Genomic DNA, 99,201 nt, shown 5'->3' with positions numbered 1-99,201 from the left:
GCAAAAGCAGCGGCGTTAGCGAAGCAAAAAAGAGAAGGAACAGAGGAAGTAACGGAAGAAGACAAGGCAAAAGCGAAGGCGAAGGCCGTGGCAGCCGCGAAGGCAAAAGCAGCGGCGTTAGCGAAGCAAAAAAGAGAAGGAACAGAAGGAGTAACGGAAGAGGAAAAGGCCAAGTCGAAAGCGAAGGCCGTGGCGGCAGCAAAGGCAAAGGCAGCGGCGCTAGCGAAGCAGAAGGCCTCGCAAGGTGATGGGAATTCGGGAGATGAAAAGGCGAAGGCGATTGCAGCAGCGAAGGCAAAAGCGGCTGCGGCTGCAAGGGCGAAGACAAAGGGCGCTGAAGGTAAGAAGGAAGAGGAGCCGAAGCAGGAAGAGCCATCGGTGAATGAACCGTATTTAAATCAGTATGTTGAAGTTATTAAGGGAAAAGTAGGAGAGGATACATTAGTAGATTCCTACATTAATAAACTTTCAAAAGATGTACCAACTCTTGTGGTAGAGCCCTCCAAATATTATGAAGTAATGGAGTTACTGCGATTTCATGAGGGACTTGCCTTTGATTATATGTCAGAGCTACATGCGACGGATTTTGTGACACATATGGAAGTGTATGTTCATTTATTTTCATATGGAAAGAAACAGTCAGTAGCGGTGAAGGTGAAGCTGGATAGGGAAGCACCGCAAGTAGAATCGGTGACAGCGCTTTGGAAAGGAGCGGACTGGCCAGAGCGGGAAGCGTATGATTTGCTTGGCATTGTATTTAAGGGGCATCCGAATTTATCGCGTATTTTAATGCCTGATGATTGGATAGGTCACCCGCTTAGAAAAGATTATGAACCGTATGATGTGGAGGTGTAGCTAAATGATCCGTACGGAAGAAATGCTTTTGAATGTAGGTCCTCAACATCCGAGTACGCACGGTGTGTTCAGGCTTGTTATTAAGATTGACGGGGAAATTATTAAAGAAGCTACACCGGTTATTGGATATTTGCATCGCGGGACCGAAAAGATTGCAGAGAGCTTACAGTATACGCAAATTATCCCGTATACAGATCGAATGGACTATTTATCGGCCATGACGAATAATTACGTCATTTGCCACGCTGTAGAGACGATGATGGGGCTTGAAATCCCGGAGCGTGCCGAATACTTGCGAGTGCTTGCAATGGAGCTTGGAAGGATTGCGAGCCACCTCGTTTGGTGGGGGACAAATCTTCTTGATATAGGAGCGGTCAGCCCGTTTTTGTACGCGTTTCGTGAGCGAGAGATGATTATAAATTTATTAAATGAATTATGCGGTGCACGGCTTACTTTTAACTATATGAGAGTCGGAGGTGTAAAGTGGGATGCGCCGGACGGTTGGATTGAAAAAGTGGAAGAGTTTGTTCCGTATATGAGAGAGCAATTGGCAGGTTATCATGATCTTGTTAGTGGTAATGAGATTTTCTTAAATCGTGTAAAAGGCGTTGGTATATATAGCGAGGAAGATGCGATTTCGTATTCTTTAAGCGGAGCGAATTTACGATGCACTGGAGTAAACTGGGATCTTCGTAAGGATGAACCGTACTCCATTTATGATCGTTTTGATTTCGATATTCCTGTTGGGAGTGTGGGGGACGCTTGGGATCGCTACGTTTGCCGCATGCAAGAAATTGAGGAGTCTTTAAAGATTGTTGAGCAAGCGGTTCAGCAGTTCCCGAAAGATGGAGCTGTGCTGGCAAAAGTACCGAAAATTATTAAGGCACCCAAGGGAGAAGCGTTCGTACGTATAGAATCGCCGCGCGGAGAGATTGGTTGCTATATTGCTAGTGACGGAAAGAAAGAGCCGTACCGTTTGAAGTTTCGCAGGCCGTCTTTTTACAATTTGCAAATTTTACCGAAGTTATTGAAAGGTGAAAACATCGCCAATTTAATTACGATTTTAGGTGGAGTTGATATTGTACTTGGGGAGGTTGATGGCTGATGATTGAAACGCTCTTACAATCACCTTCAAGCTGGACGAATTTCTTCATTTTTTTCGGATTAGCGGTGCTCCTATTATTTGCAGTCCTTGGCTTCGTTACATATGGTATTTTGGCAGAACGGAAAGTGATGGGCTTTATGCAAGGGCGGATTGGACCAAACCAAGTTGGGGGCCGGTTCGGTTTACTGCAAACGGTAGCCGATGTTTTGAAACTACTATTGAAGGAAGATAGTATTCCAAAAGCGGCAGATAAACCGTTGTTTATATTAGCACCTGTCATTGCATTCGCACCGGCATTTATGGTGCTTGCAGTCATCCCATTTACTGATAAATTTCAGTTCGCGGATATTGGCGTAGGCTTACTGTATTACATTGCTGTTTCTGGCATTACGACGATTGGTGTTGTAACCGGAGGATGGGCATCAAATAATAAATATTCCCTTTTAGGAGGGATGCGTGCGGCGGCGCAAATGATTTCTTATGAAATTCCGCTCGTAATGAGTGTAATTGGCGTCGTTTTGTTAGCTGGTAGCCTAAATTTAAATGAAATCGTAGCAGCGCAGGAGAATGTTTGGTACATTTTCGTACAGCCAATCGGTTTCGTCGTGTTCTTAATCGCAGCGGTAGCAGAGTTAAATAGGACGCCGTTTGATTTACCAGAAGCAGAGTCGGAACTTGTTTCTGGATATCATACGGAATACTCAGGGTTTCGCTGGGCGTTTTTCATGCTTTCAGAGTACGTATATTTCTTCGGAATGGCATCTTTAATTACAGTGCTCTTTTTAGGCGGATGGAATCCAGTCATGTTCCTTGGATTTATCCCAGGAGCTGTATGGTTTGCTTTGAAATTTAGCAGTGTAGTCTTTCTATTAATTTGGTTCCGCGTTACGTTCCCGCGTATAAGAGGTGACCAGTTAATGGAGTTTGGCTGGAAAGTATTATTGCCAATTGCGCTTGCGAATATTTTCTTAACGGCATTGATTAAGGAGTTATTCTTCTAATCTATGAGGGGGGTGCCAGTAAGAGATGAAAGGACTATTTAAAGGATTAAAATATACATTAAGCAATTTGAGTAAGAAGAAGGTGACGTATGATTATCCAAATCAACCGTTGCCGCTGCCGGACCGTTTTAGAGGCATTCAAAAATTTTATCCGGAAAAATGTATTGTTTGTAACCAGTGTTCCAACATTTGTCCGACAGATTGTATTCAGTTAACAGGAAAAAAACATCCGGATCCTACGAAAAAAGGAAAAATTATCGACACGTACGATATTAATTTTGAAATTTGTATTCTTTGTGATTTATGTACAGAAGTTTGTCCGACAGAGGCAATTGTTATGACAAATAACTTTGAGCTCGCGGAATATTCACGTGATGATTTATTTAAAAATTTGCAGTGGCTTGACGAAAACGACGAAAACGTCAGGAAGGAGAATAAAGCATGAATGGCGAGTTTGTAGCATTCTTCATACTATCCTTGTCTGCAATTATCGGCGGTATTCTTATGTTGAACTTAACGAAAGTTATGCATATGATGCTAGCTCTCGTTCTAACATTTCTCAGCATTGCAGGTTTGTACTTTCTTTTATCGGCCGAATTTATCGGAGTTGCACAAATTTTACTTTACTCTGGTGCGATCACAATTATTATGATTTTTGGCATTATGTTAACGAAACATAATGCGGAAAATGAATCGCGTCTTACTCTTCGAAAATGGATTATCTTCTTTGCGGTTGTAGCATTTGGGGCAGTTATGTATTTCGCTGTTAACAATATTGACTTTGCAAATGAAAGCACACAAGGAAGTTTACCTCTCCATGAAAACAACACACTTCAAATCGGTACACTTCTCTATTCAGAATATATTATTCCATTTGAGTTAACCTCAGTTATTTTACTTGTAGCACTTGTTGGCGCGATTATTCTTGCGAAGAAGGATGAGAAAGAGGAGGATTCCAATGAGTAGCGTTCCAGCTTCTGCATATTTAACGCTTGCGATTATTTTGTTTTGCATCGGTTTGTTTGGCGCTTTAACGAAGCGAAATACAGTGATTGTATTAGTGTGTATTGAGTTAATGCTTAACGCGGCCAATTTAAATCTAGTAGCGTTTAGTAAATTAGGTTTGTTCCCAAATTTAACAGGTCAAATTTTCTCTCTGTTTACGATGGCTGTAGCGGCTGCAGAGGCGGCGGTAGGACTCGCCATTTTAATTGCTTTGTATCGTAATCGTACGACGGTTCATGTAGATGAAATGGATACGCTCAAAGGATAACATTGTGACCGAAAAGGGGGAAGGAAACAATGATCGATTATGCATGGCTCATACCGCTTTTCCCGCTTGTTTCGTTTTTTTTATTACTTATATTCGGGAAGAAAATTAGAGAAGGAAGCAGTGTACTTAGTATTTTCCTCGTCTTTCTCTCCTTTATATTTGCGGTACTTGTATTAATAGAACGATTTTCAGAAGCAAGCGTGAAGCATAAGTGGGTATGGCTTAGAACGGGAGATATTGATATATCATTTGGCTTTGAAGTGACTGCATTAGGGGCTTTAATGCTGTTTATCGTTACACTTGTGAGTTTACTTGTACATGTGTATTCGAAAGGTTATATGAAAGGTGAGGAAAGATTACCAACCTTTTATGCTTATTTAGGGCTCTTCACATTTGCGATGCTCGGACTCGTTATATCACCGAATTTATTACAGCTTTATATATTTTGGGAGTTAGTGGGCCTTGGTTCATTTTTACTCATTGGTTTTTATTTCTTTAAAGAAGAAGCGAAGGCTGCTGCGAAAAAGGCTTTTATTATGACTCGTATTGGAGATGTCGGTTTATTTATTGGGATGATCTTAATTTTCTGGCATGCAGGTAGTTTTGAATATGACGCAATATTTAGGGCGATTCATACGGGGGATCTTACCCCTACGATGATTACAATAACGGCGATATTAATTTTTATCGGTGCAATGGGGAAATCAGGTCAGTTCCCGCTTCATACGTGGTTACCAGATGCGATGGAAGGGCCGACGCCCGTTTCGGCACTTATTCATGCGGCGACAATGGTCGCGGCTGGCGTGTATTTAGTGGCGACGATGTTTCCTCTATTTTCAGCAAGTGCGGTGGCGATGCAGACGGTGGCAATCGTTGGAGCCTTTACTGCAATATTTGCGGCTTCCATCGGTCTTGTACAAACGGATATAAAGAGAGTGCTCGCTTATTCTACAGTTAGCCAGCTTGGGTATATGATGCTTGCGCTAGGATCTGCTGGTTATGTAGCTGGTGTTTTCCATTTAACGACACATGCCTTTTTTAAAGCGCTACTATTTTTGGCGGCAGGAAGTGTCATTCATGCAGTGCATACGCAAAACATTAATAAAATGGGCGGCCTACAGAAGAAGATGAAAGTAACGGGTGCACTATTTTTAATCGGTACACTTGCAATTAGCGGGGTTCCGCTCCTTTCTGGTTTCTTTAGTAAAGATGAAATTTTAGCGGCGACTTGGATGAACGGCAATTACGTTTTATTCATATTAGCAGTAATTGCAGCATTCTTAACAGCGTTCTATATGTTCCGGTTATACTTCCTTGTCTTTACTGGGGAGGCGAAGACGAAGGAAGACGTGCATGAATCGCCCCGCGTTATGACGTATCCGATGATTGTCCTTGGCGTCCTCGCAGTAGTGGCGGGTTATATGAATACACCATGGTTTGGGACATTCCTTGGGGATTGGCTTACGAAAGATGTAGCATTTCAGGTAGAAGAGGCACACGGACCAGTTTGGATTATGATTGTTGCAACGCTCGTTTCCTTGGCTGGGATTGCTCTCGCATATTTCATATATGGTAAGAAATCTATTTCTAGAGATTGGGCTGGTGGCGATAGAACACCTCTTTATAACCTTTTGAAAGAAAAATATTATGTGGATGAACTATACAATATGACGGTGCTCCCTATTACGAAGGGAATCGCTTATGTGCTTTGCTTATTTGAGGTGTATGTAGTCGAAGGAATTGCCGTTTTAATAAGGAGCCTAGTTAAAGGGATAAGCGGACTTGGTTCTAGACTTCAAAACGGAAATGTACAAGTGTACGGCACTGTAACAGCGGTCTCGCTTGCAGTACTTGTCATTATTTTGCTCTATACGGGAGGGGATTTACGATGAATGATTTGTTATTAACGTTCTTCATTTTTTCCCCGCTTTTAGGAATTCTCTTACTTGCATTAACACCGAAAAAAGAATCGCGTACAGTGCGAGCGCTTGGTTTATTTGGGACGGCGCTTCCATTTGGAATGGCTATCGTCCTCGCTTGTACATATGCTTCTGGAAAGAGTTTGTCGCTATTTGATGAAAAAGTGAAATGGATTAAATTTGGGGATTTTGCAGCGGTAGATAAAAGATGGTTTTCTATTTACTACGAGCTTGGCATTGATGGCTTATCGCTCGTTATGATGGTGCTGACGGCCCTTCTAGCGATGCTTGCAGCAATTGCGGCATTTACTATTAAAAGAAACTTGAAAGCCTTTTATATGCTGTTACTCATGTTAGAAATAGGGATGCTCGGCGTCTTCGCTGCTCAAAATTTAATGTTGTTCTTTATCTTCTTTGAAATTACATTACCACCAATGTTTTTATTAATTGGGAAGTGGGGGAAATTGTCGAGTGAAAAGGCTGCTTATAGCTATTTAATATATAACGGTATTGGCTCCGCTATTTTGCTCATCGTTTTCTCGGTTTTATTTGCGAAAACAGGTACAACGAATATTACAGAGCTTAAAGAAATATTAAAGAGTATAGGTGCTGGGGGAGGAATGGCTGTCTCAAGTAGCTTACAGTTCGGTTTGTTTCTTAGCATAATGATTGCCTTTGCGATTAAACTACCCGTTTTCCCGTTACATCGCTGGATGGTCAATGTGCATGTTGAAGCGCATCCGGCTGTAGTTATGCTTCATGCGGGCGTTTTACTGAAGATTGGGGCATACGGTATGATTCGTTTCGGAAAGGGGCTATTCCCGGAATACTTTCGCGAGTTTGCAACGCTCATTGCGATTTTAGGAGTCATCAATTTATTGTACGGTGCCTTCTTAGCGCTCATCCAAACGGACTTTCGGAAGGTGCTTGCTTACTCTAGTATTTCGCATATGGGCATTGTATTAATGGGCCTTGCGGCGTTAAATGCACCAGGTACACAAGGGGCACTATTCCAAGTTGTCTCTCACGGTTTAATTGCAGCTTTACTCTTCTTCTTACTTGGCGTTATAGAACAGCGCTTTGGAACGTCGGATATTACAGCGCTTGGCGGACTCGCAAAAAGTGTCCCGGTACTTAGCGGATTCTTCTTAGCAGGAGGAATGGCATCGCTTGGATTGCCAGGAATGTCTGGATTTGTTAGCGAGTTTCTTGCCTTTCTCGGTTTATTTCAAGGGGAGCCAATCATTGCTGCAGTCGGTGTGCTCGGCATCATTTTAACCGCTGTATACGTATTAAGAGCAACGCTTCAAGTAACATTTGGAAAGAAAGAGTGGGAAGCGAAAGCTGATATACACGGATGGGAGTATGTCCCTATATTGCTACTTATCTTCTGCATTATTGCAATTGGAGTAATGCCAGAAGTACTAGGGGATCCGCTTCAAAATACATTGAAAACATTGGGGGTGAAGTAGGATGGATATGAATACGTTACTTAGCTTATCATGGCATCTCATGGTGCCAGAATTCATTATTCTCGGAGCTGCCATCCTTCTTTCCATATGTGATTTGTTTTTTAAGCTGAACCATAGATATGTAGCGCTTAGTGCAATCGCAGCCGTCATATTAGCAATCGTGTCGTTAATCACGCTATATGGCGAACCGGCAGGAGATATTTTAAACGGATCGTTTGTGTTAGATGGGTTTTCAAAAGGGTTTAAAACGTTGTTATTAGGCGGAGCGGCCCTCATCTTATGCACCGCAATGAGCGATGATAAGAAGAATCCAATTGAAGATAAGGGAGAATATTATTACTTATTTTTAATGGCACTTCTTGGGGCGATGTTTATGGCTTCTAGCGTCGACTTCATTACACTTTTTGTTGGTTTAGAATTGCTTTCACTTTCTTCATATATTCTAGTAGGAATACGAAAAAAGAACCGTGCATCAAACGAGGCGGCCATGAAATATGTCATTAATGGAGGAATTGGAACGGCAATTACGCTCTTTGGAATGAGTTATTTGTATGGTATTACAGGATCAACCAATATCGTGGATATGCAAAAAGTATTCGCAGGGGAGCTTGCTAGTGGTATTCAGTTATTGTTAGCTCTCGCATTTTTATTACTGCTTGTTGGGCTTTCGTTTAAAATTGCGACAGTGCCGTTTCATATGTGGGCACCAGATGTGTATGAGGGGGCGGCTACGCCTGTTACTACTTTTCTCGGGACGATTTCTAAAATTGCAGGGTTCCTACTCATTATTCGTCTGTTCCTCATGGTTTTTGCAAGTGTATCGGTCCAAGGAGACATGCAATCTTTATACGGACGTATGAGTATATACATTGCTGTACTGGCGAGTATTACGATGATTATTGGAAACGTAGTCGCATTAAAGCAATATAACGTAAAACGCCTATTTGCCTATTCGGGAATCGCACATGCGGGGTATTTACTCGTTCCGCTTGTAGCATTATCACCATTTACGATGGATAGCATGTGGTTTTACATGCTTGCATATATGCTGATGAATATAGGAGCATTTGCAATTATCCACGGATTAATCTTACAAAGCGACAAAGAAAACATCACCATTTTCACCGGATTATATAAGCGGTCGCCATTTACAGCGATAGTGATGACGATTTTTATTTTATCGTTAGCTGGGATACCAGGAACAGCTGGTTTCATTGGGAAAATTAATATCTTTTTAGGTGCACTGCATGTAGAGCCAGCTCATTACGTACTAGCTTCCATTATGATGGGGACGACAGTCATTTCATTCGTATATTATTTCCGTATTTTACAGCAAATGTTTTTCCGGACGGGAGAAGTGGAAGCGAAAATTCGTTTGCCAATCAATATAAAGGTTGTTATGAGCCTTTGTGCAATTTCGATTGTAATACTAGGGATTATGCCGATGATTGGATACAATTTCTTTTATGAATATTTTCCATTAATGAAGGATTTCTTCTTTCTAGGGAACATGGTACAATAGTAAAAATAAAAGGTGTGGAGTTGTTACTCTGCACTTTTTATTTTGTGTGAATTACAATTGAAAATGCATGTAGGTATACGTTTTTTGAGAGCAAATTACGATGTGAAATGTAAGATGCTTATTTGTATTTGAAAAAGTGTGGCTCCTACTTATTATGGTATCGTTTTTATAGTATTTCGTAAGTAGTAGCTGGGTAAAAAGGGGTCGATTTTTTGGCACATCTTTTAGGACAACAAGCACTGATTGCCATTGTTTCGCATTTATTGTTTATTACCATTACGTGGTGGGCCTTACAAGGTATTCACATTGAGCGTTTAATGAAGTCTGGAAAGGTGATGCAGACGCGAGTATTACTCATCTTAATTACAATTGCAATTGGGACATCTGTAAGTAACTTTTTCCTTGATTATTTAGGCTATTCAAAGAGTTTAACGTATTTAGTAAAGTAAGTGTATAGAACCTCATATCTCCGTTAACAATGGGGATAGGAGGGGATGAAATTGAAGCTTAAAGCCATTCTTATTGTTGTGATAAGTGTTGTTTTATTTTTGGTTGGATATAGAGAAATGAAACCGATCAGCGATGAACAGAAAATGGAGAGCATGATTGCAACTTTAGAGAAAAATGACGCTAAAGTAGAGAAGTGGTCATGGTTAGCGCGAGAAACAAAAACAATTTCTAATATACATACGTTTCAAAAATTGTTAAACGATGTGAAGGACAAGGCGAATATTCAAAAGTGGGAATTAGAGCAATCTCCAGATGGATATAAAGCTACATCCTATAAAAAATTTTCTTCTCATGAAGAACGAGTAGTAGTAACTTGGAGTAAGGAAAATACTAAAGAAAACACTTTCATTATTTTTGAAGTAAGTGGGGCGAAATGGGACCCGAAGTACATTCAGAAAACAAATAAAATTTTTAGTGAAAAACCTATAATTTACACTTGTGTTCAAGGTGTACTGAATGATAAGATTGAAGGTGTTTTGCAAAATAAAACCAATCAGGTTTTGAAAGATCTTTCAGCAAGAGCGATCGAACAGATAGAAGAAAGAGCATTTGTGTCAGTCTCCGCATACAATAAAAAGTGGGATGACGCTCTTTCAACAAATAGAGAGAAAATAAATGTGCAAATAGCAATACGTTCTACAGACAACAAAGATACAATTGTGGTTGGCACACCGATCATAACTTCTGAGTATTGAGTGAATAGATACTGAAAAAAGGACACGGAGGGGAATAATTTGGAAAAGATCATCGTCCGTGGCGGAAAGCGGTTAAACGGCACAGTGCGTGTTGAGGGCGCAAAAAATGCTGTATTACCTATAATCGCTGCAGCCCTATTAGCGAGTGATGGAAAGAATGTACTATCTGAAGTACCAGTTTTGTCTGATGTATACACAATTAATGAGGTATTACGTCATTTAAATGCTGAAGTCGTATTTGAAAATAACCAAGTAACAATCGATGCTTCTAAAGAACTAAACATCGAAGCACCATTTGAATATGTACGTAAAATGCGTGCATCTGTTCAAGTAATGGGACCATTACTTGCACGTAACGGTCGTGCTCGTATTGCACTTCCTGGTGGATGTGCAATTGGTTCACGTCCAATTGACCAACATTTAAAAGGCTTCGAAGCAATGGGAGCAAAAGTACAGGTTGGTAATGGTTTTGTTGAGGCATACGTTGAGGGAGAACTAAAAGGAGCTAAAATTTATTTAGACTTCCCAAGCGTGGGCGCGACAGAAAACATTATGTCTGCAGCTACATTAGCAAAAGGGACAACAATCCTTGAAAACGCAGCGAAAGAACCAGAAATCGTTGACTTAGCTAACTTCTTAAATGCGATGGGAGCGAAAGTACGCGGAGCTGGAACTGGAACGATTCGTATCGAAGGCGTTGATAAATTATATGGTGGAAACCACTCTATTATTCCTGACCGTATTGAAGCAGGAACATTCATGGTTGCAGCGGCAATTACTGGTGGAGACATCTTAATTGAAAATGCTGTGCCTGAACATTTACGCTCAATTACAGCGAAAATGGAAGAAATGGGTGTTAAAGTTATCGAGGAAAATGAAGGTGTACGTGTTATCGGCCCAGATAAGTTAAAAGCGGTTGATATTAAAACTATGCCTCACCCAGGTTTCCCAACAGACATGCAATCACAAATGATGGCATTATTACTACAAGCTGATGGAACAAGTATGATTACAGAAACGGTATTCGAAAACCGCTTTATGCACGTTGAAGAATTCCGTCGTATGAATGCTGATATTAAAATCGAAGGTCGTTCTGTTATTATGAACGGTCCAAACAGCTTACAAGGTGCTGAAGTAGGCGCAACTGACTTACGTGCTGCTGCTGCATTAATCTTAGCTGGTTTAGTATCTGAAGGTTACACTCGTGTAACTGAGTTAAAGCATCTTGACCGTGGTTATGTAGATTTCCATAAGAAATTAGCTGCATTAGGTGCAACTATTGAACGTGTAAACGAAAAAGTAGAAGAAGTGAAAGAACAAGAAGTTTCTGATCTTCACGCTTAATTGAAATAGTCTTTACGTCTTTTGACGTAGGGGCTATTTTTTTTTTGGGTTATTACTGTTATAGTCAAGAAATTCTATACTTATGCACGTACCAGTAAAAATATTTAGAAAATTTTCGTTTTAGCTGGTTCCCTTAAGTATGTTCTAAAAGAAAGAGTTGTTCCATAAGAATGAATGGAGTAAAGCTTTTGGATATTGGGGGAAATAAGATGAAATTTTCAAAGCCACTTTTCATCACAGTAGCGCTTCTCATAGCGCTCGTTATCATTGTACCTGCTGCTCTTGTTATTCCGTTTGCGAAAGCAAAAGTAGGGGAAGAAGCAGCTTCCAAAACTCCTCCAGCGATAGAAAGTATACCAGCTCCAGGGAAAGTGGATACAGCGGTTCAAGTTGCTGTATATCGTGAGAAACAGAAAAAGGTAGAGTCATTACCTATGGAGGAGTATGTGACCGGTGTAGTAGCTTCTGAGATGAATGCCAGTTTTGAAATAGAGGCGCTAAAGGCGCAGGCATTAGCAGCGAGAACATTTGTGGTACAGCGTATGCTAAGCGGAGGTAAGAAAAACAATGCGGACGTGACAGATACGGTGAAAGATCAAGTGTACAAAAGTAAAGAAGAATTGAAGAAACAATGGGGCAATAACTACGAAAATAATTTGAAGAAAATCGAGGAAGCAGTTTCCAAAACCGCAGGACAAGTTTTAACGTATGAGGGAAAACCAATCTCAGCATCCTTCTTCTCAACGAGTAATGGCCGGACAGAAAATGCGGCTGATTATTGGGGAAATGATTATCCGTACTTAAAGAGCGTAGATAGCCCGTGGGATGAAGCATCTCCAAAATTTACGAGTGAGCAAACATTCACCGTAGCTGACTTTCAAAAGCGTCTCGGTGTGAAGGTACTAGCGGACGGAAAAGTTGGAAACATTAAGGACCTTACGGAAGGAAAGCGCGTAAAGGATGTAGCATTTCAAGGGAAAACATTAACAGGAAAGCAAGTTCGCGAAAAGTTAGATTTACGTTCTTCTGATTTCACGTGGAAACAACAAGGGGATAAAATCGTCGTTACAACGAAAGGCTTCGGCCACGGCGTTGGCATGAGCCAATACGGAGCAAATGGCATGGCAGCGGAAGGTAAGAAATATACAGATATCGTCGCTCATTACTACAAAGGCGTTGAAATAAAGACGATGAATGATTATAAAGGAAAGTTAATGGTGAAGAAGTAGGATGCAAGAGAGACCGTTCCAAGAAGTATGTTGGGACGGTTTTCTTTTGTTGGTACACAGGTTATTTTTGTCGTATTTTGTGGTTAAGTCGATATTCCTTGTCGAATCGTTGATATATTTTGAGTTGTGATAGATATATTTGAAAAATCGTTGATATATTTTGAGTTGTGATAAGTATATTCGAAAAATCGTCGCCCTCCCTTTATATTTTCATATATAATGCCTTAAAATAATGTATGAAATATCATAATTTTCCATTAATTGTTTGGTATAATAAGATAAAAACATTTGGGGGAGACGAAATGGCGTTACTCGAGTTGAGACAATTAGGGAAGACGAACCAGTTGCCGGTAGTTGAGCTAGAGGTTGAGAAGGGACAATGTGTTGTTTTGCAATGTAATAACCATACAGCTAAAGTGTTGCACCGTATTATTATTGGTGAGCAAGAAGCTTCAACTGGCAACGTGCTGTTTGAGGGAGAATCGATTGGGAAGAAAAATTATTCTCGCATCGGCTTTTGTTTTTTGAAAGATGAGGCGTATGATCGTTTGAAGGTGAAGGAATACTTCCAATTTCTATTAGGACTTTATGAATCAAAGATAAGTATAGAAGAAGTTGTACAGTATGTTGGTCTTCTAGATAAACTCAACGTTAAAATAGAAAAATTATCATTTTCAGAGAAACGTCGCCTTCATATTGGGCGTGTTATGATTCATAATCCGGATTTAGTTATTTTAGAAGAGCCAGAGCAAAATGTAGATACAGAGAGTACGATTATTATCAGGAAAGCAATTATGAAAATGAAAGAGCAAGGAAAAGCGATTTTTATTACGTCATCGTTTCTATCGGACGCCCTTTCGTTAACAGAAGATGTATACATATTAAACAATGATGGTGTGAAAAAAATAGAAATCGAACAAGAAGAAGTGGAAGAAGTCGATGGAGAAAAGGTTGTTCAAATGATTCCGCAAATGAAACTTGAAAGAATACCAGCGAAAGTGAACGATAAAATTATTTTACTTGATCCGATGGAAATTCATTTCATTGAAACGCAAAACGGAGTGACACATATTCATGTGCGCGAAGGTGATTTCGTATGTGCATTAACATTAAGTGAACTAGAAGTGAGATTAACAGGATTCGGGTTCTTTAGATGTCATCGCTCGTACCTTGTGAATTTACAAAGAGTGCGAGAAGTCATTACGTGGACTCGTAATAGTTTTAGTTTAATTTTGGATGACGAAAGAAAAAGTTCGATTCCGCTTTCAAAAGGAAGAATGGATGAATTAAAAGGAGTGATTGGGCTATAAAAATTGCTCCAATAAGCTCAAAATACGATTCATTCACCGGTAAAAATACTCCTTTTATCGGTATTTTACTGCGCCTACCCTTTGTTTTTCATATGATTGAGTTAAGAAAAGCGAAACAAACAAACGAAAAGCGCTAAAGCGACTTTCATCTATAAAAGAAAAAACAAAGGGGATGACGAGATGACATTGGCAATTGAAATGAAAGATGTAATGAAAAGTTTCAACGAAAAAACAGCACTTCGAAATGTAAATATTGAAGTGAAGCAAGGAGAAATTTTTGGATTCCTCGGACCGAGTGGATCTGGAAAAACGACAACAGTAAAGATTTTAACTTCTCAATTACTTCATAGTGTTGGAACAGTGAGGGTACTAGGCAGAGATATTACAGGACCAAGTAGCATCGATTACAAACGAATTGGTATTTTAACAGACAATAGCGGTTTATATGAGAGACTTAGCATTTATGATAACTTGCTATTATTTTGTGACTTATACGGTTGTAAAAAAGAAAGAATCGATGAAGTACTAGCGCAAGTGAATCTATTAGATGATAAAAAAACACCAGTAAAGAAACTATCAAAAGGAATGAAGCAGCGCGTTACATTAGCAAGAGCAATCCTTCATAAACCAGATATCCTCTTCTTAGACGAACCAACATCTGCACTCGATCCAGTAAACGTACAAAACATTCATAAAATCTTAACAGACTTAAATAAAGAAGGAACGACGATTTTCTTAACGACGCACAATATGGACGAAGCGGAAACGCTTTGTAACCGCATCGCCTTTCTATGTGGCGGAGAAATTGTAGCGCTTGATACACCAGAAAACCTTCGCCTACAATACGCGAAAGATCAAATACAAGTCGTATTAAAAGATAAGCAAAAAGAAATCGTACAAAAAGACGAATTAGGTGCAAAACGTATTTCAGAATGGATGAAAAAAGGTGAATTACTATCGATTCATTCACATGAACCAACGCTAGGCGATATCTTTATTGAAGTTACTGGGAGGGGACTATAATGACATTTTCAATGAGACGATTTTCAGCTATTTTTCGGAAAGAGTTACAGGATTTTAAAACGAATTCACAAACTTTAATTATGATGGCAATGCCAGTTTTCTTTGCAATACTATTTAGTCGTTCAGATAACTTTAGAGAAGTTGGGGCAGGTACATTAACTGCGATGGCGTTAGTTATGGTTGGAGGTTTTGTACAGGCAATGCTCATCGCTGAAGAAAAGGAAAAAAATACGCTTCGTGTTCTTATGCTATCACCAGCATCATCTATTGAAGTATTAATTGGTAAAAGTTCATTAACAGGTCTGATTACAGTTTCGATTTGTTTTATTAATCTACTTATTTTAGGGAAATTAGAAGGTAATTTTGCATTATTATTACTCATCTTTGTTCTTGGAATGCTAATATTTAATCTCATTGGCACTTGTATCGGATTATTAGCTCAAAATGTGCCACAAACCTCAACAATTGGATTGCCAATATTAATGACATTTCTTTTGGGTGACTTAATTGGAATGTTTGTGAAGAATGAAGTTGTTACAAAGATAATTGATTATTTACCAACTCGTCATATCGGTCTTGCAGTTAGTAGTGTTATAAAAGGGGAAGGTTTTAGTGCAATTGCTAGTAATTTATTGAATATAACTATTTGGTTAGTCGCAGTACTTGTTATTACACTCTTCATTTATAGAAAGAAACAAATGGACTAAAAACTGAGCTAAAACGCTCAGTTTTTTCTTTTTTCTATCATTTCCTCGGAAATTTTGTAATTCCTATACATATTTTTACAGATTTTGTCGAAAAGTAATTAGTTATACGTTGTATAGGATACGTGAATATTGTTCAAAATGATTGCTGAGGTGATGATGGAATGCGAGGAAGAAATAATAAAAAGTCGCAAAAGGTAGTACATTTATTTCAAAAAAGATGGGTGTTTCCGGCACTGTACATTGCTTGTGCAGCGGTAATCTTAATGGTTGCGCTATGGTTCCAAGGAGCTAATCCGAAGAAGACTCCGAACCAAGATCAAGCAACACCGTATACACAATCGGAAGATCCAGCAGTACCAGTAACGAAATCTTCAGAAGTAGTGAAAATGCCAGCTGCCGCTAATGCGGAAGTAGTCGTACAAAAGAAGTTCTATGAAGATGCAGCAACTGAGGCGGAACAAGAAAAAGCACTTGTTTTTTATAACAACACATATTCCCCAAACAAAGGAATTGACATTGCTGCGAAGAATGGAAAAGAATTCAATGTTACAGCTGCTTTAAGTGGTACAGTAACGAAAGCTGAAAAAGATTCACTTCTTGGTTATGTTGTAACAGTTGATAGTGGAAATGGTGTAGCAGCTTCTTATCAAAGCTTAGGCAGTGTAAAAGTAGAAAAAGGTGCACGAGTTGTACAAGGTGAAGTATTAGGAAAATCCGGTCTAAGTGCAATGAATAAAGAAGCAGGTTCTCACGTTCACTTTGAAGTACGTAAAGACAATGTGGCTGTGAACCCTGAACGTTACTTAAATAAATCAGTAGCAGAAATTAAAGCTGATGCAGGTGCTGCAAAGGCAACGAACGCTTCTGGTAAAAAAGCTGATGACAAATCTCAAAAAGAAGAAAAGTCAACGAGTACGAAACCAGAAAGTAAAACAGAAGATAAGTCTCAAAAAGAAGAGAAATCAACTAGCGGTTCGACTAGTGACAAAAAAGAAGAACCGAAGAAAGAAGAAAAATCAACAAATGGTTCTACCGAATCATCTAACAGTTCTTCTTCACAAGAATAAAACAGTAAAAAATCAGTTCTCTAAGAGAGCTGATTTTTTTACTTTCACCCCGCATTAACGGGCAGTAAGACCCCTACTTCAAAATTCAGTGAAAGCTAAGAAGTTAGGCCTGGGGCCAACTGCCCGTAAAAGCCCGATTGGTTCAACTAATAATCAGTGGGAAATGGCACCCACTGATTAAAGTTTCACTTTATATAAAAATACTCAATTTCGAGAAAAAAGTTGCAATAACAAGGAAAAATGACGAGATTCTCGAATATATATTACAAAAGGGAGGGGATACTGTGTCATTTTTGTTTGTTCTGTCGACTGCTATTATTTTATTGTTTGTTTTATTCACTTTATATTATTACATTGCTGGTAAGAAAGAGGTTCCCCACCATCAGTTATTAGAAGAAGAGTTGGAAAGAGAAGAATGACACCTTATATACAAGGTGTCATTTTTTTCGCCAAAATAGTCACTGTTAACGTATTTCTCACAAAAAAACGTAATTTTTCTTAACTTAGTCCGCAAAAATAGTGAACATGTAGCATATATCAGTAGTGCGGGCAATACAATGGTATAAACCAAAGCAAAGAGAGTGTTTGAGGTGAGAAATCGTGAATCATTTCATTATAAATCCAAGAATATTTAACGCTTACAAACAGCACTCACACTTACTTCTTAGTCGTATGCAGCGAGGCTCATTTCACACTTCTCACATCCAATTTAGGGAGGCGAGTGGTGTGCACGATTACATCAAAGAGAGAACTATCAAGATTGGTAAGTATATCGTGGAGACAAGAAAGACAGTGCGTGTCATTGCAAAGGAATTTGGGGTATCAAAGAGTACAGTCCATAAAGATTTAACGGAACGTCTACCAGAAATTAATCCAGAGCTCGCAAATGAAGTGAAAGAAATTCTTGATTATCATAAGTCTATTCGTCATTTAAGAGGCGGAGAAGCAACAAAGCAAAAGTATAGAAAAGAAGATGTAGAAAAGCCGGTCCGTCAATAAATATGCGATCGCAAACATTCCGTTTCAATTCGGTAATATTTTTCAGAAGAATTCTTTTTGCGAATATTACGTTTCTGTTAAATTTATGATAAAATCAGAAATTAGGTGTAAAAGAATTCGGGTATAACCTGATTTTGAATATCGAGGAGGAAATGACGGGAATGTTTGCGCGAGATATCGGAATTGACCTAGGTACGGCTAATGTATTAATTCATGTTAAAGGCAAGGGTATTGTATTAAATGAGCCATCTGTTGTGGCAATTGATCGTAATAGTGGGAAAGTATTAGCAGTAGGTGAAGAAGCAAGAAGTATGGTGGGACGTACACCTGGTAATATTGTAGCAATTCGTCCGCTTAAAGATGGTGTAATCGCAGATTTCGAAATTACAGAAGCAATGTTAAAGTATTTCATTAACAAATTGGACGTAAAGAGCTTCTTTTCAAAACCTCGCATTTTAATTTGTTGTCCAACCAATATCACATCAGTAGAACAAAAAGCAATTCGTGAGGCTGCTGAACGTTCAGGTGGTAAAACAGTATTTTTAGAAGAAGAACCAAAAGTAGCCGCAGTTGGTGCTGGTATGGAAATCTTCCAACCAAGCGGTAACATGGTTGTTGATATTGGTGGAGGTACAACAGATATCGCTGTACTTTCTATGGGTGATATTGTTACCTCTTCCTCTATCAAAATGGCTGGCGACAAGTTTGATATGGAGATCTTAAACTACGTTAAACGTAAGTATAAGCTATTAATTGGAGAACGTACTTCAGAAAATATTAAAATTAAAGTTGGTACAGTATTCCCAGGTGCACGTAGTGAAGAGCTTGAAATTCGCGGGCGTGACATGGTAACGGGCTTACCACGTACAATTACAGTATGCTCTGAAGAAATTACAGAAGCACTAAAAGAAGACGCGGCTATCATTGTACAAGCTGCAAAAGGCGTACTAGAGCGCACACCACCAGAACTATCTGCGGACATCATCGACCGCGGTGTTATTCTAACAGGCGGTGGAGCTTTACTACACGGTATCGACATGCTTCTAGCAGAAGAACTAAAAGTACCAGTATTAATTGCTGAAAACCCAATGCAATGTGTTGCGGTTGGTACAGGTATTATGTTAGAGAATATTGATAAATTACCAAAGCGTGCTTTACGATAAAGTGAAACTTTAATAAGTGGGGGCATCCCCCATTTATTGTTAGCTTGCAAATAGCAGAGAAGATGAGAAGAACTACGGTGTGAACCGTAGTTCTTTTTGTTTTTTTGTTTTTTTATTCTTTTATTTTATTTTGATTTATTGAGAAAATAGAAGAAAAATAAAGAAAAATGAAGAAAACAGGTGAAATATTCATATATATGGTTAAATTTAATATTTCCTTATTTGAAAACGTTTATAATATAATGAGTCGAATACGACATTAAGGCAAATAATGTTTCAATACATATTGCCTTTCCCTAATTTGGGCATACACTCTTTTCTACCTCCGTGTCGGTTGCAAGTATATGCAGCTATTTTAATGGAATAGAGTGTATGCATTTTTTTATAAATAGGAAGTAAAGTTTCACTTTACCCCGCATTAACGGGCAGTAAGATTCCCGTCTAAAAATTCCTTGAATACAAGAGAGTTAGGTGGGAAATCAACTGCCCGTAAAAGCCCGATTGGTTCAACTAATAATCAGTGGGAAATGGCGTCCACTGATTAAAGTTTCACTTTATAATGACAAACAATAAACAAAATGGGATAATAAACAATATGTCCAAGTGGTAAGACCAATATTACAAAAGGGGCGATTGTTACATGCTAAATATAGAACAAATTAAAGAAATCATTCCTCACCGCTATCCATTTCTACTTGTTGATAAAATATTAGAAGTAGATGAAGGAAAAAGAGCGGTTGGAATTAAAAATGTATCCGCAAACGAAGAATTCTTTAACGGGCACTTCCCTGACTATGCAGTTATGCCTGGTGTACTTATTGTAGAAGCATTAGCACAAGTCGGAGCAGTTGCGGTATTAAAGAAAGAAGAAAACCGCGGAAGACTTGCTTTCTTCGCAGGTATCGACAACTGTCGTTTCAAAAAACAAGTACGTCCAGGTGATCAACTTCGCTTAGAAGTAGAAATGACACGTGTACGTGGTCCAATCGGCAAAGGAAAAGCAATCGCAACAGTAGATGGTGAAGTTGCATGTGAAGCTGAAATTACATTTGCGATTGGTGATAAAAAAGAATAGATGTGAATTAAAAAAATCTTTCTGCAATAGGCAGAAGGATTTTTTTAATTCATGTATTTTTTATTCGAAATATTAAAATGCAGAGTAATCAGAATTTTTATTGTAAATGAATGGAAGTTCATATATAATGACGCTATAAATATCTTGAAACTAAGATAAATGATAGCGCGATAAAAATAGAGACGCGGTTGTCACATTATGAAGGTTATGAAATAGGACAAAGCTTATTATGATTGGTTATGATGAAGTGTAGAGGAAAGTTATGGATAATTTTAACGGTATCAGTAAATGAAAAATGGGCGTAGCATATCGGACATAGAGAGATAAAGGGGAAAGTGTCGCATTTTGAAAAGAGGAGATCATACCATGTTCGGGAGAAAAAAAAGAAAACCATTACGACAATTAATTACGCATAAAGAGCCTAAATCACGCATCACAGAACAATACCGTAACATTCGTACAAATATTGAATTTACATCTGTAGATAATCATGTTCGTTCTATTATTGTTACTTCGGCAGATCCAGGCGAGGGAAAAACAACGACAATTGCAAACTTAGCAGTTGTTTTTGGTCAACAAGGAAAGAAAGTTTTAGTAATCGGAGCTGACTTGCGTAAGCCGACGATTCAAAACTTATTTGCTATCCACAGTTCAAATGGATTAACGAACCTATTATCAGGACAAGCAAAATTGATGCAATGCATTCAAAAAACAGATATAGAGAATGTATACTTAATGGCGTCAGGACCAATCCCGCCAAATCCAGCTGAACTATTAGGCAGCCGCTTAATGGACGAGCTATTACTAGAAGCATATAACATGTTTGATATTATTTTAATCGACACACCACCGGTTCTTGCGGTTACCGATGCACAACTACTTGCGAACAAATGTGATGGAATCGTACTTGTCGTACGCAGTGAAAAAACAGAAAAAGACAAAATCGTAAAAGCAAAGCAAATATTAGACAAAGCGTCCGGTAAAATACTTGGTGTCGTTTTAAACGATAAAAGAGAAGAAAAGGAACAATATGGATATTATTAGAAAATAATATATACAATAGTAAATTTAAAAGCTGATAAATTAACTTTATCGGCTTTTTTTGAATTTTTATAAAATTTCCAATTGCATTATATGAAAAGCGTGATATAATGGAAATTTTGGAAATTCGTTGGAATGTGTTGTCATATTTAAGATTATTTTGTAAGATTATATTTGCTTGATGTAAATAAATGTAGAACTAAGTTATTCAAAATAAAAAATGTAAGATTTATATGTTATAATTTTTCTTATGTGCAAATTTTAGAAAGTTGGAGGAACTTATGGAAGAAACAATTAGTTTGAAAGAGTTATTTCATATTTTAAAAAAACGTTTAGCAATGATCCTCGTAATCGCCTTTGGTGCCGCTATAGTAAGTGCTATCATTAGCTTCTTCTTTATGACACCAATCTATCAATCTTCAACGCAAATCCTTGTTAACCAGAAGAAACAAGAAGGTGCAATGTTCCAAGCTGGTGAGATTCAAACGAATATTCAATTAACGAATACATATAAGGTTATTATTAAAAGCCCAGTAATCTTAGAACAAGTAAATGAAAAATTAAATTTAAACATGACAGCGCAAGCTTTAACGAAGAAGATTAATGTTGCGAATGAAAAAGATTCACAAGTCATTTCTGTAACAGCTGAAGATAAAGATCCAAAATTAGCTCGTGATATTGCTAATGCAACTGCGGATGTATTTAAAGGTGAAGTTGCAAAAATTATGAACGTGGATAACGTAACGGTACTATCTAAAGCAGAAGTTGCAGAAAATCAATCTCCGATTAAACCACGTCCAATGTTAAATGTAGCAATTGCCTTCGTTGTTGGCTTAATGGCTGCAGTTGGTCTTGCATTTTTACTAGAATACTTAGATAACACAGTGAAAAAAGAAGAAGATGTGGAAAACCTACTTGGTTTACCAGTGTTAGGTATTGTCGCTCGCATGGATGAAGAAACAATGAACGTGAAATCGCATGCTCCATCATCAAGAAAAGTGAGGGGACAAACAATTGGCTCTTAATAGTTTATTTAAAAAGAAAAAAAATCATCGTCAACGTCGTCAATTAATTGCTCATCAACAACCGAAATCACCAATTTCAGAACAGTATCGTAATATTCGAACGAATATTGAATTTGCAGCTGTCGATAAAAATATACATTCATTAATGGTAACATCTGCGAACCCAAGTGAGGGGAAAACAACGACGACAGCGAATATGGCGGTTGTGTTTGCTCAACAAGGAAAGAAAGTATTATTAATCGATGCAGATATGCGTAAACCAGCGATGCATCAAATGTTCCAAATGGACAATATTTTCGGATTAACGAACGTATTAACACATAGTGAACGTTTCGATAAGTGTGTACAAAAGACAGCAGTAGAAAATTTACACTTTTTAGCGTGTGGGCCAATCCCGCCAAACCCGGCAGAGTTATTAGGTTCGAAATCAATGCAAGAACTACTTGCGCAAGCATATAGTATGTATGATTTAGTAATTTTTGATTTACCACCAATTTTAGCTGTTACGGATGCACAAATTATGGCAAATATGTGTGATGCATCTATTCTTGTTGTACGTAGTGAAGCAACGGAAAAAGAAGCAGCAGTAAAAGCAAAAGGTTTATTAGAATCGGCAAAAGGTAAATTGTTAGGCGTTGTTCTAAATGATCGTGAACGTGAACATGGCTTATATTATTATTACGGCGCTAATTAATTGAAAAGAGAGATATGATATGAGCATATCTCCTTTTTTCCCTTGAATATGAGATAAATCTCATATTCAAGGGAAAAAAGATGATTACGGGAGAGGAGGATGAAATAAGTGATTGATTTACATTGTCACATTTTACATGGCATCGATGATGGTCCACAAACGGTAACGGATAGTTTAGCGATGGCACAAAAGGCTGTTGAAGAAGGGATCCATACAATTGTCGCAACACCACATCATCAAAATGGAAAATATGTAAATGAGCGTACTTCTATTATTCATCAAGTGAAGCAATTAAATGATGAATTGCAACAAAATGAAATCCCACTGAAAGTTTTACCAGGGCAAGAGGTCAGGTTATATGGTGATTTACTAGAGGACTATGAAGCTGGTAAAATCGTTACTTTAAATGAAACAAACAAATACATATTCATTGAATTTCCATCTAATCATGTACCTCGTTATGCAGAGCAACTACTATATGAACTACGTGTAAAAGGAATGATCCCAATTATCGTTCATCCCGAACGTAATGCCGAGCTAATGGAGCGGTCAGATAAGTTATACAATCTTGTCAATAAAGGTGCACTAACGCAAGTAACAGCGGGTAGTTTACTAGGCAAGTTTGGTAAAAAAATTAAAAAGTTTTCATTGCAGCTTGTGGAGCATAATTTAACCCATATGATTGCATCAGATGCACATAACACAACGTCAAGAGGATTTCATCTAGCAGAGAGCTATGAACTAATAAAGAAAGAATTCGGCGCAAGTGTTATGGACGATTTGAGAGAGAATCCGTATTTAATCATTAGCGGGAAAGCAATCTATAAAGAAGATCCAGAACAAATTCGTCGTAAGAAACTGTTCGGTATTTTTTAAATAAAGAACAGGTGATGTCTCCTAACCGTTATCAACGGAGGCACTCGGTCGTGCTGTGGGTAGAAATTTTTATTTCGAACCTACCTTAGACACTTGTTGTCGGGAGTATGACGTGAGGTTGGGTTAGATGCCCATCATTTATTTATGATAGAAACTCTACCTATGGAGTTATAACTATGACTCTATAGGTAGGGTTTTTGTTATTGCTACATACAAATAAAAGGATGCAGGAGGAATACAATTGAAAAAAGTAAGAAAAGCGATTATCCCAGCGGCCGGTCTAGGGACGAGATTTTTACCAGCGACGAAAGCGATGCCAAAAGAAATGTTACCGATTGTTGATAAGCCAACAATTCAATACATAGTAGAAGAAGCGATAGAATCAGGAATTGAAGATATTATTATTGTTACTGGAAAAGGAAAGCGTGCGATTGAAGATCATTTTGATCATTCTTTTGAATTAGAACAAACTCTACTTGAAAAGGGAAAATTGGATGTTCTTGAAAAAGTACAAGCTTCTTCAAAAATTAATATTCATTACATAAGACAAAAAGAACCAAAAGGTTTAGGACACGCGGTATGGTGCGCACGTAAATTTATTGGAAATGAGCCATTTGCGGTATTGCTTGGTGATGATATTGTGCAAGCAGATACGCCATGTTTACGTCAACTAATGGACCAATATGAGGGCACACAGTCATCGGTTATTGGTGTACAAACAGTACCGGAAAATGAAACACATCGTTACGGTATTATTGATCCGGTTGAACAGAATGATCGCCGTTATCAAGTGCGTCAATTTGTAGAAAAGCCAGCTCAAGGTACAGCACCATCTAATTTAGCTATTATGGGACGTTACGTATTAACACCAGAAATTTTTACGTTCCTTGAGAACCAGCAAACAGGTGCAGGTGGAGAGATTCAATTAACAGATGCGATTCAACGATTAAATGAAATTCAGCGTGTGTTTGCTTATGACTTTGAAGGAACTCGTTATGATGTTGGGGAGAAGTTTGGGTTTATTAAGACGACAATTGAGATGGCGCTTCAAAATGAAGAATTAAGTTTAGAGTTAATGAAGTATATGAAAGAACTTATAAAAAAGGAAGAGGTACATTCATAAAAGAATGTACTTTTTTGATTATCAATAAGCTATGAATTATATAAAGAAGGGAAAAGATATATTGAGTTATCAAAAACGGCTCTCATTATTAGTTTTATTAGATTCATTTATCGTATTAACTGCCGTGTACTTGAGTTATTGGTTTATACATCCAAATACATTGAGTAACATTCCTACGACAGTAATTATTAGTTCTATTACATTACTATGTAGTCATCATATTTTTGCTGCTATTTATAAGCTTTACAATAAGGCATGGGAATATGCAAGTATTGGGGAATTAAAGCAGATATTTAAAGCAATTACACTTTCTATTATTGTAACAGCAATTGTGCAACAAATTATAAATCATGATATTTACGTTAGAATTTTAGCAATCGCATGGATGTTACATTTATTATTAATCGGAGGTTCACGTTTTGTATGGCGTATGTTCCGTGATACGTATATTGTAAAAGCTGCTGATAAAAAACGAACACTAATTATTGGTGCAGGTTCAGCAGGAACAATGGTAGTACGTCAGTTGCAACATAATAAAGAAGCGGATTTATATCCAATTGCGTTTGTTGATGATGATAGAAATAAACAAAAATTAGAAATTTATAACGTACCAGTTGTCGGTACAACAAATCATATTCAAGAAATTGTGGAAGATAACGATATTGAACATATTATTATTGCAATTCCTTCTTTAAATAGAAATCAAATAAACGAGATCTTTGAGAAGTGTAGAAAAACGAAGGCGAAAACACAAATTGTACCAATGCTTGAAGATCTTTTAGATGGTAAAGTATCTGTGAATGAATTCCGTGATGTGCAAGTAGAAGATTTATTAGGAAGAGAACCAATAAAGCTAGATGATGCAGGAATTGGGGAGAAGATTACAGGTAAAACAATATTAGTAACAGGTGCTGGTGGATCAATTGGATCAGAAATTTGCCGTCAAGTAATGAAGTACAAGCCGAGTAAAATTGTTCTTCTTGGACATGGTGAAAACAGCATTTATAATATCGAAATGGAAATGAGAGTTACCTATAAAGATATAGTTGAAATTACGACAGAAATTGCAGATGTACAAGATCGAAATAAGATCTTTGAAATAATTGATAATCATCGTCCGTATATTGTTTATCACGCAGCTGCGCATAAACATGTACCTTTAATGGAACGTAATCCTGAAGAGGCTGTAAAAAACAATATTTTTGGCACAAAAAATGTAGCAGAAGCTGCAGATACGTTTAAAGTAAATACGTTTGTTATGGTTTCTACAGATAAAGCTGTAAATCCGACCAACGTAATGGGAGCTACAAAACGATTTGCAGAAATGCTTGTCCAACATATGGCGTCTGTAAGTACGGGTACGCGCTTTGTTGCAGTTAGATTTGGTAATGTTCTTGGGAGTAGGGGAAGTGTGATCCCATTATTTAAGAAGCAAATTCAAAAGGGTGGACCTGTAACAGTTACTCACCCTGATATGATTCGTTACTTTATGACAATACCAGAAGCTTCTAGGTTAGTAATTCAAGCTGGCACGCTAGCTAGAGGTGGAGAATTGTTTGTACTGGATATGGGAGAGCCAGTGAAGATTGTAGACTTAGCTAAAAATTTAATTACTCTTTCAGGTTTTTCTGTTGAAGAAATCGGAATTGAATTTACTGGATTAAGACCAGGTGAAAAAATGTATGAAGAGTTATTAAATGAAGGTGAGATTCATCCAGAGCAAATATTCCCTAAAATTCATATAGGAAAGGCTGTTTTAATGGATCAAGCGATTCTAAGACAGTTTATGAATGATTTTGGAGAAATTAGTAAAGAAGAAATAAGAGAACGATTATTAGATATTGCAAATAATAAAGTTAATCTTAAAAACTAACTTAAGGGAAGGAAGTTTTTTAAATGGGAGAAAGAATATTTCTTTCATCACCACATATGAGTGATGAAGGTTATGAGATGCATTATGTTAAGGAAGCTTTCGATACAAATTGGATTGCACCACTTGGGGAAAATGTAAACGGATTTGAAAGAGAATTAGCTGCAAAAGTTGGTTCTAAAGAAGCTGCAGCGCTATCTTCTGGGACAGCTGCAATTCATTTGGCTTTAAAAGCAGCTGGAGTAGGGGAGGGAGATATTGTTTTCTGCCAAACCCTTACATTCTCAGCTACAGCAAACCCTATCATTTATCAAAATGCTACTCCTGTTTTCATAGATAGTGACTATGAAACTTGGAATATGTGTCCTAAAGCTTTGGAAGAAGCTTTTAAAAAGTATCCGAACGTAAAGGCAGTTATAGTAGTTCATTTATATGGTCTTTCTGCGGACATGGATAAGATTGTTGAACTTTGTAAAAAATACGATGTTACTTTAATTGAAGATGCTGCGGAATCTTTAGGAACGTACTATAAAGGGAAGCATACTGGAAGTTTTGGTGATTATGGTATTTTCTCTTTTAATGGAAATAAGATTATTACAACTTCTGGTGGTGGTATGCTCGTTTCTAATAATGAGGAAAGAGTTTCAAAGGTAAGATTTTGGGCTACTCAAAGTAGAGATCAAGCCAGACACTATCAACATAGTGAATTAGGCTTTAACTATCGTATGAGTAATGTAGTTGCTGGTATTGGTAGAGGACAGCTTAAAGTTTTAGATCAAAGGGTTCAGAAGAAAAGATACATATTTGATTTTTATAAGAGAGAATTAGAAAGTCTCGAAGGTATTGAATTTATGCCTAGTAATGAATGGAATGAACCAAACTATTGGTTAAGCTCTATGACATTGAACGGTAAGATTCGCCCAATAGACGTAATGGAGGCTCTTGAAAAAGAAAATATTGAATCTAGACCAGTTTGGAAGCCTATGCACTTACAACCATTCTTTGAGAAGTATGATTTTGTTGGTACAGATGTGTCGGAGAAACTTTTTGAGAATGGTGTTTGCCTACCAAGTGATACAAAAATGACAGATAAAGATTTAGATAGAGTTGTGAAAATTATTAAAGGGTTGTGGATAGCGTAATGAGGAGTTCTAAAGTTGGCATCTATAGACGGTTTATAAAAAGACCCATGGATTTTATGCTGTCTTTAATTGCTATTATAATGCTTAGTCCAGTATTCCTTATCGTTGCTTTTCTTGTGAAAACAAAGTTAGGTAGCCCGGTATTATTTAAACAAGAGCGACCAGGATTAAATGGAACTATTTTTAAGATGTATAAATTTAGAACAATGACAGATGAAAAAAATGAAAACGGTGAGTTACTATCTGATAGTGTAAGACTTACTAAGTTCGGAAAATTTTTACGTTCAACATCACTTGATGAGTTACCGGGGCTTTTAAATATTTTTAAAGGTGATATGTCCATTATAGGACCTAGACCTTTATTAGTTCAGTATTTACCACTATATAATGAACATCAAAAGCGCCGCCATGAAGTTAGGCCTGGATTGTCAGGATTAGCACAAGTTAACGGTCGGAATGCTATTAGTTGGGAAGAGAAATTTAATTACGATGTAGAGTATGTAGATAATGTAAGTTTTACTGCGGATTGGAAGATTATCCTTTTAACAATTAAGAAGGTTTTTATTAGAGAAGGAATTAATTCAGAAACAGCTGCTACAATGGAACCATTTAAGGGCGATCAAAAAGGAAGTATAAAGTTATGAAAACAAAACTTCTTATAATAGGTGCTGGCGGACACGGGAAGGTTATAGCTGATATTGCATTAAAAATGAATAAGTGGGAGTGTGTTGCTTTTCTTGATGATAGTGAAGAGGTAAAAACCTTAACAGGTATAAAAATTATTGGAAAGTCCGCAGATGTTTCGAAATACATAAAGGATTACGATATTTTTGTGGGCATTGGTAATAATACTATACGTGAAAAGGTTCAAGAACAACTAGAATCTCAGGGAGCGAGTATACCAGTTTTAATTCATCCAAATGCAGTTATTGGGGCACAGGTTTTTCTGGAACAGGGAACAGTAGTTATGGCGGGAACAGTAATTAATTGCTGTACTCAAATCGGAAAAGGCTGCATTATTAATACTGCTTCTACAATAGATCACGATAATATTATTGAAGATTATGTGCATATATCCCCGGGGACACATTTAGCAGGTACCGTAAGGGTTGGAAGAGGTACTTGGCTAGGTATTGGCACTGTGGTAAGTAATAATATTAATATTACGGATAGTTGTAGAATTGGTGCAGGAACGGTTGTTACTAAAGATATATCGGAATCAGGAACATACGTTGGAGTTCCAGCTAGGAGATTACAGAATGAAAAAGGTCTTAATATTAGCAAATAATGATGTAGGATTATATAAATTTAGAAAAGAATTAATAATAGAATTGGCAAGAGATTATAAAGTTTATATATCACTTCCTAATGGTGAATTTATGCCTTATCTAAAAGAATTAGGATGTAATTTTATTGAGACACCGATTAGTAGAAGGGGTACCAATCCAATAACAGATTTAAAATTATTGATAAATTACAAGAAGATTATTAGAGAAGTTAAACCAGATTTGGTATTAACATATACGATAAAACCAAATATTTATGGTGGCCTGGCGTGCAAGATGAGTGGTATTCCATATATATCAAATATAACTGGTTTAGGAAGTGCAGTTGAAAATGGTGGTTTATTACAAAAAATCACTGTAGCTCTATACAAGTTAGCATTAAAAGAAGCAAGTTGTGTATTCTTTCAAAATGAAGAGAATAGAGAATTCTTTGCGAGGAAAAGAATTGTTAGCAATAACCATAGATTAATACCAGGATCTGGTGTTAATCTTGATCAATATTGCTTGTTAGATTACCCAGTTGATACAACAGTAAATTTTTTGTTTATTGCTCGTGTAATGAAAGAGAAGGGGATTGCGGAATATTTAGATGCAGCAAAATTTATTAAAGAAAATTATCCGAATACAAAGTTCCATATTCTTGGTTTTTGTGAAGAGGCTTATGAAAGCACACTTAAAGAAATGCAGGCAAATGGTATTATTGAATATCATGGGATGCAAAGTGATATTAGGGAATTTCATAAAATTTCAAATTGTACAATCCACCCTACTTATTATCCTGAAGGGATGTCAAATGTACTATTAGAAAGTGCTGCTTGTGGTAGACCAATAATCACAACTAATAGAAGTGGGTGTAGAGAGATAGTTGATCATGGGAAAAATGGTTATATTGTGGAGCAACAGAATAGTCAAGACTTGATAGAGAAAATCGAGAGGTTCTTAAGGCTTGATTATAAATCTAAAAGAAAAATGGGGATAATGGGAAGAGCCAAGGTTGAAAATGAATTTGATAGGAAGATAGTAGTAGATTCTTATATAGAAGAAATAGGGAAGATTTTGGGGTGAAAAAGAGTGGATTATAGAAAAATTATTAAAAATAAAGAGATGCGCTTTAAAATATTGCAATTTATGAAATTTATTCCGGACTCATGGATGCTTAAATTACAATATAGAATAAAAATGGGTAGGAAGCTAAACTTGAAAAATCCGCAACGTTGGACAGAAAAGTTACAGTGGTACAAGATGTATTATAGAACGTCTATTATGACCCAATGCGCAGATAAATATGAGGTACATGAGTATATTAGGTCCAAAAATCTTGGGCATATATTAAATAAATTACATGCAGTTTATGATAATGTTGATCAAATAAACTTAGATTTGTTACCGAATAAATTTGTTATGAAGACAACAAATGGTAGTGGTACAAATATTTTATGCAAGGATAAGTCACAATTAAAATTGAATGAAATTAAAACATCTTTGCAGGACTGGATGAAAAGGGATAACTATTCGGTCGGCCGCGAGTGGTCATATAAAGATATTGTACCAAAAATAATAGTCGAGCAATACTTAGAAGATGATACAAATTCATTTGATGGAATTAATGACTATAAGTTTGTTTGTTTCAATGGAAAGGCACGGTATATTATACTGGATGTCGACAGGCATATAGACCATAAGAGAAATATTTATGACGAAAAGTGGAATTTTATTGATGTTAGTACGGATTATCCAAATTTTGGTGATAATGTGTCTAGGCCAGATGGACTTGAAGAAATGTTAAGGGTTGCTAATATTCTTGCAGCAGATTTTCCATTTGTTCGCGTAGATTTGTATTGGGTTAATAACAAGGTGTATTTTGGTGAATTAACATTTTATCCTTGGACTGGGTATGTTCAATTTACTCCTGATAAATTTGATTTAAAATTAGGTGAGGAATTCATTTTGCCCGATCCACAAAAAATGAGATGAGGTAATTATAATTATGAGAGTACTTTTCTGTCATGATGGGCCATTAAGAATAGATGAATATAATAACTATTATGGAGTAGCACATAATGATGAAACTTTTAGACGTTACTACACAATCGCTGATGAGCTTGCTGTAGTAATTAGAGTAAATAAAACATCCAAAAACGAGGCGGAGAAAAATCTATCCAAAATTACAGTATCACCTTTTGATGTTGTGGAATGTCCTAATTTATCTAGCTCAAAAGGAATGTTATCAGGTAAAAAAATGGCTGAGAAAATTATAGAGGAAGAGATTATAAAGTCAGATTATGTAGTTGTTCGTCTTCCGAGCATTATTGGGTCTGTTGCTGTTGATATTGCGAGAAAACTTCAAAAACCATATTTGATTGAAGTGGTTGCATGCCCGTGGGATGCTTTTTGGAATCATAGTTTAAAAGGGAAGCTAGTAGCGCCATTTATGTATTATGCTACAAAAAAGCGCGTTAAATCTGCTAGTCATGCAGTTTATGTAACTAATGAATTCTTACAAAAGAGGTATCCAACTAAGGGAAAAAGTACAAATTGTTCTAACGTGGCTCTTAAGGAATTTGATGATGAAACCCTTCGGGAGAGATTGGAAAAAATAGAAAAAATGGATAGTGAAGATAAAATAACTTTGGGTACTACCGCAGCTGTTGATGTTAAATATAAAGGACAACAGTATGTAATTGAGGCCCTAGGTAAATTGAAAAAGCAAGGTATAAGTAATTTTGAATACCAATTGGTAGGTGGAGGGGACCAGAGTTACCTAAAAACTATGGCTCAAAAATACGATGTCATCGATCAGGTGAAATTTTTAGGTCCTATGCCACACGATAGAGTTTTTAAATGGCTAAAGGCTATTGATATATATGTACAACCGAGTAAACAAGAAGGGCTGCCAAGAGCATTAATTGAGGCAATGAGTAGAGGATTGCCCGCTTTTGGAGCTAAAACAGCTGGAATACCCGAGTTGATAGAGGCAGATTTTATTTTTAGTAACTCGAGAAAGAATATCCAGGAAATATGTATGATTTTGAAAAAATTTGATAAACAAATAATGAGAAAACAGGCAATGCGTAATTATACTGAGTCTCAAAAATATGATAAGAAAAATATAGAGGAAAGAAGAGGTAGGTTTTTCAAAGAATTTAAAGATGGCTTATATCGTTTTTAAGAAAATGAGAAAGAATGTGAGGGAATTGATATTTGAATCAAAATACAATTATAAAGTATATCTGTGCAATAATTAGTGTGACAGTATATCTGATTTTTATCCTGTTTGTCAATTTTGAGTCATTAGAAGAGGGGTATCAGATTACTGTTCTATTACCATTAATTTTCCTGTTATGTTTTTATTTGTTTTTATGGGAACCACTTATAAAAAAAAGAACGCCTTTTATAGTGTTATTTTCAGGTGTTGCTTTTATAAGATATGTCGTTTTGTCCATAGTAACAATTTTAAATGGCACATATTGGGGAATATCAAAAGTATCACCATCTTCAGAAAGTCTGAATTTGGCAGGTATACTAATGTGTTGGGAACTATTAATAACCTCAATATTAATTTTCTATTGGTCTAAAAAAACAATACCGGATAATTATAAGAAACAGAAAAAAATTCTTGAATCAAAGGCTAATCCGTTAATTTATTTAATTTTTGCTTTAGTATCGGTTATATTAATTATTTTATTTCCACAAGCTCGACAGGGACTAAGTTTCTTTGGAGAGGTTAATAGGGCATTAAATGATGAAATCGGATCACCACTTATTTTAGGAATTAGAGAATGTTTAATTAATGCGAAATATTTTATTCTTTTTGCGTTTATTATATTATTACAAAGAAAATTCAAAGGTGGTTTTTCAAAAAACAGCTTGTTTTCTTATATGTTTATTTTAGTAATATCTATGGTTATCATTGGTATTAGAATAGGAACTAATAGAAAAAAATTGTTGGCTGATACCTTTGCTATTTTGTTGTTTTTGTGGAACTTATTTCCCAAATATAAAAGAACCACTATTTTTGCTATTGCTTCTATTGGAGTAATCCTTGTTGCTGTTACAACTGTATCTCGAGGGTTACATGATTCGGTAAATGGCTTTTTTGTAGAATATTTTGATTTGGATTTTTTACAGACATATTTTCTTGGTCAATATAATGTTGCAATTGCAATTGAAGCAATAAATTATTTTCCTAGTGAACTTGATATAAAGACATACTTATTTGGATTCCTCAGACCGTTATTTGGAATTGGAGCTGTTGTAAAGAACATTGATTTTTCTACAGTTGCTAATTTGTTTGATACAAGAATGTCCATGGGATTAAATGGATGGAGAGGAGATCAAATTTTGCCAATGATTGGCGAAGGATATATGTTATTTGGCTGGATCTTAGCCCCTATTCTATCAGTAATAACGGTCAGGTTGGGCGTATTTTTTGATTCATTGTATTCTAAAAGTAATAAGATAGAAATAGTTTTCATAGCTTCAATTGTTTCATTTTATTTGGCGCAAGGTATGATCTTAAATTCAACAATTATATTAAATATGTTGTCCTTTAGGTTAGCTATATACATGCCAGTGGTATATATAGCGTATGTAAGTATAAAGAAATAGACACCATAAATAATTTAAACAGAATAGAACCTAATGTAAGGAATGAATGGTAATGGCATTTAAAAAGATATATAAAATAGCTAAAAATCCCAAAATGATTATTTCCCGTTTAATGAACTTAAAAATATTCAATAATTACCCGGATGATAAATTTTTGGAGACTAAATTTTGGTTAAGAACGGGAAAAAAGTTAGACTTAAAAAAACCGATGACATTTAATGAAAAATTGCAATGGTTAAAGCTTTATGATAGGAATCCAGAATATACACAACTTGTGGATAAGCTGGAAGTCAGAAAACATATAGAGAAAACCATAGGGAAGGAGTACCTTATTCCATTATTAGGAGAGTGGGATATGTTTGAGGACATTGATTTTAATCTGTTACCTAATCAGTTTGTCCTAAAATGTACACATGATTCTGGTGGATTAATTGTGTGTGAGGATAAGGGTGCTTTAAACTTAAAAAAGGCTAAAAAGAAAATTAACAGAAGTTTAAAAAGAAACTTTTATTATCACGGTAGAGAATGGCCGTATAAGAATGTAAAGCCTCGCATTATTTGTGAAAAGTTTATGGTAGATGAATCGGGAATCGAATTAAAGGACTATAAAATATTTTGCTTTTTAGGGGAACCTAAAATAATACAGGTAGATTATAACCGCTTCGAGGGTCATAAAAGAAATTTATATGATGCTGATTGGAATTATGTTTCATCATCTATTAAACATCCAACAGATCCTGAAAGGTTAATTGAAAAACCAGAAAAATTAGAAGAAATGCTCCAATTAGCTAGAATATTATCGAAAGAATACTATCATGTTAGAGTGGATTTTTATTCTATTAAGGATAAGATATATTTTGGCGAAATGACGTTCTATCATGGTAGTGGATATGAAAAGTTTGAACCCGAGGAATTTGGTTACAAGATGGGCAGTTGGTTGCAATTGCCGATTGATAAATAAAGTAGAGTTAAAAAATAATAAATATATATATAATTTCATAGAACATAATAATATTAGTTCGTATAAAGTAATTTTTTTGAGATAAAGAGGAGTCATAAGATGGAGCAAGAGAATCTAAGAGGTAAGGTTTTAAAAGCAACTCGATGGGCATCTATTACTGAAATAGCTGCTAAAATAGTTATTCCTTTTACTAATTTAATTTTGGCTAGGATTCTTTCTCCAGAAGCTTTTGGTGTTATAGCAACTATCACCATGATTATAAGCTTTGCAGATATGTTTACTGATGCGGGCTTTCAAAAATACTTAGTCCAACATGAATTCAAGAACGATAAGGAAAAGTACAGAAGTGCTAACGTGGCATTTTGGACGAATTTTGGGATATCGCTTATTCTTTGGGGCCTAATTGGAATTTTTTCAAATCAAATTGCAACTTTAGTTGGAAATCCTGGACTAGGGCTAGTAATAGTTATTTCATGTGTTCAGTTGCCGATATCTTCATTTTCTAGTATACAGATGGCTTTATTTAGACGGGAATTTGATTTTAAAACCTTATTTTATGTACGGTTGATGTCAGTTAGTGTTCCTTTTGTTGTTACTATTCCTCTTGCTTTAATTGGAATGAGTTACTGGTCATTAATTATTGGAACAATTTGTGGTCAAATTGTAAATGCGATTATATTGAATATTAAGTCAAAATGGAGGCCGCAGCTTTTTTATGATATTAAGGTTTTAAAAGTTATGCTGTCGTTTAGTATTTGGTCGTTAATAGAAGCGATTTCAATTTGGCTTACAATATGGATAGATGCATTTATAGTGGGAAGTTTATTTAATGAATATTTACTTGGTCTATATAAAACGTCTACAACGATGGTTAGTGCTTTTCTGGCTATAATTACATCTGCTACTACTCCTATCCTTTTTTCTGCTTTATCGCGCTTACAAGATGATCAAGATAGATTTAATCGAACATTTTTTAAGATGCAGCGGGCAATTTCTATTTTAGTCTTTCCTTTAGGGATAGGTGTATATTTATTTAGTGATTTAGCAGTAAAAATCCTTTTAGGAGATCAATGGATAGATGCTAGTAAAATAATTGCTATCTGGGCATTAACAAGTGCGATACAGATAGTACTTGGACATTATTGTAGTGAAGTATATAGAGCGAAAGGAAGGCCTAAGTTATCATTTTTAGCTCAAATTTTGCATTTAATAGTACTCATTCCAGTATGTATTATAAGTGGAAAATATGGATTTTGGGCATTTGTTTACGCTAGATCATTAATTAGAATAGAGGCAATTGCAGTACATTTCTTAGTGCTGAAGTTTTTTGTAGGGTTTCCGGTAATGAAAATGATAAATAATGTTTTACCTACTTTAACATCAGCGATAACGATGGGTTTGTTAGGCTATGTACTTCAACTATTAAACGATGGAATAATATGGGATGTTATAACGATTTTTATTTGTATATTGTTCTATTTTGTCTTGCTTTATCTACTTCCTAACATGAAAAAAGATATGATGTATATATTAAAGATTTTTAAGATTAAATCATAGAGAGTATTAGTTTTGACAAAATATACTTTGCAATTTTTAGAATAGAAGGTTGTTTTATAGGAGCTTTAGAGACTCATAAGTTGAGAGTATGCTATAAATGAAAATTATGCTAATTAATTTTGGGTATATAAACCATTTGTTCTTATGTGTATATGATATAAAAAAGACTTTATTTTTTACGATTTGAGCATTTAAAAAAAGTAAAAGGAGTATCAGGTATGTTTAAAATAGCAGTAGCAGGAACAGGGTATGTCGGCCTAGTAGCAGGCGTATGTTTTGCTGAAGTTGGTCATCAAGTGACTTGTGTTGATATCGATGAGAAAAAAGTAGATTTAATGAAATCTGGAGTTTCCCCAATCTATGAGGCTGGTTTAGAAGAACTAATGCAGAAGAACTATGCTGCTAGAAGAATTGATTATACAACAGATTACAAAGCAGCGTACAAAGATGCAGATGCAATTTTTATTGGTGTAGGAACTCCAGAACAAGCGGATGGCTCTGCAAACCTTTCATATATTGCAACTGTTGCAAAGCAAATTGCTGAAAGTATAGAAAAAAATTGTCTCGTTGTTGTAAAATCAACTGTTCCAATTGGAACAAATGACAAAGTTGAGCAGTTTATTCAAGACTTTTTAGTTAATGATGTGAAAGTTGAAGTAGCATCAAATCCAGAGTTTTTAGCACAAGGTTCTGCTGTCCATGACACGTTATATGCAGAAAGAATTGTTATCGGTACTGAAAGTAAATGGGCAGAAGAAGTATTAATGAATCTTTATAAACCATTCCATTTACCTATTGTTGCGGTTAATAGACGATCCGCTGAAATGATTAAGTACGCTTCAAATGATTTCTTAGCTCTTAAAATTTCTTATATGAATGATATTGCAAACCTTTGTGAGTTAGTTGGTGCGGACATTCAAGATGTTGCAAAAGGTATGAGTTTTGATGAGCGTATTGGAAGTAAATTTCTAAATGCAGGTATTGGGTTTGGGGGATCATGTTTCCCTAAAGATACTAAAGCATTAGAGTATTTAGCGAGCCAAAATGGTTACGAATTAAAAACGGTAAAGGCTGCTATCGATGTAAATAAGGATCAAAAGACTTTATTATACAAAAAGGCGAGCCAAAGGTTAATTACTTTCAATGGTCTTAAAGTAGCGGTGTTAGGATTGACATTTAAACCAGGTACAGATGACTTAAGAGAAGCTGCATCTCTTGAAAATATTCCTTTACTGTTAGAGCAGGGCGCAGATATTTATGCATTTGATCCAGTCGGTGCAAATAACTTTGCTAAAGTGTACCCAGAGGGTAAAAATAAAAATGGTAATATTACATATGTTTCTAATGTCGAACATGCATTAGAAGGTGCAAATGTATGCTTTATTTTCACAGAATGGGGAGAAGTGAAAGAATTAACTCCAGAAACTTATAAGAAATTAATGAGAACACCTCTAGTATATGATGGAAGAAATATTTATGATGTTCAAGCGATGCAAGAAGCTGCAGTAGAGTATCATTCTATCGGAAGAAAATCTACAAATAGAGAACGTATGAAGGAGTTGGGTAACGTTGAATTACAAGCTTCTAGATAATAGTAAAGTATACCTTATTACAGGAGCAGCGGGTTTTGTTGGATATTTCTTATCTAAGAAATTATTAGAACAAGGTTGCAAAGTCATAGGTGTTGATAATATAAACGATTATTATGATGTGAATCTTAAATATGCTCGTTTGGAGCAACTTAAGCCATATGAGAAATTTAATTTTATTAAAGGTGATATTTCTGATAAGGATATGATTACTAAGATTTTTGAAGAATACAAGCCAAATATTGTAGTGAATTTAGCTGCACAAGCTGGTGTGAGGTATTCAATTGAAAATCCTGATGTATATATTCAAAGTAATATTATTGGTTTTTATAATATTATTGAAGCATGTAGACATTATCCAGTAGACCATCTTGTATATGCATCATCTAGTTCTGTTTATGGTGCTAATAAAAAGGTACCGTTTGAGGAAACGGATTTTGTGGACCATCCGGTATCACTTTATGCATCCACTAAGAAATCAAATGAGTTAATGGCACATACGTATAGTCACTTGTATAAGATTCCTGCAACTGGATTGCGATTCTTTACAGTTTACGGGCCAATGGGGCGTCCGGATATGGCCTATTTTGGTTTTACAAATAAGTATTTCAATGATGAATCCATTAAGATATTTAATAATGGTGACTTTGAAAATGATTTATATCGTGACTTTACTTATATAGATGATATTGTTGAGGGAATTCAACGTCTTTTAAGCAATCCACCTGTAGAAGATGTAAAGCACAAAGTATTTAATATTGGTAATAATAACCCTGAAAAGTTGATGGTATTTATTAAAGCATTAGAGAAAGCATTGAGTAACTCATTAGGAAGGGCAGTAGAGTTTAAAAAAGATTTTGAACCTATTAAGCCAGGGGATGTACCGGCTACTTACGCATCGACGGATTTATTGCAGAAAGCTGTTGATTTTAAACCTGAGACATCTATTGAAAAGGGATTACAAGAGTTTACTAATTGGTATGTAGATTACTATAAAGTAAAATAATTAAAAGTCTACGGTACTTGAATGATATTATACTAGTTATAGAATATCATTCCTAGTATAATAGACTAAATTAGTATTTGTATTATCTGAGGAAATCCGGAATAATGGAAAGAAGAGGTCTATAGCAATGAAAAAGAAAATCCTATTATGGATACTAGGGGTTATAGGAGTAATGATTATAGGCGGAGGAATATATGCTTATAATGTGTACTCAAAAGTCTCAAAAACATTAGATGAAGTTCATAAACCATTAAAGCGTGATGAAGGTAATAAGCAAGAAGAAAAAATCAATAAATCTGAACCAGTATCTATCCTATTACTAGGAGCCGATGAACGTGGTGAAGATAAAGGTCGCTCAGATTCTTTAATGGTTATTACTTTAAATCCTAAAAATAATTCAATGAAAACAGTAAGTATCCCTCGTGATACATATACCGAAATTGTTGGAAAAGGAAAAAGTGATAAAATCAATCATGCTTATGCATTTGGTGGAGTAGATATGTCTGTCGCAACTGTAGAAAAGTTCTTAAATGTTCCTATCAATTACTACATTGAAGTGAATATGGAAGGATTTAAAGATATTGTTGATGCAGTTGGTGGGGTAGATGTAAATAATGATTTAGAATTTACTGCGAATGGTCATCACTTTGCTAAAGGTAATGTACATTTAACAGGTGACCAAGCCCTAGCATTTACACGTATGCGTAAAGAAGACCCTCGCGGTGACTTCGGACGTCAAATGCGCCAACGTCAAGTAATGCAGGCTGTTATTAAGAAGGGTGCAAGCTTCTCTTCTTTATCAAGCTATGGCGATGTGTTAACAGCAATTCAGAAGAATGTGAAGACAAACTTAACGCAAGATCAAATGTTTGATATGCAAAAGAACTATAAAGATTGTTTGAAAAATAGTGAAGATATCCAAATCTCAGGTGACGGCCACAAGGCCGCTGATGGTATTTGGTACTATTACGTTCCAGATGCAGCAAAACAAGATATTACGAATAAGTTAAGAGCGCATCTTGAAGTGACGAAGTAATATGTAATAACCCAACTCCTTTGGAAGGAGTTGGGTTTATTTTTGCTTAGATTTATATTAGTATTATATATTGTGAGATTAATAGATGAGGTGAATCGATGAATAAGAAAGCAGTACTTGTCCTATTTATTTTTGTATTGTTTGTCGCTTCGGTTGTGAGCGGTAAATTATATTGGAATAAGAAGGTTGCGAATGCGACAGGACAGACGAGTGAAGTAACGAAAACGAAGTCTGAAGTGAAAGATAGCGGAGCGAAGAAAATAGAGAAAAAACAAGATGCGAAGTCATCTTTTAATGAAGCATATGCAAAGAATTTACCAGATGAAGTGAAAGAGAAGTTAAAGAAAGCTGCTGAGGATAACAAGGCAGTAAATCTTGTTATTGTTGGTGATGAAGCTTCTTCATCTGAAAAAGATGCTTGGGCAGCTAAGTTAACGGCTAATTTAGAAACTGCTTATGGTAAAGGTTTATGGAATGTGACGGTAAAGGAATATAAGGGTGAAAGTACGGACGAGTTAATCGCAAATAAGCGTGATAAAGAGATTGCGAAAGAAAATCCAGATGTGATTTTATTCGAACCACCATTTATTACTGACAATGGTAAAACTGGTAATGGAAACTCTGTTGCGAGTACACAGAAATTCGTGCAGGCACTTTCTACTAGTGCAAAGGGTGCTACGATTATGATTCAACCACCAAACCCAGTGTATGGTGCGAAGAATTATCCGAAGGCAATTGAAGCGTTAAAACAATTTGCGACGCAAAACGGTTATACATATGTGGATCACTGGGGAGCATGGCCTGATGCAGCAACGAAGGCTATCCTGCCATACTTAACAGAAGAGTTTGGTTTCCCAAGTGCTAAAGGGCATGAAGTTTGGGCACAATATGTAACGGATTATTTCGTTGCAAAGTAATAAAGGTACACAAAAGGTATACGAGCAATCGTATACCTTTTATAATAAGTAAGTGAGTAAGAAATCCTAATATATGTAGGAGGAAGACAATGAATTCAATCTTAATCTGCGGCGGAGCCGGTTATATCGGTTCTCACGCTGTGAAAAAATTAGTAGACGAAGGTTTATCTGTTGTAGTAGTAGATAACTTACAAACGGGTCATGAAGATGCGATTACGGAAGGCGCGAAGTTTTATAATGGAGACCTTCGTGATAAAGCGTTTTTAAGAGATGTTTTTACACAAGAAAATATTGAGGCAGTTATGCATTTCGCAGCTGATTCTTTAGTTGGAGTTAGTATGGAGAAGCCTCTTCAATATTATAATAACAATGTGTATGGTGCACTTTGTTTATTAGAGGTAATGGATGAGTTTAAGGTAGATAAGTTTATTTTCTCTTCTACTGCGGCAACGTATGGTGAGGTAGATGTAGATCTTATTACTGAGGAAACGATGACAAATCCAACGAATACATATGGAGAAACGAAGTTAGCAATCGAGAAGATGCTTCATTGGTATAGCCAAGCTTCTAATTTACGTTATAAGATTTTCAGATACTTTAACGTGGCTGGTGCAACTCCAAATGGTATTATTGGGGAAGATCACCGTCCAGAGACGCATTTAATTCCTCTTGTATTGCAAGTGGCATTAGGGCAACGCGAGAAGATTATGATGTTTGGTGATGATTATAATACACCAGATGGTACTTGTATCCGTGATTATATTCATGTTGAAGATTTAGTGGCAGCTCACTTCTTAGGTCTTAAAGACTTGCAGAACGGCGGAGAGAGTGATTTCTATAACTTAGGAAATGGTAATGGTTTCAGCGTGAAAGAAATCGTTGATGCAGTTCGCGAAGTTACAAATCATGAAATTCCTGCTGAGGTAGCACCGCGCCGTGCGGGAGATCCAGCACGTTTAGTTGCTTCTTCTCAGAAAGCGAAAGAGAAGTTAGGCTGGGATCCGCAGTATGTAAATGTGAAGACAATCATTGAGCATGCCTGGAATTGGCATCAGAAGAAACCTAATGGGTATGATAAATAAAATATAATAAGTGAAAGAGAGGGTATTGTCGTTCAACATATGTTCGACAATACCCTCTCTTTTTTTATAGGATTTTTGCTATACTAAACTGTACTATAATACGTGATGGAAGGAGGAGAATAATGAAAATACTTGTAGTTGATGATGAATCGAGCATTCGTAATTTGATTCGGATGCAGTTGGAGATGGAAAGGTATGAAGTATTGACAGCAGCTGATGGAAGAGAAGCTTTAGAGAAATGGAATGAAGGACCGGATGTTTTGATTTTAGATGTTATGCTTCCAGATATAGATGGGTATGAGCTGCTTCGTTTGTTCCGTGAGAAGGATAGAGATATTCCAGTACTCATGTTAACTGCGAAGAGTCAGATGAATGATAAATTGCTTGGTTTGCAGCTTGGTGCAGATGATTATGTGACGAAGCCATTTAATTATGCAGAGCTGATTCTTCGTGTCAAGAATATGACGCGGCGTGTGAAGAAGGAAGATGTCACTGTAAGTCATGAAGTAATCGGGGCGGGAGAGATAACGATTTGTCCTAAGGAAAGAAAAGTACATGTTAGTGGAGAAGAAATTCAGTTAACGTACCGAGAGTTTAATTTATGTCAGTTGTTTGTTTCAAATCCGCAGCGTGTGTTTATGAGAGATGAGTTACTTGAGAAAGTATGGGGATTTGAGTATATCGGAAATACGAGAGCGGTTGATATTATGGTGCAAAGATTGCGGAAGAAGTTAGGGAATAGCGGGGAATATATTAAGACAATTTATGGCGTCGGCTATAAACTGGATTGTTAAGTGGTGATGGTATGTCTTTAAAAAGAAATATGGTGTTTGGAATAGTTGGACTGTTAATCCCGATTTTTGTTCTTTTGTATGCAGTTGTGTATATTACGTTAGAAAAGAATATGTATCATAACGCGGCAAATTCTTTAGAGAAGTTAAGTGTAGAAGCACAAATTTATACGATGAATTATTTAGAGAAGGAAGCAGAGGTCGAGACGCTCGGTCCGAATTCACTTTTAATTGCTTCGTATTTAGCGAAGCGCATGGGTGTCCGTGTACAGATGATTGGGAAGAATGGAGATGTTGTTGCCGATACGCAAAAGGGAGCACTTCTTCATCGGAATATTGATATTGAGAGCTCTTTGAAGGGGAAGAAATCTTATGTTTTTGAAGAGGGAGACCCAGCTCCAATTCTTTTGTTTTCAAGCCCAGTTTATTATGGAAACGATGTCATTGGAAGTGTTCGTTTTATAAATGAGTTAACGGGTGAGAAGGAAGTTTTAACAAATGTTGGCTGGACGTTCTTAATGACATCACTTTGTCTAGTAGCTGCTGGTATTTTCTTTGCAATTCGTTTGGCAAAGTCTCTTCATAAGCCAATCGATCAGTTAAGACAAATGGCGCATCGGCTTGCGAATGGTGATTATAAAAGTAAGATTGAGCTAAATGAATATGTAGAAATTGCTCAGCTTTCAGCATCTTTTAATGCGATGGCCGATGGAATTGAGCTGCATATTAAGCAATTGAAAGAGGAGAAAGAGAAGCAGAAAGATTTCTTAGACCGTATTACGCATGAGCTAAAAACACCGCTAACTGCAATTATTGGCTATGTGGATTTAATTCCGAAGTTAAAGGCGCAGGAAGATGTACAGGAGAGCCTGCGATATGTAGCTGTAGAAAGTGAGCGTTTATTATCACTTGTAGAGGAATTACTTAAGTCTTCAAAGTACGGGACGAGTACGTTTGAAGTGTCACCTACAGTTGTGAATATAAAGGAATTAGCAGAAGAAGCAGTTTCAATTGTGAAACCTCGCCTGCAGAAATTTGAGATTGAAGTGATAAATGAGTTAACAGATGTACATGTTGTTGCAGATTTTGATAAGACGAAACAGATTTTCTTAAACGTGCTGGATAATGCGATAAAATATAGCGACGCTACGCAAATTCGTATGAATGTAATTGTAAATGAACGTGAAGCAAAGGTTTTTGTTCATGATGATGGCATTGGTATAGATGAAAGTGTGCTTGCAGAGTGGAATGAATCATCAAGCGGGAAGGTGCTGCCTTCTAGTTACGGGAATGGTTACGGTTTGTATATTTGTCAGGAGATTATGAATAAGCAGGGCGGAAGTATGCGGATCGAGAGTAGTGAAGAAATAGGGACTACAATATTTATTACATTCTTACTTCCGAGACGGATGGAAGACATAAAAAACTTGAAAGCGGTTAAATGATACATTTATGAAACAATTATGCGGTATTTTCGAAACAACGTTTTTTTATCTTGGAGGTAGGCAGAAATGAAAAGGCTATCATTTCAAATTCTTATGTTTGTTCTTTGTATAATTGTTTCTCTTATTTTGTTTTATGTGATGGAGAAGCAAATATACAACCGAATCACAATAGTGAATGACAAACAAACTGTTTTACAAAGAGTGAATGAATCCCTGCCTACTGAAATGAAGGTTAGGCATGAAAAGTGGGGAGAAATCGTTATAACGGATGAAGTTCGTTTGCATACGATTGTTTCATTCTTTGACCGAATTCAAATAGAACCGAGAGAGGCTAAGGATCAAGAACAAGTATTTACTGGAGAAGTAACGTACTTGAATGGACATAAACGTACTTTTGCAGTAGGTGACTTGTTCCAGTACGGGGCTGATATGTACGGAAAGAATGGTACGGATCCAATGATTTCAGCATTCCAAACGTATTTGTTAAGCCTGTATTACACACCAGAGCGTATTAGTGATTTTTTTGCGTCAGCACAGGATGTTATAGTACGCCAAGGTGATGTAGAACGTGCGATGAATGTTACGCACATACTTGATTCGGTTCGGTATGCAAAGCAAATTACGGATTACGGAGAAATACAGAAATTATTACAATCACAGAATGAACCGATTGCTTATATTACAGCTTATAAAACAGGGAAGCGTGTAAAGAATGAGCGGGAGGATATTCTAACTATTTCTGTGTATCCATCGTACTTTGTTGTGCAATATCTCGGTGATAATAACGGGAATGTCATGTATATGAAGGGCTCCCTAGCAGAGTTGTTTGTAAAGGAGAATGTGTCATGAGAAAGATAGCCTTTTTCTTCTTTTTGCTAGTAATTGGAGGAGCGATGTCTAGTTGCTCTCGAGATACAACCTCTATTAAATATAATAAAAGTGGTCTCCCTATTTTGGATGATCGTCATCTTGTTGCGTATGTAGCAGCACGCGAGGAAGTTGGTGAAGCTTTGCTTTCATCATTTTGTAAACCACGCGGCTGTACGTATGAATTTATTCGTCTTTCGACAGAAGAGCTTCTTCGGAGAGTAGAAGAGGAAGCTGGAAATCCGAAAGCGGATATTATTATTGGTGGTACGGTAGATGCGCATCAAATGATGAAACAAAAAAATCTATCTATTCCTGTTGCGAGTCAGCATGCGAACCGTATTTCCAAAACTGTTAAAGATAAAGACGGTTATTGGTACGGTTATGAAGTGGAGAAACTGGCAATTGCAATCAATAAAGAGCGGTGGAATGAAGAAATAGCACTGCTCGGACTTCCTTATCCATCAAGGTGGCAAGATTTATTAAATCCAGTATATAAGGGACAGATTGTTATGCCAGATCCGAATGTATCAGGAACAGCATATACGTTTTTTCAATCACTTATTGATACTGTAGGTGAAGAGGAAGCGAAGGAATATGTGAAGAACCTTGCAGGGCAAGTTGGTGAAGTAACGGTGAATGGTTATATACCGGCAGAACTTGTTGCGAGCGGTGAGTATATGATAGGCATCAATTTCATGGGAGACCAGAGAATGCTTCAAAAACAAGGCTTTCCAATTGTAAGTATTATACCTGAGCAAACAGGATTATCTGTTAATGCGATTTCGAAACTAAAACGTGCACCGAATGGTATTATTTCGGATTTATTTATTAATTATTGTTTATCAGAAGAAGCGGGTCACATTTTAGAAAAAGTTTCGTTTGGCGTACCAACGATGTTTGCGAAGAATGAGAAAGAAATAGAAGGACAGCCGGTTAGAAGAACAAACCAAAATATATCAAATAGCGGAATAATCGAGATATGGAATAGACAGCGTCTCTCTCAGAAGTGAGAAAAGGAGACGAAAATATATGTTTAAATGGCTTAAGCCAGCACCTGCAATTGAGAGATTGCCAGCAGATATGATTGATCGAGTATACAAATTATTACGTATTCGTGTATTGATGGGAATTTCAGTTGGGTATGCTGCTTATTATTTAGTTCGTAGTAACTTTACGTTATCAAGTACGTATTTAGTACAAGAATATGGATTTAGTACAGCTGAAATTGGACTGCTAGGTTCAATCATGGCAATTGTTTATGGATTTAGTAAGTTCTTTATGGGGAATTTGTCAGATAAAGCTTTCGCCCAGCGCTTTATCGCAGTCGGTTTATTCTTATCAGGGCTTGTAAATATTTGTTTCGGTTTTGCATCGTCATTTGGAATGATTGTTACACTACTTGTTCTAAACGGCATTGTACAAGGTATGGGAGCACCACCTTGTAGTATCGTTATGACGAAATGGTTCTCGAAGAAAGAACGCGGTACGAAAACAGGTATTTGGAATATTTCACATAACGTTGGCGGAATGCTTGTACCACCACTTGTTGGAATTGGGGTAGCTATTTTTGGTGAAAACCATTGGCAAGGCGGCGTGTTTATTTTCCCAGCGATTATCGCAATGGTAATTTCCGTTCTTGTTTGGATTAATGCGAAGGATACACCAGAATCAGAAGGTCTTCCTCCAATTGATGAGTATCGTAATGACTATGAGAATCTTGAAAAAGCAGATCATGCTAACAAGATGTCACCAAAAGAAATTTTGATGAAGTATGTAGTGAAAAATAAATTTGTATGGTTCTTATGTATTGCGAATGCATTTGTTTATTTAATTCGTTTCGGCGTTATTAACTGGGTTCCACTTTATTTAACGACAGTTAAAGGTTTCTCAAAAAATGAAGCACATGCGGCGTACGCAATCTTTGAAGGTATGGCAATTCCAAGTTCATTAATCGTTGGTCTTTTAAGTGATAAATTATTTAAAGGAAAACGTATGCCATTATGTATCATTAGTATGGTCGGAGTTGTTATTGGTACGTTTGTATATTGGCAAGCAACTAGCATACTTGTTGTAAGTATTGCAGTTTCTATTATCGGTTGTTTAATTTATGTACCACAGTTTTTAATCGGTTTAAGTGCGATGGAATTAGTACCGAAATTTGCGGTAGGTACGACAGTTGGTATGTGTGGTCTGTTCGGTTATGTAGGCGGAAGTCTTGTAGCAAACGCAGCAATCGGTGTTATTGTTGATCGTTCTGGCTGGGACGGTTGCTTCATCTTACTATTAACAGGTGCAATTTTATCAACAATCTTCTTGTTCATCGTTCAACGTGGGCATGAGGGGAAAAAAACTAAAGTAGCGTAATATTTTGTTTGAAAAGCTATCCAATTATCATTTTGGATAGCTTTTCTTATATTAATATAACCTTTCCTTAAATCTATCTTAAAAGACAATATGTCATATTTCTAATCATTGGAATTTTTGTTACAATATAAATGGATGTGTAAAACTTTGTAAAAAGAATGTAATAATATGTAATTTGTTTTCAGAAAGTTTTATACAATTTTTATATTAAACTATTAAGTTATAAAGGGAGCGAGAAAATGGTACCAAATACGGTTCGTACTCCAAACAAGAAGAAGAAATGGATTATCATGGGAGTTATTGCACTAATTGTTATTGTAGCGGCAGTTAATATTTTTGTAATGCAAGGGAAGAAGAAGGGCGCAGCAACAACGGCTGATGCTGTGAGTTTTGAGAAGGTAACGGAGCGAAAGCTTAATAATACGAAGTTAATTGCGGGACAGGTGAAACCTGCAAATATTGAAAGTTTCTATGCTGATCCGACTAAAGGAAAAGTGAAAGAAATTGTTGTGAAAGAAGGACAAGAGGTAGAAAAAGGCACGAAGTTATTCTCTTATGATAATGAAGAAATGAATCTTCAAATGAAGCAAGCTGAGCTTGATCAGAAGATGGCGGATATGCGTTATGATCAAGGTAAAAAGAAGATTGATTCGCTGAAGAAAGAAATCAAGAAGGCGAAAGACAGCGGAGCTGGGAAAGAAATAACAGATCCGATGGAAGAGCAAGTAAGTGAGTTAGAGATGGCACAAAAGACAACTGATCTTGAGAAAGAAAAAGGAAAGTTGCAAAAAGAAGAGTTAAGTAAAAAGCAGAAAGAACTTACGGTTTATAGTAATTTTGCTGGTGTCGTTCAAAAGTTAGATAAAGATGCGGCGCAAAGTTCTTCTCAAGCATTAGGTGGTCAAGGGAAAGCATTTTTACAAGTGGCGTCTAAAGATCCATTCCAAGTTCAAGGAACGTTAACTGAGCTTCAGAAGTCACAAATTCAACCAGATCAAACATTTACTGTTACTGCGAAAGCAAATAATAAGAAGAAGTGGACAGGTAAGATTACAGAGGTAAGTGAGTTCCCAACGAGTGCAGAGATGGCTCAAGCAGGTGGTATGGGTGAAGCGACGCAAAATATGTCTCAATATACATATAAAGCAAGTCTTGATACGCAAGATGGTCTATCTCCAGGTTATCATGTTTCCCTGCAAGTAAATTTAGAGAATAAGACGATGATTGCTGTTCCAACTAAGAGCATTGTAGAAGAAGGCGACGATGCATTTGTTTATATTGAAGAGGAAGGAAAGCTTCGTAAACAAAATGTGAAAAAAGGTTCTACTGATGGAGATTGGACAGAGATTGTTGAAGGCGCAAAAGTGGGGCAAAAGGTGGTAAAGAATCCTTCCGACAACGTGTATGACGGAATGGAAGTGAAAGAGAAATGATTACGTTAAATAATATTTCTAAAACGTATTATCAAGGGAAGTTGGCAGTGCCGATCTTGCATGATATTAGTGTAACGATTCAAAGCGGTGAGTTCGTTTCGATTATGGGACCATCTGGTTCTGGTAAATCAACGCTTATGAATATTATCGGTTGTTTGGATCGTCCAACAGAAGGCGAATATATGCTGAATGATGTGAATATCTTAACAGCAGATGAGTCAAAGCTTGCTTTAATTCGTAATGAATATATTGGTTTTGTGTTTCAGCACTTTAATTTGCTTCCGCGTCTTTCAGCGGTAGAAAATGTTGAACTTCCGCTCGTATACGGTGGCGTGAAGAAAGCAGAACGTCGTCAAAGAGCTCTGGAAGCGCTTGGTAAAGTCGGTTTGTCAGACAGAGTTCACCATTTACCGAACGAGTTATCAGGTGGACAGAAGCAGCGTGTAGCGATTGCAAGATCGATTGCGAATAATCCAACGTTCATTATGGCCGATGAACCAACTGGTGCGCTTGATACGAAGTCTGGTGAGCAAGTTATGAATATTTTCACGAAGCTTAATGCAGAAGGTACAACGATTGTTATGGTTACGCATGAAGAAGAAGTAGCAGCGTATTCTTCCCGCCGCATTGTACTGCGAGACGGGAAAATTACAGAAGATAGAAGGTGTGCGGTATGAGTTTACTAGATAGTATAAAAATCGCTCTATCTTCTATTTTAGCTCATAAACTGCGTTCAGCTCTTACGATGCTCGGTATTATTATCGGAGTAGGTTCGATTATTACTGTCGTTGCAATTGGGCAAGGCGGGGAAGCGATGCTGAAGTCGAAAATCGCTGGTTCTGGTAATAACCTTATGCCAATTCAGTTTCAACCAGATATGAATGATGAGTTTGCTATAGGTGGATTTGAAATACCAAAGTTAACGGAAGAGGATATTTTGGAAGTAAAACAAGTGAAAGATGTTTCACATGTTATTACGACAAACCAGAATTCAGAGGTGCTTGATGTAAATGATAAAAAAGCAAATCTGAATGTAATTGGTCTTGATAATGAATATTTTGCGGTTCATAAAGTAAAGGTTGTAAAGGGACGTACTTTAAACGAATCAGATATTTCTCATGCAAATAATGTTGTGATGATTAGTACAAAAACAGAAGAGACGTTATTTAAGGACGTAAATCCAGTAGGACAAATTATTGAGATGAAAGGACAACCGATGCAAATTGTCGGTGTGTATACATCTGATAATGAGTTTATGGGATTTGAAATGGAAGAAGGGTTAATTCCGATTACGTTATGGCCTGTTTTATACGGAACAGATGAAATTCAAAGTATCGCAATTCAATCTAAAAATGTAGACAATTTAGAAACCGCGGGGAAACAAGCTGTCGATATATTAAATAGTCGTAAGCCAAGCGAAATTCCAGGTAAATATGAATTAGTAAACTTAAAAGAATTCCAAGAAGGTGTTTCTAAAGTTACTAACATTATGACGATGATCATCGGCGGTATTGCGGGTATTTCATTAGTCGTTGGTGGTATCGGTGTTATGAATATTATGCTTGTATCCGTAACGGAACGTACGCGCGAAATTGGAATCCGTAAAGCACTTGGAGCAACGCGTAGTAAAATTTTATTACAGTTTTTAATTGAAGCAGTTATGTTAACGCTTCTAGGTGGCTTAATCGGAATTGGTCTTGGATATGGCGGGGCATATATCGTTTCCACATTTGCGAAATGGCCACCACTTGTTTCGTGGGAAGTTGTCGTTGGAGGCGTACTATTCTCTATGACACTTGGTATTATTTTTGGATTAATTCCAGCAAACAAAGCTGCGAAATTAGACCCAATTGAAGCATTACGTTATGAGTAATTAATAGTGTAGTAGAACTACACATTACCGTTCTAGTGGGCGGTTCGTAGCCTCATATGAGGAAGTGAACCACCCACTAGAACGGGTTATATACATAGAAGGAGGCGTTATAGTGGAAGCGAATTTGAATACACAAAAAGTTGGCGGAGAGAAGCCATCATTATTGGGGATGATTACTTCTCCAGGCTTACAGTTTGAGAGAATGAAGACGAGCGAGAAAGTTTGGGGTATGTTCTTCCTAGTTGCGTTGCTACAAGGACTTTTAAGTGGTTTGGAAGCATATATTATGAATACATCACCTGAGATGATTAAATTTCAAAAAGAATTAGGTGGTGAATTTGCAGGACAGAGTTCACTTACATCCGAAGTTATTTACGGTACTGTATCGGGCACTGTAGGTGTTATGCTTGCAACGTTTGTTATTGCAGCTATATATAAAGTATTTATGATGTTTTACGGGAATGATACTTCTTATAAAAAGCTAGTAATGATCCTTGTATATACAAATGTTGTTGTTATTATTGGTAGACTTATTAATGCTATTATAGCTTTCAGTTTAGGCGATGGATTCACGTCTTATACGAGTTTAGGGATGTTATTTGAAGAAGGTTCACTCGCTTATGGAATCGGTAGTACGATTGAAGTATTCTATTTATGGAATATTGCTTTAATTTGGTTAGGACTGCAAATTACAGCGGGAGTAAGTAAAGTGAAAGCAGCTATTCCAATTATCGTTTTATTCATCATTAAAGCGGTATTCTTAGCGGCTATTGTTATGTTAATTGCGGCATTCTTACCGAATATGCCAGTATAAATAAGGGGGCGTTATAATGGAAACGAATATTAATACGCAAGATGCAGGTGGGAAGAAGCCATCGTTGTTTGGGATGATTACTTCTCCTGGTTTACAGTTTGAGAGAATGAAGACTAGTAATGCAGTTTGGGGTGCGTTTTGGATACTTACTGTATTAGGTGGACTTGTTGCAGGTTTTGCTGCTTATGTGTATTCTTTAACTCCTGAAGCAATTAAATTTAATAAGGACTTAGGTGTTACTGTTTCACCTGAAATGACGTTTGGGACAGGTGTAGTATTTGGCGCTATTGGTATGGCGATAGGTTTTTTTGTTAGCGCAGCAGTATACAAAGTGTTAATGATGTTAATGAGCAATGATACTTCTTATAAAAAATTATTAGCGATTACTGTATATTCAAGTATTATTTCACTAATTGGTTTATTAATAAACACCGTTTTAGCATTTGTGTTAGGCGGATCAGGTCAAGAAATGTATACTGGTTTAGGACCGGTTTTCGCTTCAAGTGGTGGTGCTTTGAAAGGTATTGCAAATAGCATTGAAGTATTTACAATTTGGGGATTTGTAATCACGTGGTTAGGTCTTCAAATTACGGCTGGTTTAAGCAAAAAGAAAGCAACTATTCTTATGGTTGTATTCTTTATCTTAACTATTGGATTTGGCGCAGTAAAAGGGATGTTCCAATAATACCCATGTTTTAAGTCGCTAGAAAGAAATACAGCAATTATAAAAGTAATTGCTGCATTTTTGTTAAAAGGAGAAGGTATATATGTTTAAGAAATTATTAGTAAATTTTTTGTTCATGTTAGTTGTATTATTGCTAGCTGTAGAATATATGCCGAATAAGAATCCGTATATATTTGTTGGCGTTATAAGCAGTATTTTAGCTACAGGTTTATATGCAATCGATAAATTCTTCAAACGTATACCTACAGAATAGTATAAATCGAAAATGTATAAACAAGAGGTTCCTTCTTATGTATAGAAGGAATCTTTTTTATTTTTACCCTTATTTCAAATACCATCAGCAGAATTTCAAATTCTACTTCATGTAATTTCAAATTACGGCGGTAGTATTTGAAATTACTCACAGTGAAATCGCTTCTTTATTTTTATATTGTGGAGGTACCGGCGGAATAACAAAGAGGTATACCTTTTAGAAGTGGGTACTGTGTGAAACCAGCAACTTTTAAAGAGGCAGTTGTGTTATATGAAGGTATGATTGTAAATCAAATAAAGAAGCTAGGTATTCGTCAAGATTATGAAGAGTATTATCAATGTGGTTTAATTGGTCTTTGGCATGCGTATGAAAGATTTGATGCGGAGAAGGGAAGTTTCCCTGCATATGCAGTTGTAACGGTGCGAGGTTATATATTAGAGAGGTTAAAGAAAGAGTTCGCCTTGCAAGAAAGGAACGTTTACGTAGGTGAATATGAGGAGATTTTTACGTCTGAAGATGCTGAAATAAGAGCGAAGGACTTTATGAGTGTATTAGATGAGAAGGAGAAGTACATTATTTTCGAACGTTTTTTTGTAGGGAAGACGATGGGGGAGATCGCTAGCGAGATGGAAATGACTTATTATCAAGTGAGATGGGTGTATCGGCAAGCACTTGAGAAAATGCGAAATAGCTTAAGAGAATAAATGTTATCATAAGAATGGAAGGCAAGGGATATTGCTTTCCATTCTACTTATTCTGTTACAGTAGTAAGTGTAATAAGAGGTTTTTAGATTGTAGCGAATCTTGCATGTTCATACGTGATAATACGTATCCGGCTTTTAATAATTGTTGTTTTAACTTATGGGGACTGATATGTATGGTTGTAGTTGTACCATTGGAAAAATGAATGTTAGCTTTTTTACTCTTTTTAAAAAAATCTATGTCATCTATATGGTTATAAAATAGCCATATACAGTCTGGAGAAGAAGGAGATTCTGTCGGGAAAGCACAAATATATTCTCGATGATTAATTGGAATTGGGACATTTTGCTTGAATTTAAAGTTTGTTTGAACCGCTTTCCGTCTACCTTGATAAGTAGAGTGAACATTCTTTAGACAAGATTGCTTAATGAGTTGGAGAGCAGTTTGACAGGAGTAAAGATGGTTCCCGCTACTGTCGATCATTTTTGTTTGATAATAAGGGTGCTTGTAAGGCTCTAACATCATTGTAGAATTAGAAATAATAATATCATTTTCTTCATTCATAAATTTGATTCCCCCTTTATAAATGATAATAGTTCTCGATATTATTATATACGAATTAAGTAAATTAATTGTTAATATTCTGTTTCGTATTGTAAATTTTGGTTATTTGTTTACAATCAATAGATGATAGTCTTTCTAATTTGCATCGCTTGTACATATATATGAAAATAGAAAAGAGTAGGCGGTGAGATAGTATGAAGAAAAGGTATATTATTATGGCTCTAGTTGTTGTTCTTCTAGTATATTTAGCAAATAGTAATCCGAGTAAAGGTGAATATACGGACTGGGCAGCAAAGCAGTTTATGAAACGTAATGATGTAAGTAAGAAGCTAGACGAAGTTCAAAAGGAAAATGAAGAGGGCCTCCTTGGCGATTTAGCATCGGCTGGTAAGAAGTTGGCGAAAAAATATGTTGAGCCACAAGTTGGATTATTAATCGAGAATTATACGAAGCGAAATGATTATATTTTCTTCTCAACATATACGACCGAGTTTGATATAGGCGGAGAACACTATAAATATGTATGCGTCGGATTTTCAAAAATCTTTATTCCAATTGAAATGCCGAAGAAAAAAGACGAATCTGCAAAATGATGCAGGTTCGTCTTTTTGTTTATAAATTAATTGGAACTTCAGATACATTCTTTTCTACGAGACGGGCTCCTTTTTTTCGGGTATTTTCATTAATTGATGAAAATACAGATGAGGCCAGGATGGTATCCATTACTTGATTTACGACTTGTGCATCGACAGGTGTGATCGGTTTCTCGATAGAAAAAACAACTGTTTTTCCATCTTCTTTCGTGAAAATTAATTCTAGTACTTGCATACGTTGTTTCCTCCTTTTTATTTATTCCGCTATATGCGGGCAGCGCGACCAGTGTTGGCTCATAATCAGCGGGGGATGAACACCCCACTGATTAAAGTTTCACCTTATAGACTAGAAAGATCTGATGTGCTAACAAGTTGTACAGCGTGAAGTGGTGATGCTTGTAAGGAAGCAAGAGCACGTGCTACGTTTTGTACTTGCTCTAAGTTTGCGTTTGTTTTAACACGCTTAAATTGTTTGTTCTTGAAAACTGTTTTTCCGTTCTTATCCAATCCATTGTTTAAGACAAGACGTAAAGTTAAGTCCATTACGATTGTTTCGACTGCCATGTTTATCACCCCCTTTCACTTTATAAATAGGTTGTGAATGTCATGTTTTGGCGTGAAATTTTTTCTTTTTTTTGGTACGCTTAAAAGACTAAGAGAGGGGTTTCGGAAGAATGAAGCGTAAATGGTTATTTTGGATTCCTGTTTTACTATGGATGGGATTGATTTTCTATTCCTCGGCACAACCGTATAAAAAGCAGGATATGCGTTCGGATATTGAACAATATGTAAATGTTGAGTTTGTGAAAGAGCATTTTTCATGGGTATCTATCGATTATGGCGGTGGTACACCTGTTAGTATTGCAAATAAAGGTGTAGGCGGATTTATTGAGTTTTTCCTGCGTAAAGGAGCTCATTTTATGGTGTTCTTTATGCTCGGTTCATTGACGTATTATGCTTTTCATCGACTAGGTTATTCGAGAAAAAGGTGCTTTATATACGCTCTTCTTTTCGTTGCGGGATATGCAACATTTGATGAAATTCATCAATGGACTACGGGAGATCGTACACCGATGTGGCAAGATTCATTACTGGATACGTGCGGCGGATTAACAGGAATTATAATAAGCAATTGGTTTTGGAATAGAAAAAGGAGCTAATCTTTTGGGATTAGCTCCTTTTGTTTATACACCAAGTAATTCTTTTAGTTCATCTGTAGATAGTTCGGTCATCCAACTATCGGTTGTAATGACGGCGTTGTTTAATGATTGTTTTCTTTCTAACATTTCATCAATTTTCTCTTCTAGTGTCCCCGTTGTAATCAGTTTATGAACGTGAACGAAGCGTTTTTGACCAATGCGATATGCGCGGTCTGTTGCTTGGTTTTCTACAGCTGGATTCCACCAACGGTCGTAGTGAATGACATGGTTGGCAGCGGTTAAGTTTAAGCCAGTTCCACCTGCTTTTAACGATAAGATAAAAATGTCATACGTTCCGTTTTGGAACTGCTCGATCATTTTGTCACGTTCTTTCTTCGGTACACTACCGTTTAAGAAGAGGACGCGCTGACCGAAATGTTCTTCTAACACACTTTTTAACATGTTCCCCATACCGATGTATTGCGTGAAGATTAAACAACTTTCATTTTGATCTTTTATATTTTCAATGAGTTCCATTAACGTGCTCGTTTTCATGGAACGTTCGATAATATCTTTTGGTTCTGTTTCTTTTAAATAAAGAGCAGGGTGATTACAAATTTGTTTCAGTTTGTTCAGCATGAGTAATATAAATCCGCGTCTTTCAATCCCGCTTAATCCTTCTACATTTTGCAATGTATCTTGCACAAGTTGTTCATATAAGGAAGCTTGTTCACCAGTAAGTGGACAGTACGCTTTCTGTTCTTGTTTATCTGGTAAGTTTAATGCGACTGTTTGATCTTTCTTCGTACGACGCAGTAAAAACGGCGAGATAAAACGTTGAACTTGTTGGATTTTTCCTTCGTCACGGTCCTTTTCAATTGGTGAGACGAAACGGCGCTGGAATTGTCCTAAACTGCCAAGATATCCATGATTAATAAAGTCGAAAATAGACCAAAGCTCGGCAAGTCGGTTTTCCATCGGTGTACCGGTTAAAGCGATTTTGTGATTTGCTGGCAAGTTTCGTACTGCTTTTGACTGTTTCGTATGTGGGTTTTTAATATTTTGTGCTTCATCCAAAATAACAGCGTCCCAGCATAACGTACTAAGTTCTTCTTCATCAAGCTGAGCTAATGCATAAGATGTTAATACAACATCTGCTGATTGAAGGAAGTCTTTAAATGATTCGCCTTTCGCACGGTTACTTCCATAGTGTAACTGAACACGTAAATTTGGTGCGAAACGCTCAAATTCTTTTTGCCAATTTCCAAGAACAGATGTCGGTGCCACGATTAGGGCAGGTCCTGTTTGGAGATTATTCTCTTTTATATATAGTAAGTATGTGATTGTTTGAATACTTTTTCCAAGTCCCATGTCGTCAGCTAACAATGCGCCGAATCCAAGTTTTCTTAAATATAATAACCACTCAATGCCATGTTGTTGATACGGGCGGAGTGTGGCGTTTAGTGAAGAAGGAACATCTACTTTTGGAATATCTCCAATGTGTAAGAGTTTTTGGAATAGCTCTTCATAATATCCATCTAGCTCGATTTCAATATCGGTAAATGGACTATCGTCTTCTACAATTTCTGTTTCAGCAGTGTTTGATAAATGTTGCTGAAGGACATCTTTCATTTCGAGTCCATATTTATCGGCACGGTTCATGAGCTTTCGTACTTCTTCAATAAAGGCTGGATCCAGTCTCATCCATTGACCATTTATATTGAATAATCGTTTGTTTTGTTCAACGAGTTCGAAAAATTCGCTTTCTGATAAATCAATGCCGTTCGTTGAAATGCGCCAGTCGAAATTAACGAGTGTATTCATACCAAAGAAAGATTGTGTTTGCGTCGCATTTTGCTTCAGTTGCACACGTAATTTTGGTTTTGTTGCTTTTAAATTTTGCCACCATGATGGTAGTAAAATCGTAATACCTGCAGCGAGTAATTCGTTACTTGCTTCTGTTAAGAAGTTCCACGCTTCTGTTTCAAAGAGCTCACTTCGGAATGTATCCTCTTCTTTTAACCATGGTACGAGCTTACTGAAGCCTTCTTGTGTTTCAAGAATACGCTCTTCATAATCGTGCCATCGTTTTGGTAAAGAATCGATACTTTCATATACATATATGCGATGTGCCCCGCGCTTTGGTGTAACAACCGTCTCAAGCTTCCACATTTCAAATTCTTCTTGCGGTTCTTGCAGTCTTAAGCCGATTGTAAAGGGAAGGTCGTCTTCAATGTAACCAATCTTTCGAAGCCAATCTTCTTCATGTAGCGCTGCATCCAATTGTCTTTTCGTAAAGTCGTAATGTTCATAAAGTCTCTTTGCATCTTCCCATCCGTCGTTCGAGCGGTTATCTTGTAATATGCTTTCATTTACCGCAGCCGAGAAAAGGGATGCCAATGTGTCATCTTCGATTGGGGTATTTTGAACTTTCCAAGATGGTTGTTTGGGCCAACGCTCCATATCAGGTACGAAGCTACCACTAGTGAAGACATCCCATAATTCATTCGCATCTTTCATAAGTGCTGTAATAGGGCCATTCATTTGAATATGTGCAAAGGAGTTCATCGGTTTATTAGCGATGTATTCAAATGCTTGTGCGTTCGTTAGCATAACACCTTGTTTTCCTTCAAAGGTTGCTTCTTTTAGAAACGTGCCGTAGAAGGAAGTAGCGTGCCATGTAAATGCATTTCGTTTCCAACTTGTTACGGATAATGGAGTACCGCTGTCATCTTCCCCCCAAAGGAACCAACCGTGACTAACGTGCTGGAGCCTAATTGTTACTTCAGTTTGATTGATCATCGATTAATTTTCCTTTCCGTAATTCCTCTTGTAGTGCACGCAGACGTGAATGTAAGTTTGCGATGTGAATAATGAAAGCATCCCATTCATCAGTGCGCTTCAATCGTTTATATAATGTACGTAATTTCTTTAAGTAGCGAACTGCACGTCTATATGATTTGCGGTTTCGCTCTTCAATGGCTTCTACGGCAGCAAGGTGATAAAGAGGAAGTGCCGCTTCTGGTGCTTCCTTTTCAATATCTTTCAGCGGCTCTTTCAAAAGTTCAATTGCTTCAAATCCATGTAAGAGCTGAAGTTCTGCCCATGTACGATATTGCTTCTTTGCCAGTACGTATTGCTCATAGTTTGCGAAACTATATGGTAATAGCTCTTGCAAAATCATTTCGAATCCAGCTTGTTCATTTGTATGGGTTGCATACGTTTCATACATGATGACGAATAAGTGAACGATATCTTTTATGAAAATCGTATTTTCGTGCTCATGTATCGTTTTCTTCACTTGTTTATACGTAAAAGAAAGCCAATTCTTCGCACGATCCCACTTCATTGCACTTAATAGCTCTTCTAACCAATAGAAGTACAGACTTACAACAGAAGCAGGCTGTTTCTTCAGTAAGTCCATCGCTAATAGATCTTCATCATTTAAAAAGAGTAGATGAGAAGATGCTAATGCTTTGGAAAGTGGATTGATTTTCGTATCGATTCGTTTTTCTTCTTCATGTAGTTGCTCTTTATTGTGTAACAGTTCACTCCATATGTGACGATAAATAAAGAATCTCTCTTGCGTATAAGCGTCGGTGGAGAAGAATACTTCGTGAACGAGACGAGCTGTTTCTTGCAAAATTGGTTCAGACTCTGAAGGAATCGCTTCTGATTGTAAGTCCCGAACGATGGATTCCACTTTATCTACTAATAAGCGAACGACGTTAACAGGCTGGTGATAAGAATACGTTTTATTTGCTTCGAAGTCCTGAATTTCTTCTAATAATTTTTGAAAGCAATAAAGCGCTGCATGTAGCCTGAACAACTCATGTATCGCAACGATACGCGGAGCTTTCCGTTCGAGTTTCGTATAGAAATCTGTAAAAATACTCATAAGAAAATACATTTGTTTATAAGTAAGCCGAGCTTGTTCTTTTTTAAATGAATCATATTCGTTATCAAAATATGATTGCCAACTTTTATAATCCGTTTCTTCAAACGCTGATGATTGCAATACTTGTCTTGCAGTTCGAATAGGAGGAAGGGAAGGTTTCGTATTATTTTTGAATAAAGTTAATACATCTCCTACTTGCCCGAAACTAGATGCTGCAGATAGTAACACAGCGAGCATATGCTCACATTGCGTTGGTGCAAAGCAATCGCAATAGCTTTCCGCGACGTTACGAATCGGGATATGGACGCTATATACGTTGCCTGCAGCATCTACAGTTCCTGATAGCGTATAACCATCAAAGTCAACGTTGTAGACAACACCACTACGATATAGGTGCCGAGCTGTAGCGACATGTTCCTGATCAGCTGTTTGCTGTGGATCTAGTCCTTGAACGAACTCATTCGCAATCATCATAATTTCATCTTTCGTAATTGAGTGTTGCAGCATAATATTCCTCCGTACACATATTTCTTTCCTCTACCATTATAAACAAAAAATGCTCAAAACAGAAAAAATGAAATTTGGATTATCATATTGTAACTGTGAATGGAGATGGAAAGGTGTTTTTCAATATTTTTGAACAGCATCTTTTTTGTAGTTTACTTCTCTTATCAATCTTTGTCGGTAAATCGATATTTCGTGTCGAATCGTTGATATATTATAAGTTATGATAGGTATATTCGGAAAATCGTTGATATATTTTTATCTACTCATGTTTAAGAAGGAAAAATAAAAAGGATATCACTTAGCCGAAAAAATCCGGCGAGGTGATATCCTTTTTTACAATTATGAGCGCGTTTTCGTTAAGACCGCTTGTACATATGGATCACGTAATATTTGTTCGATCATTGGCAACATGTTTTGTTCAAATGGAATGTCGATAGGAAATGGTTTTTGTGAGCCAGGTTTAATTCCATATTGGACAATTTTGTAATGTGTATTTTCTTCAGAGTTGAGCACAATTAATTTATATCGATTGTCATCGCCAGCAAGTGAAAAGTCAATCGAAGTAGCTTCGTATGTTACTTCATCTTTATATATATACGGTTTTGGTGTACCGATCCAGTCTACTTTTGCTTGTATATTCATGGACGTAACCTCCTTATATGTATTATAAAAAAATAAAAGCCAGCTCTCAACAAAGAGAACTGGCCTTAGCAGTCATTGGTTATTTTAAAATTTTCACTTTAACAGTTTTGCGTCCCCATTTTTTAGCAGCGCTATCTGATCCAAGTAGGATGTCGATACGGTTACCTTTAATCGCACCGCCAGTATCTCCAGCGATAGCTTCTCCGTAACCTTCTACCCATACTTTAGATCCTAATGGGATTACTTTCGGGTCAACAGCGATCATTTTCATGTTTGGGTTCGCTGTTAAGTCATGACCCATTGCAGTTAATACACGGCCACCGTATGTGCCACCGTTTTCGCTCGGATGAGCTGTATATGCTGTAGCTACAACTGTTAACTCACGACCATTAGAAGGTTCGCTAGTTTCAGCAGCTTTCACAGCAGGCTTAGCAGCTGGTTTTGCTTGTGCTGCAGGTGCTTTAGCTGGTGCTACAGTTTTAGCAGGAGCAGGTTGTTCTTGTTTCTCAATAACAGGTGCTGTACCTGTTAAGAAAGGAACGTGAACATAAGCTGTTTTCCCGTTATATTCAAATTGTAACCATTCATTTTGTACTTGGTTCGTCGTTTCGATCATATCGTCTTTCTTAAGCGTCCCAAGAATTTCTGAGTTTGTGTTCGCTTCAGCACGCACGTTTAATACGTTAGCTGTTACGTAGTAGATGCTTTTTGTGAACTCTGCACTTACGAATGCGTCTTTACCATCTAAAGTGATTTTTGACCATCCGTTCTCTGTATTTTGAACATCTATTTTATTACCGTTTAGTAATTTACCGACAACTTTTGATTCAGTAGTAGGGTTTTCGCGTACATTTAGTACATCTGTTGTTACAACAGTTTCTGCATTAGCAGATGATGTGAAAATCCCAAGACCAAAAACTGCTGCTGTTGCTATTCCAATTAATTTTTTCATGATAGCCTCCATTGCGTTTGTTTTCGTGTCCTCATTATAGCAACAGATTTTTTCGGATTTCAGGAAAACACACAATTACAAACCATTCGTAATAAGTCGTTAACATCCTGTAATATAACAAAAAATATAGGAAAGCGTTTTTTATTCTATATGATTAGTAGGTTTCTACTTATATTCAAAATATTTAATACAACATATTGTTTTCGGTGTAAATAAAAATATTACAGGAGTGTTACATGATGTTTACTAAACGATTACATTCCTTGAGTATTTTACCGTTTTATGGGTAATATAGTTATATAAACATAAACATTTCGTTTGTGAAACTATAAACACGCGCTATATACTAGCAAAAAAACCGCATAATTGTTACAAAAAGAAAGGGTTGCAAGGAAGAAATTTGCCCTTTTTTACACCTGTAACACATCCTTTTTTGGGAAAATACATTCCCATCCGCATTTTTCTCGCACAATTTGACAGCAGTATTTCTATCTTGTAGCTCTTGCAGAGTGAAAAAGGTTATACGGAAGGTAAGGCTGTCCATAAGAATTCGAATTGGTGAAGGTGAGAGTAAGAAAATCACCGCAAAAATGATAGTTTTCTATCCGATTTTACATATCGGAATTTATGTTATTTACAAAAGTGAAACCTACGAAGGGGGATTTGATGAGGAAACTAACAAAAACATTCATTGCTTCATTAACATTATGTATTGCATTTACACTTTGGGGGATTATTCCCGAATCTATTATTGGAAAAGGTAGCTTAGGAAATGTAACAACTGCGATTCAAGCTGCATTAGTTAGTAAGTTTGGATGGTTCTATATTATTTCTGTTTCTATTATTTTAGGTGTGTCTATCTTTTTAATTGTTTCGAAATACGGTTCTATTCGTTTAGGTAAAGATGATGACGAGCCTGATTATAGTTATATGACATGGTTTGCTATGTTATTTAGTGCTGGTATGGGTATCGGTTTAGTTTTCTGGGGCGTTGCGGAACCATTAAACCATTTATACGCACCTCCGTTTGGAGAAGGTGCAACTGAGGAAAGTGCGCGTCTTGCACTACGCTTTTCATTTTTCCATTGGGGATTACATCCGTGGGGACTATATGCATTTGTAGCGCTTTGTATTGCTTACTTTACTTTTAGAAAAGGAAAAGCAAGTACAATTAGTGCGACAGTAGGCCCGTTATTTAAAGGCGGGGACCATGGGCGTATTGCTCATTTATTTGATGTATTAGCTGTTTTCGCGACTGTATTTGGCGTTGCAACATCATTAGGACTTGGTGCAAAACAAATTGCAGGTGGTGTTAGTTATTTAACATCTATCCCAAATTCATTGACGACTCAGTTAGTTATTATTGCAATCGTAACCGTGCTATTTATGTTATCTGCGCAAACAGGTCTTGATAAAGGAATTAAATATTTAAGTAATACAAACATTATTTTAGCATTTGCTCTTATGGTTATCGTATTATTTGCAGGTCCAACGAACTTTATTATGAATTATTTCACTTCAACAATTGGTGCTTATCTTCAGGAATTGCCAAGTATGAGTTTCCGATTAAGTCCATTAGATGAAGGCGGAAATCAATGGATTCAATCGTGGACAATTTTCTACTGGGCATGGTGGATTGCATGGTCACCATTCGTAGGTACGTTTATTGCCCGTGTTTCACGAGGACGTACCATTCGTGAGTTTGTTATCGGTGTGTTACTTGTCCCGACTGTAATTGGTGCGCTTTGGTTCTCTGTTTTCGGCGGAACAGGTATTCATATGGAGCTATTCGGTGATGCGCATATCTTTGAAAAAGTGAAAGAGATGGGAACAGAAGTAGGATTATTCGCTATGTTTGATCAGATGGGAAGCTTTGGATCAGCCTTATCTGTCCTAGCCATTCTTCTTATTTCTACATTCTTTATTACATCTGCAGATTCTGCGACATTCGTTTTAGGGATGTTAACGACACATGGTAGTTTAAATCCGCCAAACCGCATTAAAATGATTTGGGGTATCGTTCTAGCAGCGTTAGCTTCTATCTTATTATATGTAGGTGGATTAGAAGCCTTACAAACGGCAGCTATTATTGCAGCATTCCCATTCGTCTTCGTTATTTTCTTTATGATGGCAGCATTGTTTAAAGAGTTACAAAAAGAAGGGCGTATGAAGCGTCATAAATAATAGAAGGAAAAAGAGCTGATTACGTATCAGCTCTTTTTTATATAGAAGGGATTTTAAATACAAGTAAGGGAAATAAAATACTTTACTATATAAGTAGTATGCCTTTTATATAAAGAAAAATCGATACATTTCGACAAATTCCGATATTTTGTAAATTCTATTCACATTTTTGACAAAAAATTGTCGGAAATGTGTTGTCACGTTTATGTATATGTGCTATATTATTTCCTGTAAGCGATTTCAAATAGTTTTAAAGCGCATTCAAGGGGGACATCTAGAATAATGAAACGTTACGAAAGAAAGTGGAAGCATATTTGTTTGAAACGTGTGGCACATCGTAGTGTCCAAGAAAACACGGAACCTAAGACTGAAACGCGCAAAGAACAGCAAGAGAAGCAATTGGTTCTACAAAAATAGCAATCACTTTTTCGTATATAAATGAAGGTCGATCGTTCGTTGGGGGATGGACGTGAAATTACTTTCAGCTAAGGGGTATTGTCTGATATATAATTTATACGGCAATAAATAAGCACAGAGCATACGGCGCTCTGTGCTTATTTTTATCCCGCTTTAATGGGCAGTAAGATCCCCACCTCAAAATTCAGCGAAAGTAAAGATTTTAGGTGGGAGATCAAGAAAACCCCCCACTGATTAAAGTTTCACTTTATTTATCTTTTTTGAATCGAACTGTTTTATCCCAGCCGATGACTTGTTTCTTGCTCTTTGCACGTAAGTATAAAATTAAGCTACGAATGAATAAGTAAGTAAAGAGCTGTGCGTACGTAAAGTACATGATTACACTAATAAAAATATTAGTTGGTGTAAAGGTTCGTTCCACACTCTGGGCACTAAATAATTGAGAAACATATGTAATATATGCGACATACCACATAAATAGTAACGGAATGCTATATTGAATTTGGAATATCCCGAGTAACCCAATTACAAACCAAACGTTCGAAATGATTAAGAATAACCAAAAGACAACATACACTAAAACTTGTTGTAAGGAATGGACGAGAAGTTTTCCTTTAAAGAAACTTAATGAAGAAAACATTTTTTCTAAAATGTACAAGTTCCCTTGGAGCCAACGTGTACGCTGTTTAATAAGGATTTTTAAATGCTCAGGTTCTTGTTCCCATGTAATCGATTCCGGCACGATTGGTAAGAGATAGCCTTTTTGTGTAATTCGTAATGTTAATTCAGCGTCTTCTGCAATTGCATAAGGGTCATAGCCGCCAAGCTCTTCTAATGCAGAGCGACGAAGAAGCATGTTTGTTCCTGTTAGTGAACCTGTTTGGAATAGTAACCAGCGTCCGGATTGCATAAGGAGCTGGAAGATTTGAAATTCTAACGAAATCATTCGTGTTAGCCAGTTTCTTTTTTCATTGACAGTACGAACGTGACCAACAGCTCCAACAGCATCTTCGGTTGTTTCAGCGTGTTCTACAAGCATTCGAAGTGCATGTGGTTCAGGCTGGTTATCTGCATCATACACACAGAAGTATTCACCATCTGAAATACTAAGACCATAGTTTAAGACACGAGATTTCCCTTTTGGTTCACCAGGTGGAACACGAATATGACGAATATGAGCATAAGCTTTGTCAAAATCGTCACCAATTTCAGGTGTTTCATCTTGCGAGTTATCGTTTAATAAATAAACAGTGAGTTTACCTGGATATTCAATCTTCGCCATCGCCTCTAAAGTATCTTTCATAACGACCCCTTCATTGTGGGCAGGTATTAAAATATCGACGCTTGGGTAATGTTCTAGTGTACGATCTTTTCGTTTACTATTTCGGTGAATTAAGCCTGCGAGTGTTAAGAGTGAATAGTAAACAAGTAAGCCAGAGAATAGAAAGGCGGTAAAAATAAGTATATACTTAATCGAAAATGTGATGCTAATCCAAAACACGAGTAAGCAAAACAGAAGGAATAAAAGCAGTATAACGAGTGTCATCATAATAACGTCTGTCCTTTGTTCCCAATTTGCTCGCGTGAAACTTTTATATCTTGGATTGCTTCAGCAGCAAGCCATTGCTCCATTTTTGGGTTTAGGCGGTTCATTACAATGTCAGCACCAGCTTCATTTGTGTTTTGTAATAAAATAACTAGCGTATTATTATCGTATTCAGCAGCAAGGTCAAAGTCATTCCTTACCGTTTCAACTAATAAGGAAGCCACGCGGTCCATAACACTTTCCTTCGTATATTTACTAAAGGAAGTGAAGTCAAAGTAAACGATAACGCCTGTTTCATTACGACGATTCATTGCAGTGATTAATAATGCTTGTCGTCTTTCGAATTCTTGTCTTGTTAATAATTTTGATTCTCCAATGTATTGTTCTAACATTCTCACACGTTCGGTTAACTCTTTATTTTCATGAATAACCTTCTTTAATAAATGAGTTGATATATATACAATGAAGAAGTTTGCTGCCATTAGGAAGTGAGTAATGATGTATTCCCATTGTTCTGATGTACTCCATAAGTAAAGCCATGCTTGGTAGAACAGGTAGAAAACCGAAGTAATGGTTCCTAATATAAAGAGAACAAATGCGGTTTTATCATTCAATAATAGAAATAGTACATTAACAATTACATATATAATTGTGAAAATGAGAGCATGCTCATATTGCGTTACATGTACGGTTGTAAAATAAAATAAAATTTGTAAAATCCACATAGAGAGGACTTTATAGAAGTTATCTTTCACAAAACTTTCCTCCTTAAAGATAATTCATGCAAGGATACTTGTAGTATGCGCAATTATTAAGAAATAGAACGGATGATTCGTTTATTTTGGAGAGCAACAACAAGTAGTATCCCTCGTTTGCAAGAAAAAATAAACAGACTTAGTAATTATTGTACCATAATGTTTTTATATTTCATTATTAAGTATTAACTATTTACCGAAAACATAAAGAACATAATAAAAAGCCCCCTCTTTAGAAAGAGGAGACTTTACATCATTTTATCCCACTTTAATGGGCAGTAAGACCCCCACCTCAAAATTCAGCGAAAGCACAGAATTTAGGTGGCGGATCAACTGCCCATAAAAGTCCGATTGGTTCAACTAATAATCAGTGGGGGATGAAAAAACCCCCCACTGATTAAAGTTTCACTTTATAGGAACATCATACCTGCAACTGCTGCATTTAAGAAGTTCGCTAATGTACCAGCGATAACTGCTTTAATCCCTAATTGTGCAATTTGTTTACGGCGAGTAGGTGCTAATGTTCCTGTTACACCTAACTGAATTGCGATAGAAGAGAAGTTTGCGAATCCACAGATTGCGAATGTTAAAATTAAATTTGTTTTGTCAGAGAACTCTGCCATGTGTGGTCCTAAGTTTGCGTATGCAACGAATTCGTTGATTGCAAGTTTTTGACCGATAAAGCTTGCTGCTTGTATAGCTTCACCAGGAGAAACCCCGATTAAGATTGCAAATGGTGATAGTAAGTAACCGAAGATTAAATCAAGGCTAAGTTTAATATCGAATAAAGAGCCAATTAATCCTAATAGACCATTTAATAAAGCGATTAATGCGATGAAAGCCATTAACATTGCAGCTACGTTAATAACGAGTTGCATACCTTCAGATGCACCACGTGCCGCTGCGTCAATAACGTTTGCATCTTCACGTTCTGTAGAAAGTTCAACGTTATTATCTACTTTTTCTGTCTCTGGCATGATTAGTTTCGCAATTAATAGACTTGATGGAGCTGCCATAATTGCTGCTGCTAATAAGTGTTCTAACGGAATACCCATTGCTGCATAGCCGACAAGAACTGATCCGGCAACAGCTGTCATACCGCTTACCATAATAGCGAAGAATTCACTATTTGTTAAACGTGCTAAGTAAGGTTTAATTAAGATTGGAGCTTCAGTTTGTCCTAAAAATACAGTTGTTACTGAGTTTAAACTTTCTGCTTTAGAAGTTCCAAGAAGTTTACTTAATGCGCCACCAACGACACTAACAAATCTTTGCATAATACCGAAATGATATAAGATTGCTACTAATGAACTAATAAATACAATTGGAAGTAGTGCTTGAATGAAGAAAACAAATCCCCAAGGGCCTTTTGCGTTGACTAAATCCCCAGCAACGAACTTAATTCCCTCGTAAGAAAAATTAATTAATCCTTGAACGCCGTCCGCAGCGTATTTTAAACCTGCTTTTCCAGCGTCCCATCGTAATACGATAAATGAAAATGACATTTGTAATGCTAGCGCGATTAAAATTGTGCGCCAATTAATAGCTTTGCGGTTGGAAGATAGTAAGAAAGCAATTGCTAATACTCCAATCACGCCGCCAATTCCCCATAAAAGATTCATGCAGTGTATGCTCCTTCCTCATAGTAAAAAAGTGTATAAATCAGTTGTCTATACTTTTGCGAATATAACATCTTAAGTAACTTATCATAATGGACATCAGAGGTCAAACGTCTAATGAAAAGTTTAAATAAAAAGAAAATTCTTTAAAAAAACACATATAAAATGAATGGACATGAAATAGGTTATGTTTTTTGTGTAAAAATATGCATTATGATAACGTTATGGATCATTATTGTAGAATATGGTGTATGAAATAGGAAAATAGATACATTATTTTTTCGGGGATATAGGTTATACACATTAAAAAGAGCCTTCTAGTAATCTAGAAGGCTCTAAAAATATAACTTAAGGTGCTTTCGTATAACCTAAGAAGTGTTTACTCCAATAAGAGTTACTTAGTGAAGCAATTGCTACACCTTTATCTCCAGATTGGATAAATGATCCGCCACCAAGGTAAATACCCATATGAGAAGGACCTGCTTTATAAGTATTTTGGAAGTAAATTAAGTCACCTGGTTGTGGGCTTGAAGTTTTTGGTAAGCTGCTCCAATATCCTGCAACACTTTGACGACTAATGTTATGACCAAATTTCTTAAATACGTGGTAGATGTAACCACTGCAGTCTACACCAGTAGCAGAAGTACCGCCCCAAACGTATGGTACGCCTTGCATTGATTTTGCGTATGCAAGTAGGGAAGAACTATCGCCGTTATTATTACTTGTATTGTTATTATTGTTGTTGTTGTTGTTGTTGTTTTGATTGTTATTTTGGTTGTCGTTAGGCTTATTATTTACAGCACCACCAACTGGTGTTTTAGATAGGAAACGTGTTCCAATGTAACCATTTTGGCCGTTGTAGTTAATCTTACTCCATCCAGAGTTTTCAGAGATTACTTGAACCTTCTGTCCTTGTGGAAGTGCGCCTATGATTCTATAATTTGTACCTTCGCCGCTACGTACGTTTAATGCAGAAGCATTAATGTAGTAGTCACCAATTGCACCTTGATTAGGTTGTTCAGGTTGTTTTGGTTGCTCAGGAGTAGTAGTGCCACCTTTAACGAATTTCATGAATTCGCTACTAACGTAGCCTGTTTTTCCTTGATAGTTAACTTTAAACCAGCTACCTTCAGATCCAATTACGTTTAATGTCGTACCATTTAATACGCCACCAATTACGCTATGGTAAGTAGCAGGGCCCGTACGAACGCGTAGAGATGTTGCGTTAACAACGTAAGTACCACCAGTTTGAACGGTTACATTATTGTTTTGATTATTATTTTGGTTGTTACCTTGTGTAACGTTGTCACTAGAACCGCCTTTTGTTACATAGTCTTTACTTACGTAAGCAGTTTGGCCTGCATAATTGATTTTGAACCAATCTTGAACTTCGCCAACAACTTGTACAACTTGTCCTTTTGTAACAGAACCTACAGTTGTGTGAGAAGTGCTAGGACCTGTACGAACACGAAGGGAAGATACATTTACTGTATAGTTTCCGCTTGCTGGTTTTACAGATTCTTGGTTGTTATTATTCGTATTGTTGTTTGAAGAACCTGCATTAGAAGAAACACCAGATACGAATTCGCCACTTACATAGCCAACTTGTCCATTATGGTTGATTTTCACCCAACCATTTTCTTGACCAATTACGTTTAATGTTTGTCCTTCATATACACGTCCTGAAACAGAACTAGAAGTGTTAGGAGCAGTACGTACACGTAATACATCAGCAGTAACTTTATTCTTTCCACCTGTTGTACTTACATTAGAATTGCTTGCTCCATTTTTTGATACAAATTCGCCGCTAACAAAGCCAGTTTGTCCATTAACGTTAATTTTGAACCAACCGTTTTCTTCGCCAATCACGTTTAGTGATTGACCGTTATAAACGCGAGAGATGATGTCGTGAGAGGTACTTGATCCTGCACGAACATGTAATACGCTAGCGTTTACCGTATAAGATGAGCTGTTTGATGCAGAAGCTTGGACAGTTGTAGCAGCTTTTTGTGTATTTTGTTCCGGGGCAGCTTGAACACTATCAAGTGTAGGTGCTGCTCCTCCTGCTACAGACACTGCCGCAAGACCGGCAAGGTATTTTTTCATAATTTGTCGATTCCTTTCTGTCTGTAATGTAGTGAAGAAATATTTACCAACTGTTAAAAATTCTAAAGAGCATGTCGATTACTGTCAAGACTTATGCGGTAATCTGAATATGACAAAAAGATTACAAAAAAAAATCAAGGCATAAATCTATACCTTGATTTCCATTTAAATACATATATTGAATGTAGAAAGGATAGAAATTATACGTGTTTAAGAAGATGACATATTGGATTGTAACAAGCTTTGAGAAAATGACCTTTGCAGCATTTTTGTAATAGGTCCAACTTGGCCATCTTGAATTGCGGTTCCATCAAGATGAGTCATCGGCAAAATTTCAATCGTTGTTCCTGTAAAGAAACATTCATCCGCTTGATAAACATCACGAACGCTGAAAAGTTCTTCTTGTACTGGAATACGAAGGGTTTTCGCTAAAGAAAGGACATATTGACGAATAATACCATTTAAAATAAGGTGATTAGCTGGATGTGTGTAAAGAGTTCCGTTTTTGATTAGAAAGAAGTTCGAACAGCTTCCCTCGGTTACAGTACCATTTCGTACGAAAAGAGCCTCTTTACAACCTTTGCGTTCCGCTTTCGTAGCAGCTAATACATTGGGTAATAAATTTAACGATTTAATATCACAGCGTAGCCAGCGCGTATCCGGTTCCGATATAGCACGTACACCATATTCAATCCATAACGCGGGTCTTTCTTTTTTTGTAATATAGGCGTAGATTGTCGGAGGGACGTCATATGAGAATGTATGGGTACGAGCTTGTACACCACGAGATACTTGTAAATAAATCGTTCCATCTTCGTGGAAATTATTATTTTCGATTAGTTTATAAAGTAGGATAATCAGTTCTGCTTTTGAGAAAGGAAGTGTTAATTCTATTTCTTCCATGGAGCGATATAATCTTGTGATATGCGGATCTAATAAGTGAAAGTTGCCTTTATATAGGCGAATAACCTCGTAGACACCATCTCCAAACTGCAAGCCTCTTTCTTCAAGTTCTATGTACGTTTTTTGTTTCGTTGTATCAATAACTGCATCATTCCAAAGTACAAATCTTTCATATGCCAATTGTCGTCCCATCCTTTCGTAAGTGCACAAGTAAAGTGAAACTTTCATTCATTTGGAATAAAAATCACTATAGTAATTTTTATGTGAGTAATTCTTTACATATGCCGTATAGGTATTTGTAAATGGTAGAGAAGTAGTGGTGATTTACAGCATTTTGTATATACAAATTCGAAAATAAGAAATAAGAATCCTGCTTTTAGATAAAAAAAAGCAACATTCTTATGGAATGCTGCACAAGGAGGGTAGCTATCTTTCATAGGGACATCGTCTTATTGAATGTTTTGTGTATGGAAACAAAACATATTGAAAGACAATTATAAGAAAGTAGAAATAAACGATTCACATATTTCTTTAAGGGATCTTATTACAGATGAGAGATAAGAAATATATAGAACCTCGCTTACATATTTTATTATAGAGATGTTTCATTAATCTTATGTGAATATTTGGTAAAGGTTATGTAATGTTAAAGTTAATGAATATAAGTGATTGTATGGAGAAATATAAAAAAAAGAGGCTGAGATTACTCAGCGCTCTTCTTTTCTTCTTTAATAGCGGTCTTTACTTCACCAGTTTTGGTCTTATTACTTTCAGAGAAGCGAAGTAAGTCGCCTTCAATGATTTTGTCAGACATGTTCAATTCATTTTGGGCACGATCGATAAGTGGTTGAGATTCTTCTTTTGGTAGTTGTACAACTTCGCCAGTAGCACGGTCGTAGAATGTACTGTTCGTGTACATGTACTTATCTGTAATGAAGCTACCGTCACGAAGAACAACGAATCCTTTATTATCAGGTGAGAATACATCATGACCAAATTGAACTTGATTCGTAGAATCTATACCAAGTAAGTTTAGAATTGTTGGTTTAATGTCAATTTCACCAGTTGGTTTTGAAATTGTTTTACCTTCTTTTTGACCTGGAACGTGAATAAACATCGGTGTTTTTTGTAAGTTCATATGGTCAAATGCAGTGATTTCTTCTTTTCCTAAGAACTGTGCCATTGCACGGTTATGGTTTTCAGAAATACCGTAGTGGTCACCGTAGAATACGATAACTGAGTTGTCGTAAATACCTTCTGCTTTTAGACGCTCAATAAAGTGTTTCATTGCTTCGTCTAAATAGCGAGCAGTTACCATGTAACGGTCAAATACGCCATCCCCAGAATTGTATTCATCGATTAATTTTGTATTTTCATCATAAGTGAATGGGTAATGGTTTGTTAAAGTAAGGAAGCGAGTATAGAACGGTTGCTTCACTTCTTTTAACATATCGATAGATTGATCGAAGTATTCGATATCTTTTAATCCCCAATTTAATTTCGTTTCTGGCGTAATCTTGTAGTCAAGCTCGTTGTAGTAACGATCGTAACCAAGTGCCGGATACATAATGTTACGGTTCCAGAATGTTGCGTTGTTCGCGTGGAATACTGATGTGTGGTATCCTTGCTCACGTAAAATTTCTGGAGTTGCTGTATATTCGTTATTACCGTGTGTGAAGAATACAGCACCACGGTCTAGTGGATACATGGAAGTATCTACTAAGAATTCAGCATCAGATGTTTTTCCTTGCCCAGTTTGATGGAAGAAGTTATCAAAGTAATAACTTTCTTTCGTAAATTGGTTTAAGAACGGTGTAACTTCTTGTCCGTTAACTGTTGCACCAATTAAGAATGTTTGTAGTGACTCAAGAGAGACAACAATTACGTTTTTCCCTTTTGCAGTACCAAACATATTTGGATCTGGTTTGCTTTGCGTTGTTTTTACGTAGTTTTCTGTTTCCTGTAACTTACTGCCGTCAGCAAAGGCCTTTTGTGAACTTGATTTTGCTTGTAAGCCAAGGTCATACACTTGGTGTACATATAAACCTAAGTTTTTAACAAGCATAACGCGGTCGAATGAACGTGTTAATAGTTCAGGACGCTCAGCTTCTGCCAGTCCTAAGTTTACGAAGAAAATAGCAACTGTTGACACGAAGTATAGGGAACGCATTGGGCGTGCTACACGCTCTGTCGGCGCAAAGCTTTTTTTCTTCTTCAATAAAATGAAGAAGACGATAATATCAGCAAATGCAAGAATGATTTTGTAGTTAAACAGTTCTTTCACACTAGAACCTAAACTTCCAAAGTTAGATGTTTGTCCTAGTACTGGTAAAGTAACGAAGTCATTGTAGAATCCGTAGAACATTACGTTACCAACAAGAATGATTGTTAAGACAAAATTAATTCCAAGTGCTATATAGTTACGTTTTTTTCCTTTTGCAAATAATGCAAGACCAACAAGCAGTAATGATGCTGCTAATGGGCTAAGGAATAAAATGAATTCTTGCATGAAAGATTCAAGTTTTAAATCAAAGCTTGTGCGTGTAATAAGATACGTCTTCAACCATACGGCTAAGGCTACGAATACAGTGAAACGCACATTTTGAAATTGTGATTTCAAGGTTTCTTTCATTCATTTCCACCCTTTCTCTATCAGGCTTGGTCGATTTTGGAGCGAAAAATGTTAAAATAAAAAATACATAGTTTTCTTGGCCATAATTAGAGGTTCTATATTCACCCATATACGACTATAACTATGCATACCCTTTTGGTTTCTTGTGTTGCTCATAAGCATAACGTCATTTCTGTATTATACAACAAAATTCATTTCTGAGAAACACTATAACATTTTACATTTTTTGTATGTGGTTTGTCACTACCAGAGAAAACTTTAACATTCGTTTATATGTCCGTCAACTAGAAAATATAACAAACATAGAGCAGAATGTTAAGTGAAAGTGAAAATTTCCTTTGTTGAGAAATAAGAAATGACGATGGGTAAGTGGTTATATAGAAAACTATTATATGATGGGAATTGTGTAAAAATTAACGAACACTTGTTCTTTTTTTATTTGTTTGTTACAATGAAAGTTCATTGATAGATTATGTGTAATGTTGATGAACTTTTACTGATAACATATTGTAGCTTATTTCTTTTAAAAAATAGGGAGGCTTTCATATGGAACAAAAATTTTCAGTTGAAGCGTTTTGGAAGAAAGCAAAACATGTTGCAAAGCAAGCAGGGCAGTCGGTCATTTATGCAAGTTTACTATTGTTTTACGTTTTGCAAAGACCTGATGTTCCAAAGCGAGTGAAAATTATTGTGATTGGAGCACTTGCTTATTTTATTGCACCAATTGATGCCATCCCAGATTTCATCGCTGGAGTTGGTTATACGGATGATTTAGGGGCGTTAATGGCCGCGCTATTACAAGCGTCGTTATACGTCAATGAAGAGGTGAAAGATAAGGCACGGGTGAAGTTGGCAGAGTGGTTTGGTTCGGATATAGACACATCCTTTATCGATCAGAAATTAGATCAATAGGTGAGAACTGTCATATGGTGACAGGGCGAACGTAAGCGAGGAAGTGCTTTATGCCATCAGGAAGAACGCATACGAAAATAAACTTAATATCCCTTCCGGTTGTTTTGTTTTTGCTTTTTTCGTATGGATTAACAAATTTTGATTTTTTATTAACTTTTGCAATTGGCTTTTTAGTAGGTACTACATTTTTAACGCCCGATTTAGATACGTATAGTAATGCGTATAATAAATGGGGGTTCTTGCGTATATTTTGGTATCCGTATAAGAAGGTCATGCCGCATCGCTCCTTCTTTACACATACAATTATACTTGGTGATGCGATTCGTATTGCATACATGTTAATTGTGTTTTCGCCGTTTTTATTCCTATTAAATGTAATCGCGCTTGACGGGAATTTAATAGAAATGGCGAAGGAACATGAGGTTGAAATTGTAACGTTCGTAATGGGAATTGTTGTGGCAAGCACGCTTCACATTATAGCGGATAAAGTGAACACGCGCCGCAAGAAAATGATGAGAAAAAAGAAGAAACGCAGAAGATAAAAAAACGTCCCAAAAGGTATTTTGGGACGTTTTTTTCTTATTAAAAGATTGTCGTATCGCCGATAAAACTTTATTTACCATTATGCGTGCCGTTTTAATCAAACGTTTGTTTAAACTTAAGCTTTCAGCACTTTAATACCTTTTACAATGTTCCAAATGAAGTAGTATAAGCTAATAATGCCGCAAATACATAAGACAATCATTGCTCCAATGCCAAGTGTTACGTCTGGTTGATTCGAGCCAATCCCCATAATTCCTAGAATAATAAATCCAATAAATGACGCGATGCTTGGAATGATATGTGTCCATAGAGCGCGTTTTGCGTGTGGTTTCGTTTCAGAATCGCCCACAACCCACACAATGATTGGGAATAAGAGAGGGGCAAATAATACACTAAAGTACGATAAAGCTGCTAATATTTTGTTTCCGTTCATATATATCACCTCATAAATAATGTCCGTTGTTATACTTTTATTATGCAGGAAATGTAGCGAGCTTCCTATCGATGAACATTACAAGAACGTGACGCTTTTGTAAGATTTCTGGGTTAAAAAATGAAATTTTCAAAAAAATCTTTCGGAATGGAAATTGTTGTGATAGAATTAGTGAAAACGTTTTCTTGAGCGTTTTTTATTTTAGACTTAAAGGTATGATGACCTGATAGTCTATTGATGAGGTTATTCTATTTAAAAGGGGATTCTTTAGGGGGAGAGAACAATGAACACATGGACACAAGTTTATGATCCGTTCGGAAACATTTGGCTTTCGGCAGCGGTCGCACTTATTCCGATTATCTTTTTTTTCTTAGCTTTAGCAGTTTTCCGCATGAAGGGGTATGTGGCAGGATTTATTACAGTTGTACTTACAATTTTAGTGGCTTTATTCGCTTATAAGATGCCGTTCACAATGGCGATGGCAGCGACCGGATATGGTTTCTTATATGGACTATGGCCAATTGCTTGGATTATCATTATGTCAGTATTTTTATATAAAATATCTGTGAAAACGGGTCAATTTGATGTGATTCGTGCATCTGTATTGTCCATTACGAATGACCATCGTTTACTTGTTATTTTAATCGGTTTTTCATTTGGAGCATTTTTGGAAGGGGCAGCAGGATTTGGTGCACCAGTAGCGATTACGGCAGCACTTCTTGCAGGTCTTGGGTTAAACCCTTTATATGCAGCGGGTCTTTGTTTAATCGCAAATACGGCACCGGTAGCGTTCGGAGCGATGGGAATTCCGATTACAGTTGCTGGACAAGTAACAGGTATTGATCCACATAAAATTGGACAAATGGCTGGACATCAATTACCGTTCTTATCATTATTTGTTCCGTTCTTTATCGTATTTTTAATGGATGGATTGAAAGGAGTAAGACAAACGTGGCCTGCTTTATTTGTAGCGGGTAGTTCATTTGCAATTACGCAGTTCATTACAGCGACGTTCTTAGGGCCGGAACTTCCGGATATTACGTCAGCACTTGTAAGCTTAGTGAGTTTATCGCTATTCTTAAAAGTTTGGCAGCCGAAAGAAATCTATCAGTCTAAAGAAGCAAATAGTGAAGTAGCTGCGGCAACAACAGCGACATCTATGCCGAAACTAACAGTAGGAAAAGTCGTAAAAGCATGGTCTCCATTCATTATTTTAACTGTAATGGTAGTCATTTGGAGCCAAAGCTTCTTTAAAGCGTTATTTGCTCCAGGTGGCGCATTAGAAAGCCTCGTGTTTAAGTTTGAAATTCCAGGCTTGCACAATTTAGTAATGAAAGCAGAACCGATTGTAAATAAACCGACGCCTTACGAGGCAATTTTGAAGTTTGATGTATTATCAGCAACAGGAACAGCAATTTTAATTGCTTGTATCATTTCTATCTTTATTTTGAAAATGAGTGCAAAAGATGCAGTAACGACATTTAAAGAAACGTTAAATGAACTTAAAATGCCAATTCTATCTATCGGATTCGTATTAGGATTCGCATTTATCGCAAATTATTCTGGTCTATCTTCTACATTAGCGTTAGCACTTGCAGGAACTGGCGGACTATTCCCGTTCTTCTCACCATTCCTGGGCTGGATTGGGGTATTCTTAACAGGGTCTGATACTTCAGCGAATGCACTGTTCTCGAATTTACAAGCGATTACAGCACAGCAAGTCGGTGTATCTGAAGTACTTCTCGTTGCAGCAAATACAACGGGCGGTGTAACAGGAAAAATGATTTCTCCGCAATCGATTGCAATTGCTTGTGCGGCGGTTGGACTTGCTGGAAAAGAATCTGATTTATTCCGCTTTACAGTGAAGCATAGTTTATTCTTCGTTACGATTGTTGGTATTATGACGTATGTGCAGGCATATTATTTAACGTGGATGATTCCATAAACAACAAAAGAAATAAACTTTGCATTTTTCAGATTATCGTGTATGATGGGAAAGTATTGAAAATTAAATCAGTGATAAACTAGGGGTGCCTAACGTATGCGTAGGCTGAGAGAGAAGCGCGTGAACTTCTTAACCCTTTGGACCTGATCTGGCTCGTACCAGCGTAGGGAAGTTAACGGCTTTACATAATGATGTCTTTATGAGCCAGGTCCTTATTTTTTTATGGACCTGGCTCTTTTTATTTTGGCATACGCTGGCCATATCTTGTCCTTGTCACGTACAGGGGGGCAACAAAGGTTATGAAACAATCTGTTTCAGCTGAGCAAATTGAATTGAAATCGAGTTTACCAGGAAGTAAGAAAGTGTATGTGGATGGACCACGCGCTGATATGAAAGTGCCGATGCGCGAGATTGAACAAAGTGAAACGAACGGCATTCCGAATCCGCCAATCCGTGTATACGATACGAGCGGTCCTTATACAGATCCTGCGTATAAAGTGGAGCTGGAAAAGGGGATTCCAACGCCGCGCCACTCTTGGATCATAGAGCGCAAGGATGTAGAAGCATACGAAGGGCGCGAAGTGAAACCAGAGGATGACGGTGTGAAGGTGGCTTCGAAACACACACCTGTTTTTCCGCAAATGGACCGCCAGCCGCTTAGAGCGAAGCGAGGGGCCAACGTTACGCAAATGCATTATGCGCGTAATGGCATCATTACGTCTGAGATGGAATATGTTGCGATTCGCGAAGGAGTAGAGCCTGAGTTTGTTCGTAAGGAAATCGCGGAAGGTCGTGCTATTTTACCAGCGAATATTAACCATCCGGAAGCAGAGCCAATGATTATCGGACGTAATTTCCACGTGAAGGTTAATGCAAATATCGGAAACTCTGCTGTATCTTCTTCTATTGCAGAAGAAGTAGAGAAGATGACGTGGGCAACGCGCTGGGGTGCAGATACGATTATGGATTTATCTACAGGTAAAAACATTCATACGACACGTGAGTGGATTATTCGTAACGCACCTGTACCAGTCGGAACTGTACCAATCTATCAAGCGCTGGAAAAAGTAAACGGAATTGCAGAAGATTTAACGTGGGAAGTGTATCGTGATACGTTAATTGAGCAAGCGGAGCAAGGTGTTGATTACTTTACGATTCACGCAGGCGTATTACTTCGTTACATTCCGATTACTGCAAAGCGTACGACAGGTATCGTTTCACGCGGTGGTTCGATTATGGCGCAGTGGTGTTTATTCCATCATAAAGAAAACTTCCTGTATACTCATTTTGAAGAAATTTGTGAAATTATGAAGCAGTACGATGTTTCGTTCTCTCTTGGAGATGGATTACGTCCAGGTTCGATTGCAGATGCAAATGACGAAGCGCAATTCTCTGAGCTTGAAACACTTGGTGAATTAACAAAGATTGCTTGGAAACATGATGTACAAGTGATGATTGAAGGACCTGGGCATGTACCGATGCACTTAATTAAAGAGAATATGGAGAAAGAACTTGATATTTGTCAGGGCGCGCCGTTCTATACGCTTGGGCCGTTAACGACAGATATTGCACCAGGTTATGACCATATTACATCCGCAATTGGAGCTGCGATGATTGGCTGGTTTGGAACGGCGATGCTTTGTTATGTAACGCCGAAAGAACATTTAGGTTTACCGAATAAAGATGATGTTCGCGAGGGAGTTATTACGTACAAAATCGCTGCACATGCAGCTGATCTTGCGAAAGGACACAAAACGGCTCATCAGCGTGATGATGCACTTTCAAAAGCTCGCTTTGAATTCCGTTGGCGCGATCAATTTAATTTATCTTTAGATCCTGAACGTGCGATGGAATATCACGATGAAACATTGCCAGCAGAAGGCGCGAAAACGGCTCATTTCTGCTCAATGTGTGGGCCGAAGTTTTGTAGTATGAGAATTTCACATGATATTCGTGAATACGCAAAAGAAAATGATTTAGAAACGACAGAAGCAATTGAAAAAGGTATGAAAGAGAAAGCGAAAGAATTTAAAGACACTGGTAGTCATTTATACCAATAACACGTTACACCTCTTTACTTGATTGATCACACTGTAGTACCTAACTTAAATATAGAAGAAGCCCGCTTTGCTAAGACGGTAGCAAAGCGGGCTTCTGTCGTTTTGGAACAGACTCCAAAGCTATATTACTTTTCCTTCAAAAAAGTTCGATCCTTCAAGAATAAATTCCAGAAGAAGATAAATCCTGGTAGTAAAATTGCAATTCCGATTGCGTATAGAATAAGCAATGCATAGAATGTTTCTGGCGTTGTAAAGCTTGTAAATACAGTTACATCAGGATAAATAATATAAGGTAAATGCGCGACACCGTAAGCGTAACTTGCAAATGCATATTGAGCGACGACTGCTAACACGGCAATGCGAGGGTATCCTAGTGTGCCATACTTTTTGTTTGTCCACCAGAGAGAAGAGTACCCAATAACGAATAAAACGATAGAAACTGTAAACCATGGAAATTGCTTTATGAGTCCTTGCATAAGCCAGTGTGTTTTCGGATCCATTACAACGAGGGCAATAATTGCTGTAACGAGTGTTGCAGGACCAAGGATGATGGCGTTTCTTCGATAAATTCGATACGAATCTTCTGAACCTTGCTCTCTCGAAAAATCAGCAAGAAAGAGAGAGGAAAGAAAGAGTTCCGAAGTTAGTCCAAAGAGCATATAGCAGTAGATAACTGGGCTAGAAAGAAGTTTTCCGTACAGGAGTACCTCTTTTCCTTCAACCATTGTAATATAAGCCCCCTCTGTAACGGGTAAAACGGTAATTAATAAGGCTGGAATTAAGAGCCCAGTAATACCTGAAATCACCCGAAGGAGATACTGATATTTTGGCACAGAGTAAGCAAATACCATGAATGTACTGCGAATGGCAATGAGTATTAAAATTAACATAACTGGTACAAACATCACTGTCGCAAGGGTGAAAGCGGCTTTCGGAAAGAAACCGAGAAAAGCGACAACGACAAAGACGAGAAATGTATTTGTTACTTCCCAAGTTGGTGATAAGTACCGATTGGCAAGCTTGGCAGCGAGCGTTGGATGTTTTGCGTATACCATGCCCCAAAAACCTGCTCCAAAATCGATGGACCCTAATATACTGTATACGAAAATAAGAGCCCATAAGATGATAATTGCAATACTTTCTTCATGCACGAGAATCGCCTCCTTCGTGATGTAAATCATTTGTAAGCGGATGTTTCTTAAAGAATGTCCGTAGTACAAACACAGTTAAAATACCGAGTCCGATATATAAAATGATGAATAAAATAAATAAAGGACCAACAAAATCAGCGCGTGTAGAAGCGTCGACGGTCCGTTGCATACCATAAATGGTCCACGGTTGACGACCACTACAGCTGAAAATCCACCCGAATTCAATGCCGAGCATCATAACTGGTCCACATGCAGCAGCTCCCCAAAGAAGCCACTTCGGTAATTCTGTTCCTTTTTTTCGATAAACAAAGTACCAATATAGGAGCGCAATTGCTGCGACTGCAAAGGTGAAGGCAGCGGTGCCAACCATTAAGTTGAATAATGTATGTGTGTAAAATGGTGGCCATGTTTCTTGTGGGAATTCATTTAGTCCTTTTACGACAGTGCTAGGGTCTAGCCCCACTAGTAGGCTAAGCATGTTTGGAATTTCTAGTGCATAGTTTAGTTCCAGTGTGTTAGGATCCACAACGCCGCCAATTGATAACGGTGCATGTGATGTCGTTTCAAATAAAGCTTCAGCAGATGCAAGTTTTTCAGGAGAATGCTTATGTAAAGCAATTGCCGATTCGTGTCCCGAAAGCCACATCGTAGCACCTGTAATAAATGTCACGACGAGTCCTAACAGTAGTCCTTTTTTATGATAAGCCACTTCCCGTTCACTTAAATTCTTCTTTAATAATTTAAACCCAGCAATAGAGGCAATGACAGCTGCTCCAGTTGCGTAGGCTGTAATCACAACGTGGAATGCGCTTGTGCCAAAACTCGGATTAAAGAAAGCTTTCCAAGGATCAACGTTAAAAACGGATCCATCTGGTCCCATTGAAAAGCCTGCGGGTGTATTCATCCATGTATTTGCTGATGTAATAAGCACGGCAGATGCCGTGGCACCAATCATGACGAAGAATAGCGAAATTAATCTCATGAATGGAGGTAGTTTGTCAGCTGCATATACATAAATGGACATGAACAAAGCCTCTAAAAAGAAGGCGAAAATCTCAATTTGAAAGGGAACAGAAATAACCTGTCCAACAATTTTGGCAAAACCAGGCCAAAGAAGTGAGATTTGCACACCAACGATTGTTCCAGTTGGAATTGCTACACCGAGAAGGATGGCAAACGCCTTCGTCCATCTTTTCGCCATAATGGCGTAGTCGGAATCTTTCTTCCAGTGATAGAGTATTTCACTTATAAAAATCATTAATGAAAGTCCGACACCAAGTGTTGCAAAGATAATGTGGAATGCTAATGAAGAACCGAAAAATGCTCTTGCTAATGTTACCGTATCCATATGTAAACTCCTCTTCTTTTTTGCCATTATTTTCTGATTGAATTGGAAGATTTATTCAAAAAAACTACCAAAAATATATGTGTATTTAAAAAGTGGGTATGGTAATATAATGTTTGAATATTCCGAATAGAAAGAAGTTAATATTTAATAATATTTTGTTTGTTTTTTAGTAAGGAATATTTTATAATCTTTTATGCGAACATAAGTTCTGTTTTTAAAGTGAAGAAGTTTATGTGAAATGGAGAGGATGTTTTATGTATCCTGAAGTCATTAAAAAGATGGCATTTTCAAAAGAGCATAGAGATTTATTATTGAAGCTGTATAATAAAGAGATTACGCGTAGTGAATATGATCGACTCGTAGAATCGCTATATAGACCTTCTAAAGAGGCTTGTGAGGGATAGAAGTACGGGAGACAATCTAATAGATTGTCTTTTTTAATTTTACGTATGTTCTGGTAAAATTAAGGCTAGCCTTATTAGGGAGGTGAATAGATTGCGGAAACGTTTATATATAGGGATTGGAGTTATTCTCTTAATCGCTTTAGGTGGAATTGTATTTTGGTCAGCTATACAAGGAAATCGTACAGAACATTTTATTTTAAGACATATGGTGAATGAAAATGGGACGCTTGCTACATATCGGTTAGAGGATACAAAGGCAGGTACGGGTGAAGCGAAAGGGCGTGAAGCTTTATCGGAATCAGCAGGACTATGGCTACAATATACACTCGATAAAGACGACCAAGCGTTATTCGATGAGCAAGTTAAGGTTATTCAAAATAACTTTGTATATAAGGATCAAATCGTTGTATGGAAAATCTCTGAAAAGGGAGAAATACAGTCGGCTACCAATGCACTTATAGATGATCTTCGTATTATAGAACAATTATATCGAGCTTATGAAATGTACAAGGAAGAGCGTTATAAAAACTTGGCAGATCAATTGAGTGACGCTGTCATTCGTTATAATAAGAAAGATAATTATTACGTTGATTATTATGACGTAGATGCAGGGAAACAAAATAATTTTGCAACGACATCATACTTAAATCCGCACGCATTCTCCTATATGAAGAAGTACGGCAAAGTTTCTGATCAGCAATATCAGGAAGTTGTTCAATTTTTAGCGGATTATCCAAGGAATGGCTGGGCATTCCCGAAAGAGTATAAAGAAGATGGTACATTTACGTACGATAAAGAAGTGAATCTAATCGACCAATCATACGTTGCATATCACCGGAGTTTAGGTGGCCTTTCATCAGATGCTTATTTGGAATTTATAAAGAAGAAATTCCAGGAGGAAGGCAAGCTATACGGTCGTTACAATTTAGAAACGGGAAAACAAACTGTGAACTATGAATCGCCAGCCGCTTACGGACTAACGATTTTGTACGTACTACAAACAGGTGATACAAAGTTTGCAAAGGAATTATATGATCATATGGCCACATTCCGAAATGACAACGTATTTAGTAGATATTACGGTGGATACGTAACAGGCGAAAATAACAATACGCATATTTTTGATAATGTACTACCACTTTTAGCTGAAATAGAACTAGAGAAGAGTGAACAATAGAAGGTGCCATCCTATGGGGATGGCACCTTCTATTTGTTGATATAATTTTACGCCTTAATATTAGAGAAGTACTCAATCACAAACTTACGAAATTGCTGAGCAGTTTTCGATAAATAGCGTTTCTTCGACCAACTTAAGCCGATAGTTCGCTCGCAATTTGGTTCAATAATACGTAACTTATTTAATGATAAAGTAGAGTTTTTTAATAAAGTTAAACTTGGGACGAAAGCGATGCCGAGACCTTGCTTAATAAGGTCGCTAATTACGGTTGGTTCATCTACTTCAAAAGCGATATGTGGAGTAAAGCCAGCTTCCTTGCAAAATTCATCCGTTAAGTGCCGAAATCCGTAACCAGTGTTCATACTAATAAATGGTTCGTCTTTTACTTCATGCAGATGGATACTGTCGCGTCCTGATAAACGATGACCGGAAGGGACGACTAAGAAAATTTCTTCTGTAATAAGTGGTTCCCACATAATTTCCTCGCCTTCAATTGGCACAGAAGAAATGCAAAAATCAATTTCTATATTATCTAGTTGTCGTTTCATAGAAGGAGTAGATGCGAGAAACTGTTGGAATCGAACGTTAGGATGTTCTAGTAAAAAAGAACCGAGTAGTTCTGGTAATATTCTCGGAATAGAAACTGCTAGTGTAATAGAAGCTTGTTGTAATTCAGCTAAATCTTTAATTTCTCGTTCACCTTCACTTAATTCATGAAAAATACGCTCTACTCGTTTTAAAAATACTTTCCCAAATGAGTTTAATGTAATCTGTCGACCTTGGCGATCAAATAACGGGACACCTAAGTCCTTTTCTAATCTAGTAATTGTTTTGCTGAGCGAAGGTTGTGCAATATGCAATTCTTCAGCCGCTTTTGTCATATGTTCTAATCGTGCGACTGTCTGAAAGTATTTTAGTTGAAGAAGTTCCATTTTGACTCTCCTTTCTATAGACCAAAAGGAATGAATTGATAATTAAAGATGTATTATACAGTATGAATATGGACGTGTATAGTAAATCTGTTAAACCATTCTAATGGTGTTAAATTAGGAGAAGGAGCATATTTCATGAAGGGAATTCAACTTATATTTAAAGATTGGAAAGCGATGTGGCACCATAAACATGGACGTATCGCTTTAATTTTTTTATTAATCGTTCCTTTAATTTATTCAGGATTCTTCTTAGCTGGATATTGGGATCCATATGGGAAATTAGATAAATTACCTGTTGCGATTGTAAATTTAGATAAGGGTGCTGCGATGGATGAAAAAACAATTCATGCAGGAGACGATTTTGTAGAAAATTTAAAAGAGAATAAGGAACTAGCTTTTCATTTCGTATCAGAAAAAAATGCTGATGAAGGGCTAAAAGAAGATAAGTATTATATGGTTGTTACGATTCCAGAGGATTTCTCGAAAAAGGTAAGTACACTTATGGATGAGAAACCAGAGCCAGCGCAGCTTCAGTACAAAGTAAATCCGGGTAAAAACTTTGTAGCAGCTCAAATTGGAACGACAGCTGTTGAAAATATGAAAACCAAAATTTCAAATAGCATTACGAAATCTTATACAGAGGGTGTCTTTTCGAAGTTTCAAGATTTGGCACAAGGGTTGAGTGATGCAAGTAATGGTGCTGAGAAGTTACATGAAGGAACGACAGATGCAAGAAATGGGGCAAATCAGCTTGCAGATGGTATTCATCGTTTAAGCGACGGGACATCAAAAGTGAAAGAGGGAAGTGAAAAACTTGCTTCTAGCAAATCTACTTTAACTGGCGGGGCAAACGAGCTGAGTCAAGGAGCGACCTCACTTCATAGTGGTATGGAATTATTAGCTGAAGGTGAAAAAACTTTACAAGCAGGGGTTAGTGAATTAAGTACTGGTACAAATGAATGGGTGAACGGAAGTGAGAAACTTGCTGAAGGGCAAGTGAAAGCGGACAATGTAGCAAATAGTGTAAAACAGCAATTAGAAGAGTACGTGAAAAGTCATCCAGAAGTGCAGCAAGATCCTGCTTTTCAAAAGATCATTGCTACTTCTAATGGATTAGCTAAAGCAACAAACACTTTAAATAATAGCCAACAACAATTGACACAAGGTGCCAAGAAGCTTGCTAATGGTCAGCATAAGATTGAAGAAGGTATGAATACATTCGGAGTTAAGTTGAACGAAGCTACTGCTGGAACGAAAAAGATAGCAGACGGTGCGGTGAATTTAGCTAATGGATTTACGAAGTGGGGAAATGGATTTACATCATTACAAGAAGGTGTAAATCACCTTGCGAGTGGCGGAACGGAGCTGAATAACGGTGCTGGGAAGTTAACGAACGGACTTGTTAAACTTGACGATGGTGCGAAAGAACTTTCTACGAAATTGGGAGAGGGCGCAGAGAAGATAGCTGATGTTCGCAATGATGATGCACGTAATACGATGTTCTCAGAGCCGGTTCAATTAGTGAAGTCGACGGTTTCTGACGTGCCTAACTACGGTTCAGGTATTGCACCATACTTCCTATCACTTGCGTTTTATGTTGGTGGAATTATGGCATCGAATATTTTACCACTTGGTCGTAGACAGAATATGAAGGTAAGCGGAACAGTACATTTTGTTAATAAATTAGGATTAGTATATTTGATTGGACTCATTCAAGCGCTACTTGTAGATGTGGTTGTGCTAGGAGTTATGAAATTAGAAGTTGCCAGTGTGCCACTTTTTGTTTTATCAAGTATTATTATTTCCTTTACGTTCATGACATTTATTCTTATGTTAGTAACGGTATTTGGTCTTGTTGGGAAGTTTGCGGCGGTAACGCTTCTCGTCTTGCAATTAGCGACGAGCGGGGGTACTTTCCCAGGAGAATTAAATATAGCTGTTCTTAGCAAAATTGGAGAATTTCTCCCAATGTCCCATTCTCTTAGAGGGTTACAAGATGTAATTTCGTTAGGAGATTGGTCGCAATTACAAATGCAAATTTTAATATTGTTATGCTATCTCGTTGTTGCCGGTGGAATTACTTGGATCACGAGTCATATACAACATAGAGAAACAAATGCAGAACAAGTTTCTTAAAATGAAAGAAGCTATCCGTTTTTTCGGATAGCTTCTTTTTATTTTCGTTCCATTACCGCAAAGTAATTATTTTCATTATCAGCAAAGTTGAACGCTCTACCAGTAGGTAAATCCACAACTTGTCCAACTGTAACATTTTTCTCAGAAAGATCTTTATACAGTTGATCTAAGTTATTAGAGAAGAACATAAGTGAAGGTGTATGTAAGTTTAATTCAGGCTGCATTTTCGCAATTAACGCTTTATCGTGAAGGACGATGCTCGTGCCTGCTTCTTTCGTTGGTGCAATTTCAATCCAGCGAAACCCTTTTCCGTTATTTTCTTCAGCGATGACTTGGAACCCTACTTTTTCTGTCCAAAATTGTACTGTTTTGTCTTGGTTATTTACATATAACATAATTTGTCCAATTTGATTAATCATAGGTGTGTCCTACTTTCTTTTCTTGTATGAAATTTTATTATATCAAAGATATGGTTTGAATACTTTTCCATGATTTTTCCGAAGTACAATCTTTGCCCATTTTACGTTCGTCGTAGGAGAAGGTCCTGTAATCCATGTATGGAATGTTAGTGTACTGCAAATGACCATTGCTGAAATCGAGATTGTGGCCGTTATTGTAAATAATAATAGGCTATATAATATTGTGTTCTCTTGCAGTGTGAATAAAGAAAGAAATTTTGTACATAGTTGCAAGAAGAAAAAATGAGCTAAATAAGCACCATACGTGTAATTCCCAATAAATCGTAAAGCTTTATATAAGAAACCGCGTCGCTGTACAATTGTAATAGATAGCACGTAAAGTATAATAATTTCGCATACGATATATATAAACATAGACGGTTTTAAATAAGTCGAAACGGTTAAATGAATAGAGTTTGCTCCGTAAAAACTAAATAACTCATAATTGATGAATAGAAATAAGACGAAAAATAACATTGTTATAAGCGGGATATGTTTCATAACAAATGTACGCCACGTTTTTAGTGCGACAGCGGCGATTCCTCCCATGACGAAATAGAATGAGTAGAAGAAGAAGGAACGATCTGTATAATGTAAAATGGTTGAGCTAGTCAATTTCTCTCCATTAAAAATGTAGTGAGAAGAGTACCACATTAAGAGGCAATATAGAAAAGCGAAGGTGGTCATATATTTATATATGTCTTTTTTATTTTCTGTTCGTTTTTGAAACCAATAAAATAATGTGCACAGCAAAGGGAACAATAAGTGAATTTGGAACATCATAATCACGTACCAAAGATGGGGTGCGGCTGTTCCGAGTAACAAACTTTTTATTCCGCTTTGTAGTGTAATCATATCGTTTGTTGTTAATAAGTAAAGAATAGACCAGAAGAAATAAGGAATGAGTAAATGTGCGGCTTTTTCATAAATATATTCTGTGTAGGCTAGTTGTTTCGTATATTGCCGAATTAAGTGAAAGCCGACGATAAATATGAATGCAGGTGCTGAAAATTTTGCAAGGTTAAAAAGCATACCCATAATGAGAGATTGTTCGAGTAAAACATTTCCTTGATTCATTGTATATAATAAGGAACTTTGCAAAACGACAGCAAGAAATGCAATGCTTTGCAAAACTTTAAATTCTGGTGCGCTTTGTGTCATTAGATCCATCTCCTTTTCCATACATGATTATAATACGGAGAATGGATAAGAGGTGTGGAATATTTGTGAAGATTATAACAAATTTGTGGCGGGAGGGAATGGATTATATCGACGATTTTTCGGATATATCTATCGTAAATTCAAATATATCAACGATTTTTTCAATATATCGACGTTTCGACAAGGGATATCGACTTATCAACAAATAACGACAAAAAGAGGATGCTCCAAACGAGCATCCTCTTTCTATTTATTAAGCAAATTTGTTTTTGATCCAGTTCTTACCTTCTACAAGGCGAGCTGTCATTACGGCACAAGCGTTATCTGCTGTTACGTTTAAAACTGTTGCAGGAGGATCAATGATTGTACTAATTGCTGCGATAATTGGCAATGCTTCTGGCGGGAAGCCGTATAGAGAAACGATTAACATTTCACCAATCATACCGCCGCCTGGAATAGCGCCCATTACTGTTCCTACTAATAGAGAAACAACAAGTGCGATTGCTAATGTTTTCGGTCCTTCGAATTCCATGTTGAAAATACCGAATAAGAAAGCAATTTTTAATACGCCACCTAAAACAGATCCGTCTTTATGAAGTGTAGATCCAAGAAGGACAACTGTTTCACGAACGTCAGAAGAGATACCCATTTTCTTCGTTGCTTCCAAGTTCGCTGGAATACTAGCAGCACTACTACACGTTGCAAGAGATGTAACTGTAGGAGAGACCATGTTCTTCCAAAATACTTGTACACCTTGTTTGCGACCTGCAAGGTATGCATAGAACGTAAAGAATATAAAGAAGTAAATTAGAGATGCTGGATAGTATACCATTGCTGCTCGGAAGTAAGTTCCAAGAAGTTGTGGTCCAAATTCACCAACTAATGCCGCGAAGTAAGCAGCAAGTCCGATTGGAGCGTAGTACATAATGAAAGATACAACTTTCATTGAAATTTCTGCACCAGCTTGTAAGAATGTAGCGAATGGTTTTCCTTTTTCACCAACTGCTGAAGTTGCAACCCCCATTAAAATAGAGAAGAAAATAAGAGCTAACATATTTTCACGAGATAGTAATTTCGAGAAGTCAGATACTGTTACAATACCGACGATTTGATCTGCAACACTAACAGCTTTTTCAGCTTTATCGGGCTGCGTTAGTTCTAATACAACACCTTGTGCTGGCGGGAATACTTTCACGACAATAATCATAAAAATAGCAGCTAAAATACTTGTAAATAAGAAAGTTCCAGCCATACTAGACATAATTTTACCGAAACGTTTTAATCCATCCATATTAGCAATAGATGACGCGATGCTAAAGAACACTAGAGGTACAACAATCGTAAACATTAAGTTTAAGAAAATGTCACCAAGCGGCTTTAAAGCAACTGCATCGGCACCCATGAAATAACCAATGAAACCACCAATTAGGATAGAAGATAATAAAATAAGCGGAAAGCGATATGCCTTCATAAATATATCCTCCTATCAATTAAAAAAATCATACTGAATTATTATAGCGAGTTAGAGTCCTCTTTACTAGGAAAATACCGATAGATGGAATAGCGTGAAAACCGAGAAATTTTTGTTTTTAAGCTCGGCATACAGCAGGAAATCTAGACATATATATTTGTAACCTAGTGGTGGCAAGGGATGCACCGTAACTTAGGTTTGGAAAAAGGGGGAGGGGAGCGAGATGAATATTTTACTTTGCTGTGCAGCGGGAATGTCTTCCAGTTTGATTGTTACGAAAATGGAGAAAGCAGCAGAGGCAAGAGGGATAGAGGTAAAGATTTGGGCAGTATCAGGTTCTGAAGTAAATAGTCATATAGATGAAGCCGATGTACTTTTACTTGGACCGCAAGTACGTTATTTATTACCGAAAATGAAAGAATTATGTAAGGAGAAGGGAATACCTGTTGATGTCATTCAATCCGTCCATTACGGACTTTGTAATGGAGAAGCTATCTTACAAGCAGCTTTGTCAATGAAACCATGAGGAGAGTGGGATAGATGATACGGTTTTTAGAGAAATATGTAATGCCGGTAGCAGGGAAAGTTGCAGAACAGAGGCATTTGTTAGCAATTCGCGATGGGCTTGTATTGACGATGCCTTTCTTAATTATAGGATCATTTTTCCTCATCATTAGTGCTTTACCAATACCAGGTTATAATGATTTTATGGCAGGTTTGTTTGGGGAGAATTGGCAGAGGGCTTTGGGGTATCCAGTTAGTGCAACTTTTAATATAATGGCTTTAATAGCTGTTTTTGGAATCGCTTACAGACTTGGGGAATATTATAAAGTGGACGCTTTAGCATCCGGGGCATTGTCGCTTGTGACGTTTTTACTTGCGACGCCATTTCAAGTTGCATATATTATACCAAGTACAAAAGAGAGTGTACTTGTAGAAGGTGCTATCCCAGCTGCATTAATGGGGAGCCAAGGGTTATTTGTAGCAATGATTATTGCACTTATATCTACTGAGCTTTATCGGTTTATTGTACAAAAAAAGATGATTATAAAGATGCCTGAGACAGTTCCACCAGCAGTAATGCGTTCATTTGCAGCACTTATTCCGGGATTTATTGTTGTGACAGTTGTTTGGATCATTCGATTAATCTTTGAACAAACGACTTTCGGTAGTATTCATAATGTTGTAGGGAAATTGCTGCAAGAGCCGCTTAGTATACTGGGGGCTAGTCTTTGGGGTGCAGTAATTGCAGTTATTCTCGTTCATGTTCTTTGGTCGTGTGGAATTCATGGTGCTACTATTGTTGGTGGTGTAATGAGCCCCGTTTGGTTGTCGTTAATGGATCAAAACCGAGTTGCTTACCAAGCAGGGCAAGATATACCAAATACGATTACTGCACAGTTTTTTGATTTATGGATTTATATGGGCGGTTCCGGTGCAACACTTGCTTTAGTTGTAGGAATGTTATTATTTGCCCGAAGTCAGCAATTAAAAAGTATAGGTCGATTGTCAATTGCGCCTGGTATATTTAATATTAATGAGATGGTAACTTTTGGGATGCCAATTGTCATGAACCCAATTTTATTAATTCCATTTATTTTGGTTCCAGTTGTGTTAACAATTGTTTCTTACTTTGCAATGGAATGGGGATTAGTTGCTCGTCCGAGCGGAGCTGCTGTACCTTGGACGACACCGATTCTTTTTAGTGGATATTTAGGCTCGGGCGGGAAACTTTCAGGTGTTGTTTTACAACTTGTTAACTTTGCGCTTGCATTCTTCATTTATTTACCGTTCTTAAAAATATGGGATAAACAAAAAGTAGCGGAAGAAAAGGGGGAGTAAAGAACTAAAATGGATACGATAGAAACGAAGGCTTTTCATTTAATTTTGCATGGGGGAAATGCGCGAAGTTGTTCAATGGAAGCAATTGATTGTGCAAAGCGTGGAGAATTTACAGAAGCAGAAGCGAAATTACAAGAAGCGTTAGAGGAATTAAAAGAGGCGCACCGTGTACAAACGGAGCTCATACAGAAAGAAGCTGGTGGTGAAAAAACCGAAGTTACCCTTCTGATGGTCCACGCGCAAGATCATTTAATGAATGCGATTACGGTGAAGGAATTAGCGAGTGAATTTGTAGAATTATATAGGAAGATGTCAGTAGCTGAATGAACCTTGCGTATGCAAGGTTTTTTTATGTTGTATAAAGAGACAGTTATGACGAAACAAAAACCACTTACGCAAAATCATATTTATTATTTCCAGGTTTATGTAAAAATGAAATTGTAAAGGGGGTGGGAAATAGATGAAAGTTCACATCGAGTTAGACCCATCACAAGTAGAGACAGAAATAATTATAAAAACAAAAGAAGTCACGGACGAAATTCAGCAACTTTTAAAAATAATAGAAGGCGGAAATGCGAATCAAATTGTTGGTGTGTTGGATCAGCAATAAGTTCGATTCTTGTTTGTATAGGAAGTTTTATTGTTATTTACTTCATTCCATGGTTTGTGATGACACTATATTGGAAACGAAAAATAAAAAAATTAAATCATCAATTACGGTGAAAAAATTATGAATGTGTCTGTACTATCAGTGGGGATGAACAAAACCCCCACTGATTAACCTTTCACTTTCTTCTATTCTATGTAATTTAGTAGAGTTTGCTTTGATAAGAGATAGAAGAGTGTGCTCAAAGAAGGTTTATTTTTTACTAGATCTTCACACTAAAAAAATTTTTTAGTGTTTTTTGTTTTGAATACAACTAGACAACTAAACACTAATCTATTTTCATACAGTTATGTGTTAAAAGCGTGTTGTTTTATAACACACTGTGTGTTTTTCGGGTGACACACTAATTGAAAGCGTTAACACACAAAGAAAATAGTCGAAAAAGTGCTGATTTTAGTGGTTTTAAAAAGTTGGCACGCTAATTGCATTAATAAATAGCGTAAAGAAAAATAAATAAAACATAAATTTTTTATACTACACAAGGGGGATTTTCAAATGAATATTTTATTATGTTGCTCAGCAGGGATGTCTACAAGTTTACTAGTTACAAAAATGGAAGCGGCTGCAAAAGCTCGCGGTCTAGAAGGAAAGATTTGGGCTGTATCTGGGGATGCAGTAAAAACAAATATCGATCAAGCAGATGTATTATTACTAGGACCACAAGTTCGTTACATGCTTTCTTCAATGAAAACGCTTGCTGATGAGAGAAACGTTGGAATCGACGTTATCAATCCAATGCACTACGGCATGATGAATGGAGAAGCGGTTTTAGATCACGCATTAACACTTAAAAAATAATTAGGGGGGAAGCGAAATGCAAAAGTTTATTGCATTTATGGAGAAATATATTGTTCCTGTCGCTGGTAAAATCGGATCGCAACGTCACTTAGCTGCGATCCGTGATGGATTTATTGCAGTTATGCCACTTATTTTAGTGGGTGCACTGGCATCATTAATTAATGGTTTTCCGTCTGAGGCTTTCCAAGATTTCATGAAAGGTTTGTTTGGTGAAACGTGGAAACAAGTTGGCGGTGGAATGTGGACTGGTTCTTTCGCAATTCTAGCACTAATTATAGCATTTACAACAAGTTATAACTTAGCAAAATCTTACGGCGTTGATGGTTTGTCAGCAGGTATTATTTCATTTGGTGCGTTAATTATTCTTACGCCAACAACACCGAAAGAAGGCGGATTGAACTTAGCTTGGACAGGTGCACAAGGGTTATTCGTAGCAATTATCGTGGCACTCCTTGTTACTGAAGTATTCCGTTTCTTTGTACAAAGAAACATTACTTTAAAAATGCCTGATGGAGTACCACCAGCAGTTTTAAGATCTTTCGCAGCTATAGTTCCAGCATTTGTTATCTTAACAGTAGTTGCAGGTATTCAATTAGCAGTGAAATTAGCTGGTACAAGTGTTCATGAATTTATCTTTAATACGATTCAATCACCACTGCAAAGTTTAGCAGGGACATTACCAAGTGCAATTGTCATTGTGCTCCTTGTTCATCTTCTTTGGTTCTTCGGTTTACATGGTCCAAATATCGTTGGTGGTATTATTGAGCCGTTATACTTACCGGCATTAGAGAAAAACATGAAGTTATTCCAAGGTGGTACATCTGCATTTGATGTTCCAAACATTGTTACAAAACCATTCTTTGATACTTTCGTATATCTTGGTGGTTCTGGTGCAACATTAGCGTTCTTAGTGGTCGTATTACTTGTAGCAAAAAGTGCACAATTACGTGGTGTATCTCGCTTATCAATTGGACCAGGTGCATTCAATATTAACGAACCAGTAATCTTTGGTACACCAATTATTTTAAATCCAATTTTATTCTTACCGTTTATCATAACACCAATTGTATTAGTAATTACTTCTTATACAGCTATATCTATTGGTTGGGTACCAAAAACAGTTGTGATGATTCCATGGGCAACACCACCAATTATTAGTGGTTATCTTGTAACAGGTGGACATCTTTCAGGTGCAATTCTACAGTTATTCAACTTTGTAATTGCGATGGCAATCTATTATCCATTCGTAGTATTATGCGACCGTTCTGTTGTTCGTACTGAAAAAGCAGCAGCACAAGGAAATAACAACTCTGTACCTATGTAATATAGTAATTGTTCTCACAGATAACATTATCTGTGAGAACAATCACCTTTATATCATGTTCAAAAAGATGAGACCCATCTACAAGAACACCAAACTATCATTCATAAAATAATAATTTAATAGAAATGTTCAAACTGAAGGGGTATGTAAATCGGTTGAACCATAATAGAGAGGGCGGTAATTATGATGACTACAGCAGAACAAATTCCATTCCAATTAATTTTAAATAGTGGTAATGCACGAAGCTTTGCGATGGAGGCACTTCAATTTGCCAAACAGGGGAAAATGGCAGAGGCTGATGAAGCGATGGTAAAGGCGAAAGAAGCGATTAATGAAGCGCATCATTTCCAAACAGAGCTCATACAATCAGAAGCAAGAGGAGAAAAAACAGAGATTAGTGTTCTTTTAATACACGCACAAGATCATTTAATGAATGCGATTACAGTAAAAGAATTAGCAACAGAATTTATTGACCTTTATAAAAAGTTAGAAGCGAAAGGGGAATAAAGCATGACTGGAATTAAAATTGCTACAATCGGCGGTGGATCTAGTTATACACCAGAGTTAATTGAAGGATTTATTAAACGTTATGATGAGCTTCCTGTTCGTGAAATTTGGTTAGTAGATATTGAGGCAGGAAAAGAAAAGTTAGAAATTGTTGGTAATTTAGCGAAACGTATGGTGAAAAAATCTGGTTTACCAATTGAGGTACACTTAACGCTTGATCGCCGCGAAGCATTAAAAGATGCTGATTTCGTAACAACGCAGCTTCGCGTAGGTTTATTAGAAGCTCGTGCAAAAGATGAAGCAATCCCATTAAAATATGATGTAATCGGTCAGGAAACGAATGGTCCTGGTGGTTTATTCAAAGCATTGAGAACGATTCCTGTTATTTTAGATATTTGTAAGGATATGGAGGAGCTCTGTCCGAATGCGTGGTTAATTAACTTTGCGAACCCAGCTGGTATGGTAACAGAAGCTGTCCTTCGTTATACAAATATTCAAAGAGTAGTTGGCCTATGTAACGTTCCAATCGGAATCCGTATGGGTCTTGCAAGATTACTTGAAGTAGATGCAAGTCGTGTCCACGTTGATTTTGCAGGTTTAAATCACATGGTATACGGATTAGACGTATATTTAGATGGCGTAAGTGTAATGGATCGTGTGTTAGAGCTTGTAACAGATCCAGAAAAGCAAATTACGATGGAAAATATTGCAGCACTTAACTGGGAGCCAGACTTTATTCGAGGCCTTCGTGCAATTCCATGTCCATACCATCGTTACTACTACAAAACACGTGAAATGTTAGAAGAAGAGAAAGAAGCTTCAGTTGAAAAAGGTACACGTGCAGAAGTAGTAAAACAATTAGAAGATGATTTATTCGAGTTATATAAAGACCCGAACTTAGATATTAAACCACCACAATTAGAAAAACGTGGCGGCGCTTATTATAGTGACGCAGCATGTAGCTTAATTACTTCTATTTATAATAATAAAGGTGATATCCAGCCTGTTAATACACGAAACAACGGAACAATTGCAAGCTTACCGCATGATTCTGCTGTTGAAGTAAACTGTATTATTACGAAAGAAGGTCCAAAACCAATTGCAATTGGAGATCTTCCGGTACCAGTTCGCGGTTTAGTACAGCAAATTAAATCATTTGAGCGCACAACAATTGAAGCTGCTGTTACAGGGGATTATCATAAAGCGCTGCTTGCTATGACAATTAATCCACTTGTACCATCAGATAAAGTGGCAAAACAAATTTTAGATGAAATGTTGGAAGCACATAAAGAATATCTTCCGCAGTTCTTTAAAAAGGTAGAGAAATAAAGCGGCGCTAGTTAGCCCGCTTTTTTTTATTCTATTAGGAGGTATTACGATGATTAAGTTAATTGTAAATGCAGATGATTTCGGTCTTACAGAAGGTACAAATTACGGCATTATTGATGGGCATATAAATGGATTTGTAAATTCAACGACGATGATGATGAATATGCCAGGAACAGAGCATGCGGTACGCTTAGCGAAAGAGCATAATCTACTCGGAGTAGGCGTACATCTCGTATTAACAGCAGGAGAACCGCTTCTTGGAGACGTACCATCACTTGTAAGTAGCGATGGGTTGTTTCATAAACAAAGCGTCGTATGGGAAGGGAAGGTAAATCCAGAAGAAGTTGAGAGAGAGTGGACTGCTCAAATTGAGAAATTCCTATCTTACGGATTAACACCAACTCATTTAGATAGTCACCATCATGTGCATGGATTACCGATTTTGCACGATGTTCTTGAGAAATTAGCGGCTACATATAATGTTCCGATTCGTCGTTGTGAGAAAGAGCGAGCAGTACGCCCGTTTTCTGACGTATTTTACAGTGATTTTTACGCGGATGGTGTGACGGAAGATTACTTTGTGAAGTTAAAAGAAAGAGTACAAGGTGAACAAACGGTAGAAATTATGGTTCATCCAGCTTATATTGATCCAGAGCTTGTGAAGCGTTCTTCTTACGTAATGGATCGTGTGAAAGAATTGCGTATTTTAACAGAGAGTGAGTTGCCTGAAGGAATAGAGCTTGTGAAGTTTTAATAGAAAAACGACGGCTATATCATGCCGTCGTTTTTTCTATTTATAAAATGGATAGAACGTATCCGCCCAAGGCTCCGAGTATAACGATAACCCAAGGTGGTGTTTTCCAAAAAGCGAGCAAGCAAAATAGAAGAGACGCAAAAACGAAATCTCCAGCGTTCATAATCGTGCTTGTCCAAATAGGATCATAAAAAGCGGCAATTAAAATACCAACAACAGCTGCATTGACTCCAAGTAGTGCCCCTTGTATGAAAGATATTTTTCTTACACTATCCCAAAATGGTAAAACACCAATAACGAGTAAGAAAGCAGGAAGAAAGATTGCAATTGTTGCGAGTATGGCCCCAAGCGTCCCGTTTAACACTGCGCCTATATAAGACGCGAATGTAAATAGTGGGCCTGGTACGGCTTGTGTTAATCCGTATCCAGCTAGGAACTGTTCTTTCGTCATCATTCCGTTTTGTACGAACTCACCTTCAAGAAGAGGAAGCACGACGTGTCCGCCTCCAAATACAAGCGCACCAGAGCGATAGAAACTATCAAATAAAGCGATGTAATAAGAGAACGGTCTTAATATTGGTAGCAGTAGTAATAGTCCGAAGAATAAGACGAGACAAGAAACTGCTATTTTTTTTGAAATAGGTACTTTTATATGTTGAGATTGGCTAATTGGTTGGTTACGATATAAAAACCAGCCGATAAAGCCAGATATTATAATGAGACTGACTTGTGTCCAGCTACTTGGCCATAATAAGGCGATTGCGGCAGTTACAATAGCAATCGTCGCACGATTTCGGTCTGGCGTTAATTTTTGTGCCATTCCCCATATGGCATGAGCAACAATAGCGACTGCTACAAGTTTTAGTCCATGAATCCATCCAGCATTTCCAAGATCGAACTGATTAAGAAATGAGGCGAAGAAAACTAAAACGAGCACAGACGGTAAAGTGAATCCAATCCATGAAATAATAGCTCCTAATACCCCGCCTCTTAATAGTCCAACCCCCATACCGACTTGACTGCTAGCAGGACCAGGAAGGAATTGACATAGTGCTACTAAATCTCCATAGCTTCGTTCATCCATCCATTTTCTTTTTTGCACATATTCATGATGAAAATAGCCGAGATGGGCGACAGGACCACCAAATGAAGTAAGTCCTAATTTAAATGAGACGAGAAAAATCTCTAATAATGTGTGAAAAGTGTATCTGTTATTTTCCAAAATAACCTCCTATTATGCTTTCCTATGTGCATTATACAAGAGGTAGTAAAGCAAAAGGAACGATTCTAATGTAAAGATTATGTGAACCTTTTCTTCGTAATTAAAACTTGAAAAAGTCATAAATGATTATGTATAAACCATAAAGTAGTAGAAGTAGTGCTGGGAAATTTATATAAGGAGAATGCCTGTATGACAACACATTTCTTTGCGAGATTAACAGGAAAGAGGGAACTACCTCCTGTAAATACAGAAGCTTATGGTGTAGCAGAGTTTATATTTAGCGATGATTTAAAGAAATTGCAATATCGGGTCATATTGAAAAACATCAAAAAAGTTACATCATGCCAAATTCATTTAGGGAAAGCGGATCAAATTGGTCCAATTGTTTTAAGTTTATTTGGTCCGTTAAAGCAAGGTATTAGTGTAAATGAAGGAGTCGTGACAGGTGTAGTCAATGTGGAGGATTTTGAAGGGCCTTTACAGGGGAGAGCGTTTGATAGTTTACTGCAAGAAATCATGCAGGAGAATGTATATGTAAATGTTTATACGAAGTCCAATAAGAAGGGCGAAATCAGGGGCAGGATCAGGAAAGTAAAGAAGTAGAAAAAAGGCTGTCCATATTTTGGAACAGCCTTTTCTGCTATAAGGTGCAAATTTTAGCGATTATTTTCGGTAAATCGATATATTTTGAAAATCGCTGATAAAATCCGAGTTACGCCGATATATTTGAAAAATCGCTGATAAAATGGTTCCGTCAAGAAGTCTGTGTAAATTGTTGGGGTTCAGTACATTGGTTTATCCAGTTTATAATTATTTGGTGTGGGAACAGTGAAGCTAGCTTCACTGTTCCCACACCAT

93 protein-coding genes, 2 pseudogenes and 1 riboswitch are annotated in these 99,201 nt (G+C 36.9%); of the genes and pseudogenes, 74 read left to right on the top strand and 21 right to left on the bottom strand.

Annotation, left to right across the window (positions count from 1 at the left end; all coding sequences use genetic code 11):
- The 53 genes from ACTFOB_RS20985 to ACTFOB_RS20725 all read left to right on the top strand — a co-directional run.
- A partial coding sequence (locus tag ACTFOB_RS20985) for an NADH-quinone oxidoreductase subunit C (protein ID WP_440032737.1) occupies window positions 1-855 on the top strand: 855 nt, incomplete at its 5' end.
- A gap of 4 nt (window positions 856-859) precedes the next feature.
- Window positions 860-1,960, top strand: a complete 1,101-nt coding sequence (gene nuoD / locus ACTFOB_RS20980) for an NADH-quinone oxidoreductase subunit NuoD (protein WP_440028561.1) — start codon at window positions 860-862, stop codon at window positions 1,958-1,960.
- A complete protein-coding gene (nuoH, locus tag ACTFOB_RS20975; RefSeq protein ID WP_000573437.1) occupies window positions 1,960-2,961 on the top strand; it encodes an NADH-quinone oxidoreductase subunit NuoH in 1,002 nt (333 codons plus the stop codon). The genes nuoD and nuoH overlap by 1 nt, the downstream gene beginning before the upstream one ends.
- Before the next feature lie 25 nt (window positions 2,962-2,986).
- Window positions 2,987-3,406 carry an NADH-quinone oxidoreductase subunit NuoI gene (nuoI, locus tag ACTFOB_RS20970; protein ID WP_000677191.1) on the top strand — a complete coding sequence of 140 codons (420 nt, stop codon included), beginning with the start codon at window positions 2,987-2,989 and terminating at the stop codon, window positions 3,404-3,406.
- Complete coding sequence (locus ACTFOB_RS20965) at window positions 3,403-3,927, top strand: NADH-quinone oxidoreductase subunit J (RefSeq protein WP_440028564.1); 525 nt, start codon at window positions 3,403-3,405, stop codon at window positions 3,925-3,927. Before nuoI ends, ACTFOB_RS20965 begins: the two co-directional genes overlap by 4 nt.
- The gene (gene nuoK, locus ACTFOB_RS20960; protein WP_000100078.1) at window positions 3,920-4,234 is read left to right on the top strand and encodes an NADH-quinone oxidoreductase subunit NuoK; all 315 of its coding nucleotides are present in this window, start codon (window positions 3,920-3,922) and stop codon (window positions 4,232-4,234) included. Before ACTFOB_RS20965 ends, nuoK begins: the two co-directional genes overlap by 8 nt.
- 29 nt (window positions 4,235-4,263) lie before the next feature.
- Window positions 4,264-6,126, top strand: a complete 1,863-nt coding sequence (gene nuoL, locus ACTFOB_RS20955) for an NADH-quinone oxidoreductase subunit L (protein WP_440028568.1) — start codon at window positions 4,264-4,266, stop codon at window positions 6,124-6,126.
- Window positions 6,123-7,625: an NADH-quinone oxidoreductase subunit M gene (locus tag ACTFOB_RS20950; RefSeq protein ID WP_440028571.1), complete on the top strand. Its 1,503-nt coding sequence runs from the start codon at window positions 6,123-6,125 to the stop codon at window positions 7,623-7,625. Before nuoL ends, ACTFOB_RS20950 begins: the two co-directional genes overlap by 4 nt.
- Before the next feature lie 7 nt (window positions 7,626-7,632).
- Entirely contained in the window at window positions 7,633-9,147 is a 1,515-nt protein-coding gene (gene nuoN, locus ACTFOB_RS20945) for an NADH-quinone oxidoreductase subunit NuoN (protein WP_440028711.1), read from the top strand.
- A 212-nt stretch (window positions 9,148-9,359) separates the two neighbouring features.
- Complete coding sequence (locus ACTFOB_RS20940; RefSeq protein ID WP_002016201.1) at window positions 9,360-9,596, top strand: DUF1146 family protein; 237 nt, start codon at window positions 9,360-9,362, stop codon at window positions 9,594-9,596.
- A gap of 51 nt (window positions 9,597-9,647) precedes the next feature.
- Window positions 9,648-10,352 carry a YwmB family TATA-box binding protein gene (locus ACTFOB_RS20935; protein ID WP_413226526.1) on the top strand — a complete coding sequence of 235 codons (705 nt, stop codon included), beginning with the start codon at window positions 9,648-9,650 and terminating at the stop codon, window positions 10,350-10,352.
- Between the two features lie 39 nt (window positions 10,353-10,391).
- Window positions 10,392-11,696, top strand: coding sequence for a UDP-N-acetylglucosamine 1-carboxyvinyltransferase (murA, locus tag ACTFOB_RS20930; protein ID WP_000411269.1), 1,305 nt, complete (start codon window positions 10,392-10,394; stop codon window positions 11,694-11,696).
- A gap of 209 nt (window positions 11,697-11,905) precedes the next feature.
- A complete protein-coding gene (spoIID, locus tag ACTFOB_RS20925) occupies window positions 11,906-12,925 on the top strand; it encodes a stage II sporulation protein D (RefSeq protein ID WP_440028576.1) in 1,020 nt (339 codons plus the stop codon).
- A gap of 302 nt (window positions 12,926-13,227) precedes the next feature.
- Window positions 13,228-14,235: a LytTR family transcriptional regulator DNA-binding domain-containing protein gene (locus ACTFOB_RS20920; protein WP_440028579.1), complete on the top strand. Its 1,008-nt coding sequence runs from the start codon at window positions 13,228-13,230 to the stop codon at window positions 14,233-14,235.
- Window positions 14,236-14,415: 180 nt separating this feature from the next.
- Window positions 14,416-15,258, top strand: coding sequence for an ABC transporter ATP-binding protein (locus tag ACTFOB_RS20915; protein ID WP_151630200.1), 843 nt, complete (start codon window positions 14,416-14,418; stop codon window positions 15,256-15,258).
- Window positions 15,258-15,965, top strand: coding sequence for an ABC transporter permease (locus ACTFOB_RS20910; RefSeq protein ID WP_440028584.1), 708 nt, complete (start codon window positions 15,258-15,260; stop codon window positions 15,963-15,965). Before ACTFOB_RS20915 ends, ACTFOB_RS20910 begins: the two co-directional genes overlap by 1 nt.
- Window positions 15,966-16,126: 161 nt before the next feature.
- Complete coding sequence (locus ACTFOB_RS20905; RefSeq protein ID WP_151630202.1) at window positions 16,127-17,032, top strand: M23 family metallopeptidase; 906 nt, start codon at window positions 16,127-16,129, stop codon at window positions 17,030-17,032.
- 284 nt (window positions 17,033-17,316) lie between these two features.
- Entirely contained in the window at window positions 17,317-17,451 is a 135-nt protein-coding gene (locus ACTFOB_RS20900; RefSeq protein WP_000008903.1) for a hypothetical protein, read from the top strand.
- A gap of 307 nt (window positions 17,452-17,758) precedes the next feature.
- Window positions 17,759-18,031: a sporulation transcriptional regulator SpoIIID gene (gene spoIIID, locus ACTFOB_RS20895; RefSeq protein WP_000544012.1), complete on the top strand. Its 273-nt coding sequence runs from the start codon at window positions 17,759-17,761 to the stop codon at window positions 18,029-18,031.
- Between the two features lie 161 nt (window positions 18,032-18,192).
- On the top strand, window positions 18,193-19,194 hold the full coding sequence (locus ACTFOB_RS20890) for a rod shape-determining protein (RefSeq protein WP_076541461.1): 1,002 nt from the start codon (window positions 18,193-18,195) through the stop codon (window positions 19,192-19,194).
- A 640-nt stretch (window positions 19,195-19,834) separates the two neighbouring features.
- Window positions 19,835-20,269 (top strand): 3-hydroxyacyl-ACP dehydratase FabZ, encoded by a 435-nt coding sequence (gene fabZ, locus ACTFOB_RS20885; protein ID WP_000931959.1) that lies wholly within the window; start codon window positions 19,835-19,837, stop codon window positions 20,267-20,269.
- A 366-nt stretch (window positions 20,270-20,635) separates the two neighbouring features.
- The gene (locus ACTFOB_RS20880) at window positions 20,636-21,313 is read left to right on the top strand and encodes a CpsD/CapB family tyrosine-protein kinase (RefSeq protein ID WP_440028587.1); all 678 of its coding nucleotides are present in this window, start codon (window positions 20,636-20,638) and stop codon (window positions 21,311-21,313) included.
- Window positions 21,314-21,591: 278 nt separating this feature from the next.
- On the top strand, window positions 21,592-22,335 hold the full coding sequence (locus tag ACTFOB_RS20875) for a YveK family protein (RefSeq protein WP_429602393.1): 744 nt from the start codon (window positions 21,592-21,594) through the stop codon (window positions 22,333-22,335).
- Window positions 22,325-23,029, top strand: a complete 705-nt coding sequence (locus ACTFOB_RS20870; RefSeq protein ID WP_440028590.1) for a CpsD/CapB family tyrosine-protein kinase — start codon at window positions 22,325-22,327, stop codon at window positions 23,027-23,029. Before ACTFOB_RS20875 ends, ACTFOB_RS20870 begins: the two co-directional genes overlap by 11 nt.
- Before the next feature lie 108 nt (window positions 23,030-23,137).
- Window positions 23,138-23,905 carry a tyrosine-protein phosphatase gene (locus ACTFOB_RS20865; RefSeq protein WP_440028593.1) on the top strand — a complete coding sequence of 256 codons (768 nt, stop codon included), beginning with the start codon at window positions 23,138-23,140 and terminating at the stop codon, window positions 23,903-23,905.
- 241 nt (window positions 23,906-24,146) lie between these two features.
- On the top strand, window positions 24,147-25,028 hold the full coding sequence (gene bpsC, locus ACTFOB_RS20860) for a UTP--glucose-1-phosphate uridylyltransferase BpsC (protein WP_440028596.1): 882 nt from the start codon (window positions 24,147-24,149) through the stop codon (window positions 25,026-25,028).
- Window positions 25,029-25,089: 61 nt separating this feature from the next.
- A complete protein-coding gene (locus tag ACTFOB_RS20855) occupies window positions 25,090-26,901 on the top strand; it encodes a polysaccharide biosynthesis protein (protein ID WP_440028600.1) in 1,812 nt (603 codons plus the stop codon).
- Window positions 26,902-26,924: 23 nt separating this feature from the next.
- Window positions 26,925-28,040 (top strand): DegT/DnrJ/EryC1/StrS family aminotransferase, encoded by a 1,116-nt coding sequence (locus ACTFOB_RS20850; RefSeq protein ID WP_440028604.1) that lies wholly within the window; start codon window positions 26,925-26,927, stop codon window positions 28,038-28,040.
- The gene (locus tag ACTFOB_RS20845; protein ID WP_440028606.1) at window positions 28,040-28,684 is read left to right on the top strand and encodes a sugar transferase; all 645 of its coding nucleotides are present in this window, start codon (window positions 28,040-28,042) and stop codon (window positions 28,682-28,684) included. Before ACTFOB_RS20850 ends, ACTFOB_RS20845 begins: the two co-directional genes overlap by 1 nt.
- Window positions 28,681-29,328, top strand: coding sequence for an acetyltransferase (locus ACTFOB_RS20840; protein ID WP_440028609.1), 648 nt, complete (start codon window positions 28,681-28,683; stop codon window positions 29,326-29,328). The genes ACTFOB_RS20845 and ACTFOB_RS20840 overlap by 4 nt, the downstream gene beginning before the upstream one ends.
- Window positions 29,300-30,391 (top strand): glycosyltransferase family 4 protein, encoded by a 1,092-nt coding sequence (locus tag ACTFOB_RS20835; protein WP_440028611.1) that lies wholly within the window; start codon window positions 29,300-29,302, stop codon window positions 30,389-30,391. Before ACTFOB_RS20840 ends, ACTFOB_RS20835 begins: the two co-directional genes overlap by 29 nt.
- A gap of 87 nt (window positions 30,392-30,478) precedes the next feature.
- On the top strand, window positions 30,479-31,300 hold the full coding sequence (locus ACTFOB_RS20830; protein WP_440032738.1) for an ATP-grasp fold amidoligase family protein: 822 nt from the start codon (window positions 30,479-30,481) through the stop codon (window positions 31,298-31,300).
- Window positions 31,301-31,313: 13 nt separating this feature from the next.
- Entirely contained in the window at window positions 31,314-32,495 is a 1,182-nt protein-coding gene (locus ACTFOB_RS20825) for a glycosyltransferase (RefSeq protein ID WP_440028616.1), read from the top strand.
- Window positions 32,496-32,527: 32 nt separating this feature from the next.
- Window positions 32,528-33,934, top strand: coding sequence for a hypothetical protein (locus tag ACTFOB_RS20820; protein ID WP_440028617.1), 1,407 nt, complete (start codon window positions 32,528-32,530; stop codon window positions 33,932-33,934).
- A 52-nt stretch (window positions 33,935-33,986) separates the two neighbouring features.
- On the top strand, window positions 33,987-34,895 hold the full coding sequence (locus ACTFOB_RS20815) for an ATP-grasp fold amidoligase family protein (RefSeq protein ID WP_440028620.1): 909 nt from the start codon (window positions 33,987-33,989) through the stop codon (window positions 34,893-34,895).
- A 99-nt stretch (window positions 34,896-34,994) separates the two neighbouring features.
- Complete coding sequence (locus tag ACTFOB_RS20810) at window positions 34,995-36,452, top strand: lipopolysaccharide biosynthesis protein (RefSeq protein ID WP_098914525.1); 1,458 nt, start codon at window positions 34,995-34,997, stop codon at window positions 36,450-36,452.
- Between the two features lie 218 nt (window positions 36,453-36,670).
- Window positions 36,671-38,044 (top strand): UDP-glucose dehydrogenase family protein, encoded by a 1,374-nt coding sequence (locus ACTFOB_RS20805; RefSeq protein ID WP_440028624.1) that lies wholly within the window; start codon window positions 36,671-36,673, stop codon window positions 38,042-38,044.
- Entirely contained in the window at window positions 38,022-39,047 is a 1,026-nt protein-coding gene (locus tag ACTFOB_RS20800) for a GDP-mannose 4,6-dehydratase (RefSeq protein ID WP_440028627.1), read from the top strand. The genes ACTFOB_RS20805 and ACTFOB_RS20800 overlap by 23 nt, the downstream gene beginning before the upstream one ends.
- 127 nt (window positions 39,048-39,174) lie before the next feature.
- Window positions 39,175-40,083 (top strand): polyisoprenyl-teichoic acid--peptidoglycan teichoic acid transferase TagU, encoded by a 909-nt coding sequence (gene tagU / locus ACTFOB_RS20795; protein ID WP_440028630.1) that lies wholly within the window; start codon window positions 39,175-39,177, stop codon window positions 40,081-40,083.
- Window positions 40,084-40,181: 98 nt separating this feature from the next.
- Complete coding sequence (locus tag ACTFOB_RS20790) at window positions 40,182-41,000, top strand: SGNH/GDSL hydrolase family protein (RefSeq protein WP_440028633.1); 819 nt, start codon at window positions 40,182-40,184, stop codon at window positions 40,998-41,000.
- Between the two features lie 89 nt (window positions 41,001-41,089).
- A complete protein-coding gene (gene galE / locus ACTFOB_RS20785) occupies window positions 41,090-42,082 on the top strand; it encodes a UDP-glucose 4-epimerase GalE (protein ID WP_001084646.1) in 993 nt (330 codons plus the stop codon).
- Window positions 42,083-42,204: 122 nt separating this feature from the next.
- Entirely contained in the window at window positions 42,205-42,876 is a 672-nt protein-coding gene (locus ACTFOB_RS20780) for a response regulator transcription factor (RefSeq protein ID WP_440028637.1), read from the top strand.
- Between the two features lie 11 nt (window positions 42,877-42,887).
- Window positions 42,888-44,318, top strand: coding sequence for a HAMP domain-containing sensor histidine kinase (locus tag ACTFOB_RS20775; RefSeq protein ID WP_440028640.1), 1,431 nt, complete (start codon window positions 42,888-42,890; stop codon window positions 44,316-44,318).
- Between the two features lie 66 nt (window positions 44,319-44,384).
- Window positions 44,385-45,167: a DUF3919 family protein gene (locus tag ACTFOB_RS20770; protein WP_440028642.1), complete on the top strand. Its 783-nt coding sequence runs from the start codon at window positions 44,385-44,387 to the stop codon at window positions 45,165-45,167.
- Window positions 45,164-46,198, top strand: coding sequence for an ABC transporter substrate-binding protein (locus ACTFOB_RS20765; protein WP_440028644.1), 1,035 nt, complete (start codon window positions 45,164-45,166; stop codon window positions 46,196-46,198). The genes ACTFOB_RS20770 and ACTFOB_RS20765 overlap by 4 nt, the downstream gene beginning before the upstream one ends.
- Before the next feature lie 19 nt (window positions 46,199-46,217).
- Window positions 46,218-47,552 carry an MFS transporter gene (locus ACTFOB_RS20760; RefSeq protein WP_440028646.1) on the top strand — a complete coding sequence of 445 codons (1,335 nt, stop codon included), beginning with the start codon at window positions 46,218-46,220 and terminating at the stop codon, window positions 47,550-47,552.
- Between the two features lie 239 nt (window positions 47,553-47,791).
- Window positions 47,792-48,985, top strand: coding sequence for an efflux RND transporter periplasmic adaptor subunit (locus ACTFOB_RS20755; protein WP_440028649.1), 1,194 nt, complete (start codon window positions 47,792-47,794; stop codon window positions 48,983-48,985).
- Window positions 48,982-49,662 (top strand): ABC transporter ATP-binding protein, encoded by a 681-nt coding sequence (locus tag ACTFOB_RS20750; RefSeq protein ID WP_440028651.1) that lies wholly within the window; start codon window positions 48,982-48,984, stop codon window positions 49,660-49,662. The genes ACTFOB_RS20755 and ACTFOB_RS20750 overlap by 4 nt, the downstream gene beginning before the upstream one ends.
- Complete coding sequence (locus ACTFOB_RS20745) at window positions 49,659-50,858, top strand: ABC transporter permease (protein WP_440028654.1); 1,200 nt, start codon at window positions 49,659-49,661, stop codon at window positions 50,856-50,858. The genes ACTFOB_RS20750 and ACTFOB_RS20745 overlap by 4 nt, the downstream gene beginning before the upstream one ends.
- A 112-nt stretch (window positions 50,859-50,970) precedes the next feature.
- Window positions 50,971-51,672, top strand: coding sequence for a Yip1 family protein (locus ACTFOB_RS20740; protein WP_440028655.1), 702 nt, complete (start codon window positions 50,971-50,973; stop codon window positions 51,670-51,672).
- Window positions 51,673-51,688: 16 nt separating this feature from the next.
- Window positions 51,689-52,357, top strand: a complete 669-nt coding sequence (locus tag ACTFOB_RS20735) for a Yip1 family protein (RefSeq protein ID WP_440028657.1) — start codon at window positions 51,689-51,691, stop codon at window positions 52,355-52,357.
- 82 nt (window positions 52,358-52,439) lie between these two features.
- Window positions 52,440-52,610, top strand: coding sequence for a hypothetical protein (locus tag ACTFOB_RS20730; protein ID WP_440028659.1), 171 nt, complete (start codon window positions 52,440-52,442; stop codon window positions 52,608-52,610).
- A gap of 233 nt (window positions 52,611-52,843) precedes the next feature.
- Complete coding sequence (locus ACTFOB_RS20725) at window positions 52,844-53,314, top strand: sigma-70 family RNA polymerase sigma factor (protein ID WP_440028661.1); 471 nt, start codon at window positions 52,844-52,846, stop codon at window positions 53,312-53,314.
- Between the two features lie 55 nt (window positions 53,315-53,369).
- Here ACTFOB_RS20725 and ACTFOB_RS20720 read toward each other — a convergent pair whose 3' ends face one another.
- The gene (locus ACTFOB_RS20720; RefSeq protein WP_440028663.1) at window positions 53,370-53,876 is read right to left on the bottom strand and encodes a competence protein ComK; all 507 of its coding nucleotides are present in this window, start codon (window positions 53,874-53,876) and stop codon (window positions 53,370-53,372) included.
- A gap of 194 nt (window positions 53,877-54,070) precedes the next feature.
- Here ACTFOB_RS20720 and ACTFOB_RS20715 point away from each other — a divergent pair, with 194 nt between their 5' ends.
- Complete coding sequence (locus ACTFOB_RS20715) at window positions 54,071-54,469, top strand: DUF4359 domain-containing protein (RefSeq protein WP_016085527.1); 399 nt, start codon at window positions 54,071-54,073, stop codon at window positions 54,467-54,469.
- Between the two features lie 19 nt (window positions 54,470-54,488).
- Here the strand turns inward: ACTFOB_RS20715 and ACTFOB_RS20710 are convergent, their stop codons facing one another.
- Entirely contained in the window at window positions 54,489-54,704 is a 216-nt protein-coding gene (locus ACTFOB_RS20710; protein ID WP_440028665.1) for a DUF2922 domain-containing protein, read from the bottom strand.
- 104 nt (window positions 54,705-54,808) lie between these two features.
- The gene (locus tag ACTFOB_RS20705) at window positions 54,809-55,033 is read right to left on the bottom strand and encodes a DUF1659 domain-containing protein (protein ID WP_000257706.1); all 225 of its coding nucleotides are present in this window, start codon (window positions 55,031-55,033) and stop codon (window positions 54,809-54,811) included.
- Between the two features lie 110 nt (window positions 55,034-55,143).
- Here ACTFOB_RS20705 and ACTFOB_RS20700 point away from each other — a divergent pair, with 110 nt between their 5' ends.
- A complete protein-coding gene (locus ACTFOB_RS20700) occupies window positions 55,144-55,629 on the top strand; it encodes a VanZ family protein (protein WP_088064833.1) in 486 nt (161 codons plus the stop codon).
- A gap of 24 nt (window positions 55,630-55,653) precedes the next feature.
- Here the strand turns inward: ACTFOB_RS20700 and ACTFOB_RS20695 are convergent, their stop codons facing one another.
- The 4 genes from ACTFOB_RS20695 to ACTFOB_RS20680 form a co-directional block, all read right to left on the bottom strand.
- Window positions 55,654-58,410 carry a DEAD/DEAH box helicase gene (locus ACTFOB_RS20695; protein ID WP_440028667.1) on the bottom strand — a complete coding sequence of 919 codons (2,757 nt, stop codon included), beginning with the start codon at window positions 58,408-58,410 and terminating at the stop codon, window positions 55,654-55,656.
- Window positions 58,394-60,013, bottom strand: a complete 1,620-nt coding sequence (locus ACTFOB_RS20690; protein ID WP_440028669.1) for an SWIM zinc finger family protein — start codon at window positions 60,011-60,013, stop codon at window positions 58,394-58,396. The genes ACTFOB_RS20695 and ACTFOB_RS20690 overlap by 17 nt, the downstream gene beginning before the upstream one ends.
- A 339-nt stretch (window positions 60,014-60,352) precedes the next feature.
- Complete coding sequence (locus ACTFOB_RS20685) at window positions 60,353-60,655, bottom strand: DUF3910 family protein (RefSeq protein WP_440028670.1); 303 nt, start codon at window positions 60,653-60,655, stop codon at window positions 60,353-60,355.
- Window positions 60,656-60,734: 79 nt separating this feature from the next.
- The gene (locus ACTFOB_RS20680) at window positions 60,735-61,607 is read right to left on the bottom strand and encodes a cell wall-binding protein EntA (protein WP_440028672.1); all 873 of its coding nucleotides are present in this window, start codon (window positions 61,605-61,607) and stop codon (window positions 60,735-60,737) included.
- 666 nt (window positions 61,608-62,273) lie between these two features.
- Between ACTFOB_RS20680 and opuD the strand changes: the two genes are divergently transcribed.
- Entirely contained in the window at window positions 62,274-63,791 is a 1,518-nt protein-coding gene (gene opuD / locus ACTFOB_RS20675) for a glycine betaine transporter OpuD (RefSeq protein ID WP_440028674.1), read from the top strand.
- Window positions 63,792-64,455: 664 nt separating this feature from the next.
- On the opposite strand, the gene ACTFOB_RS20670 is transcribed toward opuD, so the two are convergent.
- From ACTFOB_RS20670 to ACTFOB_RS20645, 6 genes are all read right to left on the bottom strand, one after another.
- Window positions 64,456-65,757 carry a glycosyltransferase family 2 protein gene (locus tag ACTFOB_RS20670; RefSeq protein ID WP_440028676.1) on the bottom strand — a complete coding sequence of 434 codons (1,302 nt, stop codon included), beginning with the start codon at window positions 65,755-65,757 and terminating at the stop codon, window positions 64,456-64,458.
- Entirely contained in the window at window positions 65,754-66,509 is a 756-nt protein-coding gene (locus ACTFOB_RS20665; protein ID WP_440028678.1) for a dGTP triphosphohydrolase, read from the bottom strand. The genes ACTFOB_RS20670 and ACTFOB_RS20665 overlap by 4 nt, the downstream gene beginning before the upstream one ends.
- Window positions 66,510-66,919: 410 nt before the next feature.
- A complete protein-coding gene (locus ACTFOB_RS20660; protein ID WP_151632046.1) occupies window positions 66,920-68,131 on the bottom strand; it encodes a NupC/NupG family nucleoside CNT transporter in 1,212 nt (403 codons plus the stop codon).
- Window positions 68,132-68,476: 345 nt separating this feature from the next.
- A complete protein-coding gene (locus ACTFOB_RS20655) occupies window positions 68,477-70,234 on the bottom strand; it encodes an SH3 domain-containing protein (protein WP_440028680.1) in 1,758 nt (585 codons plus the stop codon).
- 210 nt (window positions 70,235-70,444) lie between these two features.
- Window positions 70,445-71,329: a D-amino-acid transaminase gene (locus tag ACTFOB_RS20650; RefSeq protein ID WP_440028681.1), complete on the bottom strand. Its 885-nt coding sequence runs from the start codon at window positions 71,327-71,329 to the stop codon at window positions 70,445-70,447.
- 511 nt (window positions 71,330-71,840) lie between these two features.
- Window positions 71,841-73,769, bottom strand: a complete 1,929-nt coding sequence (locus tag ACTFOB_RS20645; protein ID WP_151632052.1) for an LTA synthase family protein — start codon at window positions 73,767-73,769, stop codon at window positions 71,841-71,843.
- 546 nt (window positions 73,770-74,315) lie between these two features.
- Here ACTFOB_RS20645 and ACTFOB_RS20640 point away from each other — a divergent pair.
- Together ACTFOB_RS20640 and ACTFOB_RS20635 are read left to right on the top strand one after the other, a co-directional pair.
- A complete protein-coding gene (locus ACTFOB_RS20640) occupies window positions 74,316-74,681 on the top strand; it encodes a YkvA family protein (protein ID WP_000435500.1) in 366 nt (121 codons plus the stop codon).
- A 50-nt stretch (window positions 74,682-74,731) separates the two neighbouring features.
- A complete protein-coding gene (locus ACTFOB_RS20635; protein WP_001139067.1) occupies window positions 74,732-75,223 on the top strand; it encodes a metal-binding protein in 492 nt (163 codons plus the stop codon).
- Window positions 75,224-75,339: 116 nt separating this feature from the next.
- On the opposite strand, the gene ACTFOB_RS20630 is transcribed toward ACTFOB_RS20635, so the two are convergent.
- Window positions 75,340-75,657, bottom strand: coding sequence for a DUF4870 domain-containing protein (locus tag ACTFOB_RS20630; protein ID WP_440028684.1), 318 nt, complete (start codon window positions 75,655-75,657; stop codon window positions 75,340-75,342).
- 283 nt (window positions 75,658-75,940) lie between these two features.
- On the opposite strand from ACTFOB_RS20630, the gene lldP reads away from it, so the two are divergent.
- Both lldP and thiC read left to right on the top strand, forming a co-directional pair.
- Complete coding sequence (gene lldP / locus ACTFOB_RS20625; RefSeq protein ID WP_440028686.1) at window positions 75,941-77,602, top strand: L-lactate permease; 1,662 nt, start codon at window positions 75,941-75,943, stop codon at window positions 77,600-77,602.
- Window positions 77,603-77,673: 71 nt separating this feature from the next.
- A riboswitch (TPP riboswitch) is annotated at window positions 77,674-77,789 on the top strand.
- A 112-nt stretch (window positions 77,790-77,901) separates the two neighbouring features.
- Complete coding sequence (gene thiC / locus ACTFOB_RS20620; RefSeq protein WP_440028688.1) at window positions 77,902-79,662, top strand: phosphomethylpyrimidine synthase ThiC; 1,761 nt, start codon at window positions 77,902-77,904, stop codon at window positions 79,660-79,662.
- A 125-nt stretch (window positions 79,663-79,787) separates the two neighbouring features.
- Here the strand turns inward: thiC and ACTFOB_RS20615 are convergent, their stop codons facing one another.
- Window positions 79,788-80,813, bottom strand: a complete 1,026-nt coding sequence (locus ACTFOB_RS20615) for a cytochrome d ubiquinol oxidase subunit II (RefSeq protein ID WP_151632062.1) — start codon at window positions 80,811-80,813, stop codon at window positions 79,788-79,790.
- Window positions 80,806-82,161, bottom strand: a complete 1,356-nt coding sequence (gene cydA / locus ACTFOB_RS20610) for a cytochrome ubiquinol oxidase subunit I (RefSeq protein WP_071708752.1) — start codon at window positions 82,159-82,161, stop codon at window positions 80,806-80,808. Before cydA ends, ACTFOB_RS20615 begins: the two co-directional genes overlap by 8 nt.
- A 254-nt stretch (window positions 82,162-82,415) precedes the next feature.
- Between cydA and ACTFOB_RS20605 the strand changes: the two genes are divergently transcribed.
- Entirely contained in the window at window positions 82,416-82,565 is a 150-nt protein-coding gene (locus tag ACTFOB_RS20605) for a hypothetical protein (protein WP_000283184.1), read from the top strand.
- Window positions 82,566-82,656: 91 nt separating this feature from the next.
- Entirely contained in the window at window positions 82,657-83,742 is a 1,086-nt protein-coding gene (locus ACTFOB_RS20600) for a transcriptional regulator (RefSeq protein ID WP_440028691.1), read from the top strand.
- A 47-nt stretch (window positions 83,743-83,789) separates the two neighbouring features.
- On the opposite strand, the gene ACTFOB_RS20595 is transcribed toward ACTFOB_RS20600, so the two are convergent.
- The gene (locus ACTFOB_RS20595; protein WP_440028693.1) at window positions 83,790-84,674 is read right to left on the bottom strand and encodes a LysR family transcriptional regulator; all 885 of its coding nucleotides are present in this window, start codon (window positions 84,672-84,674) and stop codon (window positions 83,790-83,792) included.
- 135 nt (window positions 84,675-84,809) lie between these two features.
- Here ACTFOB_RS20595 and ACTFOB_RS20590 point away from each other — a divergent pair, with 135 nt between their 5' ends.
- Window positions 84,810-86,810 (top strand): YhgE/Pip family protein, encoded by a 2,001-nt coding sequence (locus ACTFOB_RS20590; protein ID WP_440028695.1) that lies wholly within the window; start codon window positions 84,810-84,812, stop codon window positions 86,808-86,810.
- A 38-nt stretch (window positions 86,811-86,848) separates the two neighbouring features.
- Here ACTFOB_RS20590 and ACTFOB_RS20585 read toward each other — a convergent pair whose 3' ends face one another.
- From ACTFOB_RS20585 to ACTFOB_RS20575, 3 genes are all read right to left on the bottom strand, one after another.
- Entirely contained in the window at window positions 86,849-87,229 is a 381-nt protein-coding gene (locus ACTFOB_RS20585) for a VOC family protein (protein ID WP_440028697.1), read from the bottom strand.
- Window positions 87,230-87,271: 42 nt separating this feature from the next.
- Window positions 87,272-88,429, bottom strand: a complete 1,158-nt coding sequence (locus tag ACTFOB_RS20580) for an acyltransferase (protein WP_440028700.1) — start codon at window positions 88,427-88,429, stop codon at window positions 87,272-87,274.
- A 253-nt stretch (window positions 88,430-88,682) separates the two neighbouring features.
- The gene (locus ACTFOB_RS20575; protein ID WP_440028702.1) at window positions 88,683-89,900 is read right to left on the bottom strand and encodes a dicarboxylate/amino acid:cation symporter; all 1,218 of its coding nucleotides are present in this window, start codon (window positions 89,898-89,900) and stop codon (window positions 88,683-88,685) included.
- A gap of 223 nt (window positions 89,901-90,123) precedes the next feature.
- On the opposite strand from ACTFOB_RS20575, the gene ACTFOB_RS20570 reads away from it, so the two are divergent.
- The 10 genes and pseudogenes from ACTFOB_RS20570 to chbG all read left to right on the top strand — a co-directional run bounded on the left by ACTFOB_RS20570 (window position 90,124) and on the right by chbG (window position 97,121).
- Window positions 90,124-90,426: a PTS sugar transporter subunit IIB gene (locus tag ACTFOB_RS20570; RefSeq protein ID WP_063221820.1), complete on the top strand. Its 303-nt coding sequence runs from the start codon at window positions 90,124-90,126 to the stop codon at window positions 90,424-90,426.
- Window positions 90,427-90,440: 14 nt separating this feature from the next.
- The gene (celB, locus tag ACTFOB_RS20565) at window positions 90,441-91,742 is read left to right on the top strand and encodes a PTS cellobiose transporter subunit IIC (protein ID WP_440028704.1); all 1,302 of its coding nucleotides are present in this window, start codon (window positions 90,441-90,443) and stop codon (window positions 91,740-91,742) included.
- 9 nt (window positions 91,743-91,751) lie between these two features.
- Window positions 91,752-92,069, top strand: coding sequence for a PTS lactose/cellobiose transporter subunit IIA (locus ACTFOB_RS20560; RefSeq protein WP_151632081.1), 318 nt, complete (start codon window positions 91,752-91,754; stop codon window positions 92,067-92,069).
- A gap of 133 nt (window positions 92,070-92,202) precedes the next feature.
- Window positions 92,203-92,349, top strand: a pseudogene (locus ACTFOB_RS20555) (LytTR family DNA-binding domain-containing protein); the annotation flags it as partial.
- Between the two features lie 5 nt (window positions 92,350-92,354).
- Window positions 92,355-92,465 (top strand): annotated as a pseudogene (locus ACTFOB_RS20550) (DUF3021 family protein); the annotation flags it as partial.
- 439 nt (window positions 92,466-92,904) lie between these two features.
- A complete protein-coding gene (locus ACTFOB_RS20545) occupies window positions 92,905-93,207 on the top strand; it encodes a PTS sugar transporter subunit IIB (protein WP_001023569.1) in 303 nt (100 codons plus the stop codon).
- A gap of 16 nt (window positions 93,208-93,223) precedes the next feature.
- Window positions 93,224-94,531 (top strand): PTS cellobiose transporter subunit IIC, encoded by a 1,308-nt coding sequence (celB, locus tag ACTFOB_RS20540; protein WP_149236939.1) that lies wholly within the window; start codon window positions 93,224-93,226, stop codon window positions 94,529-94,531.
- Between the two features lie 183 nt (window positions 94,532-94,714).
- Window positions 94,715-95,038 (top strand): PTS lactose/cellobiose transporter subunit IIA, encoded by a 324-nt coding sequence (locus tag ACTFOB_RS20535; protein WP_000989053.1) that lies wholly within the window; start codon window positions 94,715-94,717, stop codon window positions 95,036-95,038.
- Between the two features lie 3 nt (window positions 95,039-95,041).
- Window positions 95,042-96,367 (top strand): 6-phospho-beta-glucosidase, encoded by a 1,326-nt coding sequence (gene celF, locus ACTFOB_RS20530; protein WP_440028706.1) that lies wholly within the window; start codon window positions 95,042-95,044, stop codon window positions 96,365-96,367.
- A 49-nt stretch (window positions 96,368-96,416) separates the two neighbouring features.
- Complete coding sequence (gene chbG, locus ACTFOB_RS20525; RefSeq protein WP_440028707.1) at window positions 96,417-97,121, top strand: chitin disaccharide deacetylase; 705 nt, start codon at window positions 96,417-96,419, stop codon at window positions 97,119-97,121.
- A gap of 40 nt (window positions 97,122-97,161) precedes the next feature.
- Here the strand turns inward: chbG and ACTFOB_RS20520 are convergent, their stop codons facing one another.
- Entirely contained in the window at window positions 97,162-98,343 is a 1,182-nt protein-coding gene (locus ACTFOB_RS20520; protein ID WP_440028709.1) for a chromate transporter, read from the bottom strand.
- A 189-nt stretch (window positions 98,344-98,532) separates the two neighbouring features.
- Between ACTFOB_RS20520 and exsM the strand changes: the two genes are divergently transcribed.
- Window positions 98,533-98,946, top strand: coding sequence for an exosporium regulatory protein ExsM (gene exsM / locus ACTFOB_RS20515; protein ID WP_151632093.1), 414 nt, complete (start codon window positions 98,533-98,535; stop codon window positions 98,944-98,946).
- Window positions 98,947-99,201: the final 255 nt, after the last annotated feature.

It is taken from the genome of Bacillus cereus group sp. MYBK79-1, assembly GCF_051915365.1.
Lineage (GTDB): Bacteria > Bacillota > Bacilli > Bacillales > Bacillaceae_G > Bacillus_A.
The sequence above is the reverse complement of the archived record's forward strand: the minus strand, read 5'-3'. Positions and strand labels throughout refer to the sequence as shown.

Coding starts and splice junctions, on each gene's coding strand:
- ACTFOB_RS20710 (WP_440028665.1), bottom strand. CDS start 54,704: ATGCAAGTACTAGAATTAATTTTCACGAAAGAAGATGGAAAAACAGTT.
- nuoL (WP_440028568.1), top strand. CDS start 4,264: ATGATCGATTATGCATGGCTCATACCGCTTTTCCCGCTTGTTTCGTTT.
- ACTFOB_RS20915 (WP_151630200.1), top strand. CDS start 14,416: ATGACATTGGCAATTGAAATGAAAGATGTAATGAAAAGTTTCAACGAA.
- ACTFOB_RS20590 (WP_440028695.1), top strand. CDS start 84,810: ATGAAGGGAATTCAACTTATATTTAAAGATTGGAAAGCGATGTGGCAC.
- ACTFOB_RS20635 (WP_001139067.1), top strand. CDS start 74,732: ATGCCATCAGGAAGAACGCATACGAAAATAAACTTAATATCCCTTCCG.
- ACTFOB_RS20535 (WP_000989053.1), top strand. CDS start 94,715: ATGATGACTACAGCAGAACAAATTCCATTCCAATTAATTTTAAATAGT.
- nuoH (WP_000573437.1), top strand. CDS start 1,960: ATGATTGAAACGCTCTTACAATCACCTTCAAGCTGGACGAATTTCTTC.
- ACTFOB_RS20680 (WP_440028672.1), bottom strand. CDS start 61,607: ATGAAAAAATTAATTGGAATAGCAACAGCAGCAGTTTTTGGTCTTGGG.
- ACTFOB_RS20875 (WP_429602393.1), top strand. CDS start 21,592: ATGGAAGAAACAATTAGTTTGAAAGAGTTATTTCATATTTTAAAAAAA.
- ACTFOB_RS20765 (WP_440028644.1), top strand. CDS start 45,164: ATGAGAAAGATAGCCTTTTTCTTCTTTTTGCTAGTAATTGGAGGAGCG.
- ACTFOB_RS20845 (WP_440028606.1), top strand. CDS start 28,040: ATGAGGAGTTCTAAAGTTGGCATCTATAGACGGTTTATAAAAAGACCC.
- ACTFOB_RS20660 (WP_151632046.1), bottom strand. CDS start 68,131: ATGAATCTTTTATGGGGAATTGGCGGCGTGATTGGAGTATTAGCAATT.
- ACTFOB_RS20670 (WP_440028676.1), bottom strand. CDS start 65,757: ATGATGACACTCGTTATACTGCTTTTATTCCTTCTGTTTTGCTTACTC.
- ACTFOB_RS20720 (WP_440028663.1), bottom strand. CDS start 53,876: ATGAATGAAGAAAATGATATTATTATTTCTAATTCTACAATGATGTTA.
- celF (WP_440028706.1), top strand. CDS start 95,042: ATGACTGGAATTAAAATTGCTACAATCGGCGGTGGATCTAGTTATACA.
- lldP (WP_440028686.1), top strand. CDS start 75,941: ATGAACACATGGACACAAGTTTATGATCCGTTCGGAAACATTTGGCTT.
- ACTFOB_RS20775 (WP_440028640.1), top strand. CDS start 42,888: ATGTCTTTAAAAAGAAATATGGTGTTTGGAATAGTTGGACTGTTAATC.
- ACTFOB_RS20750 (WP_440028651.1), top strand. CDS start 48,982: ATGATTACGTTAAATAATATTTCTAAAACGTATTATCAAGGGAAGTTG.
- ACTFOB_RS20790 (WP_440028633.1), top strand. CDS start 40,182: ATGAATAAGAAAGCAGTACTTGTCCTATTTATTTTTGTATTGTTTGTC.
- ACTFOB_RS20965 (WP_440028564.1), top strand. CDS start 3,403: ATGAATGGCGAGTTTGTAGCATTCTTCATACTATCCTTGTCTGCAATT.
- ACTFOB_RS20545 (WP_001023569.1), top strand. CDS start 92,905: ATGAATATTTTATTATGTTGCTCAGCAGGGATGTCTACAAGTTTACTA.
- ACTFOB_RS20570 (WP_063221820.1), top strand. CDS start 90,124: ATGAATATTTTACTTTGCTGTGCAGCGGGAATGTCTTCCAGTTTGATT.
- ACTFOB_RS20595 (WP_440028693.1), bottom strand. CDS start 84,674: ATGGAACTTCTTCAACTAAAATACTTTCAGACAGTCGCACGATTAGAA.
- ACTFOB_RS20605 (WP_000283184.1), top strand. CDS start 82,416: ATGTATCCTGAAGTCATTAAAAAGATGGCATTTTCAAAAGAGCATAGA.
- nuoN (WP_440028711.1), top strand. CDS start 7,633: ATGAATACGTTACTTAGCTTATCATGGCATCTCATGGTGCCAGAATTC.
- ACTFOB_RS20770 (WP_440028642.1), top strand. CDS start 44,385: ATGAAAAGGCTATCATTTCAAATTCTTATGTTTGTTCTTTGTATAATT.
- ACTFOB_RS20685 (WP_440028670.1), bottom strand. CDS start 60,655: ATGAATATACAAGCAAAAGTAGACTGGATCGGTACACCAAAACCGTAT.
- ACTFOB_RS20645 (WP_151632052.1), bottom strand. CDS start 73,769: ATGAAAGAAACCTTGAAATCACAATTTCAAAATGTGCGTTTCACTGTA.
- nuoD (WP_440028561.1), top strand. CDS start 860: ATGATCCGTACGGAAGAAATGCTTTTGAATGTAGGTCCTCAACATCCG.
- ACTFOB_RS20835 (WP_440028611.1), top strand. CDS start 29,300: ATGAAAAAGGTCTTAATATTAGCAAATAATGATGTAGGATTATATAAA.
- ACTFOB_RS20695 (WP_440028667.1), bottom strand. CDS start 58,410: ATGATCAATCAAACTGAAGTAACAATTAGGCTCCAGCACGTTAGTCAC.
- nuoI (WP_000677191.1), top strand. CDS start 2,987: ATGAAAGGACTATTTAAAGGATTAAAATATACATTAAGCAATTTGAGT.
- ACTFOB_RS20560 (WP_151632081.1), top strand. CDS start 91,752: ATGGATACGATAGAAACGAAGGCTTTTCATTTAATTTTGCATGGGGGA.
- thiC (WP_440028688.1), top strand. CDS start 77,902: ATGAAACAATCTGTTTCAGCTGAGCAAATTGAATTGAAATCGAGTTTA.
- ACTFOB_RS20910 (WP_440028584.1), top strand. CDS start 15,258: ATGACATTTTCAATGAGACGATTTTCAGCTATTTTTCGGAAAGAGTTA.
- ACTFOB_RS20745 (WP_440028654.1), top strand. CDS start 49,659: ATGAGTTTACTAGATAGTATAAAAATCGCTCTATCTTCTATTTTAGCT.
- ACTFOB_RS20840 (WP_440028609.1), top strand. CDS start 28,681: ATGAAAACAAAACTTCTTATAATAGGTGCTGGCGGACACGGGAAGGTT.
- ACTFOB_RS20630 (WP_440028684.1), bottom strand. CDS start 75,657: ATGAACGGAAACAAAATATTAGCAGCTTTATCGTACTTTAGTGTATTA.
- fabZ (WP_000931959.1), top strand. CDS start 19,835: ATGCTAAATATAGAACAAATTAAAGAAATCATTCCTCACCGCTATCCA.
- ACTFOB_RS20690 (WP_440028669.1), bottom strand. CDS start 60,013: ATGCTGCAACACTCAATTACGAAAGATGAAATTATGATGATTGCGAAT.
- ACTFOB_RS20830 (WP_440032738.1), top strand. CDS start 30,479: ATGCTTAAATTACAATATAGAATAAAAATGGGTAGGAAGCTAAACTTG.
- nuoK (WP_000100078.1), top strand. CDS start 3,920: ATGAGTAGCGTTCCAGCTTCTGCATATTTAACGCTTGCGATTATTTTG.
- ACTFOB_RS20575 (WP_440028702.1), bottom strand. CDS start 89,900: ATGAAGGCATATCGCTTTCCGCTTATTTTATTATCTTCTATCCTAATT.
- ACTFOB_RS20585 (WP_440028697.1), bottom strand. CDS start 87,229: ATGATTAATCAAATTGGACAAATTATGTTATATGTAAATAACCAAGAC.
- ACTFOB_RS20580 (WP_440028700.1), bottom strand. CDS start 88,429: ATGACACAAAGCGCACCAGAATTTAAAGTTTTGCAAAGCATTGCATTT.
- ACTFOB_RS20880 (WP_440028587.1), top strand. CDS start 20,636: ATGTTCGGGAGAAAAAAAAGAAAACCATTACGACAATTAATTACGCAT.
- ACTFOB_RS20805 (WP_440028624.1), top strand. CDS start 36,671: ATGTTTAAAATAGCAGTAGCAGGAACAGGGTATGTCGGCCTAGTAGCA.
- cydA (WP_071708752.1), bottom strand. CDS start 82,161: ATGGATACGGTAACATTAGCAAGAGCATTTTTCGGTTCTTCATTAGCA.
- ACTFOB_RS20815 (WP_440028620.1), top strand. CDS start 33,987: ATGGCATTTAAAAAGATATATAAAATAGCTAAAAATCCCAAAATGATT.
- opuD (WP_440028674.1), top strand. CDS start 62,274: ATGAGGAAACTAACAAAAACATTCATTGCTTCATTAACATTATGTATT.
- ACTFOB_RS20760 (WP_440028646.1), top strand. CDS start 46,218: ATGTTTAAATGGCTTAAGCCAGCACCTGCAATTGAGAGATTGCCAGCA.
- ACTFOB_RS20755 (WP_440028649.1), top strand. CDS start 47,792: ATGGTACCAAATACGGTTCGTACTCCAAACAAGAAGAAGAAATGGATT.
- ACTFOB_RS20640 (WP_000435500.1), top strand. CDS start 74,316: ATGGAACAAAAATTTTCAGTTGAAGCGTTTTGGAAGAAAGCAAAACAT.
- celB (WP_149236939.1), top strand. CDS start 93,224: ATGCAAAAGTTTATTGCATTTATGGAGAAATATATTGTTCCTGTCGCT.
- ACTFOB_RS20715 (WP_016085527.1), top strand. CDS start 54,071: ATGAAGAAAAGGTATATTATTATGGCTCTAGTTGTTGTTCTTCTAGTA.
- ACTFOB_RS20810 (WP_098914525.1), top strand. CDS start 34,995: ATGGAGCAAGAGAATCTAAGAGGTAAGGTTTTAAAAGCAACTCGATGG.
- spoIID (WP_440028576.1), top strand. CDS start 11,906: ATGAAATTTTCAAAGCCACTTTTCATCACAGTAGCGCTTCTCATAGCG.
- ACTFOB_RS20705 (WP_000257706.1), bottom strand. CDS start 55,033: ATGGCAGTCGAAACAATCGTAATGGACTTAACTTTACGTCTTGTCTTA.
- ACTFOB_RS20905 (WP_151630202.1), top strand. CDS start 16,127: ATGCGAGGAAGAAATAATAAAAAGTCGCAAAAGGTAGTACATTTATTT.
- tagU (WP_440028630.1), top strand. CDS start 39,175: ATGAAAAAGAAAATCCTATTATGGATACTAGGGGTTATAGGAGTAATG.
- ACTFOB_RS20890 (WP_076541461.1), top strand. CDS start 18,193: ATGTTTGCGCGAGATATCGGAATTGACCTAGGTACGGCTAATGTATTA.
- exsM (WP_151632093.1), top strand. CDS start 98,533: ATGACAACACATTTCTTTGCGAGATTAACAGGAAAGAGGGAACTACCT.
- ACTFOB_RS20700 (WP_088064833.1), top strand. CDS start 55,144: ATGAAGCGTAAATGGTTATTTTGGATTCCTGTTTTACTATGGATGGGA.
- ACTFOB_RS20920 (WP_440028579.1), top strand. CDS start 13,228: ATGGCGTTACTCGAGTTGAGACAATTAGGGAAGACGAACCAGTTGCCG.
- ACTFOB_RS20650 (WP_440028681.1), bottom strand. CDS start 71,329: ATGGGACGACAATTGGCATATGAAAGATTTGTACTTTGGAATGATGCA.
- ACTFOB_RS20825 (WP_440028616.1), top strand. CDS start 31,314: ATGAGAGTACTTTTCTGTCATGATGGGCCATTAAGAATAGATGAATAT.
- ACTFOB_RS20735 (WP_440028657.1), top strand. CDS start 51,689: ATGGAAACGAATATTAATACGCAAGATGCAGGTGGGAAGAAGCCATCG.
- ACTFOB_RS20730 (WP_440028659.1), top strand. CDS start 52,440: ATGTTTAAGAAATTATTAGTAAATTTTTTGTTCATGTTAGTTGTATTA.
- galE (WP_001084646.1), top strand. CDS start 41,090: ATGAATTCAATCTTAATCTGCGGCGGAGCCGGTTATATCGGTTCTCAC.
- celB (WP_440028704.1), top strand. CDS start 90,441: ATGATACGGTTTTTAGAGAAATATGTAATGCCGGTAGCAGGGAAAGTT.
- ACTFOB_RS20850 (WP_440028604.1), top strand. CDS start 26,925: ATGGGAGAAAGAATATTTCTTTCATCACCACATATGAGTGATGAAGGT.
- ACTFOB_RS20950 (WP_440028571.1), top strand. CDS start 6,123: ATGAATGATTTGTTATTAACGTTCTTCATTTTTTCCCCGCTTTTAGGA.
- ACTFOB_RS20780 (WP_440028637.1), top strand. CDS start 42,205: ATGAAAATACTTGTAGTTGATGATGAATCGAGCATTCGTAATTTGATT.
- ACTFOB_RS20655 (WP_440028680.1), bottom strand. CDS start 70,234: ATGAAAAAATACCTTGCCGGTCTTGCGGCAGTGTCTGTAGCAGGAGGA.
- chbG (WP_440028707.1), top strand. CDS start 96,417: ATGATTAAGTTAATTGTAAATGCAGATGATTTCGGTCTTACAGAAGGT.